General features: G+C 65.5%; 104 protein-coding genes (1 of these 104 only partly in view). 44 read left to right on the top strand and 60 right to left on the bottom strand.

Annotation, left to right across the window (positions count from 1 at the left end):
• Together flgB and V3B41_RS02610 are read right to left on the bottom strand one after the other, a co-directional pair.
• On the bottom strand, positions 1-221 hold the 5' portion of the coding sequence (flgB, locus tag V3B41_RS02615) for a flagellar basal body rod protein FlgB (RefSeq protein ID WP_005409576.1). The gene continues 175 nt to the left of window position 1, outside the view; the window shows 221 of its 396 coding nt (coding positions 1-221); its start codon is at positions 219-221; its stop codon lies off the left edge, out of view.
• 146 nt (positions 222-367) lie between these two features.
• Positions 368-1,312 carry a chemotaxis protein gene (locus V3B41_RS02610; protein WP_106549951.1) on the bottom strand — a complete coding sequence of 315 codons (945 nt, stop codon included), beginning with the start codon at positions 1,310-1,312 and terminating at the stop codon, positions 368-370.
• 328 nt (positions 1,313-1,640) lie between these two features.
• Here V3B41_RS02610 and flgA point away from each other — a divergent pair, with 328 nt between their 5' ends.
• From flgA to V3B41_RS02590, 4 genes are all read left to right on the top strand, one after another.
• Positions 1,641-2,297 carry a flagellar basal body P-ring formation chaperone FlgA gene (gene flgA, locus V3B41_RS02605; RefSeq protein ID WP_329859964.1) on the top strand — a complete coding sequence of 219 codons (657 nt, stop codon included), beginning with the start codon at positions 1,641-1,643 and terminating at the stop codon, positions 2,295-2,297.
• Positions 2,298-2,372: 75 nt separating this feature from the next.
• Positions 2,373-2,678, top strand: coding sequence for a flagellar biosynthesis anti-sigma factor FlgM (flgM, locus tag V3B41_RS02600; RefSeq protein WP_049432154.1), 306 nt, complete (start codon positions 2,373-2,375; stop codon positions 2,676-2,678).
• A complete protein-coding gene (locus tag V3B41_RS02595) occupies positions 2,675-3,013 on the top strand; it encodes a flagellar protein FlgN (RefSeq protein ID WP_006366325.1) in 339 nt (112 codons plus the stop codon). The genes flgM and V3B41_RS02595 overlap by 4 nt, the downstream gene beginning before the upstream one ends.
• A gap of 91 nt (positions 3,014-3,104) precedes the next feature.
• Positions 3,105-4,325, top strand: coding sequence for an ATP-binding protein (locus V3B41_RS02590; RefSeq protein ID WP_049432157.1), 1,221 nt, complete (start codon positions 3,105-3,107; stop codon positions 4,323-4,325).
• Between the two features lie 44 nt (positions 4,326-4,369).
• Here the strand turns inward: V3B41_RS02590 and V3B41_RS02585 are convergent, their stop codons facing one another.
• Positions 4,370-6,142 (bottom strand): EAL domain-containing protein, encoded by a 1,773-nt coding sequence (locus tag V3B41_RS02585; RefSeq protein ID WP_049432160.1) that lies wholly within the window; start codon positions 6,140-6,142, stop codon positions 4,370-4,372.
• Between the two features lie 4 nt (positions 6,143-6,146).
• Positions 6,147-8,249, bottom strand: a complete 2,103-nt coding sequence (locus V3B41_RS02580; protein WP_197649988.1) for a PAS domain-containing sensor histidine kinase — start codon at positions 8,247-8,249, stop codon at positions 6,147-6,149.
• A 131-nt stretch (positions 8,250-8,380) separates the two neighbouring features.
• Here V3B41_RS02580 and V3B41_RS02575 point away from each other — a divergent pair, with 131 nt between their 5' ends.
• Positions 8,381-11,140: an EAL domain-containing protein gene (locus tag V3B41_RS02575; RefSeq protein ID WP_100443518.1), complete on the top strand. Its 2,760-nt coding sequence runs from the start codon at positions 8,381-8,383 to the stop codon at positions 11,138-11,140.
• 157 nt (positions 11,141-11,297) lie between these two features.
• Here the strand turns inward: V3B41_RS02575 and V3B41_RS02570 are convergent, their stop codons facing one another.
• From V3B41_RS02570 to V3B41_RS02535, 8 genes are all read right to left on the bottom strand, one after another.
• Complete coding sequence (locus V3B41_RS02570) at positions 11,298-11,825, bottom strand: hypothetical protein (RefSeq protein ID WP_049427832.1); 528 nt, start codon at positions 11,823-11,825, stop codon at positions 11,298-11,300.
• 143 nt (positions 11,826-11,968) lie between these two features.
• Positions 11,969-12,433 carry a hypothetical protein gene (locus tag V3B41_RS02565; protein ID WP_329859958.1) on the bottom strand — a complete coding sequence of 155 codons (465 nt, stop codon included), beginning with the start codon at positions 12,431-12,433 and terminating at the stop codon, positions 11,969-11,971.
• A 119-nt stretch (positions 12,434-12,552) separates the two neighbouring features.
• Positions 12,553-12,768: a hypothetical protein gene (locus V3B41_RS02560; protein WP_049427834.1), complete on the bottom strand. Its 216-nt coding sequence runs from the start codon at positions 12,766-12,768 to the stop codon at positions 12,553-12,555.
• Positions 12,769-12,866: 98 nt separating this feature from the next.
• The gene (locus V3B41_RS02555; protein WP_049427835.1) at positions 12,867-14,057 is read right to left on the bottom strand and encodes a methyl-accepting chemotaxis protein; all 1,191 of its coding nucleotides are present in this window, start codon (positions 14,055-14,057) and stop codon (positions 12,867-12,869) included.
• 216 nt (positions 14,058-14,273) lie between these two features.
• Positions 14,274-14,888: a high frequency lysogenization protein HflD gene (gene hflD / locus V3B41_RS02550; RefSeq protein ID WP_125437020.1), complete on the bottom strand. Its 615-nt coding sequence runs from the start codon at positions 14,886-14,888 to the stop codon at positions 14,274-14,276.
• Positions 14,885-16,027, bottom strand: coding sequence for a tRNA 2-thiouridine(34) synthase MnmA (gene mnmA / locus V3B41_RS02545; RefSeq protein ID WP_329859954.1), 1,143 nt, complete (start codon positions 16,025-16,027; stop codon positions 14,885-14,887). The genes hflD and mnmA overlap by 4 nt, the downstream gene beginning before the upstream one ends.
• Positions 16,024-16,485, bottom strand: coding sequence for an NUDIX hydrolase (locus V3B41_RS02540; protein ID WP_111112595.1), 462 nt, complete (start codon positions 16,483-16,485; stop codon positions 16,024-16,026). The genes mnmA and V3B41_RS02540 overlap by 4 nt, the downstream gene beginning before the upstream one ends.
• A 1-nt stretch (position 16,486) precedes the next feature.
• Positions 16,487-16,957: a hypothetical protein gene (locus V3B41_RS02535; protein ID WP_049427058.1), complete on the bottom strand. Its 471-nt coding sequence runs from the start codon at positions 16,955-16,957 to the stop codon at positions 16,487-16,489.
• Positions 16,958-17,069: 112 nt separating this feature from the next.
• Here V3B41_RS02535 and clpS point away from each other — a divergent pair, with 112 nt between their 5' ends.
• Positions 17,070-17,396 carry an ATP-dependent Clp protease adapter ClpS gene (gene clpS, locus V3B41_RS02530; protein ID WP_049432234.1) on the top strand — a complete coding sequence of 109 codons (327 nt, stop codon included), beginning with the start codon at positions 17,070-17,072 and terminating at the stop codon, positions 17,394-17,396.
• 201 nt (positions 17,397-17,597) lie between these two features.
• Here the strand turns inward: clpS and V3B41_RS02525 are convergent, their stop codons facing one another.
• A complete protein-coding gene (locus V3B41_RS02525; RefSeq protein ID WP_049432229.1) occupies positions 17,598-18,410 on the bottom strand; it encodes an APH(6) family putative aminoglycoside O-phosphotransferase in 813 nt (270 codons plus the stop codon).
• Positions 18,411-18,548: 138 nt separating this feature from the next.
• Here V3B41_RS02525 and clpA point away from each other — a divergent pair, with 138 nt between their 5' ends.
• The gene (gene clpA, locus V3B41_RS02520; protein WP_049432227.1) at positions 18,549-20,834 is read left to right on the top strand and encodes an ATP-dependent Clp protease ATP-binding subunit ClpA; all 2,286 of its coding nucleotides are present in this window, start codon (positions 18,549-18,551) and stop codon (positions 20,832-20,834) included.
• Positions 20,835-20,909: 75 nt separating this feature from the next.
• Here clpA and V3B41_RS02515 read toward each other — a convergent pair whose 3' ends face one another.
• The 3 genes from V3B41_RS02515 to aat all read right to left on the bottom strand — a co-directional run bounded on the left by V3B41_RS02515 (position 20,910) and on the right by aat (position 22,540).
• The gene (locus V3B41_RS02515) at positions 20,910-21,293 is read right to left on the bottom strand and encodes a hypothetical protein (RefSeq protein WP_197619132.1); all 384 of its coding nucleotides are present in this window, start codon (positions 21,291-21,293) and stop codon (positions 20,910-20,912) included.
• 201 nt (positions 21,294-21,494) lie between these two features.
• Complete coding sequence (gene infA / locus V3B41_RS02510) at positions 21,495-21,713, bottom strand: translation initiation factor IF-1 (protein ID WP_005409596.1); 219 nt, start codon at positions 21,711-21,713, stop codon at positions 21,495-21,497.
• A gap of 86 nt (positions 21,714-21,799) precedes the next feature.
• Positions 21,800-22,540, bottom strand: coding sequence for a leucyl/phenylalanyl-tRNA--protein transferase (gene aat / locus V3B41_RS02505; RefSeq protein ID WP_197619313.1), 741 nt, complete (start codon positions 22,538-22,540; stop codon positions 21,800-21,802).
• 71 nt (positions 22,541-22,611) lie between these two features.
• On the opposite strand from aat, the gene V3B41_RS02500 reads away from it, so the two are divergent.
• Positions 22,612-23,880 (top strand): hypothetical protein, encoded by a 1,269-nt coding sequence (locus V3B41_RS02500; protein WP_197619134.1) that lies wholly within the window; start codon positions 22,612-22,614, stop codon positions 23,878-23,880.
• A gap of 121 nt (positions 23,881-24,001) precedes the next feature.
• Here V3B41_RS02500 and V3B41_RS02495 read toward each other — a convergent pair whose 3' ends face one another.
• Together V3B41_RS02495 and trxB are read right to left on the bottom strand one after the other, a co-directional pair.
• The gene (locus V3B41_RS02495; RefSeq protein WP_049432217.1) at positions 24,002-25,126 is read right to left on the bottom strand and encodes a GNAT family N-acetyltransferase; all 1,125 of its coding nucleotides are present in this window, start codon (positions 25,124-25,126) and stop codon (positions 24,002-24,004) included.
• Positions 25,127-25,228: 102 nt separating this feature from the next.
• Complete coding sequence (gene trxB / locus V3B41_RS02490; protein WP_014037154.1) at positions 25,229-26,200, bottom strand: thioredoxin-disulfide reductase; 972 nt, start codon at positions 26,198-26,200, stop codon at positions 25,229-25,231.
• 233 nt (positions 26,201-26,433) lie between these two features.
• Between trxB and V3B41_RS02485 the strand changes: the two genes are divergently transcribed.
• The 5 genes from V3B41_RS02485 (at position 26,434) to V3B41_RS02465 (ending at position 33,601) form a co-directional block, all read left to right on the top strand.
• On the top strand, positions 26,434-28,794 hold the full coding sequence (locus tag V3B41_RS02485) for a DNA translocase FtsK (RefSeq protein WP_329859948.1): 2,361 nt from the start codon (positions 26,434-26,436) through the stop codon (positions 28,792-28,794).
• 39 nt (positions 28,795-28,833) lie between these two features.
• A complete protein-coding gene (locus tag V3B41_RS02480; RefSeq protein ID WP_329859946.1) occupies positions 28,834-30,777 on the top strand; it encodes a DUF3857 domain-containing protein in 1,944 nt (647 codons plus the stop codon).
• A gap of 111 nt (positions 30,778-30,888) precedes the next feature.
• The gene (gene lolA / locus V3B41_RS02475; protein WP_049432212.1) at positions 30,889-31,527 is read left to right on the top strand and encodes an outer membrane lipoprotein chaperone LolA; all 639 of its coding nucleotides are present in this window, start codon (positions 30,889-30,891) and stop codon (positions 31,525-31,527) included.
• 217 nt (positions 31,528-31,744) lie between these two features.
• The gene (locus V3B41_RS02470) at positions 31,745-33,022 is read left to right on the top strand and encodes a replication-associated recombination protein A (RefSeq protein WP_227199431.1); all 1,278 of its coding nucleotides are present in this window, start codon (positions 31,745-31,747) and stop codon (positions 33,020-33,022) included.
• Positions 33,023-33,211: 189 nt separating this feature from the next.
• A complete protein-coding gene (locus V3B41_RS02465; protein WP_029550756.1) occupies positions 33,212-33,601 on the top strand; it encodes a DUF805 domain-containing protein in 390 nt (129 codons plus the stop codon).
• Positions 33,602-33,674: 73 nt separating this feature from the next.
• Here the strand turns inward: V3B41_RS02465 and V3B41_RS02460 are convergent, their stop codons facing one another.
• Positions 33,675-34,049: a hypothetical protein gene (locus V3B41_RS02460; RefSeq protein WP_049432205.1), complete on the bottom strand. Its 375-nt coding sequence runs from the start codon at positions 34,047-34,049 to the stop codon at positions 33,675-33,677.
• Positions 34,050-34,329: 280 nt separating this feature from the next.
• Here V3B41_RS02460 and V3B41_RS02455 point away from each other — a divergent pair, with 280 nt between their 5' ends.
• From V3B41_RS02455 to V3B41_RS02415, 9 genes are all read left to right on the top strand, one after another.
• A complete protein-coding gene (locus V3B41_RS02455) occupies positions 34,330-35,358 on the top strand; it encodes an alpha/beta hydrolase-fold protein (protein WP_295547684.1) in 1,029 nt (342 codons plus the stop codon).
• Between the two features lie 122 nt (positions 35,359-35,480).
• A complete protein-coding gene (locus tag V3B41_RS02450) occupies positions 35,481-36,857 on the top strand; it encodes an ATP-binding protein (RefSeq protein ID WP_329859941.1) in 1,377 nt (458 codons plus the stop codon).
• Positions 36,858-36,908: 51 nt separating this feature from the next.
• The gene (locus V3B41_RS02445) at positions 36,909-37,955 is read left to right on the top strand and encodes an ABC transporter substrate-binding protein (protein ID WP_049432196.1); all 1,047 of its coding nucleotides are present in this window, start codon (positions 36,909-36,911) and stop codon (positions 37,953-37,955) included.
• Positions 37,952-38,995 (top strand): iron ABC transporter permease, encoded by a 1,044-nt coding sequence (locus tag V3B41_RS02440; RefSeq protein ID WP_197619147.1) that lies wholly within the window; start codon positions 37,952-37,954, stop codon positions 38,993-38,995. The genes V3B41_RS02445 and V3B41_RS02440 overlap by 4 nt, the downstream gene beginning before the upstream one ends.
• Positions 38,992-39,753 carry a heme ABC transporter ATP-binding protein gene (locus V3B41_RS02435; protein ID WP_100443516.1) on the top strand — a complete coding sequence of 254 codons (762 nt, stop codon included), beginning with the start codon at positions 38,992-38,994 and terminating at the stop codon, positions 39,751-39,753. The genes V3B41_RS02440 and V3B41_RS02435 overlap by 4 nt, the downstream gene beginning before the upstream one ends.
• A 62-nt stretch (positions 39,754-39,815) precedes the next feature.
• Positions 39,816-40,565, top strand: a complete 750-nt coding sequence (locus V3B41_RS02430) for a hypothetical protein (protein ID WP_197650003.1) — start codon at positions 39,816-39,818, stop codon at positions 40,563-40,565.
• Positions 40,566-40,991: 426 nt separating this feature from the next.
• Positions 40,992-43,028: an elongation factor G gene (gene fusA / locus V3B41_RS02425; protein ID WP_049429298.1), complete on the top strand. Its 2,037-nt coding sequence runs from the start codon at positions 40,992-40,994 to the stop codon at positions 43,026-43,028.
• Between the two features lie 205 nt (positions 43,029-43,233).
• Positions 43,234-43,506 (top strand): hypothetical protein, encoded by a 273-nt coding sequence (locus V3B41_RS02420; RefSeq protein ID WP_005409616.1) that lies wholly within the window; start codon positions 43,234-43,236, stop codon positions 43,504-43,506.
• A gap of 110 nt (positions 43,507-43,616) precedes the next feature.
• Complete coding sequence (locus V3B41_RS02415; protein WP_012480151.1) at positions 43,617-44,372, top strand: SapC family protein; 756 nt, start codon at positions 43,617-43,619, stop codon at positions 44,370-44,372.
• Here V3B41_RS02415 and V3B41_RS02410 read toward each other — a convergent pair whose 3' ends face one another.
• The 12 genes from V3B41_RS02410 to V3B41_RS02355 all read right to left on the bottom strand — a co-directional run bounded on the left by V3B41_RS02410 (position 44,373) and on the right by V3B41_RS02355 (position 56,227).
• A complete protein-coding gene (locus V3B41_RS02410; RefSeq protein ID WP_329859936.1) occupies positions 44,373-46,679 on the bottom strand; it encodes an ATP-binding protein in 2,307 nt (768 codons plus the stop codon).
• A gap of 14 nt (positions 46,680-46,693) precedes the next feature.
• Positions 46,694-47,458: a response regulator transcription factor gene (locus V3B41_RS02405; protein ID WP_329859934.1), complete on the bottom strand. Its 765-nt coding sequence runs from the start codon at positions 47,456-47,458 to the stop codon at positions 46,694-46,696.
• A 123-nt stretch (positions 47,459-47,581) separates the two neighbouring features.
• Positions 47,582-48,088, bottom strand: a complete 507-nt coding sequence (locus V3B41_RS02400) for a GNAT family N-acetyltransferase (RefSeq protein WP_049429301.1) — start codon at positions 48,086-48,088, stop codon at positions 47,582-47,584.
• Positions 48,089-48,184: 96 nt separating this feature from the next.
• Positions 48,185-48,718, bottom strand: coding sequence for a lipocalin family protein (locus V3B41_RS02395; RefSeq protein WP_049429296.1), 534 nt, complete (start codon positions 48,716-48,718; stop codon positions 48,185-48,187).
• 8 nt (positions 48,719-48,726) lie between these two features.
• Entirely contained in the window at positions 48,727-49,800 is a 1,074-nt protein-coding gene (locus V3B41_RS02390; protein ID WP_197632005.1) for a class I SAM-dependent methyltransferase, read from the bottom strand.
• Complete coding sequence (locus V3B41_RS02385; protein WP_329859930.1) at positions 49,797-50,582, bottom strand: DUF1295 domain-containing protein; 786 nt, start codon at positions 50,580-50,582, stop codon at positions 49,797-49,799. The genes V3B41_RS02390 and V3B41_RS02385 overlap by 4 nt, the downstream gene beginning before the upstream one ends.
• Complete coding sequence (locus tag V3B41_RS02380; RefSeq protein WP_049429293.1) at positions 50,579-51,127, bottom strand: DUF2878 domain-containing protein; 549 nt, start codon at positions 51,125-51,127, stop codon at positions 50,579-50,581. The genes V3B41_RS02385 and V3B41_RS02380 overlap by 4 nt, the downstream gene beginning before the upstream one ends.
• Before the next feature lies 1 nt (position 51,128).
• Positions 51,129-52,388 (bottom strand): cyclopropane-fatty-acyl-phospholipid synthase family protein, encoded by a 1,260-nt coding sequence (locus V3B41_RS02375; RefSeq protein WP_049429292.1) that lies wholly within the window; start codon positions 52,386-52,388, stop codon positions 51,129-51,131.
• Entirely contained in the window at positions 52,385-53,152 is a 768-nt protein-coding gene (locus V3B41_RS02370) for a DUF1365 domain-containing protein (protein WP_049429291.1), read from the bottom strand. The genes V3B41_RS02375 and V3B41_RS02370 overlap by 4 nt, the downstream gene beginning before the upstream one ends.
• Positions 53,149-54,426, bottom strand: a complete 1,278-nt coding sequence (locus V3B41_RS02365) for an FAD-dependent oxidoreductase (protein WP_049429290.1) — start codon at positions 54,424-54,426, stop codon at positions 53,149-53,151. The genes V3B41_RS02370 and V3B41_RS02365 overlap by 4 nt, the downstream gene beginning before the upstream one ends.
• A 1-nt stretch (position 54,427) precedes the next feature.
• Entirely contained in the window at positions 54,428-55,378 is a 951-nt protein-coding gene (locus tag V3B41_RS02360; RefSeq protein WP_329859925.1) for an acyl-CoA desaturase, read from the bottom strand.
• 81 nt (positions 55,379-55,459) lie between these two features.
• Complete coding sequence (locus tag V3B41_RS02355) at positions 55,460-56,227, bottom strand: hypothetical protein (protein ID WP_197619157.1); 768 nt, start codon at positions 56,225-56,227, stop codon at positions 55,460-55,462.
• 132 nt (positions 56,228-56,359) lie between these two features.
• Here V3B41_RS02355 and V3B41_RS02350 point away from each other — a divergent pair, with 132 nt between their 5' ends.
• Genes V3B41_RS02350 through V3B41_RS02340 form a run of 3 tightly spaced genes read left to right on the top strand, consistent with a single transcriptional unit; the run spans position 56,360 to position 58,361 of the window.
• On the top strand, positions 56,360-56,983 hold the full coding sequence (locus tag V3B41_RS02350; RefSeq protein ID WP_049429288.1) for a sigma-70 family RNA polymerase sigma factor: 624 nt from the start codon (positions 56,360-56,362) through the stop codon (positions 56,981-56,983).
• Positions 56,980-57,651 (top strand): ChrR family anti-sigma-E factor, encoded by a 672-nt coding sequence (locus V3B41_RS02345; protein ID WP_049429287.1) that lies wholly within the window; start codon positions 56,980-56,982, stop codon positions 57,649-57,651. The genes V3B41_RS02350 and V3B41_RS02345 overlap by 4 nt, the downstream gene beginning before the upstream one ends.
• Positions 57,652-57,668: 17 nt before the next feature.
• On the top strand, positions 57,669-58,361 hold the full coding sequence (locus V3B41_RS02340; protein ID WP_100443511.1) for an oxidoreductase: 693 nt from the start codon (positions 57,669-57,671) through the stop codon (positions 58,359-58,361).
• Between the two features lie 2 nt (positions 58,362-58,363).
• Here the strand turns inward: V3B41_RS02340 and V3B41_RS02335 are convergent, their stop codons facing one another.
• The 3 genes from V3B41_RS02335 to V3B41_RS02325 are packed head-to-tail and all read right to left on the bottom strand — an operon-like array spanning position 58,364 to position 63,457.
• Positions 58,364-60,763, bottom strand: coding sequence for a hybrid sensor histidine kinase/response regulator (locus V3B41_RS02335; RefSeq protein ID WP_049429285.1), 2,400 nt, complete (start codon positions 60,761-60,763; stop codon positions 58,364-58,366).
• On the bottom strand, positions 60,756-61,223 hold the full coding sequence (locus V3B41_RS02330) for a response regulator (protein ID WP_100443510.1): 468 nt from the start codon (positions 61,221-61,223) through the stop codon (positions 60,756-60,758). Before V3B41_RS02330 ends, V3B41_RS02335 begins: the two co-directional genes overlap by 8 nt.
• Entirely contained in the window at positions 61,220-63,457 is a 2,238-nt protein-coding gene (locus V3B41_RS02325) for an ATP-binding protein (RefSeq protein ID WP_049429283.1), read from the bottom strand. The genes V3B41_RS02330 and V3B41_RS02325 overlap by 4 nt, the downstream gene beginning before the upstream one ends.
• A gap of 266 nt (positions 63,458-63,723) precedes the next feature.
• Between V3B41_RS02325 and V3B41_RS02320 the strand changes: the two genes are divergently transcribed.
• A complete protein-coding gene (locus V3B41_RS02320; RefSeq protein ID WP_049429282.1) occupies positions 63,724-64,017 on the top strand; it encodes a hypothetical protein in 294 nt (97 codons plus the stop codon).
• Between the two features lie 16 nt (positions 64,018-64,033).
• On the opposite strand, the gene V3B41_RS02315 is transcribed toward V3B41_RS02320, so the two are convergent.
• Both V3B41_RS02315 and V3B41_RS02310 read right to left on the bottom strand, forming a co-directional pair.
• On the bottom strand, positions 64,034-64,519 hold the full coding sequence (locus V3B41_RS02315) for a TspO/MBR family protein (protein ID WP_049429281.1): 486 nt from the start codon (positions 64,517-64,519) through the stop codon (positions 64,034-64,036).
• A gap of 74 nt (positions 64,520-64,593) precedes the next feature.
• The gene (locus tag V3B41_RS02310; RefSeq protein WP_329859919.1) at positions 64,594-66,777 is read right to left on the bottom strand and encodes a hypothetical protein; all 2,184 of its coding nucleotides are present in this window, start codon (positions 66,775-66,777) and stop codon (positions 64,594-64,596) included.
• A 582-nt stretch (positions 66,778-67,359) separates the two neighbouring features.
• On the opposite strand from V3B41_RS02310, the gene V3B41_RS02305 reads away from it, so the two are divergent.
• Together V3B41_RS02305 and V3B41_RS02300 are read left to right on the top strand one after the other, a co-directional pair.
• The gene (locus V3B41_RS02305) at positions 67,360-69,504 is read left to right on the top strand and encodes a protein kinase (protein ID WP_329859917.1); all 2,145 of its coding nucleotides are present in this window, start codon (positions 67,360-67,362) and stop codon (positions 69,502-69,504) included.
• The gene (locus tag V3B41_RS02300) at positions 69,501-70,061 is read left to right on the top strand and encodes a hypothetical protein (RefSeq protein WP_049429278.1); all 561 of its coding nucleotides are present in this window, start codon (positions 69,501-69,503) and stop codon (positions 70,059-70,061) included. Before V3B41_RS02305 ends, V3B41_RS02300 begins: the two co-directional genes overlap by 4 nt.
• 17 nt (positions 70,062-70,078) lie before the next feature.
• On the opposite strand, the gene V3B41_RS02295 is transcribed toward V3B41_RS02300, so the two are convergent.
• The 4 genes from V3B41_RS02295 to V3B41_RS02280 are packed head-to-tail and all read right to left on the bottom strand — an operon-like array spanning position 70,079 to position 74,520.
• Positions 70,079-70,663: a phage tail protein gene (locus V3B41_RS02295; RefSeq protein WP_049429277.1), complete on the bottom strand. Its 585-nt coding sequence runs from the start codon at positions 70,661-70,663 to the stop codon at positions 70,079-70,081.
• Positions 70,660-73,470 carry a hypothetical protein gene (locus V3B41_RS02290; protein ID WP_329859914.1) on the bottom strand — a complete coding sequence of 937 codons (2,811 nt, stop codon included), beginning with the start codon at positions 73,468-73,470 and terminating at the stop codon, positions 70,660-70,662. Before V3B41_RS02290 ends, V3B41_RS02295 begins: the two co-directional genes overlap by 4 nt.
• Complete coding sequence (locus V3B41_RS02285; RefSeq protein ID WP_197631991.1) at positions 73,451-73,858, bottom strand: hypothetical protein; 408 nt, start codon at positions 73,856-73,858, stop codon at positions 73,451-73,453. Before V3B41_RS02285 ends, V3B41_RS02290 begins: the two co-directional genes overlap by 20 nt.
• A gap of 53 nt (positions 73,859-73,911) precedes the next feature.
• Positions 73,912-74,520: a hypothetical protein gene (locus tag V3B41_RS02280; RefSeq protein WP_049429274.1), complete on the bottom strand. Its 609-nt coding sequence runs from the start codon at positions 74,518-74,520 to the stop codon at positions 73,912-73,914.
• Between the two features lie 43 nt (positions 74,521-74,563).
• Here V3B41_RS02280 and V3B41_RS02275 point away from each other — a divergent pair, with 43 nt between their 5' ends.
• Complete coding sequence (locus V3B41_RS02275) at positions 74,564-76,330, top strand: sigma 54-interacting transcriptional regulator (protein ID WP_329859911.1); 1,767 nt, start codon at positions 74,564-74,566, stop codon at positions 76,328-76,330.
• 118 nt (positions 76,331-76,448) lie between these two features.
• A complete protein-coding gene (locus V3B41_RS02270; protein ID WP_049429272.1) occupies positions 76,449-77,492 on the top strand; it encodes a hypothetical protein in 1,044 nt (347 codons plus the stop codon).
• Positions 77,493-77,581: 89 nt separating this feature from the next.
• On the opposite strand, the gene V3B41_RS02265 is transcribed toward V3B41_RS02270, so the two are convergent.
• Together V3B41_RS02265 and V3B41_RS02260 are read right to left on the bottom strand one after the other, a co-directional pair.
• Entirely contained in the window at positions 77,582-79,090 is a 1,509-nt protein-coding gene (locus V3B41_RS02265; protein ID WP_329859909.1) for a S1 family peptidase, read from the bottom strand.
• Positions 79,087-79,539 (bottom strand): hypothetical protein, encoded by a 453-nt coding sequence (locus V3B41_RS02260; protein WP_329859907.1) that lies wholly within the window; start codon positions 79,537-79,539, stop codon positions 79,087-79,089. Before V3B41_RS02260 ends, V3B41_RS02265 begins: the two co-directional genes overlap by 4 nt.
• Before the next feature lie 393 nt (positions 79,540-79,932).
• Between V3B41_RS02260 and V3B41_RS02255 the strand changes: the two genes are divergently transcribed.
• The gene (locus tag V3B41_RS02255; protein WP_329859905.1) at positions 79,933-80,373 is read left to right on the top strand and encodes a hypothetical protein; all 441 of its coding nucleotides are present in this window, start codon (positions 79,933-79,935) and stop codon (positions 80,371-80,373) included.
• A 558-nt stretch (positions 80,374-80,931) separates the two neighbouring features.
• Here the strand turns inward: V3B41_RS02255 and V3B41_RS02250 are convergent.
• The 3 genes from V3B41_RS02250 to V3B41_RS02240 all read right to left on the bottom strand — a co-directional run bounded on the left by V3B41_RS02250 (position 80,932) and on the right by V3B41_RS02240 (position 90,609).
• The gene (locus V3B41_RS02250; RefSeq protein WP_329859903.1) at positions 80,932-88,545 is read right to left on the bottom strand and encodes a CHC2 zinc finger domain-containing protein; all 7,614 of its coding nucleotides are present in this window, start codon (positions 88,543-88,545) and stop codon (positions 80,932-80,934) included.
• A gap of 372 nt (positions 88,546-88,917) precedes the next feature.
• Positions 88,918-89,646 (bottom strand): DUF4365 domain-containing protein, encoded by a 729-nt coding sequence (locus tag V3B41_RS02245; protein WP_329859901.1) that lies wholly within the window; start codon positions 89,644-89,646, stop codon positions 88,918-88,920.
• A gap of 261 nt (positions 89,647-89,907) precedes the next feature.
• Positions 89,908-90,609 (bottom strand): hypothetical protein, encoded by a 702-nt coding sequence (locus V3B41_RS02240; protein WP_329859899.1) that lies wholly within the window; start codon positions 90,607-90,609, stop codon positions 89,908-89,910.
• Positions 90,610-90,774: 165 nt separating this feature from the next.
• Between V3B41_RS02240 and V3B41_RS02235 the strand changes: the two genes are divergently transcribed.
• From V3B41_RS02235 to V3B41_RS02225, 3 genes are all read left to right on the top strand, one after another.
• Positions 90,775-91,530 (top strand): tetratricopeptide repeat protein, encoded by a 756-nt coding sequence (locus V3B41_RS02235; protein ID WP_329859897.1) that lies wholly within the window; start codon positions 90,775-90,777, stop codon positions 91,528-91,530.
• A 456-nt stretch (positions 91,531-91,986) separates the two neighbouring features.
• Positions 91,987-92,343: a hypothetical protein gene (locus tag V3B41_RS02230; RefSeq protein WP_329859895.1), complete on the top strand. Its 357-nt coding sequence runs from the start codon at positions 91,987-91,989 to the stop codon at positions 92,341-92,343.
• Positions 92,344-92,814: a hypothetical protein gene (locus V3B41_RS02225; RefSeq protein WP_329859893.1), complete on the top strand. Its 471-nt coding sequence runs from the start codon at positions 92,344-92,346 to the stop codon at positions 92,812-92,814.
• A 17-nt stretch (positions 92,815-92,831) separates the two neighbouring features.
• Here V3B41_RS02225 and V3B41_RS02220 read toward each other — a convergent pair whose 3' ends face one another.
• The 3 genes from V3B41_RS02220 to V3B41_RS02210 all read right to left on the bottom strand — a co-directional run bounded on the left by V3B41_RS02220 (position 92,832) and on the right by V3B41_RS02210 (position 94,482).
• Positions 92,832-93,143 carry a hypothetical protein gene (locus V3B41_RS02220; protein WP_329859891.1) on the bottom strand — a complete coding sequence of 104 codons (312 nt, stop codon included), beginning with the start codon at positions 93,141-93,143 and terminating at the stop codon, positions 92,832-92,834.
• A 230-nt stretch (positions 93,144-93,373) separates the two neighbouring features.
• A complete protein-coding gene (locus V3B41_RS02215; protein ID WP_329859889.1) occupies positions 93,374-93,850 on the bottom strand; it encodes a nuclear transport factor 2 family protein in 477 nt (158 codons plus the stop codon).
• Between the two features lie 62 nt (positions 93,851-93,912).
• The gene (locus V3B41_RS02210; RefSeq protein WP_197650045.1) at positions 93,913-94,482 is read right to left on the bottom strand and encodes a TetR family transcriptional regulator; all 570 of its coding nucleotides are present in this window, start codon (positions 94,480-94,482) and stop codon (positions 93,913-93,915) included.
• 168 nt (positions 94,483-94,650) lie between these two features.
• Here V3B41_RS02210 and V3B41_RS02205 point away from each other — a divergent pair, with 168 nt between their 5' ends.
• Positions 94,651-95,604 (top strand): alpha/beta hydrolase, encoded by a 954-nt coding sequence (locus V3B41_RS02205; RefSeq protein ID WP_197650046.1) that lies wholly within the window; start codon positions 94,651-94,653, stop codon positions 95,602-95,604.
• A 237-nt stretch (positions 95,605-95,841) separates the two neighbouring features.
• Positions 95,842-96,153: a hypothetical protein gene (locus V3B41_RS02200; protein ID WP_049427854.1), complete on the top strand. Its 312-nt coding sequence runs from the start codon at positions 95,842-95,844 to the stop codon at positions 96,151-96,153.
• 45 nt (positions 96,154-96,198) lie between these two features.
• On the opposite strand, the gene V3B41_RS02195 is transcribed toward V3B41_RS02200, so the two are convergent.
• From V3B41_RS02195 to V3B41_RS02180, 4 genes are read right to left on the bottom strand one after another with little or no spacing between them, the layout of a single operon-like run.
• Positions 96,199-96,498: a hypothetical protein gene (locus tag V3B41_RS02195; protein WP_049427851.1), complete on the bottom strand. Its 300-nt coding sequence runs from the start codon at positions 96,496-96,498 to the stop codon at positions 96,199-96,201.
• A complete protein-coding gene (locus tag V3B41_RS02190) occupies positions 96,486-96,701 on the bottom strand; it encodes a hypothetical protein (protein ID WP_080354977.1) in 216 nt (71 codons plus the stop codon). The genes V3B41_RS02195 and V3B41_RS02190 overlap by 13 nt, the downstream gene beginning before the upstream one ends.
• A gap of 60 nt (positions 96,702-96,761) precedes the next feature.
• The gene (locus tag V3B41_RS02185) at positions 96,762-97,031 is read right to left on the bottom strand and encodes a hypothetical protein (protein WP_049427849.1); all 270 of its coding nucleotides are present in this window, start codon (positions 97,029-97,031) and stop codon (positions 96,762-96,764) included.
• Positions 97,032-97,087: 56 nt separating this feature from the next.
• The gene (locus V3B41_RS02180; protein ID WP_080354976.1) at positions 97,088-97,303 is read right to left on the bottom strand and encodes a hypothetical protein; all 216 of its coding nucleotides are present in this window, start codon (positions 97,301-97,303) and stop codon (positions 97,088-97,090) included.
• Positions 97,304-97,399: 96 nt separating this feature from the next.
• Here V3B41_RS02180 and V3B41_RS02175 point away from each other — a divergent pair, with 96 nt between their 5' ends.
• Positions 97,400-97,738 (top strand): hypothetical protein, encoded by a 339-nt coding sequence (locus V3B41_RS02175; RefSeq protein ID WP_219632004.1) that lies wholly within the window; start codon positions 97,400-97,402, stop codon positions 97,736-97,738.
• Here V3B41_RS02175 and V3B41_RS02170 read toward each other — a convergent pair.
• Together V3B41_RS02170 and V3B41_RS02165 are read right to left on the bottom strand one after the other, a co-directional pair.
• Positions 97,735-98,055, bottom strand: a complete 321-nt coding sequence (locus tag V3B41_RS02170; RefSeq protein WP_019336574.1) for a hypothetical protein — start codon at positions 98,053-98,055, stop codon at positions 97,735-97,737. The two genes, V3B41_RS02175 and V3B41_RS02170, sit on opposite strands and share 4 nt — an antisense overlap.
• Positions 98,056-98,186: 131 nt before the next feature.
• Complete coding sequence (locus V3B41_RS02165) at positions 98,187-98,486, bottom strand: hypothetical protein (RefSeq protein ID WP_238380333.1); 300 nt, start codon at positions 98,484-98,486, stop codon at positions 98,187-98,189.
• Positions 98,487-98,743: 257 nt separating this feature from the next.
• Here V3B41_RS02165 and V3B41_RS02160 point away from each other — a divergent pair, with 257 nt between their 5' ends.
• Complete coding sequence (locus V3B41_RS02160) at positions 98,744-99,139, top strand: response regulator (RefSeq protein WP_295549116.1); 396 nt, start codon at positions 98,744-98,746, stop codon at positions 99,137-99,139.
• 97 nt (positions 99,140-99,236) lie between these two features.
• Here V3B41_RS02160 and V3B41_RS02155 read toward each other — a convergent pair whose 3' ends face one another.
• From V3B41_RS02155 to V3B41_RS02140, 4 genes are all read right to left on the bottom strand, one after another.
• Positions 99,237-99,686 carry a GNAT family N-acetyltransferase gene (locus tag V3B41_RS02155; protein WP_197619191.1) on the bottom strand — a complete coding sequence of 150 codons (450 nt, stop codon included), beginning with the start codon at positions 99,684-99,686 and terminating at the stop codon, positions 99,237-99,239.
• 95 nt (positions 99,687-99,781) lie between these two features.
• Positions 99,782-100,192: a Rap1a/Tai family immunity protein gene (locus V3B41_RS02150; RefSeq protein WP_238378713.1), complete on the bottom strand. Its 411-nt coding sequence runs from the start codon at positions 100,190-100,192 to the stop codon at positions 99,782-99,784.
• Positions 100,193-100,238: 46 nt separating this feature from the next.
• Positions 100,239-100,868, bottom strand: a complete 630-nt coding sequence (locus tag V3B41_RS02145) for a hypothetical protein (protein WP_329859880.1) — start codon at positions 100,866-100,868, stop codon at positions 100,239-100,241.
• Between the two features lie 98 nt (positions 100,869-100,966).
• Positions 100,967-101,950 (bottom strand): LacI family DNA-binding transcriptional regulator, encoded by a 984-nt coding sequence (locus V3B41_RS02140; RefSeq protein ID WP_049427839.1) that lies wholly within the window; start codon positions 101,948-101,950, stop codon positions 100,967-100,969.
• Positions 101,951-102,106: 156 nt separating this feature from the next.
• Between V3B41_RS02140 and ptsP the strand changes: the two genes are divergently transcribed.
• From ptsP to V3B41_RS02120, 4 genes are all read left to right on the top strand, one after another.
• Positions 102,107-104,617, top strand: coding sequence for a phosphoenolpyruvate--protein phosphotransferase (ptsP, locus tag V3B41_RS02135; protein ID WP_197619193.1), 2,511 nt, complete (start codon positions 102,107-102,109; stop codon positions 104,615-104,617).
• Entirely contained in the window at positions 104,614-105,570 is a 957-nt protein-coding gene (locus tag V3B41_RS02130; protein ID WP_329859877.1) for a 1-phosphofructokinase family hexose kinase, read from the top strand. The genes ptsP and V3B41_RS02130 overlap by 4 nt, the downstream gene beginning before the upstream one ends.
• Positions 105,571-105,657: 87 nt before the next feature.
• Entirely contained in the window at positions 105,658-107,361 is a 1,704-nt protein-coding gene (locus V3B41_RS02125; protein WP_049430748.1) for a fructose-specific PTS transporter subunit EIIC, read from the top strand.
• 83 nt (positions 107,362-107,444) lie between these two features.
• Positions 107,445-108,698, top strand: coding sequence for a carbohydrate porin (locus V3B41_RS02120; protein WP_049430751.1), 1,254 nt, complete (start codon positions 107,445-107,447; stop codon positions 108,696-108,698).
• Positions 108,699-108,740: 42 nt separating this feature from the next.
• Here V3B41_RS02120 and V3B41_RS02115 read toward each other — a convergent pair whose 3' ends face one another.
• Complete coding sequence (locus tag V3B41_RS02115; RefSeq protein ID WP_329859874.1) at positions 108,741-109,670, bottom strand: aromatic alcohol reductase; 930 nt, start codon at positions 109,668-109,670, stop codon at positions 108,741-108,743.
• 74 nt (positions 109,671-109,744) lie between these two features.
• On the opposite strand from V3B41_RS02115, the gene V3B41_RS02110 reads away from it, so the two are divergent.
• Both V3B41_RS02110 and V3B41_RS02105 read left to right on the top strand, forming a co-directional pair.
• Positions 109,745-110,179 (top strand): helix-turn-helix domain-containing protein, encoded by a 435-nt coding sequence (locus V3B41_RS02110; RefSeq protein ID WP_005409717.1) that lies wholly within the window; start codon positions 109,745-109,747, stop codon positions 110,177-110,179.
• Positions 110,180-110,228: 49 nt separating this feature from the next.
• Complete coding sequence (locus tag V3B41_RS02105; protein WP_197619201.1) at positions 110,229-110,828, top strand: fasciclin domain-containing protein; 600 nt, start codon at positions 110,229-110,231, stop codon at positions 110,826-110,828.
• A 74-nt stretch (positions 110,829-110,902) separates the two neighbouring features.
• On the opposite strand, the gene V3B41_RS02100 is transcribed toward V3B41_RS02105, so the two are convergent.
• Positions 110,903-112,102 carry a serine hydrolase domain-containing protein gene (locus tag V3B41_RS02100; protein WP_329859871.1) on the bottom strand — a complete coding sequence of 400 codons (1,200 nt, stop codon included), beginning with the start codon at positions 112,100-112,102 and terminating at the stop codon, positions 110,903-110,905.
• Between the last annotated feature and the right edge of the window lie 196 nt (positions 112,103-112,298).

The following is a 112,298-nucleotide window of genomic DNA, read 5'->3' as shown; positions in this document are numbered from 1 at the left end:
CCACTACTGATTTCGTAGTGCTGCTCATGGGTGGTGGCCATCAGGCCATTGGCATCCTGCCCCTGGGCATGGCGCAGGGCGGCATCGAAGTCCAGGTCCTGGGCCTTGTAGCCGGGAGTGTCGGCATTGCCGAGGTTGCTGGCGATCAGCTTCATCCGCTGTTCGCGCAACGGCATGGCCTGGGCGTGGACGCCCAGGTAGTCGGTAATCAGGTTGCGCACGGTGCACTCCCACGGGAACGTTGCCCGGGAAGCTGCAAGGGGTGTGCCAAAGTGCGCGCGATCCTGTAGAGCCGAGCCATGCTCGGCTGCCTTTCGTTCAGGCGCCGCACAAGCCGAGCATGGGCTCGGCTCTACAGGAGAGGGCCTTACGCCGCCATCGCGACCTTGCGCAGGCGGTCCAGCACGAAGTCGGCCAGCTCGTGCGGCGAGTACTTGGCGACGAAGGCATTGGCGCCCACGCGCTCGACCATCGCATTGTTGAATACGCCTGACAGCGAGGTGTGCAGCAGCACATACAGGCCGGCCAGGCCCGGATGGCGCCGGATTTCCGTCGTCAGCGTATAGCCGTCCATGGCCGGCATCTCGATGTCCGAGATGACCATGGCGTAGCGTTCGGCAGGGTTCTCGCCCGAGGCATGGATCTGCAGCAGGTGGTCCAGCGCCTGCTTGCCGTCGGAGAGCAGGGTGGCACCCACGCCCAGCTGGTCGAGAACGCTGCGGATCTGCTGGCGGGCCACGCGCGAGTCATCCACCACCAGCACCTGCAGCTGCGGGCCGTCGGAGGGCATCGCCATCGCCGGGTCGAGCACTGCCTCGCCGCGCACCTGGGCAATGTCGGCCAGTACGCTTTCCACGTCGATCACCTGGATCAGCTCGCCCTGGAAGCGGGTCACGGCGGTCAGGTAGCTCGATTCGGCGCCCAGCTCCGGTGGCGGGTGGATGTCTTCCACCGCGATGTTGACGATGCGCTCCACACCGCTGACCAGGAAGCCCTGGATCGAGCGGTTGAACTCGGTCACGACCAGGTAGCCGGGCGAGGTGTCCGCCTCCGGCTCGCGCTCGGGATGGCCGATGGCCAGGCCGAGGTCCAGCACCGGCACCGAGCGGCCGCGCACGTCGGCCACGCCGGAGAACTGGCTGGGCAGCCCGGGCACCTGGAACAGCTCCGGGCGCCGCAGGACTTCCTGCACCTTGAAGACATTGACGCCAAAAAGCTGACGTCCGCCGAGACGGAACAGCAGCAGCGCCAGTCGGTTGTGGCCGGCCAGACGGGTTCGCTGGTCGATCCGGTTGAGCAGGTCATGGGACATGGCTGCTGTATCGGCGCCGCAGTGGCGGAACTTGAGGGCGCTCTGCCGCCCACGTGGTCCGCACCGCAATTGTGGCGCTGCGCCATGCTCGACCGAGGGCCTTGTAGCGGGGGGGCCTCGTGGCGGGGGGGGGGGGGGGGCAAAACTCAGACAAGGGGAGAGGGGCCAAAAAAGAGACCGGGCCCCGGCCTTGCGGGGGGCCGCCCTGCTCCCCGGGCGGTTGGGCCCCCCCCCCCCCCCCCCGCCCCCCCCGCTACAAAAGGCAGCGCGGCCCCTCTGGCACGCCCCTTGCACGCAGCTGGGCCAGGTCCCAACGACAGGAAGCGCCATGCGCCGGGTCACATCTCTATTGGTCATCGCGCTTGCCCTGGCCTCGCCGTGGGCGGTGGCCTCCGACTGGCAGCCCGTGGCCAGCATCCGCGCCGCGGCGCTGACGACCTTGCCGACGGGTAGCGAGGGTGAGGCTCAGGTGGCCGATGCGCTGCGCCTGCCGAAGTGCGGCGGCGCACTGCAGGTGCAGCCCACCGCCAACACCACCGTGGAGGTCAGTTGCCCCGATGCGGGCGGCTGGCGGCTGTTCGTGCCGGTGAAAGTGCGGCGCAACCAGACCGTGCTGGTGCTCAATCGTGGAATCGGCACTGGAGAAACCCTCACTGCCGCCGATATCACCACTGCCCAGCGTGACGCTGCCCGGATTGCCGGTGCGGTGCTGGCCGATCCCAACGTGGCGATCGGTCGCATCGCCCGCCGTCCATTGCAGGCCGGGGCGTTGCTGTCGAACAACGATCTGGTGGTGCAGCGTCTCATCAAGCGAGGAGACAATGTGGCCCTGGTATCGCGTCGCGGCTCGGTCGAGGTCCGCATTGCCGGTCGCGCGATGGGCGATGCCGGTGAGAATGAACGGGTCTCGGTGGAGAACCTGTCCTCGCGGCGGATCGTGCAGGGCACGGTCGATGCCGCAGGTGACGTAATCGTGGCGCGTTGATTTACCGCAAAATATCCCTAAAGATCGCGGCCCTGAGGCCGTTATCCCTTGTGAACGGCAACTCCAGGACACCCCATGAGCCAGAAAATCGACGGCAACCTGCAGGTCCCCCAGGCACTGCGCAGCGTGACGACCCCGGCCAGCAAGCCCGGCGTCAGCAGCGATGCGCCGGCGCGCCCGGTCGAGGCAGCCGACAGCCTGCGCCTGACCGGCGAGGCCACCAATCTGCAGGCCATCGAGCGTGAGCTGACCACCGCCCCGGCGATCGACGCCCAGCGCGTGGCCGCCGTGCGCGAGTCGCTGCAGAACGGCACCTACAAGATCAATCCGGACGCGATCGCATCGCGCATGCTCGATCTGGACCAGCAGCTGCAGGGATGACCGCAGCGATGAGCGAGCCGCTGCAGCGTCTCGCCCAGGCCCTGGACGTTGAACGCCAGGCCCTGGTCGAGCACGACGTGCACGCCCTGATCCGTGCCACCGGCGCCAAGCTGGAGGCGCTGCGGGCGCTGGAAGGCGCACCGCCGGTCGGCGAGGGCGAACAGCTGCAGGAACTGGCCGAGCGCAACCGCGCCAACGGCGTGCTGCTTTCGCGGCGCCGGCGCGAGGTCAACTGGGCACTGCGCCAGTTGGGCCGTACCGAAGACGCCTCGGCCTATGACGCCAAGGGCCAGTCACACACCGTCACTGCCCGCCGCCCACTCGCCGTCGCCTGACGCGACGGCGGTCGCACTACCCACCCCCGCGGGCTGAAGCCCGCTGCGTGACCGCGTATATTGGGCGCCTGTTCGAATGCCCCGAGTCGCCGTGTCCGCTGCCAACGCCCTGGTTACCGCCCCCCTTCCGCCTCAGCCGGTGCTGCAGGCCCTGCTTGAGCGCCTGCGCGAAGGGCTGCTGCTGTTCACTGAAGACGGGCAGGTGGCGCTGGCCAATCCGGCCGCGCAGAACCTGCTGGCCAGTGGCGAGGATGGCGCATTGCCGCCACCGCAGCGCCTGCGCGAACTGCTGCCCCCCGATGCGCTGGAACAGGCGCGGCAGCATGGCCACTGGAACGGCAGCCTGCCGCTGGGCGAGGGCGTGGTCATTGCCCACCTGTACCACCACGGTCCGGTGGGCCAGGGGCACTTCCTGGCGTTGTTCCGCCATATCGAAGGACAGGAAGACTACGAGCGCGAGCTGCAGCAGCGCCACGCCGAGCTGCGCCAGGCCTACCTGCGCCTCAACGGTACCCAGGAGAAGCTGCTGCAGTCGGAAAAGATGGCCTCGATCGGCCAGCTTGCGGCGGGTGTCGCGCACGAGATCAACAACCCGATCGGCTACGTGCACTCCAACCTGGGCAGCCTGCAGGAATACCTGCGCAGCCTTTTCACCGTGATTGAGGCGTACGAGCGCGCCCTGCGCGCGCCGGACCCGAAGGCGTTGATTCCGGAAATCGACGATATACGTGACCGCCTGGACATCGATTTCATCAGCCGCGACCTGCCGCAGCTGATGGCCGAATCGCGCGAGGGCATCGAGCGGGTCACCCGCATCGTGCGTGACCTGAAGGACTTCTCATATTCCGGCCGCGACGAATCGTGGAAGCTGGTCGACCTGCACGCAGGCCTGGAATCGACCATCAACATCATCTGGAACGAGCTCAAGTACAAGGTCACCCTGCACCGCGAGTTCGGCCAGCTGCCGCTGGTGGAGTGCCTGCCGTCGGAGTTGAACCAGGTCTACATGAACCTGCTGCTCAATGCCGGCCACGCCATTGCCGAGCGCGGCACGATCACTGTGCGTACCGGTGTCGATGGTGACCAGGTGTGGGTCGAGTTCGAAGACACCGGCGGCGGCATCTCGCCGGAACTGCGCCAGCGCATCTTCGATCCGTTCTTCACCACCAAGCCCGTTGGCAGCGGCACCGGCCTGGGCCTGTCGATCTCCTACAGCATCATCAACAAGCACCATGGCCGCATCGATCTGGACAGTACTCCAGGCGTCGGTTCGCGCTTCCGCGTGGTACTGCCGGTGAAGCAGCCGCGCTAAGGCGATTCTGTAGAGTCGAGCATGGCTCGACTCTACATGGCCGGTTACCGCAACGGGCGGTCCTCGCCACCATCTCCGCTTTCCACCGGCGCCGGCCCCGCATTGCTGCGGCGCTGTTCCTCGTAGGTGCGGAAGGCCTGGTGGATGTGCTTGCGCAGCTCATCGTCGTTCCAGGGCTTGGTCAGGAAGCGGTAGATCGCACCACGGTTGATCGCGTCGGTCACCGTGTTCAGATCGGTGTAGCCGGACAGCACCAGGCGGATCGTATCGGGGTAGAGCATCTTCACCCGGCCCAGGAACTCGGTGCCGCTCATGTCGCTCATGCGCTGGTCGGACAGGATCACCTGCACATCGTTGATCGCCAGCAGGTCGAACGCATCGCGCACGTTGCCGGCCGCCAGGATGCGGTAGCCATCACGGCGGAACAGGCGCACCAGCGAGCGCAGCACGTTCTCCTCGTCGTCCAGCAGCAGCAAAGTACGGTCCGGGCGGGTTTCGGCGAACGCCTCCGGACGCAGGTAGCGGCGGCGCAGGGTCATGCCGGCGGCATCGGCTGACATCGGCTCGCCGAACAAGTAACCCTGGAACACGTCACAGTCGTTGCGCCTCAGGAAGCCCAGCTGGGCCTGCGATTCCACGCCGTTGGCAATCACGGTCATGCCCAGCTGGTGGCCCATGGCAATGATCGCGCGGGCGATGGCGGCCTCGCGGTTGCCGGCGGGCGCGCTCTTGATGAAGCTGCGGTCGATTTTCAGCTTGTCCACCGGATAGCGTACCAGCGCGCTCAGGCTGGAATCGCCGGTGCCGAAGTTGTCCAGGCTGAGGCTGATGCCTTCGTTGCGCAGGTTGGCCAGCGTCTCGTGCACGAAGTTGACGTTGTTGGTCAGCGCGCTCTCGTTGATCTCCAGCGTCAGCATCTGCGCCGGCACGCCTGCCGCCTGGATCAGGCCCATCACTTCGGCGAAGAAATTGGGCCGCAGCAGCTGCAGGGTCGACACGTTCACGGCGATGGTGAAGTCGTCGAAGCCCTGGTCGCGCCACAGGCGGGCCTGCTTCAGTGCGCCTTCCAGCACCCAGGTGCCGATCTGCACGATGATGCCCAGGCGCTCGGCGGTGCGCATGAAGCGCTCCGGCACCAGCATGCCCAGGGTAGGGGACTGCCATCGCAGCAGCGCTTCCATGCCCACCACGTGGCCATCGCGGGCACTGACCAGCGGCTGGTAGCGCAGCTTCAGCTCGCCATTGGGAATGGCATCCACGATCTGGCGCGCGATGATGCTCTCGCTGTGCGCACTGGGCGGGGTGTCCACCGCATGGATGCGCACTGCGTTGCCTCCCTCGCGGGCCGCCTGGTACAGCGCATCTTCGGCGTGATCGAGCAGGCGCGACGTGCTGCTGGCATGCTCCGGGCACAGGCTCACGCCCAGCTTTCCGGTCATGAACAGCGTGTACGGCAGCACCGACAGCGGCAGCTCCATCTGCTGGCGGATTTCCTCGGCGAAGTCCTCCGGCAGCGGCACGTCGGCGGCGCGCGGCACCGCGATCAGGAACTCGTCACTGCCGTGGCGCCACAGCTTGCCTCGCCCGCGCAGGTAGGACTGCAGCCGCTGCGCCACCAGCACCAGCGCCTGGTCGCCCACCTCGGCGCTCATGTTTTCGTTGACCGAAGCGAAGTGGTCGATGTCCACGTGCATCAGCATCAGCGCGGTGCCACCGGAGGCCGCCTCGGCGACCATCGCCTGCAGCTCGGGGTTGCCGGCACCGAGGCGGTCGGGTGCATCGTCGATGCTGACCGGGGGCTGGTTGGGATTCCACATAGGCTCAGTATTCCGGTGAATCGACGGCAGCCATGCTGGCCGCCTGGTAGGGGAGGTGGACGTCGATCAGGGTGCCCTCGCCATGTGCGGACTCGATCCGCACATGGCCGCCGACACTCTGCGCGCGCTCGCGCATCACGATCAGGCCCAGGCCGCGCGGACCGTCCGGGTCGAAACCCTCGCCGTCGTCGCGGATCTGCAGGTGCAGGCCGCGTTTGCCGACGTCGCGCAGCTGCAGTTGTACCTGGCTGGCGCGCGCGTGCCGCAGCACATTGGTCAGGCTCTCCTGCGCGATGCGGAAGCAGGCCTGTTCGATGCTGTTGTCAGGGCGGTGCGGCAGGGGCTCGATTTCGGCCAGCAGCTCCACCGGCGAAGAACGGAACAGCACCCGTGCCTGCCAGCTGAGGGCCGCTTCCAGGCCCAGCGCGTCCAGCTGCGGCGGGCGCAGCAGGGTGGAGATGTCGCGCAGCTTTGCCACCGTGGTATCGGCCAGGCTGACGATCTGTGCCAGGTCCTCGCTGCGGCGCTGTGGATCGTGCTCGTCCTGCGCCGCATGGGCGGACAGCTTGATCGCAGTGATCGCCTGGCCGATGTCGTCATGCAGGTCGCGCGAGATCGCGCGGCGCTCGTCCTCCTGCAGCGAGAACAGCCGGCCAGCCATCGCCTGCAATTCGCGGTTGCTGGTTTCCAGTGCACTGCGCGTCCGTTCGGAATCGCTCAGGTCACGCACGATCAGCAGCTTGCAGTCGCGGCCGCCGTAGCGCACCTCGCCCACCGCCAGGCCGGCATGGAAGCTGCGTCCGTCTGCGCGCTGCATGGCCACCACACTGCTGTGGCCGGGGCCCAGATGTGGCTGCCCGGCGCGCAGCTGGCTGCGGACGCGGGCCAGGTCATCGGCAGCGACCAGCGCCGACAACGGCTCACCGAGCAGGGTGTGGCTGCCATAGCCGAACAGGCTGGCCGCCCAGGCATTGGTGTACAGCACGTGCTCGTCGGAGAGGATCACCACGCCATCGGGCAGCACCCGCACCAGCTCGCGGAACTGTTCTTCGCGCTCGCGCAGCAGGCGTCGCGATTGCTCCCGCTCGGTCACGTCCTGCAGGGTACCCAGTACGCGGCTGCGGCCGGACTCATCGACACCACTGGCGGCACGCAGGTGCACCATCAGGGCGCGGCCGTCCATCGACAGCAGGGGCAGCAGTACGTCCACCTGCACCGGATCACCCGAGCAGAGGTCGGCCAGCAGCTGCTCAGTCTGCGTGGAGGTGGTGGGGTCGGCGGGCACCAGCAGCTCGTCGAAGCGGTGCCAGCGGCGGGCTTCCGGCGGCCGGCGGCCAAGCAGGCGGTAGACCTGGTTGGAATAGCGGCCCATGCCGGTGGATGGATCCAGTTCCCAGGCGCCGATGCGCGCCAGCTCGTGCGCTTCCTCGACCCGCGCCAGCGCCTGGTCGCGGCGCAGCTGGGCCAGGTCTTCTGCGGTGCGGTCGATGGCGATCAGCAACCGGGCATTGTGGCCGTCATAGCTGATGGCGTTGGAGCGCAGTTCCATCTGCCGCAGCGAGCCGTCGCGCAGCTGCAGCTGTGTCCGCAGGATGCAGAGCTCCTCGGGTGCCTCGCGGATCGCCTCCAGCTTGGTCTGCAACGCCTGGTCCTGGCCGGGCGGCCACAGCGAGTCGATGGTCTGCTCAAGCAGTTCATCGCGCTCCCAGCCGAATGCGCTGCAGGCCGCCGGATTCGCGTCGAGGATCGCCAGCGTGTCCAGGTCGTAGACCAGGATCGGGCCGGGGTTGCCCTCGAACATCTGCCGCAGGCGCAGCTCCGATGCCTGCTGGCGCGCATGGGTGTGCAGCACGTGCTCGGCCAGCGGCCGCAGCAGCAGGTACAGCAGGCCGGCACTGGCCAGTGCGAAGAACGAGCCCTTCACGCTCTGCCACATCGCCGCCTGCTGCGGATCCGGTACCAGCGCCTGCACGGCACTGTCGGAGGCGATCATCCAGGCCAATGCCATCACCAGGTAGCTCAGCACGACCCGCCGCCGGTCGCGGCTCAGCGCCTGCGCCATCCGCGGGTCGGGAACAGGGGCGATGCCGGTCGGTTCTGCAGGCATGGACGGGCTGGATGAAAGGGGCGCCGGCCATCTTACCGCGCGGGTGTGCCCTGACCACTCAATTATCCGCCGCAGGCGCCGTTAACCACTGCGTGCCCCGCTGACGGGCGTGTCATCCGGAGCAAGATCGCGTGGACCAAGGGATCATCGCCAGCCTGCTGCAGCACCCGCTTGCGTCGGCGCTGGTCATCGTCGACCGCACGGGCCGCCCGCTGGCGGCCAATCCGGCTGCGCGCGAGCATGGCCTGCCGGCCACCGTGGCCGCCTATGCGCCGATGCTGGAGGATCTGCGCCTGATGGCGGCCGATGGCGGCATCGTGGCCTGCACGCTGCCGGGTGGCCCGCACGGGCACTACGACGGCCACCTGCGCGCCGTGCATGATGGCGCCGGCAATCTGCTGGCCTTCACGCTGAGCATTCCCGAACCGGTGCCGCTCGGCGGCGGTGGGCGCTGGGAGCTGGCGCTGGACAGTGCCGGCCACAGCCTGTGGGACTGGGACATTCCCAGCGACCGTGTGGTGCGGACTCCCGCACTGGGCGATGAAACCGCCACCGAGATACTGGCGCGCGTGCACAGCGAGGACATCGCCCAGGTACGGGGCGCACTGGACGAGCATCTGCGTGGACTGAGCGAGCAGTACAGCGCACAGTTCCGTTTCCGCCAGGCCGATGGCCAGTGGCGCTGGGTGCTGGACCGGGGCCGCGTGGTCGCACGCACCGCCGATGGCCAGCCGTTGCGCATGGTCGGCACCCATACCGATATCGAACAGCAGAAGCAGCTGGAAGGGCTGCTTCAGGAACAGCAGCTGCACCTGAGCGAGGCCCAGCGCATTGCCAGCATGGGCAGCTGGTCGTTCGATCCCAACAGCGGTCACTTCTGGTGGTCGCCGGAGCTGCGTTCGCTGCTGGCGCTGGAGCAGGGCGCCGTGCCCGGCCAGCGCCGCTGGCTGAAGCAGCTGCACCCGCGTTCACGTGGTGCACTGCGTGCGGCCTGGCGACGGTTGTGGCGCGATGGTCGCGCTGCCAATCTCGAGCTGGAACTGACCCGCGGCCATGAACCGTCACAGCACCTGCGACTGTGGATGCAGCCGCTGCTGGACATGGACGGACAGCCCAAGCGGCTGCTCGGACAGGTGCAGAACATCACCGAGCAGCACCAGACCGATGCGCTGATCCGCTGGCGTACCGAACTGCTCAACCGCGTCTCCGCGCTGGGCCGCATCGGCGGCTGCGAGATCGAGGTGCAGGCCCGGCACATGCAGTGGACCGAGGAGTGCTATCGCATCCACGGCCTGCGCAAGGAACCCATCACCCTCGACCAGGCGCTGGCGTTGTACACCGAGGACTCACGCAACGCTTTCGAAGCGGCGTTGGGGCGCATCGCCGATGGCGGGCTGCCCGAGCAGCTGGACCTGTGCTTCTACCGCCAGTCCGGCCTGCGCGTCTGGGTGCAGGTGCTGATCGAACTGGACCGTCGTGATGGGCTGCCGCCGCGCTTCGTGGTGCTGTTCCGTGACATCACCCGCGAACGCGAGGCCAACGAGCGTATCGAGCTGCTGGCGCATTACGATCTGCTCACTGGCCTGCCCAATCGCGTGCTGCTCGGCGAACAGACCGCCGAAGCCATCGAGGAAGCGCGCGACCGCGGGACATCGCTGGCGATGCTGTTCATCGATCTGGATGGCTTCAAGACCATCAACGACAGTTTCGGCCACGCCACCGGCGACGCCCTGCTGAAGGCGGCCGCCACCCGGCTGCACCAGAACCTGCGCAACAACGATCTGTTCGGGCGCTTCAGTGGCGATGAATTCATCGTGGTGCTGCGCGATCTGGCCGAGCCGGAAGACGCCGGCCATGTGGCACGCAAACTGATCGCTTCGTTGGCCGAACCGCTGCGCCGGGGCGAAACCACCTTGAAAGTGGGCGCCAGTGTCGGCATCGCGATGCTGGGTGACGCGCAGACCGACTTCGACTCCCTGCTGCGTGCCGCCGATGCGGCGATGTACGCGGCCAAGGAAGCCGGCCGCAATACCTACCAGTACTACAGCCAGGACGCGCTGGCCCGCATCCAGCGCAAGCTGGAGCTCGAGCACGCCCTGCACGGCGCCATCGAGCGCGAAGAGTTCAGCCTGGCCTACCAGCCGCTGCTGCACGCCCATCACGGCGAGCCGCCGGCGATCGAGGCGCTGCTGCGCTGGCACCGGCCCGGGATCGGCTACTGCAGCCCGGCCGAGTTCATCCCCATCGCCGAGAAGTGCGGCGAGATCGTACGGATCGGCGACTGGGTACTGAACGAGGCCTGCCGCCAGGCCACCGCCTGGGACCGCGCCGGCCTGCGCTTCGACCGCATCGCCGTGAATGTCTCGGCGGTGCAGCTGCGTGACCGCGGCTTTGCCGAGCGCGTGATCGAGATCTGCCACGCCCATGGCTGGCCGCCGCAGCGGCTGGAGCTGGAACTGACCGAGTCGGCGTTGATCCGTGACACCGACATCCTGCGGCATTGCTTCGACGTGCTGGAACGTCACGGCGTGCCGCTGGCGGTGGATGACTTCGGGACCGGCTTCTCCAACCTCAACTACCTCAACCGCTTCCCGGTGGGGCGCCTCAAGATCGACCGCAGTTTCGTGCAGGGCATGCTGCACGATTCGGGCACGGCCGAAGTGACCCAGGCGATCGTGCACCTGGGCCACGCGCTGGGCATGAAGGTGGTGGCCGAGGGCGTGGAAACGCACCAGGAGGAAGACATGCTGCGCCGCCAGGGCTGCGACGAGATCCAGGGCTACCTCTACTCACGCCCGCTCAGCCCTCGCGATCTGGCGCAGTGGCTGCGCCAGCCACAGCCGGTTTCGCTGCGCACCGATGCTAGTGGGGAAGTGGTGCTGGTGCGCTGAAAGCGCGCTCTGGTAGGTGCCGACCGTTGGTCGGCACGAATGCCTGCGCGCGCGACCATCCACGCATAGCGTGGATCTACCGCAACCCGCTTTGGTGGGTGCCGACCTTGGTCGGCACGAATGCCTGCGCTCGCGATCATCCACGCATGGCGTGGATCTACCGCCTTGGGTCAACGAATCGCTGCGGGAACTCCGACCGCACCCGCGCCCGCACTGCCTCGACAACCTCGGCATAGCGCCGCAGCTGGATGCGATACCCCATATAGAACACCAGCAGCATGCCCAGCATCGGCCATGCCACCGGGCGCACCAGAATGATGGGCAGCACCAGCACGGTCAGGGCCAGCGCGAACCAGCTGCATCGCCCGACCACACGCACTTCGCGGCGTCGCTTGTCGACCAACAGCTGGCCGTGCATCAACGGAAAATAGCGGCCGCCATAGCCCGGTGCGAAGCTCTCACGGAACGCCACGCTGCGGTCGGGCAGTACACGGAACACAAAGCTCAGCCACTTGTCGGTAGGAAGGTCGTGCTCCAGCCCGATCAGTGACAGTTGGGTCAGTTCAGCCGGAGAGGCGGCGATGCGCTGGTTGAACAGGACGATGCCGGTTCGGAAGAAGAACGGTGCCCAGAACAACAGAAGCAGCAGCTCCAACAGCATCAATGCGATCAGGGCGATGGCCATCGGTCTTCCATGAGCGGGACCCGCGCATCATGCCACAGAGATTCAGCCCATCTGGTAGATCCACGCCATGCGTGGATGATCCCGGGCACGAGCCGAAGTCCCGATGGGGCCGACAACTGAATCGAGCATTATCTCTCTTGGTGTCAGTCCTCTTCCACGAGATCGCTGAGATCCAGAATCTTGGGAGCAACACTATGCGCGACGACGCTTCGGATCATTCCGGGCCTGGGTCGAAGTGAATAACCCCGCATCGTGTGGATGGGGTTGAACTCCAGCCACGGGCAGGTTGAATGCCCCAGGATGACCGGCATGTTGAAACTGATGTCCTTGGGATCATCCAGTGGCAGAGTCCATTTGCCGCCATGATGCAGGCGCACGATTTCCCCAAGATATCGTGCAAATACAACCCTCAAGGCAGCCTGTTCGTCTTCCGACAGCGTTGCAGCCATCAGGTTGTACAGGGTTTCGAGGTGATCAAGGCTCTCCAGGCTACCGTCGAGGTCGACGCCACGGTGCTGCCCCTGTTCGATCAGCCATTCAATCTGATCGTCCATGATGATCAGAAACTGTTCGAAGTTTTCTCGCGCTTCTTCCGGATTGAATGTCATGCCGTCACCAAGCAGGGAGAGCGATCAGTGTGCCCGGAGCCGATGACCCGGGCCATGCAACAAGTCCGAAAGATCGGAAGGTGCAGGGTCGTCCAGATGCATCCACGCATGGCGTGGATCTACCTCAGTGCTTCGCCATCCAGCCCCAGGTCCCACGCCAGCCCCAGCAGTTCCTCGTCCGCGCGGGACGGCGCCGGACGTGCATCGGCCAGCTGCTGCAGTTCGCGGATCTCTTCGCGGGCGACCTCTTCCAGCTGTTGCAGCTGCTCACGCACGCTCGCGTTGCGCGGGCGCTCGGTGTCGGTGAGGGAGGGCAGGGCACGGATCAGGGTCATGGTGCGCGTACAGGATGCATCCAACGGCAGGGTACAGGCAAAGGCCCCGGGATGACCGGGGCCTTGCGGGCTGCCGGCAACGGCAGCGGACATCAGGATCAGAACAGCTCGACGGTGCCGGCGCCCATGCTCTGCTGGGCAACCGGCTTGTGCGGCGGGCGTTCCCACTCGCTGCGCAGTTCGCGCAGGCGGCTGCCGGTGCGCTGCAGGGCGGTGGCGATCTCTTCGTCGAACACGCCGCCATTGCGGTGCAGCAGCTCCTGCAGGGCCACCGCTTCACGGTTGATCGCGGTCAGGCGGTCCAGGTGGGTGTGCACGCCGCCCAGGGCCTGGGTGGCGATGTCTTCGAACTGCAGGGCGCGCACGGCTTCGGCCACGCTGCCATCGATCGAACGGGCGCACTCGGAGACTTCGCGCATCCCGTCGCCCAGCGAAGCATTGATCTGCGCGACGTTGTCGAGCATCGCCGCGGCTTCCAGGCGCGCTTCGCGGGAGCGATCCATGTCACGCGACGCCATGTGCGAGACCGTCTCGCGCACCTTGGCGATGGCGTCCTTGGAGCTGTGCGCCAGCTTGCGGATCTGCTCGTTGAACGTGGTCGAGCGCTCGGACAGGTTGCGCACTTCGTCGGCGACCACCGCGAAGCCACGACCGGCTTCACCGGCACGCGCCGCTTCAATGGCAGCATTCAGCGCCAGCAGGTTGGTCTGGTCGGCGATCGACTTGACGTCTTCCAGCAGCGCGAAGATGCCATCCAGGTGCTGCGCCATCTGGTCGATGTGCTGCACGGTGGTGCTGCTCTGGCCGCTGACCTGTTCCAGCGCTTCCACCAGCTGTTCCATGCGGTGGCTGGCGTGCTGGGCGAAACGGGCAACGTCGAGGCCGGCATTGCCTTCATCACCAGCGCGGTCGACGATGCGCGACAGGGCCTGGCTCTGCTGGCGCGACTTGCGGTTCATCGCATCGAAGCTGCCACCGAGGCTGGAGACGGCCTGGCGGATCAGGTCACGGGCGCGTTCCACTTCGCCGCGCGAACCGTCGATCTCGTTGCCGACGAAGTTGCGCAGTTCGGTCAGCAGCTGGTCCTGCTCACGCAGGACACGGGCATGTTCCGGGGAACGGTGCGCCTGGGCGCGGGTGGTCCACCACGCAAAGCCGAGCCAGCTCAGCGTCATCGTGGTCAGGATCGCCCAGCGCAGGGCGGCCGGCCATTCGAAACCGATGGCGATGGGGAGCAGCAGGGTCAGAGCCAGGGGGGCGGCCAGACGGATGAAAATGCGTGAGTACATGGACGTTCTCGGGAGGTGCACGGAGGATGTATCGGCCGTACCCCCTTTCTCTTTAACGTCGATGTGCCTCGAAGTGCATTCTGAATGCGCCGGTTTTCCGGCGCTGGGCGGCTTCGGGGTCAGAGCCCTTTCCGTGCCGGAAAGGGATCCGACCCCTGGGTAGGCAGCGGCGGGGTCGGATCCCTTTTCATGGAAAAGGGCTCTGACCCCATGGGCTCACGCCAGCTGCCGGTCCACGGCCTCGATCATCGCCCTGCGGCTGAACAGGAAGTCCCAGTAGCTGCCGCCCAGCTGGCGCCACAGCACCGCCGAGCGCACCGCCGCCAGCAGCAGGGCGCGGATCTCGGCCACCACGCCGGCCTGGCCCAGGTAGTGCGGGTTGCCCTGCACCATCACCCGCGGCTTGAGGTGGCTGATGGTGTCCGCGTACAGGCCACCCAGGTTGGCCAGCACATCCGGATGGCCGCTGTCGCCCAGCTCGGTGGCCTGGCGCTGGGCGCGCTCGATGCCCGAGGCGACCTTGTTCACGGTGGCGCCGTCCTGCACGAAGCGGCGCTCCAGTTGCAGTACCGACAGGGCCAGCTTGGGCAGGATCGGGTCCTGGCCCTGGCTGCGGAAGTAGTTGTGCAGCAGGCGCAGGCCAGCCTTCAGTGCATGACGGTCACCGAACACCTCCTGCGGCGAGGACGCATCGACACGGAACACGCTGTCCACGGCGGTGCGCACGGCGGCGGCGTCGGAATGGCCGGTATCGGCGATGCGGCGTACCTGCTGCAGGGCCTGGGCAATGCCGGCCAGGGCCAGGACGCGGTCGTCGACAGTGAAACTCATGCAGCGATTACCTCAAAAGGGGAAGGGGTGGTGCGCAGGCGCTGTTCCAGCGGCGCATCGGTGGCGGCGATCACCGCGCCACCCAGGCACACATCACCGTCATACAGCACCAGCGATTGACCGGGGGTAACGGCGCGTTGCGGGCGCGCGAAGGTGACCAGCACGCTGCCATCGTCCAGCACCTCGACCGTACACGGCTCGTCGGGCTGGCGGTAGCGGGTCTGGGCGGTGCATTCGAAGCGCCGCGCCGGCGGCGAGCCGGCAATCCAGTGCGCGCGTTCCGAACGCAGGCGCCCGGACAGCATCCACGGGCTGTCGCGGTCCTGGTCCACGTACAGCACATTGCTGGCCACATCCTTGCCGACCACATACCACGGTGCAGCCGGGCGGCCACGCACGCCGCCGATGTTGAGTCCTTCGCGCTGGCCAAGGGTGAAATAGAACACGCCCGGATGTTCGGCGATGACGCTGCCGTCGGCCGGGTCGAGGATCTGGCCAGGCTTGGCCGGCAGGTAGCGGCCGAGGAACTCGCGGAAGTCGCGCTCGCCGATGAAGCAGATGCCGGTGGAGTCCTTCTTGGCGTGGGTCGGCAGACTGACGTCACGCGCGATCCGCCGCAGGTCGGTCTTTTCCAGGTCGCCGATCGGGAACAGGGTCGCCGACAGCTGTTCCTGGCCCAGCTGGTGCAGGAAGTAGCTCTGGTCCTTGGAGCGGTCGGCGCCACGCAGCAGCAGCCACTGGTGGCCGCGCTGGGCGACGCGCGCGTAGTGGCCGGTGGCGATGCGCTCGGCCCCCAGCTCGCGGGCGGCATCCAGGAAGTGCTTGAACTTCACTTCGCGGTTGCACAGCACGTCCGGGTTCGGCGTACGGCCGGCCGCGTACTCGGCCAGGAAGTGTTCGAACACGCCCTGCCAGTACTCGCTGGAGAAATCTCGGAAGTGGAAGGGAATGCCGAGCAGGCCGCATACCGCCACCGCATCGCGGCGGTCGTCCTCGGCGCGGCAGTCGCCGCTGCCATCGTCGGCCCAGTTCTGCATGAACAGGCCGGCCACGGCCTCACCCTGATGTACAAGGCGCCAGGCGGCGACCGAAGAGTCGACACCACCAGAGACGCCCACCATCACGCGCGGAGTGCTCATGCAACCTCCCGGACCAGCGAAAGCGGGTGGCGCTGGCCACCCAGGTAATCGGCCACCACCTGCCAGACCAGGGGGCTGCGCTGGCGTTCGCCGGCGGCCCGCAGCTCGGCCGGGGTCAGCCACAGTGCGCGATCAATGCCGGTGTCCAACGGCTGCGCCGGGTCGTGCGAGACCGGGCGCGCCGCATAGCAGAAACGCAGGAAGGTCGTGCCGTCGCCGGCCGTCCACTGGTAGCAGCCGATGAAATGGGTCAGCTGCACCGTCCAGCCGGTTTCCTCGCGGGTCTCGCGCAGGGCTGCCTCGGCCAGGCTTTCGCCGGGCTCGAGGTGGCCGGCCGGCTGGTTGAGCACCTGCCGGCCGTCAATGGTCTCTTCAACCAGCAGCACGCGGCCGCCGTCGACCACCACGGTGGCGACGGTGGCGTGCGGTGCCCAGCGCGGGTCCGGCGTGGCGTTCAACTCAGAACTCGTCCTTCTTGGTCAGTTCCAGCTCCATGGCGTCGGCGGTGCGGATGGCCGCATCGATGGCGTCGCTGAGCTGGTCGGCCGTGGCATCGGCGTCGATCTTCACCACGAACATGGCGGTGGTGTCCTGCTTTACCCAGCCGCCCATCTTGGCGTCCTGCGAATCTTCCAGCAGGCGGTTGGCCACGGCCACCGGGAACTGCTTGGTCTTGGCGCTGTAAGCCGGCGACCAGATCTCGCGGATGTTGTGGGTGCCGAAATCTTCCACCGCCGAGCGTACGTAGACCATCTGGGTGCGGTCACCCTCGACGTCGAAGACCATGCGGTAGTCGCCGTCCTCGTCGACTTCATAGGTGTAGCCCAGCTTGTCCAGGTGGCGGGCCACGGCCTTGTCGGCGTCCGCGGCAGCGGCGGAGCCGGATGCAGCCAGGGCGATCAGCAGGGTGGAGAGAAGCGTCCTTTTCATGAAGATCCTGTGAAACATTACTGAGAGAGGGTGCAATTGTGACGGCGGGCGTGCGTGCCGTCCAATCTGCGGCGGGCCGACGCAGGCTCGCCCGAGCCTCTATAATGACCCGATGCCCCATGAGTCTTCCCCCGATTCCCAGCACGAGCACGGCGTCGCCGTAGAGGCCGCGCACCCGGAAGTGGCGCCGCCGCCGTTCTACCAGGTGATGCTGCTCAACGACGACTACACCCCGATGGATTTCGTGGTGGACGTCCTGCAGCAGTTCTTCAGCATGGACCTGGACAAGGCCACGCAGGTGATGCTGCACGTCCATACCCGCGGCCGCGGCGTGTGCGGTGTGTTCACCCGCGAGGTGGCCGAGACCAAGGTTGCCCAGGTCAACGAGTACTCGCGGATGAACCAGCATCCGTTGCTGTGCACGATGGAAAAGGCCTGACCGGCTGCCGGTTCTCGTCCGGGTACACCGATCGTCAAGGCGTGCCGACGCCTGACGCATCGTGCCCACCAAGGTGGGCACCTACCAGGGCAGGAGCCTGTAGAGCCGAGCCCGCGCTCGGCTGCTGTTCGCCCAGGCATCCAGATTTCAGCCAGATTTCAGCCAGAAGCAGCCGAGCGCAGGCTCGGCTCTACAGCTGGGTCACGCTTCCGCGAGTGCCTCCAACGCCATTTGCGCCACCGTCTCATCGATGTCGGCGGGGTCGCCGTCATCCCGGAACCAGACCGCCGACAATCCCGTGCTGGCTGCGATCCAGCGCAGCAGGCGCGTGCGTTCCAGCCCAGCCAGCGCACTGACCTGTTGCAGCCGGGCGGCAAAGCGCTCCGATCGCGTCGCGACATGGATGCCGGGACCGCACAGGTCCGGGTTGCTGAACAGCGTGGTGTAGTCGAAGGCCCGGTCGCCCAGCAGTCGCTTCGGGTCGATCGCCAGCCAGCCGCGCGCGCCGAAATCCAGCACGTTGTCGTGGTGCAGGTCGCCATGCAGTGGCCTGATCTCCCGTTCGTCCTGCAGCAGCCCCTCCGCCAGTGATCTGCACTGTTCCAGCAGTGGCGGCAGCGCAGCCCTTGGCTGCAGCAGGTCGGCGAACCATGTACGCAGGCAGACCAGTTCCGCTGGCGTTGCGCTCCGTGGCCGGTGCAGCCGCTGCAGGACCTCGCACAGGATCGTCGTGCAGGCGTCGTCGTCGCCCTGGATCGAACGTTGCCGCAGCGAGTCGCCACCGGCACGCTCGATCAGGATTGCCGGCCCCTCGTGGGCCAGCAGTTGGGCAGCGCCGTCGCCAGCCCACCAGCGCAGCAGCCGATGGGCGTTCTGTTCCTCGGGTTCGTCGCTGACCTTCAGCATCGCCGGTTCGCCGGCGGCGGTCAGCACCGGCCAGAGGTGGGCGCGCGGCGTTTCGATGGCCTCGCCATCACGCCGCAATCGCCAGAGGCTCAGGTAGGGTTCGCTCATGCTGGGCGGGCTGTCCTGGAGTGAATGAAGATCAAGCGATGTGTACTGCTAACGCCATCTGAACGCAGCAATCCGCTAGGGTGATGGAAAACGCGTAGTCAGGCCGCATATTGTTCCCATCTGCCGCCGGAGTAATCCATGTTCAGCAAAGACCTCGAACACACCATCGGCCAGTGCTACAAGCGCGCCCGTGAGGCCCGGCATGAGTTCATGACGGTCGAACACCTGCTGTTGGCACTGCTCGACAACCCGTCCGCCCAGGCCGTACTGAAGGCCTGTGGTGCCGACGCCGAACGCCTGCGCCAGGAGCTGGAGCAGGCCATCGAGGCCTCCGTGTCCCGCCTGGCCGAGGATGACGGCCGCGATACCCAGCCGACGCTGGGCTTCCAGCGCGTGCTGCAGCGGGCCGTGTACCACGTGCAGTCCTCGGGCAAGAAGGAGGTCACCGGCGCTAACGTGCTGGTCGCCATCTTCGGCGAAAAGGACTCCCATGCCGTCTATTACCTCAACCAGCAGGATGTGACCCGGCTGGATGTGGTCAATTACCTTTCCCATGGCATCGCCAAGCTGGGCGAGGAGGGCGAGCAGCCGTCTTCGTCCTCGGAGGGCGAGAGCCGCATGGAAGGCGGGGAGGGCGAGCCTAAGGGGGATGCCCTGACCGAGTTCGCCAGCAACCTCAACGACCAGGCCCGGGCAGGTCGCATCGACCCGCTGGTCGGCCGTGCCGACGAGATCGAGCGGACCATCCAGGTCCTGTGCCGCCGCCGCAAGAACAACCCGCTGTACGTGGGTGAGGCGGGCGTGGGCAAGACGGCCATCGCCGAAGGCCTGGCCCGTCGCATCATCGAAGGCTCGGTGCCCGACGTGCTGGCCGACGCGGTGATCTACTCGCTCGACCTGGGCGCACTGGTAGCCGGTACCAAGTACCGTGGTGACTTCGAGAAGCGCCTGAAGAGCGTGCTGACGGCACTGAAGAAGGTGCCCAACGCGGTGCTGTTCATCGACGAGATCCACACCATCATCGGTGCCGGTTCGGCGTCGGGCGGCACCATGGATGCGTCCAACCTGATCAAGCCTGCGCTGGCGTCGGGCGAGCTGCGCTGCATCGGCTCGACCACCTTCCAGGAATATCGCGGCATCTTCGAGAAGGACCGGGCACTGGCCCGCCGCTTCCAGAAGATCGACATCGTCGAGCCGACCGTGGGCGAGACCTACGAGATCCTGCAGGGGCTGAAATCCAAGTACGAGCTGCATCACGGCGTGACCTACTCCGATGAGGCCCTGCAGGCCGCAGTGGACCTGTCCGTGAAGCACATCGGCGACCGCCTGCTGCCGGACAAGGCCATCGACGTGATCGACGAGGCCGGCGCCCGCCAGCGCCTGCTGCCCGAGGGGCAGCGCAAGGAGCTGATCGACGTCGAGGAGGTCGAGGCGATCGTGGCCAAGATGGCGCGCATCCCGGCCAAGCAGGTCAGCGCCACCGACAAGGATGTGCTGCAGCACCTGGAGCGCAACCTGAAGATGGTGATCTTCGGCCAGGATCCGGCCATTGAGACGCTGTCTTCGGCGATCAAGCTGGCCCGTTCAGGCCTGGGCAACCCGGAAAAGCCGATCGGCAACTTCCTGTTCGCCGGCCCGACCGGTGTCGGCAAGACCGAAGTGACCAAGCAGCTGGCGCTGCAGCTGGGCATCGAGCTGGTCCGCTTCGACATGTCCGAGTACATGGAGCCGCATTCGATCAGCCGGCTGATCGGCGCGCCTCCGGGCTACGTCGGCTTCGACCAGGGCGGCCTGCTGACCGAGAAGATCGTAAAGACGCCGCACTGCGTGCTGCTGCTGGATGAGATCGAGAAGGCGCATCCGGACATCTTCAACATCCTGTTGCAGGTGATGGACCGCGGCGTGCTGACCGATACCAACGGTCGTGAGGCCAACTTCAAGAACGTGGTGCTGGTGATGACCACCAATGCCGGCGCGGCGCAGGCCTCGCGGCGCTCGATCGGCTTCACCAAGCAGGACCATGCCACCGACGCGATGGAAACGATCCGCCGCAGCTTCACCCCGGAATTCCGCAACCGCCTCGACGCGGTGGTGCAGTTCCAGGCGCTGGGCTTCGAGCACATCCTGCGCGTGGTGGACAAGTTCCTGATCGAGCTGGAGATGCGCCTGCAGGAGAAGCACGTCAGCCTGTCGGCCACCCCGACTGCGCGCGATTGGCTGGCCCACCACGGATTCGACCCGCTGATGGGTGCCCGGCCCATGGCCCGCGTCATCCAGGACAAGGTCAAGCGCCCGCTGGCCGACGAACTGCTGTTCGGCAAGCTGGTGAACGGTGGCAAGGTCAGCATCGACGTGCGCGACGACGAGCTGGTGGTCGAAACCCAGGCCGAGCCGGAGCGCCTGTTGCCGGTGACGGTGGAGTAAATCCACGTCGGGCCGGTGCCCGATGTGGGCAGCGACAAGGGCGGCTTCGGCCGCCCTTGTTGCATGTACCAAAACTTAACGCCCCTGCTGTGCCAGCCGCCTGAAGGTTGCCGCGTCGATCGGCTCGATCCGGGTCACAGTGCAGTGGTTGCTGTCTGTCTTCAGCGTACTGCGGGCGTCACCGCAGATCCGTTCAGGGGTGCTGGGGGTGAAGAAGACGTAGCTGGCCGAGGCGGCAGCGCCCAGGCAGCGCTTCTGCAGATGCACCCGATAGTGGCTGTCACCGTCGCGCAGCAGCACCTCGCGTTCCGTGCTGGAAGGGCGGATATCGCGATTGGCGCCGAGAGCGATGCACTCGGATGCATTGGAGGGCTTTGTGGGTTCAGCGGCGAATGCCGCCAGGGGCAGGCTGGCCAGCAGAACTGCCGGCAGCAGGACGTGCGGGAGCAGGGCGTTCATGATCGGGCGGGGGTAGCGATCCGGACTGGATCGGATCCCACGATGCCGCGGCGGCTGCAAGCGCGAATCTGCCGCAAGCGGGGCTGACCGACGCCACGGTGAGCTCGGTCACGGTGACCTCCGGCAGGGCCGGATTCCGGACATGACAAAAGGCCAGCAACCAGGGCTGGCCTTGTCGAAATGGCGCCAGGCGCCGACCGCTTACTTCATGCGGTAGGTGATACGGCCCTTGGTCAGGTCGTACGGGGTCATTTCAACCTTGACCCGGTCACCGGTGAGGATGCGGATGTAGTTCTTGCGCATGCGGCCGGAGATATGGGCGATGATTTCGTGCCCATTTTCCAGGCGAACGCGGAAAGTGGTGTTCGGCAGCGTCTCGCTGACGGTGCCCTCGAACTCGATGGAATCGTCTTTCGACATGTAGTCCTGTGCGGTTCAGAAAACGGCCACGCTGGGCCTAAGGCGCAGTATTTTACGCGTGACGGCGCCAGCTTGCAAAGTTTGTGTTAACCCCCGGCCAAACGCCGTGCTGGCAAGCGTCCGACCGCCCGTGTCCATGGGCCCTCCCGGCCGTCACCGCGCACGGCCCGGCGCACGTGCTGCAGGAATTCCGCGCGCGGGAGGTGCTCGGCACCCATCCGCAGCAGGTGCGGATTCTCCACCTGGGCATCGATCAGTTCCCAGCCCCAACCATGCAGAGTGGAGGCCAGGGCGGCCAGGGCGATCTTGGAGCCGCCGCTGGCGCCACTGAACATGCTCTCGCCAAAGAACATCGACCCGATTGCCACCCCGTAGATGCCACCGACCAGGGTCTCCCGGTCCCAGACTTCGAACGAATGGGCGAAGCCCAGGTCGTGCAGCTGGCTGTAGGCCTCGACCATCGCCGGGCTGATCCAGGTGCCATCCTGGCCGGGCCGTGGTGCCGCCGCGCAGGCACGCATCACGCGGCTGAAAGCGGTGTCGGCGGTGACCTCCCACGTACTGCTACGCAGCTGGCGGCGGAACCGGCTGGACAGATGCACGCCCTCGGTGCGGAACACCACGCGCGGGTCCGGTGACCACCACAGGATCGGCTCGCCCTCGCTGAACCATGGGAAGATGCCGCCAGCGTAGGCATTGAGCAGGCGCACAGGGTGCAGGTCACCACCGATGGCGAGCAGGCCATCAGGCTGGCGCAGCGCGGTCTCGGCCGGAGGAAAGGGGGCGTCCGGCGTATCGGCCAGGCGCCAGGGCAGCTGGCGGGTCATGCCGGCATTGTATTCGTCGTGGTGATCGGCGATGTCTGGCACCATCAGTCTCCATCGGCAAGGAGCCCCGCATGAGTGAGTCGATCAGTGCCATCCTCGATGTGCACGACACCCCGCGCACCCGCAACGACAGCCAGAACATGCTGCTGTCGCTGGCCGGCGAGGCGCCGGATCAGCTCGGCGAACTGATCCGGGTTGCGCTGGCGCGTCGCTCACCGGCTTCAGCCTTTCTCGACATGGCGTTGGACCTGCTGCCCGATGAAGCTGTCGAGCCGGTCTGTGCAGACGCCTGGCGCCGCTATCGTGACGGCGAGCGCGGTGAACTGCTGGCCAGCGTGCTGGAGTTCGCCAGCTACCAGGCGCCGCAGGTGCTGCAGGATGACTGGGAGGCGTTGCTGGCGGTGGCCATTGAAGATGAGCTGCAGCTGGCCTCACAGGTGTGGCAGGGCTTGCCCCCTGCCATTGCCGCACACTGGGCGCAGGTCCTGGCCGAAGCCGACGATGATCGCGAAATGGCGAGGGCCAGGGCGTTGCTGTTGGCTGCCCAGCCAGAGACCTACGCCGTTGCCCGCGGCTACGTGGTCGACTGGGGGCGGCTGGATGCCGAGGTCTGGGCGCACTGGGCCGGCGTCGCCGACGGACCGCAGCCGCGGCGCCTGCATGGGGAGCGGCCGCTGCACATCCGCTTCGGCCGCGAGCAGCATCGCGCGCAGCAGGCGGACGAACCGAGCTGGCGCAAGCGCATCTGGCGCCTGCACCCGACCTGGAATGGGGGACGGGTGCATCATGCTGGGCACATGGGAGGACCGCTGGAGGCGCTGTGTGGCAGCTGCGATGCGCCGCTGCAGCGCCTGTTGCGAACCGACGCTGCCGCGCTGCAGCCAGGCGCGGCGGGTGAGATCACGCTGGGCCTGTGCCTGGACTGCTGCGGCTGGGAAGATCCGCCCGTGCGTTTCTATCGCCACGATGCCAGCGGCCTGCCCAGCTGCCACCCCAGCCAGCGTCTGGAGGTGCCGGCGACGCCGACCGACAGCGGTGACCTGATGCAGGCCGAGGTCGGCCTGGCCGCCATGGATACCTCGCGCTGGCGGCAGCAGGACTGGGGACAGTCCAATCATCGGCAGAACCTGTCGCGCGTGGGCGGCGCACCGAGCTGGGTGCAGAGTGCCTGGTATCCGGCGTGCATCGATTGCGGCGAGGAAATGCACTTCGTGATGCAGCTGGACTCGACGCTGCCGACCACCGGTGGAGGCGCGCTGCTATGGGGCAGTGGCGGCATGCTCTACACGTTCTGGTGTGCGAAGTGCCGGGTGAGCGGGCACTTCTGGCAGTGCACCTGAGTACAGCGTCCTCGCCATCGCTCGCGACTCTACGAATGCGTGCGGCTCTCGCTATTGCTCTGGTGGGTGCCACCCTTGGTTGGCACGCTTTTGGCTGTGCCCAAGTCGAGCAAGCTCGACTCTACGGCTCTACGCGGAACGGCCCATGCCCCTGCAACTCCTGCTGGTAGCGACGCACATCGCGACGCTCCTGCCGGCACCAGTCCTGCAGTGCTTCTGCAAAGTCCGCATCAGCCACCCAGTGCCGGCTGCGTACCAGCGTCGGCAGGAAGCCCCGCGCCAGCTTGTGCTCGCCCTGCGCGCCCGGCTCGAAACGGATCAACCCTTCGCGCAGGCAGTATTCGATGCCCTGGTAGTAGCAGGCTTCGAAGTGCAGGCCGGGCAGGGTGGCGCCGCCCCAATAGCGGCCGTACAGGGTGTCGCCACCGCGCAGGCACAGCGCGCCGGCAATCGGCTCGCCGTCCTGTTCGGCCAGGAACAGCACCAGCCCGCGGCCCAATGAAATGGCCAGATGGCGCAGGAAGGCCTCGGTCAGCGCCGGGGCGTTGCCGTACTCGAGGAACGTCTGCAGATAGAAGCGGTACATCGCCTGCAGGTCGGCGCGGCTGGCCTCGTCGCCATGCACCACGCGGAAGGTGATGCCCTGGCGGGTGACCTTGGCGCGTTCCTGGCGGATGTTCTTGCGGTGCTTGTGGTTCATCGCACCGAGGAACTGGTCGAATGTCGTCCAGTCACCGGGGTTCTGCCACTGGAACTGCACGTCTTCGCGCAGCAGCCAGTCATCGCCGAAAAGCGCCTCGTCCACTGCGGTGTGGAAGTTGATATGGGCCGAGGACACGTCCAGCGTTGGCAGCGCCTCGCGCAATGCCGACAGCACCGTGGCGCGCCCTGAATGGTGACGGGCCAGCAACCGCGGGCCGGTGACCGGCGAGTACGGCACCGCGCCCAGCCACTTCGGATAGTAGTCGCGGCCATGACGGGCATACGCGTTGGCCCAGGCATGGTCGAACACGAATTCGCCGTGCGAATTGGTTTTCAGGTAGCCGGGAATGGCGCCGACCAGCGTGCCGCCCTCCCACAGCGTGAAGTGCCGGGGCTGCCAGCCCCAGTCCTCGCGCAGGCAACCGTGCTGTTCAAGTCCGGAAAGGAAGGCGTGGCTGACGAAGGGGTTGCGGCCGTCGTGCAGGGCATCCCAGTCGGTCGCGGCAATGGACTGCAGGGAGTCGAGGAAGCGGGGGGAAGACATGGGGGAAGGATAGGGCAGATGAAACAGAAAGGCCGACGCACTGGCGTCGGCCTATCATCCGGAGTCGGGCCTGGCTCGACCCTACAGGAGCGGGTCAGCCTCTCAGCTGGCCTTGCCCTGGGCGTCCAGGTAGCGCTCGGCATCCAGTGCGGCCATGCAGCCGAAGCCGGCCGAGGTGATCGCCTGGCGGTAGTGCTGGTCGGCCACGTCGCCGGCGGCGAACACGCCTTCCACCGACGTCTGCGTGGCATTGCCACCCAGGCCCGAGCGGATCTCCAGGTAGCCGTTGTTCATCGCCAGCTGGCCGTCGAACAGGGTGGTGTTCGGGTGATGGCCGATGGCCACGAAAAAGCCGTGGGCATCGATGTCGCGGGTGCTGCCGTCCAGGGTGGACTTCACGCGCACACCGGTCACGCCGGCGTCGTTGCCCAGCACTTCCTCCACCTGGTGGTGCCAGACGGTCTCGATCTTGCCTTCGGCCACCTTCTTGAACAGCTTGTCCTGCATGATCTTTTCCGCCTTCAGGGTGTCGCGGCGGTGGACCAGGTAGACCTTGCGGGCGATGTTGGACAGGTACAGGGCCTCTTCCACGGCGGTGTTGCCGCCGCCGACCACGACCACGTCCTGGTCGCGGTAGAAGAAGCCGTCGCAGGTGGCGCAGGCGGACACGCCGCGGCCCTTGAACTCGTCCTCGGTCGGGATGCCCAGGTACTTGGCGGTGGCGCCGGTGGCGATGATCAGCGCGTCGCAGGTGTATTCGTGGCTGTCACCGATCAGCTTGAACGGGCGCTGGGACACGTCGGCGGTGTGGATGTGGTCGAAGATGACCTCGGTCTCGAAGCGCTCGGCATGGGCCTGCATGCGCGCCATCAGGTCCGGGCCCATCAGGCCGTGGGCGTCACCTGGCCAGTTGTCCACCTCGGTGGTGGTCATCAGCTGGCCGCCCTGCTGCAGGCCGGTGATGACAACCGGCTTCAGGTTGGCGCGGGCGGCGTAGACGGCGGCGGTCCAACCGGCCGGGCCGGAACCGAGGATGACGAGGCGCTGGTGGCGGGAGGGCAGGCTGGTGCTCATGTAGACTCGCGAAAAGGTAGATGGGACAAGGCGCTGGCGATGTTTGCGCAGCATCCGTGGCTGGTCATAGAGTGGCGGCTGGGGCAGGGCGATTCAAGCCGATGAACAGAACGCCGTCATCCCGCGGTGGTTCCGGCCCTCCGATTGCCCTGTCAGATGTCGCATAACTGAAAACTGACGCCGTCTCATTTATTATCAATCACTAACAGCGCATTCCAAAGGTATGGTCTAAGGTGGCGAAGCAGGTCCCCGAACGCTCCAAGTCCGACGACAGCAAGGCGTCACGTCGCACGGCCGCGGCGGCGACGACCGACAATCCACGCCGCCAACGCCTCTGGCGCGACCTTGGCCTGATCGCCATCGCGCCAGCGCTGCTGTATCTGGCGGCCAGTCTGTTCACCTATTCAGCAACCGACCCGGGCTGGTCGCACACCGGCAGCGTGGTCGCACCGGTTCACAACCTCGGCGGCCGCGCCGGGGCCTGGATCGCCGACGTGCTGCTGCAGCTGTTCGGCTACATCGCCTTCCTGCTGCCGGTGGTGCTCGGCGCACTGGCGTGGATCGCCATGTTCGGCCTCAAGCGCGAGAGCAAGGGCGAGAACGACCTGGACCCGGCGCTGCGCCTGGTCGGCCTGGTCGGTTTCCTGATTGCCGGCACCGGCTTCCTGCATGTGCGCCTGTTCAGTGGCGATGTCTCCAGTGCCGGCGGCATCCTCGGCAAGCTGGTGGGCAACTCGCTCACCGTGGGCTTCGGCGCGCTGGGCGCGAACCTGTTCGTGCTGGTGCTGCTGCTGGCTTCGATCACGCTGGCCACCGGGCTGTCCTGGTTCACGGTGATGGAGAAGATCGGCCGCGGGGTGATGTCGCTGGCGCCGCTGCTGGCGCGCAAGAAGGAAGAAGTCACCGAGTGGCAGCAGACGCGGGTGATGCGCGAGGAGCGCCAGGAAGTGCGCAAGGCCGACGCCGAGGTGCGCGCCAAGCGTGAGCCGGTGAAGATCGAGCCGCGCCCGGAGCCGGTGATCGAGAAGAGTGACCGGGCCAAGCGCGATACGCAGATTCCGATGTTCCGTGGCGTCAACGGCGATGGTTCGGACCTGCCGCCGCTGGCCCTGCTGGACGACCCCAAGCCGCAGCCGGTGGGCTACGACAAGGAAACCCTGGACGCGCTGTCGCGACAGATCGAGTTCAAGCTGAAGGACTTCCGCATCGACGCCCAGGTGGTCGGCGCCAACCCCGGTCCGGTCATCACCCGCTTCGAGATCGAGCCCGCGCCGGGCATCAAGGTCAGCCAGATCAGTTCGCTGGACAAGGACATCGCGCGTGGCCTGTCGGTGAAGTCGGTGCGCGTGGTCGACGTGATTCCGGGCAAGTCGGTGATCGGCCTGGAAATCCCCAACGTCACCCGCGAGATGATCTACCTCTCCGAACTGCTGCGGTCGAAGGAGTATGACAAGTCGGCCAGCGTGCTGACCCTGGCGCTGGGCAAGGACATCGCTGGCCGCTCTACCGTGGCCGACCTGGCGCGCATGCCGCACCTGCTGGTGGCCGGCACCACCGGTTCGGGCAAGTCGGTGGCGGTCAACGCGATGGTGCTGAGCCTGCTGTTCAAGGCCTCGCCGAAAGACCTGCGGATGCTGATGATCGACCCGAAGATGCTCGAACTGAGCGTCTACCAGGGCATTCCGCACCTGCTGGCGCCGGTGGTCACCGACATGAAGGAGGCTGCCAACGGCCTGCGCTGGTGCGTGGCCGAGATGGAGCGCCGCTACAAGCTGATGAGCGCTGTAGGCGTGCGCAACCTGGCCGGCTTCAACAAGAAGGTGAAGGAAGCCCAGGATGCCGGCCAGCCGTTGATGGACCCGCTGTTCAAGCCGAACCCCGAGCTGGGCGAGGCGCCGCGCCCGCTGGAAACGCTGCCGTTCATCGTCATCTTCATCGACGAATTCGCCGACATGATGATGATCGTCGGCAAGAAGGTGGAAGAGCTGATCGCGCGACTGGCACAGAAGGCGCGTGCGGCCGGCATCCACCTGATCCTGGCCACGCAGCGCCCGTCGGTGGACGTGATCACCGGCCTGATCAAGGCCAACATCCCGACCCGCATCGCCTTCCAGGTCAGCTCCAAGATCGACTCGCGCACCATCCTCGACCAGTCCGGCGCGGAAACCCTGCTCGGCCACGGCGACATGCTGTACCTGCCGCCGGGCACCGCGCTGCCCGAGCGCGTGCATGGTGCGTTCGTGTCCGACGATGAAGTGCATCGCGTGGTCGAGCACCTCAAGGCGATGGGTCCGGCCGACTATGTCGACGGCGTGCTGGACGAAGTGCAGACAATGGGCGACGGCGTGGTCGTCGGCGCCACCGGGCTGCCGGAGAACAGTTCGTCCGGCGACGAGTCCGACCCGTTGTATGACGAAGCACTGCGGGTGGTGACCGAGACCCGCCGTGCCTCGATTTCCGGCGTGCAGCGCCGGCTGAAGATCGGCTACAACCGTGCAGCGCGACTGATCGAGGCCATGGAAGCGGCCGGGGTGGTCAGCCCGCCCGAGCACAACGGCGACCGCACGGTGCTGGCACCGCCGCCGCCGAAGTAAGAACCGACGTATCCCCCACGACGTCCAAGGAACCGACGCATGCTTCACCCCGTACCAAGCGCGCTGGCGCTGGCGCTGGCAGCCTTGATGGCTGCCGGCCCGGCACTGGCAGACACCGCCACCTCCGCGCCCGCCACGGCGCCGCCTTCCACCCGCGGCGATACCGAAGCCAGCAACAATTTCAGCATTGTCCGTTACCGCGCCGACTACCAGGTGCGGCCCGATGCGGGCAATGTGCAGACCGAAATCTACGAAGTGCTGCTCAAGACCAAGGCCTCCGTCGAGCAGTTCAGCCAGGTGCGGCTGAGCTACAGCGAGAAGATGGAAACGCTGGAAGTGCTCGGCGCCTACACCATCACCGCCGACGGCCAGCGCCGCGACGTGCCGGCCGATCGCATCTACACCCAGGAGAGCTACTCCAGCGCTTCGGCGGCGATGTACGCCGATCGCAAGGTGCGGGTGATCGTGTTCCCCAACCTGGCCCCGGGCACGCGCCTGTACTACCAGGTGCGCCGCACGCAGGCCACGCCGTACTTCCCGGGCTACTTCGGCCTGTGGGAGACGTTCAATGTGTTTACCGAGTACGAGGACGCCGAGGTCACCCTGAGTGCGCCGGCCAACCTGCCCATGTTCGTCGACAGCCGTGGCGTGCAGGGCAGTGATCGCCCGACGGTGAAGAACGGCCAGGCGCAGTGGCGCTGGCGCTACCAGCGTCGCGAAGCCATGCCGGCACAGAACTGGTCGGCGGCGGGCTGGGAGTTCGGCCCGAACATCATGGCCAGTACCTATCGTGACTGGTCGCAGATGGGTCGCGCCTACCAGCTCAAGGCGGGCCCGGCGGCCGAGGTGACCCCGGCGCTGCAGGCGCTGGCTGATGAGATCACCGCTGGTATCAGCGACCGCCGCGAGCAGGCGGACGCGCTGTACCGCTGGGTTGCGCAGAACATCCGCTATGTGGCGGTGTACCTGGGCAATGGCGGCCTGGAGCCGAACAGTGCGCAGAGCATCCTCGACAACCACTACGGTGACTGCAAGGATCACGTCACGATCCTGGAGGCGCTGCTGGCGGCCAAGGGCATCGCCAGTTCGCCGGTGCTGATCGGTGCCGGTGGTGGACCGACGCTGCCGAAGATCCCGGTGCTGGGCCGCTTCAACCACGCCATCACCTACATTCCCGAGTTCGATCTGTACCTGGATTCGACCACCGCGTGGGCGCGTTTCGGCCAGCTGCCGGAAGGTGACCTCGGTGCGCCGGTGATGCGCACGCGCGATGCCACGCTGGCGCGCACCCCGGCCAATACGCCGGAACGCAATGCCACCTCGATGGACGTGCGTTTCACCTTCGACGCCAACGGCAACCTGCGCGGCGAGACCATTCCGAAGCTTGGCGAGAACGCCGAGATCGGCATGCGCGCCCAGTTCTCCCAGCTCAACGCACAGAACCGTGCGCGCGCTGAAGAGCAGATCATGGCCGCGTCCGGTTTCGACGGGCGAGGACAGCTGCAGATCCAGGGCGTGCCGGTCGACCTGACCCGGCCGTTCGGCTATCGCATGGCGTTCCAGGCCGAGGACTACGCCGACTTCAGCGTGGCCGGTGGCATGGCGGTGCCGGATCCGCCAGGTGGGGAGTCGGTGCGCGGCCTGTACGCCACCGCCTCGGCGCCCGCCAACGAGACGCCGTTCTACTGCAATGCCAGCCTGCGCGAGGAAACCTACCGCCTGCAGTTCCCGGCCAATGCACCGATCATCGCCATTCCGGCCAGCCAGCGCTTCGCCAACGCGGCCGGCGAGTATCGGGTGGACTGGAGCCGCGAAGGCCAGGAGGTCACCGTGCATCATCGCCTGCAGCAGAACGCGGTGCGCGGGCCGGAGGCGTTGTGCCAGCCGCAGGACTATCCGGCGTTCCGCGCGCTGTATCGCGAAGTGCGGCGCGGCTTCCGTGGCCAGGTGCTGTACGGCAGGCTGCCCGGCTCGGGCGGCTGAATCGCCGATGGACGTTAGGGGCGGCATAATGTCGCCCTGATCGCCCATTCATCTTTACCCGGGCACACTGGCAACCACCTTTCCTGGCGCCCGCGCCCACAGGATTTCCGCATGAACTTCCGCTTCCGCCGTTTCCTTGCCACCACCACCCTGGCCGTGGCCTGCGCCGCCGCCGGCAGCGCCTGGGCCGGCGCCCGCGATGACCTGAAGACCTTCACCAGTGGCCTGAAGGGCCTGGATGGGCAGTTCAACCAGCAGGTGTTCGACAGCCGCGGCAAGGTGAAGGAATCGACCAGTGGCCGTGTGGCGCTGTCGGCGCCGCGCCTGTTCCGTTGGGAGTACGTGCGCCCGCACGAGCAGCTGATCGTGGCCGACGGCAAGAAGGTCTGGATGTACGAGCCGGACCTGGAGCAGGCCACCGTGCGCGAGCAGGGCAAGGAAGAGCAGAACAGCCCGCTGACCGCGCTGATCAACCCGGCGCTGCTGGAACAGCAGTACGACGTCAGCGAAGAGGCCGCACAGCGTGATGGCCTGCAGTGGCTGTCGCTGTCGCCGAAGCGCGAAACCGAGGCCAGCTTCCAGTACGCCGCGCTGGGCTTCAACGCCCAGGGCCTGGCGAAGATGGAGATCACCGACGCCGTGGGCCAGCGTACCGTGATCAGCTTCAGTGGCTGGAAGCGCAACCCGGGCTTCGCCGCCGGCACCTTCAGTTTCACCCCGCCGAAGGGCACCGACGTCATCGGCAATTGATGGGTGACGCCGGGCCTGGCCCGGCGCTACCTGCTCTGGGGGTGCCAACCGGCACCGCCTTGGTGGGTGTCGACCAGCACCGCCCTGGTGGGTGCCAACCTTGGTTGGCACGCTCTCACGGTACAATGGGCAGGTGGCAAGACATCGTTCAACTTCCTTCCCCGGCCCCGATCTGCTGAGCGTCGATCGGGATCACCTGCGCCCGCTGGCCGAGCGCATGCGCCCGCGAACCCTCGACGAGATGGTCGGGCAGAAGCGCCTGCTGGCGCCGGACAGCGCGCTGCGTCGCGCGGTCGAATCCGGCCGCGTGCATTCGATGATCCTGTGGGGGCCGCCCGGCTGCGGCAAGACCACGCTGGCGCTGCTGCTGGCCGAGTACTCCGACGCTGAATTCCGTGCCATCTCCGCCGTGCTGTCCGGTCTGCCGGAAGTGCGCCAGGTGCTGGCCGAGGCCGCGCAGCGCTTCGCCGAAGGCCGCCGCACCGTGCTGTTCGTAGACGAGGTGCACCGCTTCAACAAGGCGCAGCAGGATGCGTTCCTGCCGCACATTGAACGCGGCACCATCCTGTTCGTTGGTGCCACCACTGAAAATCCATCATTCGAACTGAACTCGGCGCTGCTGTCGCGTTGCCGCGTGCATGTGCTGGAGGCGGTCTCGCCAACCGATATCGTCGAGGCGCTGGAGCGTGCACTGGGTGACCGCGAGCGGGGACTGGGCGAAGAGGGCATCGAGGTCGCGCCCGAGCTGCTGCTGGAAATCGCCACCGCTGCCGACGGTGATGTGCGCCGTGCGCTGACGTTGCTGGAAATCGCCGCCGAGCTGGCAGGCGGGGAGGGCGGGCGCATCACGCCGCAGACCCTGACCCAGGTGTTGGCCGATCGTACCCGTCGCTTCGACAAGGGCGGTGAGCAGTTCTACGACCAGATCTCGGCGCTGCACAAATCGGTACGCAGCTCCAACCCCGATGCAGCGCTGTACTGGCTGACCCGCATGCTCGATGGCGGTTGCGATCCGTCGTATCTGGCGCGCCGGCTGACCCGCATGGCCATCGAGGATATCGGCCTGGCTGATCCGCGTGCGCAGAGCATGGCGCTGGAGGCCTGGGACATCTACGAGCGGCTGGGCAGCCCGGAGGGCGAGCTGGCGTTCGCGCAGCTGGTGCTCTATCTGGCCAGCACCGCCAAGTCGAACGCTGGCTACGCGGCCTTCAACCAGGCCAAGGCCGACGTGCGCGAGAGTGGTACCGAAGAGGTGCCGCTGCACCTGCGCAACGCGCCGACCAAACTGATGAAAGAGCTCGGCTACGGCGCTGAGTACCAGTACGACCATGATGCCGAAGGGGGCATCGCGCTGGACCAGACCGGTTTCCCGGACGCGATGGGCGAGCGCGTGTACTACAACCCGGTGCCGCGTGGCCTGGAAATCAAGCTGAAGGAAAAGCTGGACCGGCTGCGCGCCGAGCGCGAGGCGGCAAGGGCCGCGAAGGGCCGCTGACCCAGCTTCTGTAGAGTCGAGCCATGCTCGACTTCGCTCCTGCGCCGGTTACGGGTGCCTTCTGGAACAGCAGCCGAGCATGGCTCGGCTCTACAGAGGGCAATGGCAGTCGAGCATGGTTCGTCGCCACATTGTTCTGTGCGCGTGCATTTGGCACACTGCGCGGCCACTTTTTCAAGGATTGATGCCGTGCAGGAAATGATTCTGCCGTTGAAGCGCTATGCCCAGTTCGAGGGCCGCGCCAACCGCCGCGAATATTGGATGTACCAGCTGTTCCTGTTCCTGGTGGCGACGGCGGTGATGCTGCTGGCCGGCGTGCTGGCGATCCTGCTGCGCAACAGTCCCGATGCGCTGGCCGGCATCCTGATCGGCATGGTGGTACTGCTGTGTGTGATGTGGCTGGCGACGATCGTTCCTCTGATCGCAGTGACCGTACGGCGCCTGCATGACTGCAATCAGTCGGGCTGGCTGTTCCTGCTGGCGCTGGTGCCGGGCGGTGGAATCGTGATCATGATCTTCTCGCTGCTGCCGGGCACGCCGCAGGAGAATGTCTATGGTCCGGTGCCTTCGGGGCCGTGACGCTGTGCGAGTCGAGCATGGCTCGACTCTACAGAGGCAAGGAAGAGAAGCCGGCATCTTGCCGGCTTCGTTTTTACTTGACGGTGCAATCGCCGAAGGACAGGTAGTCCGTGCCGGAGCTGAACTGCAGCGTGCAGCTGGCGGTGAACGTTGCGCCTTCTTCCAGGGCGCCCAGCTTGGCCGCCTGCTGCTCGTCGTCGGTGGTCAGCCGGGCCAGGACATTGCCCTGGTCATCGCCGGCCTCGATCAGCGGTTCGCCCGCCAGGTTGCTGGAAACGCCCAGCGCCACGGCGGTGAACGTCACCGTCTGGTTGAGTTGGTCCATGCTCAACGTCGAATTGCCGGCCTCTTCAAAGGCCTGGTAGAGCGACGGCAGATCCTGCGCGGCGTGGGCGGCCAACGGTGCAAGCAGGCCGAAGGTAAGGGCGATCAGTGCGGTGTGCTTCAAGGGGGTCTCACAATCATGGGATCCAATCCCATGGCGGTTGTGTGCAGATGAGCGCGACCCGGATGGCGGGAAGTGCCCGCCATCCATGGCTGCGCTGGAAGCGGGGCGATCCAATGCCCCGGTGGCCGGCAAAATAGGGGAAGTGCCGCCTCCTGTGCAACTGGCCGTGCGCGCGCGTGATACATAGCGTGACGTTTGATCGATGTGATAATCATTCGCGTTTAAGGTAGACTGCGGTCCCTTGTGAACCGGCGGCCGTGGGCCGCTCCTGCCGCCGCTGATGAAGCATTTCGTCCCGCTTTCGTGCCGTGGTCCGCTGGCCCGCGGCTTGGCCGCCTTGATGATGGGTCTGCTCCTGGCCACCCCCTACGCCCATGCGCAGCAGCGCAATCCGCTGCAGAAGATCGGCCACACCGTGCTCGACGAGCCGGCGGCCAGCTATCGCTTCGAGCAGTTCGTGGTGGACAGCCCCGACCAGCAACGCCGCTGGCGGGTGAATGTGGCGATCCCTGCCAAGGCCGGCAAGGCGCCGCTGCCGGTGCTGTACGCGCTGGATGGCAATGCCGTGGCGATGGTGCTGGACCAGCCGATCCTGGCCGAGCTGGCCGCGCGCAAGGCGCCGCCGGTGCTGGTGCTCATCGGCTACGACAACGATCTGCGCATCGATTCGAAGGCGCGCACCCGTGACTACACCGCGTGGATCGACCGCGCCGACGACGAGAGCGGCAGCACGCAGGCAGTTGGCGGCGGTGCAGCGGCCTTCCTCGATGTGATCGAGCGCCGCATCAAGCCGGAAGTCGAGCGCCGCGCACGCATCGATGCGCAGCAGCAAGCGCTGTGGGGCCACTCGCTGGGGGGACTGTTCGTGCTCAATGCGCTGTACACCCGTCCTGCCGCGTTCCAGTCCTATCTGGCCGCCAGCCCGTCGCTGTGGTGGAGCCACGGCGCTGCGCTGGGCGATCCAGAGCAGCAGTTCGTGCAGAACGTGCATGGCCAGCCGGCGAAGCTGTGGCTGATGCTCGGCGGTGCCGAGCGCGTTGGTGATCGCGGCAAGCGCGACATGAACAACCCGCGCGTGGTCGCGCACCTGCGCCGCATTGGCGGTGCCACGCCGGATGCAGCCATGCAGTTGTCCGAGCGGCTGGCCAGGGTGCCGGGACTGAGCGTGCAGTACCGCGAGTTCGAGGGTCTGGGCCACGGCCCGATGCTGCCGGCCTCGTTCCACGCGGCGCTGCACGAGCTGTACGGCGTGACCGATCGCAGTGCCGGTGACGGCGCCGCCCCGGGCGGTGACAACGCCGCCGAATGAATCCCTTCGCACGCAATGCCGTGCGTCCCCACTACCCAGGCGAGGCTGCCGGCGTGCAGCGGCCCAGGCAACCGATGAATCCCGCGCCATGTGGCGCGGCCTACGTGTGCAAGGAGCCTTCCATGTCGTTCCGTCCGTCTTTCCGTCTCACCTCTCTCGCCGCCGGCCTGTTGCTGGCGGTGACTGCCACCGCGCAACCGGTGTTCGATCAGCCGGCCAACGCCACCTTCAAGGGTGAGGTCGTCTCACGCGGTGAGAACGTGGTTCCCGGAAGCACCGCCGAAGTGGTCGGTCGTGGCTTCGTGCCCGGCCAGAAGGTCAGCCTGCTGCGTGGCGACAGCGTGCTCAACGCACAGCCGGTGGTGGTCGATGCCGATGGCAACTTCAAGACCCAGCTGAGCATTCCGGCCGATGCGGTACCTGGTACCCACCCGGTGGTGGTGCGCGCCAGCCAGCCGGCCGCGGCCACGCTGCTGAAGCTGCGTGTGTCGCCGCAGCTGCCGCTGTCGGGCCAGGCGCAGTTCGCCACCCAGTCCAACAAGCTGGTGCCGGGCCTGTACCAGTCCGCCTACAGCGCGGCCAGCAATGCCGTGTTCGTCACCTCGGCCGTGGGCCGCCCGCCGGTGACCCAGTCGCAGCTGCTGAAGCTGGACCCGAAGACCCTGAAGGTGACCAAGGCGATCACCCCGGCGCAGGTGGCAGGCAGCACCAACGGTGCGGTGTACGCGGTCTATGGCGTGGGCGTGGATGACACCAACGGCAATGTCTGGGTCACCAATACCCGCCAGAACTCGATCGCGGTCTATCGCCAGAATGACCTGTCGCTGGTCCACCAGTTCCCGGTCGACACCGTGCCGCACGCGCGCGACGTGGTGGTCGACGGCGCCCGCGGCAAGGTGTTCGCCTCGGCCACGGGTGAGGACCACCTGTCGGTGTTCGACGCCAGGACCTTCAAGGAGCTGCCGCAGGTGACGCTGGAATCCGGCGTCGATGACGGCAAGTTCACCCCGATGAGCCTGGTGCTGGACGAGAGAAGCGGCAAGCTGTTCACCGTCAGCATCGGTACGCCGGAAGCAGCGGTGATTGATGTGGCCAGCGGGAAGGTCGACAAGGTCATCGACCTGGGTAATTCGATCAGCGCCTCGGGCGTGGCCTTCGATGCGGCGCGCAACCGCCTGTACGTGGCTTCGCAGGGCACCGACAACCTGCTGATCGTCGATGTGGCCGCCGGCAAGGTGCTGCACGATGTCCCGGTCGGCGCCGGTGCGCTGAACGTCGCCTTCGATGATGCCTCCGGCCTGGCCTATGTCAGCAACCGCGGCGCCGGTACCGTCACCGTGGTGAACGGCGACGGCAAGGTGGTCGCCAACCTCGACGGCGGCACGCTGCCGAACCATGTCCGTGCCGATGGCAAGGGCAATGTGTTCGCGGTGAACAAGTCGCGCGGCGCCGAAGATCCGAAGGGTGATCGCATCACCCGCATCACCCCCAAGCAGTAAGTCATCCGGCGGGGCGGCGTGCACGTCGCCCCGCCAGCAAGGAGAACCTCCATGAACATCGCGTCCCGTCTGCGCCTGTGTGCGCTTCCGCTGGCTGTTTCGTTGGCGCTGGCTGCCTGTGGCGGACCCTCGGCTCCTTCGGATGCCGCGAAGCCTGTCGAGCCGTCGGCCACAGCGTCGGCTGCGGAAACCGCGTTGCCGGCAGGCTGGCAGCGCGTGGCCGGTGCCAAGATGCCGGCGGTGCACGACCAGAAGGCCGTGCTGCCGGCCAAGGTGCATTCCGATGATGGCGCCGACGTCCAAGTGACCGACACCAGCCGGATCATTGCCGGTGGCGACGATGTCATCGCGGTGATCGAGGCGCTGGGGCTGGGCAGGCAGGTGTTCGCTGCGCCCACCAACACCACCACCCAGGCTGGCCTCGCCGCGCCGCACCAGTTCCTGTTCAACCGCACCACGGGCGTGGAAGGCGTGCTGAGCCTGAAGGGCTCGCTGTTCCTTGGCAACAGCCTGCGCCGCCACACCGAGCTGGCGAAAAAGCTGCGCGAGGTGGGCGAGCCGGCGGTGGTCATCGATGACCTGCAGCCGGCGCCGGACAAGGTGCGCAAGGTCGCCGCGGCACTAGGGCTGGCCGAAGCGGGGCAAACACTGGCCACGCAGGTGCAGCGGCAGCTGGACGAGGCTGCAGCGATTGGCAAGGGCCTGGGCCATGCGCCGCGAGTGATCCACGTCTCGGCCACCGGCGCCGGTGGCTCTCCGACCGTCGCCGGTGCCGACAGTGCGTCGGCGCAGCTGATCGCACTGGCCGGTGGCGTCAACATCGGCACCGAAGCCGGGGTGAAGAACTACTCGCAGCTGAGCAACGAGGGCGTAGTCGCTGCGGCACCGGAGGTGATCCTGGTGACCGAGCATGACCTGCAGCTGTTCGGCGGCGCCGAGGGCCTGTGGAAGGCGTACCCGACGTTGAAGCAGACGCCGGCCGGGCAGGCCAACCGGGTCTGGGTGATGCCGGATGTGCAGCTGAAGTACACCAGTGTCGGTTCCGGTGCTGGCGCACTGGCGCTGGCCAAGGCCCTGGCGGCGTTGCCGAAGGCATGAGTCCGGCGGATCGGCGCCGCCGTCGCGGGCGGACGATGTTGATGGTGGCGTTGCTGGCACTGCTGGGGGCAGTGCTGGCGTCGTTTGCCGTGGGGCCGCTGCGCTTGCCGCCGCTGGAGGTGATGCAGGCGCTGGCGGTGAAGCTGGGCCTGCTGGATCCGCAGGCAGTCAGCAGCCGCGATCTGGCCGTGGTCTGGCAACTGCGCATTCCGCGTGCCCTGCTGGGTGCGATGGTGGGCGCGTCGCTGGCGATGGCCGGTGCCAGCCTGCAGGGCCTGTTCGGTAACCCGCTGGCGGATCCGGGCATCGTCGGTGTCAGCCAGGGTGCTGCATTGGGTGCGGTGGCCGCCATCGTGCTGGGCGCGGCGGGCGCTGCGGGTTGGCTGGTGCCGGTGGCCGCGTTCGCCGGCGGTGCGCTGGCGATCGGCCTGACGTATGCGTTGGCCCGGCCCGGCAAGGGCATGGGTAACGCCACGCTGCTGCTGGTCGGCATCGCGATGGCCGCGTTCTGCTCGGCGCTGATTGGTTTCCTCACTTACATCGCCAGCGAAAGCGAACTGCAGTCGCTGGTGTTCTGGCAGATGGGCTCGCTGGCGCGTGCCAACTGGGCCGACGTGGCGGCGGTGGTGCCGTTGTTCGCCATTGGCGTGTGCGCATTACAGCGGCTGGCCACGCCGCTGGACATGCTGGCGCTGGGCGAGCGCCAGGCACAGCACCTCGGGCTGGATGTGGCCCGCACGCGTCGTCGCCTGGTGGCGTTCAGTGCGCTGCTGGTGGGCGCGGCGGTGGCCTTTGCCGGTTCGATCAGCTTCGTTGGCCTGGTGGTGCCGCACGTGGCGCGCCTCCTGGTCGGCCCCGGCCATCGCTGGCTGCTGCCACTGTCCGGCCTGCTCGGCGCGCTGCTGATCGTGGTGGCCGATACTGCAGCCCGCACGCTTGATCCGCCGGCGGAGATTCCGCTGGGCCTGTTCTCGGCTGCGCTCGGCGCGCCGTTCTTCCTCTGGCTGGTGCTGCAGCAGCGCCGCAAGGCGACGCCATGAGCGTGTTGCTGAAGCTGCACGACGTGGTGGTGCGTCGCCAGCAGCGCGTGATCCTGCATGGCATTTCGCTGGCGTTCGAGCCGGGTACGGTGACGGCGCTGGTTGGCCCGAATGGCGCAGGCAAATCCACGTTGCTGGCGGTTGCGGCCGGCGATCTGCGCGCCGATGCGGGCGAGGTGAGCCTTCTGGGCAAGCCGCTGGCCAGCTACAAGGCCGGGCCACTGGCACGTGAGCGCGCGGTGATGCCACAGGAGCACGGCGTGCGGTTTGCCTTCAGTGTCGAAGAGGTGGTGGCGATGGGGCGCCTACCGCACCCGCCGGACGCGGTGGCCGATGATGCCCAGGTGGAAGCGGCGATCGATGCCGCTGAACTGCAGGCATTGCGGCTGCGCGAAGTGCAGCAGCTGTCCGGTGGCGAATCCGCGCGGACCACGTTCGCGCGCGTGCTGGCGCAGGACACCCCGTTGCTGCTGCTGGATGAGCCGACCGCCGCATTGGACCTGCGCCATCAGGAGCGTACGCTGCGCAGTGTGCGTGCCTGTGCCGAGGCAGGTGCCTGCGTGATCGTGGTGCTGCATGACCTGAATCTGGCGGCCGGCTATGCCGATCGCATCGTGCTGCTGGAGCAGGGCAGGGTGGCGGCCGATGGCACGCCCTTGCAGGTGCTGACCGAAGACAACCTGCAGCGCGTCTACCAGCAGGATGTAGTGGTGCTGGAGCATCCTCGGCGCGGGGTGCCGCTGGTGGTAGTTGCCTGAGCGAAGGTCGCCAAGTTGCTCCGGTATCATGGTTGCTTCGTTTTCTTCAATGGACTGATGCCATGATCCGTACCGTTACGCGCGGCGTGCTGCTTGCTGCGATGGTTGCTTCGGTGTGCGCTGCCAATGCAGCGTCGACCTCCCAGGTTTCGCTGGCCAATGCGGCCGAGAACGCCTCGCTGATCGAGACCCGGCATGCCACTGGCGAGGGCGCTGCCGTCACCTCGATCAGGACGCAGTACTTCGCCAACGAGGAAATGTCGGTGAGCTGGGACGACCAGCAGGTGCTGGTGCTGTGCAAGGAGGCGGCGTACCTGAAGATTCCTGCTGCCAAACTGGAGGGCGGTGCGCTGACCACCGAGCAGCGGCAGATGATCGTCTATCAGGCGCTGATGTCCGGTCTGGGGGCTGTCGCGGGCATTGTCGGGCCGGCAGGCGAAGTGGTGGCCGTGGCCGATGACGGTAGCGAGACCCGCAGCGTTGGCGAAAATAGCTGGGCCTACGGTGTTGAGCGATACGAGGTGATCACCCAGCGGCTGCCGGACGGTGCACTTCGGGTCCGGACCCGCAAGACAGAAACCGTGAATACCACGCCTCCGGCGGGCCCGGACGATATGTTCAGCACCGAGGACGACCAGGCGGCGCGCTTGTCCGAACTGGCGCCGGTGGGCAGCTGGACCGAAGTAGTGGTGCGCGGTGGCGCGCGCCAGCCGCATGTGGATCCGGCGATGTCGCTGCAGGGCTGGGTCTCGATGGGGGATGACCGGGCTGCAACGGTGGCCGAGGCGCGCAAGCTGCACGGCTGCAAGTGAGGGCTGCCAGGGGTCAGATCCCTTTGCCAGAGGCAAAGGGATCTGACCCCGATCGTTGTCGGCCTCATCGTTCTATTTATGTTTGCAATATCCACTTGCGCGCCAGATTGGCAGGTCTAGAATGCACCCCATGAGCCGGATGCCGCTCCTGAAGTTTTTCACCCTGACCCGCGCAAGCGCGGAACGGGCGTGTCTGCCTGGAGCCCCACGGGGCCGTTGAAACGGCCATCGATGGACCTTCGACAGAGCGCCCTCCGGGGCGCTTTTTTCGTTTCTGCTTTCCCGGAAGTCGACCAACAGTCGACTCTACCCAGTACCCAAGGAGAACGTGCCATGCACCAGATCGCCGAGACCGAACGCTAGCCGCGCACCCTGTCGCCAACCGGGGTGCGCGGCCCCCGAAGTTGGCTTTGCAGGAATCCTTACATGAACACCCAAGTCCTTTCCCGCCGTCGCAACCTTGGCATCATTGCCCACATCGACGCAGGCAAGACCACGCTGACCGAACGCCTGCTGTGGAAAAGCGGCGAGATCCATCGTGTCGGCGAAGTACACGACGGCAACGCGACCACCGATTTCTCGGCGATCGAGCGAGAACGTGGCATCACCATCGGCGCGGCCGCCGTGCAGGCGCAGTGGGCGCCGCGCGACCTGCCGCCGCATCGGCTGACCCTGATCGATACGCCCGGCCACATCGACTTCGCCATTGAAGTCGAGCGTTCGCTGCGCGTGCTCGACGGCGCCGTGGCCGTGTTCTCGGCCGTAGACGGCGTGCAGCCGCAGTCGGAGACGGTGTGGCGCCAGGCGCGCCGCCATCGCGTGCCGCTGATCGCCTTCGTCAACAAGATGGATCGCGTCGGCGCCTCGTTCGAGCGCGTGCTGGAGCAGTTGCAGGGCAAGCTGCAGGCACGCCCGTGGGCGCTGGGCGTACCGCTGGGCAGCGAAAGCGCGTTCAACGGCTGGGTCGATCTGGTCGATGAGCGCGTGCTGCAGTGGCAGGAGGGCGACGCAACCACGATGACCCCGTGGGACGACGCGGTGCGCGCCCAGTGGCAGGCACAGCGCGATGCGCTGGTCGAAGCCGTGGCTGATCACGACGAGCAGCTGGCCGATGCCTGGCTGGAAGGGCGCGTTATCGATGCCGAACAGCTGCGCGCAGCGATCCGTCGGGCGACGCTGGCGGGTGCGGGCGTGCCTGTTCTGGCCGGTGCCGCGTTCAAGGACAAGGGCATCGAGACGCTGCTGGACGCCGTGGTCGATTACCTGCCATCGCCGTTGGACCGGCCTGCGGTGACCGCTGAAAGCGAGCGCGGCGAGGTGGTACTGCCGCCGGACCCGGATGGTCCGCTGGCAGGCTTGCTGTTCAAGATCACTCATCAGCAGCACGGCGCCCTCAGCTTCGTGCGGCTGTACTCGGGCACCTTGAAGGTGGGCGACGCGGTGGCCAGCTCGCAGCATCCGCAGGGCAGGCGTGTCAGCCGGCTGGTGCGGGTGCAGGCCGACCAGACCCATGACATCGAACAGGCCGTGGCCGGCGACATCGTGGCGGTGCTGGGCTGGAAGGATGCAGTCAGCGGTGAAACGCTGAGCGGCCGTGCACAGCCGCTGCGCCTGGAGAACATCCAGGCTCAGGCGCCGGTGCTGGCGTGGCGGCTGGAGCCGGCGCGTGCGGCCGACCTGATCCGGATGGCGCAGGGCCTGGCCAGCCTGGCCCAGGAAGATCCCTCGTTCCGCGTCGAAACCGACCGCGACACGGCGGAGACCCTGGTCTGGGGTATGGGTGAGCTGCACCTGGAGGTGATGGTCGAGCGCCTGCGCAGCGAGTGGAAGGTTGATGTGGGCGTGGGTGCGCCGCGCGTGGCCTACCAGGAGACACCGATGCGCGCGATGTCCGGTGTAGTCGGGCGGCTGGTCAAGCAGACCGGCGGCCAGGGCCAGTTCGCGCACGTGGTGCTGGATGTGGCGCCGCGCGACGACGACCAGGTGGTGTTCAACGACCGCATCGTCGGTGGCGTGGTGCCGCGCAGCTTCATTGCAGCGGTGGAGAAGGGCGTGCGTGCCGCGCTGTCGGAGGGTCCGCAGGGCCATCCGGTGGTCGGTATCGAGGTCAGTCTTGTCGATGGCCAGACCCATGCGAAGGACTCCTCCGAAATGGCGTTCCATCGCGCGGGTGCCGAGGCGATCAAGGCGGCGCTGGCCGAGGGTGGCACGCAGCTGCTGGAGCCGGTGATGGCGGTGACGGTGCATTCGCCGTCGGCGTCGGTGGGTGACGTTGTTGGCGACCTCAACCGCCGCCACGGCCGCATCACCCGCATCGACGACCAGGAAGGTCGGGCTGAGGTCAGTGGCTTCGCGCCGTTGGCGCAGCTGGTGGGTTACACCACCTCGCTGCGTTCGCTCAGCCAGGGACGCGCCAGCAGCGAAGCGCACCTGCATGGCTACGAGCCGGTGCGGGTTGCATGAGGAAGGCGAGGGGAGCCCGTGCGCGGGCTCCCTTTTTTGTGGGTGTTGATGGCGTTTCGTGTCCACGCCATGCGTGGATGAATTCGTCGGGTCGCTTTCTTTTTTGCACTGCACTGCAACAAAACTGCAGAAAAAGCTGGATTAAAGTGATGCCTCACGATAAATTGCGCACCCCCCGTTGCTCGCCGCCGCCCGCACCCCTCTCATGCGTGATGACAAAGACCCCGGAACCCTGGAGCTGACCCTGCCGCGAAAGCGCGGTCGTCCGCCCAAGTTCGGGTACGCCATGAGTGATGCGCAGCGGGCCGCACGCTATCGCGCGCGCCGGGCGGGGCAGGCCAACCATGCCGATGTGCGTTCCTGCTCGGACATGGTGCTGCTGGACAAGATCCGCGCGGCGGTCAGCGCCCGCGACACTGAGCTGGCCGGTTTCCTGGTGCATGTGCTCTGGCAGCGGTACCCCCTGCAGCTGAAATAGGCCAACGATGGGGTGGCCGTTGTCATCGAGCTTGTTGATAATGCGGGATTCAGGTTGTTCCCGCTGGCGCGCCCGGGATGGCAGGCGCGCATGATCGAACGGTTCCCAAGATGACCACCACCAGCGACACCACCACCGAAGCGGCGCCGAGCAACGCCCCCCTGTTCTACACCCGTCCGGTGCCGCTGCAGGCCGATGTGCATGCCGACCTGCGCATCCTGCCGGGCAGGCTCGAGTTTGCCGCGGGCAACAACGCCATTCCGCTGGTGCTCGGCGAGTTCTCGCTGGCACTGCACCACTTCCCGATCCTGTTCGCTGGCCCGACCGCGGTGCCGATGGCCGCCGTTGGCGTGTCCGACCAGAACCTGTTCATCAAGGACGGCCTGTGGGAAGACGAGGCCTATATCCCGGCCTATCTGCGTCGCCATCCCTTCATCTTCATCGACACCGGCTCGGACAATGATTTCCTGCTGGGCATCGACGAAGAGAGCTCGCGCGTGGTCAAGGGCGGTGACGAAGGCCAGCCGCTGTTCGTCGACGGCAAGGCCACCGACATGGTGCAGCAGGCGCTTGAGTTCTGTGGCCAGTTCACCCGTGAGCACGAACAGACCCAGGCCTTCTCCAAGGCCCTGATCGACAACGGCCTGCTGGTCGAGCGCAATGCAACCGTGCGTACCCCGGATGGCCGTGAGTTCAACCTCAATGGCTTCCAGGTCGTCGACGTCGAGAAGTTCGTCGCGCTGCCGGAAGCCACCGTGGTCGAGTGGCACCGCAGCGGCTGGCTGGCCCTGATCCACCAGCACCTGATGTCGCTGGGTCGCTTCAACGACCTGACCCGTCGCCAGGTCGAGCGTCTGGCGGCCTGATCAGGCCCTGGGCATGGCTTCCGCAGTGCGGGAGCCATGCCATTGCTGCAGGGCTTGCAGCAGGCGTCGCGCATCGACCCAGTCGGGCGTGGGCTCGCCAGCCAGGTCCCACAGGTCGGCCGCAGTGTCGGCCTGCGCGGCGGCGCCGCACATCTGCAGTGCGCCCTGCAGGCGATGGGCATGGTGGCAGAGGGAGGCTACATCAGCGGCTTCCACGGCCTGTTCAATCTGCGCCAGTTCGTGGCGGATGTCTTCCCGATAGATCAGATCCCGGCAGGCAGGGGCTACGGACCGCTCGGTGTAGCCGTCAATGGGCAGGTCCAGTGCCAGCAGCAGGTCCGCGACCTGCAACGGCTTGGCCAGGCTGGCATCGAAGCCAGCCTTGCGGGCGCGTATTGCGTGCCGGGGCCCCTTCCTTGCTGATAGCGCAATCAGTCGCAATGGCTGTTGTGCCTGACGGCGCAGCTGTGTGGCCAATGCATAGCCGTCCATGTCCTGCAGCCCGATGTCGAGCAGCACCACGCTGCGCGGTTGTGCGGCCTGCTCGGCGAGCGCGCTGGCGCCGTCGGCAAGCGCGCGCACGTCGGCGCCCAGCCGTCGCAGCTGCTCGCCGATGATCCGGCGATTGAGCGCATGGTCCTCGACCAGCAGCAGGTCGAGTCCAGCCAGTGGCGTGTCGCTTTCGGGCGTGCCGACCGGCCCTTCGCTCTTGCTGACTGCCTGCACCGGCAGGCGCAGGGTGAAGCGACTGCCACGCCCATGCACGCTGTGCGCGGACAGATTGCCGCCCATCGCCCGGCTGAGTTCATGCGCGATCATCAGGCCCAGCCCGCTACCGCCGCGCGCCTGCCCGCCTTCACTCTGTTCGAACGGGCGAAAAAGAAGGGGCATCTGCCTGGCCGGGATGCCGATGCCACTGTCGATCACATCCAGCAGCAGCTCCTGCGGATGGTCAGGCGGTGTCAATTGCAGGCGTAGCTCGATGCCGCCGATATCGGTGAACTTCAACGCATTGCCAAGCAGGTTGCCGACAATCTGGCGAAACCCCTCCCGATCAAGCGCAACAGCCGGGGCGGGGTCGGGCTGGCACTCGAAGCGAAGCGCCAACCCCTTCTGTCGCGCGTGTGGCCGCAGGGCATCCAGCGATTGACGGCAGAGCCGGGCAATGTCGCAGGGTTGTGCCTGGGGTCTGTAGGTTCCGCTGGCCAATCGTGAGAATTCCAGCGATCGATTCAGCAGGCCACGCAGCGAATGCCCAGCCGCATGCGCGGCCGCGAGTAGCTCACGCTGCCGCTTGGGCGATGGAGACTGGCCGAGCAGGTCGATCGAGGCCAGCACGGCCTGCGCAGCATTGCGCATCTCGTGGCTGATCATGCCGACTGCGCGCGCGTGGCTCCGTCCCTTGCGGGCCCGGTGGCTGTGCACCGCGCGCCACAGCAGAGGGGTGCCGGCCAGCGTGGCAAGCAGGGTGAGCAGCCAGGGCGAAGAGGGCGCGCGCATCCAGTCCAACGCGCGCTCGACGGTCGCTGGCACTGCCTGCTGAGCCCATGCCTGCAACAGACTGGCATGTTCTTCCAGTGTGATGTCGCGCAGGCCCTGCTCGATGCGCAACAGCAGTTGCCGGTCCTCGTTGCGCGTAAGCAGGTGAAGGTCGGTGGAAAAGTCGCTGTCGAACCGCTGAAGCTGCAGTTGCCCGCGGAAGTGATGGCGGATCAGGGGCCGCAAGGTCGTTTCCAGGCCGATTGCGACGTCGGCGATGCCGCTCTCGACCGCCGCCAGCGCGGCATGCCGATCGGCCAGGTGCAGCCGCTTGATGCTGGGATGGTGCAGGGCAAGCCAATCGGCGTAGGGCCCGCCTTCGACGACGGCCAGCACCCTTGTTCCCAACTCCACGATATCGTGCGGCAGGGGTTGGCCGGCGCGTCCGGCCAGCATGGTTCTTCCTCCGGGAAACGCGACCGACTCCAGCAGCCCGGGGCACGGGCGTGGCTGCTGGCGGGACTGCCCCATTACCAGTACCAGATCGGCCTTGTGCTGGCAGACCGCGACAACCGAGGCGCTGCCGCTGGGATAGGCCTGCTCCAGGAAGCGCAGCCGTGCGTGTCGTTCCACAAGGCTGGCATAGCCATGTGCAAGGCTCGGCATCGGCGCCGAATCAGCGAGGGTGGCGGGCATCTGGCGCAGGGCGGGTGCGGTGGCCACCCGGACCTCGCGGCCGGACTCCCATGGCCGGATTGGCGCGTCTTCTGCGGAAGCCACAGGCAACAGAAGCAGCGCCAGCAGCAGGGCCGGCATGTGCAGGCGCATTCGACTGGCCGTTCTCACATCGCCTCCAGCTGTCGTCGCATGGCGTAGATCTCGGCATCGTTGCGCAGCCCGAGCTTTCGCAGGGCCGCGGTCTTCTGCGTGCTGATCGTCTTTACGCTGCGATGGCGTTGAAGCGCAATCTCGGAGACGGTCAGGCCTGCGAGCAGCAGATCGAGCACTTCACGCTCGTTGCGGCTGAGTTCGTCGAAAGCGGCCGGCAGCGTGCAATCGGGAGGCAGTCGTGACAACCCCTGCGACACCCGCACGATGGCATCCGAAAGCATTGCCAGCGGTTCGGCCTTGCTGACAATGCCACTGATGCCGTTGGCGATCAGCTGGCTGACGTGCGTGGTGGGCGAGAGGGTGGCGAAGGCGAGCAGGGGCACGCGAGCGAAGCAGTCACGCAGCAGGCTTACCAGTTCTGTGGCACTGCGGTCTTCGCGGCCCAGTGCAAGGTCGATGATTGCGACGTCCACGGACATCTTCCGCAGGCTGCCGATGAATTCGTCGCTGCACGCATGGCTGGCGACGATGCTGAAACGGTCATCGCCGGACAGGTGCAGGGCGGTACCACGACGAACGACTTCATGGTCGTCCAGGAGCGCCAGCCGCAGCCGACGCGGTGCAGGAATTCCATTCATGCGCTGGGAGGTGATCGGCGCCCGTGGGGCGTGATGATCATTCTGGCGCTGCTGTCGCGTCGAACATCGAAATTGCTTGATTTTTGCGATTATTCCTAAGAGTCGATGTGCTGCATCCATCGATTCCGGGCTATCCATCGATGGTATGGATTGCCAGGCCGGGGGCAATCCGTTTCCGCAAGCGAGATGGCGCCTGGTGCGGATGTCATCGGGAAACATCTGGGGCAGCACGGCGCCGATCCGCGCCCACCGGGATCGACTTCATGGTGTCTGATCGTTGCCGTGCAGGCTGCGCGCCATCTCGCTGGTTCCAGCCCAGCCAAGGTCGGCGTACAGTGGCGCCCCCTGCGCGGTGGCATGCAGGACTGCGTAAGTGGCGCCACGTTCGGTGAAGGCGTCGTCTGCCAGGGCCATCAGCTTCCGGGCGATACCGCGGCGGCGATACTCCGGTTCCACGTAGACGTTGAGGACGTAGCCGCGGTAGCCCTGGTCCGGATGGGCAGGGTGGGGCGGCCAGTCGATCAGCATCAGGCCGATGCCGGCGATGGTTCTGCCGTGGTCTGCAAGGACATGGCCGAAGTACTCGCCAGAGGCCAGGCGCGGCGCCAGCCAGGAACGGAAAGGAGCCGCCATCGCCCGCAGGACCTCCTCGGTTCGCCCGCTATCGCGGAACATGGCTTCGCGGTGGGCGCAGATTGCATCCAGGTCGCCCGCACGGATCTGCCGCACTTCAAGCCCGTTCCATGTCGCCTCTGCGTGGCTGCCCATCATGCTGATCCCCGGCTCAGGTCTGTCCGGCAATTCTGGCACCCTCTGCCGGGCGATGCATGACGAAGAACGCAATCGGCACTTCGCTGCCATGCACTACCGGATGGACTGCGGCACACGCCGCAGCCGGTGGATGTCGTAACCCATGTCGGCGATGCGCTGCACGGCTTTCTGGTAGTCGCCGTCGGACACCTGGGGCGTGCGCGCCATGTACCACACGTAATCGCGCTTGCTGCGTGCCACGATGGTCTGTCGGTAGTCGTCATCCAGCCAGGCGATGATGTACTCGGCCTGGATCGGCCAGATGAACTGCATGCCCCAGACCGCCCCATGGCCTTCCTCTTCGACACGGCCGATGGGGTGCATCGACTTCGGCGGGGCATCGAAGCTGCCCTTGCGATAGGTGAAGGTGGTCTGGATGCGCCCGTCCGGCTTCAGGGCATAGCTTTCCACCGCATCGTAGGCCTCGCGCTCGGGCCAGGACGGAATATGGGCGATCACATACCAGTCGCCCATGAAGCGCGGCACATCCACCGAGGGCGCACGCGGAAGTGGCCGGGTGTCGCTGGACGAGCAGCCCGAGCCGAACAGGCCGACCGCGATCAGCGGAAGCAGCGAGAACATGCGCATGTCACACCTCAGCGGGGACGGAACAGGTAATGGGCCACCAGCCATTGCTGGCCATCGTCGTAACCGAACAACTCGGCACACGCCATCCAGAACATCCGCCAGCGTTGCCACCAGATGCGCGCAGCCGCAGGCCCATAGGTCGCCGCCAGCACCGGCATCACCCGATCGCGTGCCGCGTCCTGATTGGCCAGCCAGTGTTCGGCAGTGCGCTGGTAGTGGGTGCCGTCCAGCAACCAGCGCTGATCCAGCCGCAGGTCGCGCTGGAAATGCAGCAAGGTATCGGCGGCGGGCATCAGGCCGCCGGTGAAGAAGTGGCGGCCCATCCAGTTGTCGCCGCCCTCGGTTTCGAACGGGTACATCAGCGTGCGGTGGGCGAAGATGTGCACGAACAACGCACCGTCCGGCTTCAGCCACTGTGCAATGCGCGCCAGCAGGCGCTCGTAGTTGCGCACGTGCTCGAACATCTCGACCGAAACGCAGCGATCAAACTGCGCGGTGGGCAGTTCCAGCTGGTTCACGTCACGGGTGAGCACTTCCACATTGGGCAGTCCGCGCGCCTGGCATTGGGCCATGATGTGTTCGCGCTGGCTGTGTGAGTTGGACACGGCCGTGATCGTTGCGCGCGGGTAGCGCTCGGCCATCCACAGCGTCAGCGAGCCCCAGCCACAGCCCAGTTCGAGAATGTGCTGTCCATCGGCCAGGCCAGCGCGCTGGCCGTACAGCTCCAGCATCGCCTCTTCAGCCTGGTCCAGCGTTTCGTGGCCGTTGGGGTAGTAGCAGCTGCTGTACTTCAAACGCTTGCCCAGGCAGGCCTGGAAGAACGCCGCAGGCACTTCGTAATGCTGGCGATTGGCTGCATCGGTATGCAGTGCCAGCGGGCTGTCGGCCAGTTCGGCGATGCGGCGGCTGAAGCGCGCGGACTGCGCTTCGATACCACCTGCCGATTCTTCCTGCAGGCGCTGCGCGCACAGCCGTCGGATACCGGCACGCAGCGCAGCGTCCGGCACCAGGCCGCGTTCGGCCCAGGCGGTCAGCCCGGTTTCTGCTTCCTCGGCCGGATTCAGTGACGGTATCGCGCTCATGCGGAATGCTCCTTGGAAGGGTGGGGGAACCAGGGGAAGAACATCGGCGTGCTGCGCTGGTAGGCGCGGTAGTCGTCGCCGCGGCTGCGCAGGGCCTGCTTTTCGGTGAACGGGATGCCGCTCAGATAGCGCAGGAATACATACATCAGCACGGGGCCGAGCCAGGCCAGCCACCACAGCGGGGAGCCGACGGCCAGCAGCACGTAGGTGAACCAGTGCAGCCACTCGAAGAAGTAGTTGGGGTGGCGGGAATACCGCCAGAGCCCATCACGGCAGGTACGGCCTTTGTTGGCCGGGTTCGCGCGGAACCGGGCCAGCTGGCGGTCGGCCAGCGCTTCTCCGCCCACGCTCAGCAGCCAGACGAACGCGGCCGCCAACGCCCAGGGGGGGGTGCCAGCGGCTTGATTGGCAGCGACCGCGACGAAGGGCAGCGCAAACAGCACCACCAGCAGTGCCTGCGCCATGAAGAACGCGAAGATCTTTCCCTGGTGTCCCTGCCAGTGCTCTCGGAGGTAGCGATAGCGCCCGTCCTCTGCTTCGTGCTGGACCCGATGCCAGAGATGAAGGGCCAGGCGACCGCCCCACAGGCCGCCGAGCACAGCCAGCGCCACCCGTGGCGTCACCGCACCATCGCCCAGCAGCGCCAGCAACAGCGCGGCGGCAGCCACGCCTTTGGCCCAGAGCACATCCACAACGCCGATGTTGTGGTGGCGGCGCTGCCAGGCCCAACCCCAGCTCATCACCAGTAGCGCGTAGAGCAGCACCCAGAGCAGGTTGATCATGATGACGCTCCGGCGAGAGGGGGGTGTGGCGTAGTACGCGTGCCGCCAAGGGCGGCGCGGCACAGGAGGGAAAGCGCAATGCCCCAGCCCGTGCCGAGGACCAGGACGCCATGCCACGTCGGGCTGTTGAACTGCACCGCGCCGAATCCACGCGCGGCCGACAGGTAGGCCAGTGGCGCCAGCACCAGGCCGAAGAGGGGCGGCAGGGCAGGGTGTCGCTGCAGGAAGCGCATCGAGGTGCTCAGGGTCATGGCGAATGAAGCCCACAAGGCCATGATCCAGGGCGGCGGCGCCCATCCCAGCGGGGCAGCGGCGTAGCGCACGGTGCCGCTGGCGGCGGCGCTGGCGTCGACCAGCCAGGCGCAGGCCAACGCTAGCAGCAGCAGCCGCAGGTCCAGTCGGGGATGCGCCGACGTCAGCAGCTGGCTGCCGATATACAGCGACGCGGCCAGCAACGCGGGCCACTGCCAGCCGCGCCCGGCACCAGCCACCGCGCACAGCCAGACCAGCTGGTTGCCAAGCAGGTTGGCCCAGAACCGGCGCATTTCAGTTGCCTTCGCCAGCCGGGACCGCGGGTCGATGGCCCGGGCGCGCCAGCAGCAGATGCGAAACACCGATCGAACGCTCCAGGAAGCCGCCTTCGCAGTAGGCCAGGTAGAAGTCCCACAGGCGGCAGAAGCGCGCATCGAACCCCTGTGCCTGCACGGCGGGCAGCTGTGCGAGGAAGCGCTGGCGCCAGGTGCGCAGGGTCAGCGCGTAGGAATGGCCGAAATCCTGCTGGGCGATCAGCTGAAGGTCGCTGGACCGCGTCTTGGCCGCCATGATCGCGTTGATGGAGGGAATGAAGCTGCCGGGGAACACGTAGCGCTTGATGTAGTCGACGCTGCGCCGGGCCTGCTCGTAGCGATGGTCCTCGATGGTGATGGCCTGCAGCAGGGCAACGCCATCGGGCTTCAGCAGCCGCTGCAGCGTGGCCATGTAGGTGTCCAGGTACTCGGCGCCGATCGCTTCGATCATTTCGATCGAAACCAGCTTGTCGAACCGGCCCTGCAGGTCACGGTAGTCCTGCATCAGCAACGTGACCCGGTCCTGCAGGCCGGCGGCCCGAACGCGCTCGACGGCCAGCGCATGCTGTTCGGCGGAGATGGTGGTGGTGGTGACGTGGCAGCCATAGTGCTGCGCCGCGTGCACCGCGAAGCCACCCCAGCCGGTACCGATTTCCACCACCCGGTCACCCGGCGTGAGTTGCAGCTGCTGGCAGATGCGGTCCAGCTTGCGGCGCGAGGCAGACTCCAGCGATTCGGATTCGCTGGTGAACAGCGCCGACGAGTACATCAGGTCCGGCGACAGGAACAGGGCGAAGAAATCGTTGCCCAGGTCGTAGTGGGCGGCGATGTTGCGCCGGCTGCCCTCGCGGCTGTTGCGGTGCAGCCGGTTCCAGCCGCGCAGCAGCCAGCCAGCCACACGGGCCGGGCCCTGCTCCATGCCATCAAGCAGGTCGCGGTTGCGGACCAGCAGGCGTATCAGAGCCACCAGATCATCGCAGTGCCATTCGCCCTGGATGTAGCTCTCGCCGGCGCCGACGCTGCCCTGCGCAGCGACCTTCCGGTAGAACGCCGGGTCATCAATGGTCACCGTCACCTGCAGCCCGGCATGGGCGTTGCCCAGCCGGACCTCGCCAAGGGCATCGCGCACGCACAGGTGGCCGTCACGCAGGGGGGCAAGCTGTGCCAGCAGCCGGCGGCGCAGGAAGGCGTCCAGCGCGCTGGGGCGCGGCAGGGTCACCGAAGGTGTCATCGAGTTCATCGCGGTTTCCCGGCAAGGGTGGGGTGGTCGTGTACGGGGTTGCGCTTCAGCCACAGCCGCAGTGCGTGCCAGTGGATGGCGGCCACCACCTGGGTGGTCATCAGTGGATAGCAGGCCAGAACCCGCGCCAGGCCGCGGCCATCCAGAGGGCGGCGTTGCAGCGTCTGGGTGGCATCGAACTGGCGAATGCCGTCTCGCCAGACCTGCATGTGCACACGCAGGTCCTCATCGGGGCTGTTGAAGCGCCAGTCGTAACGGCAGTCCATCGGCATGAACGGCGAGACGTGGAATCGCTTGTCGAACTGCCAACGCAGTGACGCACCTTCGTGGACGGCCGTGGCGACCGGCAGCACGTACGCGTGCCGCTCCTTCCAGGGCGTATTGGTGATCTCGGCCACGATGCAGTCCAGCGAGCTGCCGTCGGCCTGGTAGCAGTAGTAGAAACTGACCGGGTTGAACACATGCCCGGCAAAGCGAAGGTGCGTCAGCAGGCGTACCGGCCCCGAAGGTCGATGGCCAAGCGTCTGCGCGGCATGGTCGCGCACGGCGTCGGCCAGAGGCTGTGCGGGATCGCCGAAATAGTCGCTGCGCCGGAACTCGGCAAGGTTGCGCCGATTGACCGACCACAGCCAGCGCCCGGCAAACACGGTCTCTAGTTCATCCAGGTCGAGCAGCAGTTGTGCAACCGGATAACGGAACGTATGCGGATGCGGGTGATGCCGGCGATGCATCACCTGCCCGAAATAGAGTGCGCTGGCGCTCATGCCGCCACCTCGCGCGCCAGCGATACCTGGCGATGCGGTGCGCAGGCCAACAGCGCATCCACCACGCGGCGGGCGCTGCGAATACCATCCTCATGGAAGCCCCAGCCCCAGTAGGCCCCTGCGAACCAGGTGTGGCGATGGCCCTGCAGGTCTGCCCATCGCTGCTGCGCGCGAACCGCAGCATGATCGTGCACCGGGTGTGCATAGTGCAGCGTGCGCAGCACCCTGGCCGGGTCGATGGCTTCGCTGCGGTTGAGGGTGACCACCAATGGCGTGCTGCCGGGCAGGCCCTGCAGCAGGTTCATGCAGTAACTGACCGTGCAGGGCGCGGTTGGATCCCGCGGTACATGTGCATTCCAGGCGGCCCAGGCCTTGCGGTTGCGTGGCAGCAGCGAGGCATCGGTATGCAGTACCGCTTCGTTGGATTGGTAGCGGATGGCACCCAGCACCTCGCGCTCGACGGGGTCGGCATCACCCAGCAGGGCCAGGGCCTGGTCGCTATGGCAGGCCAGGATGACTTCGTCGAAGGCTTCGACGCCGGCGGCACTGTGCACGCGTGCGCCCTCAGGCGTGCGCTCCACCCGCTGCACCGGGCACTGCAGGCGCTCATGCACCCGCCAACGGCGGCGCAGTGCATCCACGTAACGGGCCGACCCGCCGGTAACGACCCGCCAGGAGGACCGCCCGGTCATCTGCAGCATCTGGTGGTTGGCCATGAACTGGGCCAGATAGCGCGCGGGGAAGTCCTGCACCGTGGCGGTGGGAGACGACCACAGTGCCGAGGCCATCGGCAGAAGGTGCTCTTCAATGAAGGCCTCGCCGTAGCGCTGATCGCGCAGGTACTGGCCCAGCGTTGGGCCTTCGTCCTCGCCCAGCAACAGCGGGGCATCCCGATAGAAGCGGCGCAGGTCGGCCAGCATGCCCCAGAAGCGCGGCGATACCAGGTTGCGTCGCTGGCAGAACAGGCCATCCAGCGAGGTGGCGTTGTACTCCACGCCGCTGCGCTCGCTGTGCATCGAAAAGCTCATGGTGGTCGGCTGCGAGGCCACGCCCAGCTCATCGAACAGTGCCGTCAGCAGCGGGTAGTGCCGGGGATTGAAGACAATGAAGCCGGTGTCCACGGCCATGCGCGTGCCGTCTATCTGCACGTCGTGGGTATGGGTGTGGCCGCCCAGGTAATCGTTGGCCTCGAACAGCGTCACCTGGTGCCGCTCCTGCAGCCACCAGGCGCTGGCCAGCCCCGAGATGCCTGAACCGATGATGGCGATGCGCATGTCAGTACCTCGCCTTTGCCAGCACCCATTCGGGGATGGGCTTGAGTCCCTTGACCAGGCCGAACGCCGCCATCACGCGCAGCCCGTACCAGGTCAGGTCGATCTCCCACCAGCGGAAGCCCTGGCGTACGGTGCCGGGGAAGAAGTGATGGTTGTTGTGCCAGCCTTCGCCGAACGTCAGCAGGGCCAGCCAGAGGTTGTTGCGGCTGTCGTCGCGGGTCTCGAAGCGGCGACGACCGAAGCGGTGGGCCAGCGAGTTGATGGTGACCGTGGCGTGGAACAGCACGATGGTGGAAATGAAGAATCCCCACACCAGCAACTGCGGGCCGGAGGTGTGCAGGCCCGGCGCCCAGTGTTCCAGTGCTGCGCCCAATGCATAGAGGCCGATGGCCAGCAGCATGGGAATGGCGGTGTCGAAGCGGTCCAGCCAGCGCAGTTCCGGGAAGCGCGCCAGGTCCGGCACCCGCGACAGGTCGGTGGCGAAGGCTTCGCGGGTCAGGAACCAGCCCATGTGGCTGCGCCAGAAGCCTCCCTCGCGCGGCGAATGCGGGTCCAGTGGCTGGTCTGCGTGGCGGTGATGGTGGCGATGATGAGCCGCCCACCACAGCGGGCCGCGCTGCACGCTGGCCGCGCCGATCACCGCGAACACGAACTGCACCGCGCGCGGTGCCTGGAAGGTGCGGTGTGAGAAGTAGCGGTGATAGAACGCGGTGATGGCGAACATGCGCACCGCGTAGAGCGCTGCGGCCACGATGACAGCCGTCCATGAGACACCTACCCAGATCACCGCGATGCACGCCACATGCATCAGTGCGAACGGCACCGCACGCAGCCAGTCGATGCGGCCCGACTGTTCCGCGCCAACGTCCGCGGCTTCGCCGGTATCAACCCAGCGCTGCAGGGTGCGCAGCAGGCGCCAGCGTCGACGGGGGAGGGGCGATACAGAGGCCATGGCGGATCTCGGCGGGTGTCGTGTCTTCCTGTACGCACCAGAATGCGCAATGGATGCGACGTGTTGCGGTGAATGTTGGCTTCACGTGTTCGTAACAGGGCAGCGGTCGACCAGTGGCTGCGCCCATGCCTGTTGCCACTCAGACGCGGGGCGTTGCGCGGGAGGTGCGCTGAAGCGCACCGTCACCCGCGGATAGGTGCCGCGTGCATCGCGCAGGTTGCTGGTGCCATTGAATTCCAGAAGGCGCCTGTCGGCGTTGGCATAGACCAGCGACAGGCGGGGTGCGACGCCGCCATACCAGGTGTCGAGGCTGACCTCGATCGACTGGGCGTCGATGCCTTGCCAGCGCAGGGCGCCGGTATGCCGCACCTGCACCGGGAAGTAGCGCTGCCGCCCGGGCACCAGGAACGGCATCGACACGCGCTCGCCCTGCATCAGCGCTGTCCAGTGCAGGCGCACCGCCGCGTCGAATCCCGCATCGATCACCGCATCCGGCGGCAAATCAAGCCTGCGCTGCCGGGGCGGGCTGGCGGCATCCTCCTTCCAGACGACGGACACAGCGCCGCTGGCGGCCTCGATCTCGGCCGTCTGGCCACTGCGCCGGTCCTGCAGCGTATAGCCACGAGCCTGCGCCAGGGGGCTGGCCGGCAGGTGCTTGCGGGCGAACGGCTGGCCACCGGGGCACTGGTACAGCACCCAGTGCTCGGCCCCCTCGCTGGCGTCGCGGCGCCAGTGAACTTCGTGGTAGAGGATCCGGCCCTGCGAGGACGTCGCCACGCCCTCGCTGCGCAGCCAAGGGGTCGCCAGTCCGGCGTGGGGCAGGCACAACAACAGCCAGGCGATGCGCATGGCATTCATCCGTAAGGGCGGGTCCAGGTCGTACGGCGGGCGGGGCGGGTTGGATGCGCAATGCGGGCTGCATCCGATTGCCATTCCCGCGCGTACAGGGGACAGACCTTCACCCGCCCGCCGCGAACGCAGATGTATCCTGACGCCGCCAGCACCCTCGCCAACTTCAACAGCGCACGCATCGTGTCCAGCTCCCAGCAGCCCAGCAGCGAGCCGAAAAACTGGGCCGGCGACATGGACGGTGTCGCGCGGCTGCGCGACCGCGACTGTTTCATGCGGATCTACGACCATTTCATGCCGCGCCTGTGCGTCTATCTGCGCGGGCTGGGCGCGCCCGAGGCGGTGGCCGAGGAGCTGGCGCAGGAGTGCCTGCTGCGCCTGTGGCTGCGCGCGGCCGACTATGATGCCGCGCAGGGTGCGTTGAGCACCTGGCTGTACCGCATCGCCCGCAACCTGCATATCGACCGCGTGCGCCGCGAGCGCAGCTGGATGCAGGTACAGGTGGCGGTGGAAGACGCGGCAACGATGGACGTGGTCGAGCGCAGCAGCGCCGAACAGTTCGCCGACCAGGCCCGGCTTCGCCAACGCATCAATGAGTTGCCGGCAGTGCAGGCGCGGCTGGTGCGCATGTCCTACTTCGAGGCCAAGAGCCACAGCGAGATCGCCGAGGCACTGGGCATGCCGCTGGGCACGGTGAAATCGCACCTGCGGCGTGCGTTCCTGCAACTGCAGTCGAAAGTGGGAGGTGCGCTGTGAATCCGCACCACCATCTGCACGAATCCACACTGATGAGCTACGCCGCAGGCGCGCTTCCGGCGCCGTTGAGCATCGTGGCGGGCGCCCATCTGGAGCAGTGCCCGCACTGTCGCCAGCGCCTGCGCGAGGCCGAGGCGATCGGATCGGTCTTGCTGGAACAGACCCAGCCATCCACGGGCGATCTACGCCGCGAGCAGTTGCGCGACGCGATGTTGATGCGCCTGGCGACGGATGTGCCTGCCGCGGCAGTGTCATCACGGACCGTTTCCAGAGAGCGCCCCGAAGCCGATCCGGACCATCTTCCTGCGTCACTTCACCCGTATTTCGGCGCGTCGCTCAGTGGCCTGCGCTGGCGCTGGATGGCGCCGGGCGTGCACTGCATCCGTGCCGAGCAGATGCCTTCGCTGATCATGCTGAAGATTGCCCCGGGCAAGTGCCTGCCGATGCACAGCCACGGCCGAAGCGAGCTGACCCAGATCCTGCGGGGCTCGTACAATGATGCGTTGGGGTTGTTCGCGCCCGGCGACGTGGCGGACCTGGATGGGGACGTGGAGCACCAGCCGGTGACCGCGCCAGGGGTGCCGTGTATCTGCGTGTCGGCGCTGGATGCACCCCTGGTGTTCAGTGGCTGGCTGGCGCGGAAGGTGCAGCGTTTCGTGAAGCTCTAGCGGGGCGGGAGACGGTGATGGCGAGGGCAGAAGCATTGCGTGTTCTGTTGACCGGCGCCGCCGGGTTGGTGGGGCAGGGCGTGGCGTTGGCCTGCCAGCGCTCATCGCAGGTCGGCCATCTGACCGCGCTGGTACGGCGTCCGGGCAGCCTCAGCGGTGCGGGAAGCGAGCGGGTCGTGCCGGATTTCCTGCGCATCGATGAGCAGCGTGACGATCTGGCTGGCTTCAACGCGTGCTTCTATTGCGCGGGCGCGCCTCCGGTGGGCACCGCCGAAGCCGAGTACCGGCGGGTGACGCTGGACACCACACTGGCCGTGGCCCGCGCGTGGGCGGCAGTGAATCCCGACGGTTGCTTTCTGTATGTGTCCGGCGCCGGCGCGGACCCGCAGAGCCGGGTGATGCCGCTGCGGATCAAGGGCGAAATCGAACTGGCGCTCCGCAGGATGCCGGTGCGTACCGTGATGCTGCGCCCGGGAGGCGTGCGGCCGGTATCGGGAACCGGCACGCGCCACGCGGTGCTCAAGCCCCTGTACTGGGGTGGCGCGCCGCTGATGAAACTGGCGGGCGCACTCGTCCCTTCACTGGTCACCAGCAATCTGGCGGTGGGCCAGGCGATGATCGCACTGGCAGGAAGAGAGCATCCGCCTGCCACGGTGGAGTGCGCGGACATCAACCGGATCGCGGCAGGCACGCGTGATCCGGCGGCGTGAGCTCAGTGCGCGGCAGCGTCCAGCGCGGTGCGTACCGCCTGTGCAAGGTCACTGCGGGTAAACGGCTTCGGCAGCAGCGCAGCGAACCGACCCTGACTACCCACCGCCTCGTGGTCGCGTGGATAGCCCGAAGTGAACAGCACAGCAACTTCAGGCCAGCGCTCGCGGACCTCGCGGACCAGTTCCCAGCCCGACATGCCGGGCATCACCACGTCGGAGAACAGCAGGTCGACCCTCGTGTCCGGGCGCTCCAGCAATCGCAGCGCGGACGGTCCGTCATGCGCTTCCAGTACGCGGTAGCCCAGCAGGCGCAGTGAATCAACCGTGTGCGCGCGCACATCGTCGTTGTCCTCGGCCACCAGGATGGTTTCCTCACGCGGCGCGTAGCCGGCCAAGCCAGACTGTGGCGCACGCGCTTCGCTGGGCAGCGCCAGCGGCGAGCGCGGGAACATCATGGTGATGCTGGTGCCGCCGCCTTCCACCGAATCGATCAGGACATGACCGCCGGACTGCTTGACGAAGCCGTGCACCATCGACAAGCCCAGCCCAGTGCCACGGCCGACCTGCTTGGTGGTGAAGAACGGTTCGAACACGCGCGCCAACGTGGCTGCATCCATGCCGTGCCCGTTGTCGCGCACGCGAAGCATCACGTACTCGCCGGGTTCGGCATCGGGGAACAGCGCGGCGTAGTCATGGTCCAGGTGGCTGTTGTCGACCTCGATGACCAGCCGGCCACCGTGAGGCATTGCATCTCGGGCATTGACCGCCAGGTTGAGCACAGAGGCCTCCAACTGGCTGACGTCGATCTCCACGCACCAGATGTCCTGGGCGCTGCGGATCTCCAGTTGCACCAGTTCGCCCAACGCACGCTGCAGCATGTCGTGCATGTCCAGCAGGCGGTCGTTGAGGTTGGCCGCCTGGCTATGCAACGGCTGGCGGCGGGCAAATGCCAGCAACCGCTGGGTGAGGCTGGCGGCACGTCCCACGCCCTTCAGGGCATTGTCCAGGGCGCGACCGACCAGCGCGGCCGGTTCACCAGCGCGCTCGCTGAGCAGCATGGCGTGTTCGACGTTGCCGGAGATGACCGTCAGGATGTTGTTGAAGTCGTGGGCGATGCCACCGGTCAGTTGGCCCACGGCCTCGATCTTCTGCGACTGGCGCAGCGCGTGTTCGGCCTGCAGCCGGGCGGTGGTTTCCACCGCTTCGGAGACCACGGCCGTAACCGCACCGTCTGCGTCCAGCAGGGGGCGGAACGAGAAGTCGAAACTGCGCCGCCCGGTCGGCAGCTCGATATCCAGCGCATGCAGCGAGCTGTGGCCGTGCACGGCATCGGTGACGGCCTGATCAACGGTGGTGGCAACCTCGTCGGTCGTGGCGAACCACGGCGACTGCACATAAGGCTGGCCCACCACATCCTTCTTGTCGGCCAGCACGGCGGCCAGCGAGGCGACGTTGGCATCAACCACGCCGCCGGAAAGATCGAGCAGTACCTGGTGCTGGAAGCTGGATTCGAAAATGGCCTGCAGGCGACGCTTGCTGGCCCTCAACTCGGCCGTGCGCGCCTGGACCTGCCGCTCCAGTTCCTGGTTGTCTTCGCGCAGCGCCAGTTCGGCCTGCTTCAGCAGGGATACGTCGCTGGCCATGCAGATGTAGCCAACCACACTGCCGTCGGCCGCATGTTCCGGCACGCAATCCATCTGCACGAATCGTGACTGGCCACTGCGATGGATCAGCTCCACCTGGAAGCTGGAGCGCTCGCCCTGAAGCACGCGCTCCAGGCTGGGCAACGCATGTTCAAACGCAGAAATGCCACTGACTTCCCGTGCGGTGCGGCCCAGCAGTTCGGCAAGGCTGAAGCCATGCCAGTCCAGAAACGCCTTGTTGGCAAACCTGTAGCGATGGTCCTTGTCCAGCTGGGCGATCAGTGCAGGAACGGCGTCGGTCACCTGCTGCAGCTGGGCCTGGCTGTCGTTCAGCGCGGCCTGCGCATTGGCAAGCTGGGTGCGCTCGTGCGCCTCCTGGCGGGCGCGGCGGATCGCATCGGGCAAGCGTTGCAGGCGTTGCTTCACCACATAGTCGCGGGCACCGCGCGTGAGAGCCTGGACCGCCAGCTCCTCGGTCAGCGTGCCGGAGACAAAGATGAAAGGCGTCTGTGGCACGCGCTCGCGTGCCAGGGCAAGTGCAGCGTCGCCATCGAAGCCAGGCAGGACATGATCGGCGAGGATCACGTCGAACGGTCGGCTGTCGATTGCCTCGATGAAGGCGTTGCGGGTCCACAGGCGCTCGGCCTCGAAGTCCAGGCCGGCGCGCTGCAGCTGTGCGGTGATCAGCTCCGCATCGAGCGCACTGTCCTCCAGCATGAGGATGCGCAGGCGCTCGCTGCTGCGCGATCCATCATGCATTGTGCTGCCCCGTACCGGAGGGGCGATGTGGCGGTGGCTGGTTGGTGATGCCCCAGAACATGCCCAACCCCTGGATCGCGTCGAAGAATTCCTTGAAGTCGACAGGCTTCACCACGAAGGCATTCACACCCAGTTCGTAACTGCGCACGAGATCCTGCTCTTCGCGGGAAGAGGTCAGCATGACGATCGGGGTGCTGCTCAGCTGCGGATCTCCGCGAACCTGTTCCAGCACTTCCAGACCGTTGACCTTGGGCAGCTTCAGGTCCAGAAGCACCACCACGGGGCCACCATGGTTGGCCCCGGCGAACTTTCCCTCGCAGCGCAGGTAGTCCAGCGCTTCGGCGCCGTCTCGTACATGGATGACGTCATTCAGCAGCTGGCAGCGCGACAACGCGGCCAGTGTCAGTTCGGCATCCTTTGGGCTGTCCTCGACCAGGAGGATCGGCCGCAGGTCCCTCATGGGTAATCTCCTGTGGAACGGGGTAGGGTGAAGTGGATCGTGGCGCCCTTGCCGGGTTCGCCTTCGGCCCAGGTGCGGCCGCCGTGGCGGCCGATGATGCGACGCACGTTGGCCAGGCCGATGCCGGTGCCTTCGAATTCCTCGACGTGATGCAGGCGCTGGAACACGCCAAACAGTTTGTCCACATAGCGCATGTCGAAGCCGCAGCCGTTGTCGCGCACGAAGAAGTGATCTTCATCGTCGCTGCGTTCGTGGCCGACCTCGATCACCGCCTGGTCGCGCTCGCGGGTGAACTTGACCGCATTGGACAACAGGTTCTGCCAGACCAGGCGCAGCATGGTCGGGTCGGCTTCCACCTCCGGCAGCGGCGCCATCGTCCACTGCACATCGCGACCGGCGTAGTCCAGCGCCAGGCTCTTGCGGACATCCCCGACCAGCGCAGCCATGTCCAGCCGCACCCGTCCCAGCGTGGAGCGTCCCATCTGCGAGAAGCTGAGCAGGTCGTCCACCAGCGTTCCGGCGGACTTTGCCGACTCGACGATGGTGTCCAGGAAGCGGCGCTCGGTCTCGTTGAGGCGTTCACCGGCCGAGCTGCCCAGCAGCTCCGAATAACCGACGATATGGCGGAAGGGGGCGCGCAGGTCGTGGCTGACCGAATAGGAGAATGCCTCCAGTTCCTTGTTGCTGCGCAGGAGCTGCTCGTTCAGCTCGGCCATTTCCTCGGCCTTGCGCAACACGACGTCGACGATGGCGGTTCGCATCTCGTGCGCGGCATCGCGATCGGCGTCACCCCATGGCAGGCTGCGCTGCTGCACGGTCTCCTTCCATGCCTCAAAGGAATGGCGTGGAGACAGCACGACATCCGGCGCTGCGGTCTTTCGGGGATCGCCACCCCAACTGACAGTACGCACCACCTCTGGGCGGAACCACATCAGGTAGCTGTCATGCAGCTGCGAGATGGAGACCGCCAGCAGGCCACTGGCCACCTCCGCCAGGCGAGCGCCCTCCGCCCAGTCGGCGGCCAGATGATCAGTGCAGTAGATTTCCTGGCCGGCATGCTGCGCGGACAACCAGTCGGTCAGCGCCAGGACGTCGCTGGCAGAAGGGCACCGGCCAACGCGCATGCAGTCGCCCTTGTGCACGATGGCCGCGCCAGCGGCACCGGTCAGCGACAGCAGGCTGGTCTCATCCAGGCGCAGCGCGGCAATGAAGTCCTCGTCACCGGCCATGCGTCCCAGCAGCTTGACCAGCACGGAACGGCGAACCACGCGTTCCTCGATCGCGCGCGCACGCTCCTTCAGGGCAATCTGCAGCGACAGGATCTGGCCCATGAACTCGCAGGCCGTGCGCACGTGGTAGGGCAGGCGGCGCGGCTGCACCGTATGGCACGACATCAGCCCCCACAACTGGCCCTCATGGACCAGCGAGACCGACATCGACGCCCCGGTGCCCATGTTGCGCATGTACTGCAGGTGCACCGGGGATACGCTGCGCAGCACCGCCAGGCTCAGATCAGTCGGCGGTGCGTCGCGATGCTCCTCGGCCCGCATCAACGGGGCAGGGGTGTAGTTGTTGTCCGCGATCAGGCGCACCCGGTTGCGGCGGTAGAGTTCGCGTGCCTGGGCGGGAATGTCAGATTCAGGAAAACGCAGGTCCAGGTACGAGGGCAACAGGCCATTGCCTTCTTCCGCCACCACGATGCCGTTCCAGCCGGCGTCGAACTGATAGACCAGGGTGCGATCGAAGCCGGTGAGCCGGCGCATGTGCGCGGCGGCCAGCTGGCACAGGTCTTCCACCGTCGAGGCCGATTCGATGGCGGTCATCAGCTCGCGGATGGCCGGATACAGCTCTTCAAGAGAACCGGGCTGGCCCGCAACCGGCGCTTCCAGCTCGACAAGGAGGTCGGTGGCGGAGCGATGCACCAGCAGCTGATGGCGGCCGTGGCCATCCAGGTGCACGGCGCCCACATGCGCACTGCTGCCGATGGTGGTCTGCCGGAGCAGCGCCTGGAAGGGCGCCAGCACGCCACCGAGTACCTCACTGACGTGCTGAAGCAACGGCTCGCCGAACTGCTGAAGGACGCTCGGCTGACTGATGGCGCGCTCGCGCACCCGCAACGACTGCGGCTCCAGCACCAGAAGCACACCGTAGGGCTGGATCGCGCCGGGTGTGTGGATGGGTTCGCGCGCACAACGGGACAGCGCAAGGTCGGGCGTGGACTGGGCAGAAGGCATCAACGGAGGGGCTCATGTTTCATGGATGGCTGGAAAAGCCCAGCGATACATCCGGCTAGCAGGGATGGTGAAGCAAAATCGCGCATTCGCCTACCACCTGATGCCCGTGAAGGCCGTTTCATTCAAACCTGAATTCTTCATCTACACAGCGGCGGACGATGTGTAAGGCGCCCGTGCAGAGGTTTTGCATCCAATGCATATCGGCTGCACGCCAGCTCGACAGCGATTGTCCTAGGGTGAATCCACCTCCAACCGTTGCCACGCCCGTGAACCTGCAGACGCTCCCACCTCTTCCGTACCGCATGCTGCCTGACAGCTGCCAGTTTGAACTGCTGGATGTGGATGCCCTGCAGGATCCTGCCAGCGGTCGTCTTCTGCACCTGTACTCGCTGGTGGCCCGCTGCCTTTCCTGCGAAACGGTGTTCAAGGCAGAGGAAGGCCAAGGGTTGGTGAGCCATTCTGCAGCCAGAGTGGTGCGCTGCCCCACCGGCTGTGGCCAGCAGGCCTTCAAGTCGTCGCTGTTGCGGGCGTGGCGCCCGCAGGCCATTGCCCAGGCTTGACTCAGATCTGTTGCGCTCACAGCAGTGCGGGATTGGCGCGCCACACCGCGTAGTTCAGCGCGCAGGCAAACACGATCCAGGCCAGGTAGGGAAGCAGCATTACTGCCGCAATGCGGCTGACGCGCGCAAACCTGACGATCGTGGCGCACACCAGCGCAATCAGCAGAAGAATGTCCGCGAACGCAAGGGCGCCAAGTTTCCAGCCGAAGAACAGCCAGCTCCACAGTGCGTTGACGGCCAACTGCAACAGATAGAGCCGCAGTGCCGGTTGCGCGCCGCGCCAGCCGCGCTCGCGCCAGACCCGCCAAGCCGCAACCGCCATCAGCGCATAGAGCAGCGTCCACACCGGGCCGAACACGCCGGCCGGCGGCGCCCACGCGGGCAGGGCAAGCGTGGTATAGAAGGTGGCCGCCGATGAAGATGCCCACGCGCCCAATGCGGCCGCAGCGAAGGTGATCGCCAACCAGCCCAGAAACCCGGAAATCTGTGTGCCGCGCTTCATCCCGATACCGCTCCATGCTCCGTATGCCCCTGCATACGCATGAACGCGGCATATGGATGCAGATGCCGCGGCATTCAGTCTGAGGATCCGCCAGTGCCTGCTGGCAGCAGGGAAGGGCGCTCGTCAAACCACTCGCGCGCCTTGGCCAGGTGCCACTGGCGCTGGTCGCCATCCAGTTCGATGCCCGCGCCCAACAGCCCCCAGCGCAGATAAAGGTCGCCGCGCTTGCGCTGCTCCAGCAGATCCAGTCGCGCGCGCACCGACAGCCGATCATTCTCGGCCTGCAGGCCATCAATCACCAGATGGCCCGGGCGCCAGCGCAGCCTGGCCTGCGCATCCACCTGGCCGGAGTCCAGCAGCGACAAGGTCCAGCGCGGGTAGTCCGTGCGCTCGGCGAACAACGCCAGCAAGGGGCGCGCATCACTGAGCGCCAGGTCGGTGGTGGCGTCCACCTGGAAGGGCGATTGCGCATCGATGCGGCCGCGTCTGAAGATGGCACGCCCTTTCCACGCCGTCGAGCGTTCCGTGCCGGCCACCTGCACGTTGCGTAGCTCGACCGTGGTGCCGGACAGGTCGAAATGACGCTGGTTGAAGTCGCCCCGGCGCAGCGTTGCGTTCACGTCCACATCGCCGCCCATGTCCAGCCCTGCCACCCTCGCACTGGTGCCGCGCCCCTGCAGGCGGGCCGTGCCATGGCCAACGCGGCCATCGGTATCGAGGGTGGCATCACCGCTGAGTAAGCCGGTGCCGCGCAGCAGGCGCACCTGTTTTGAACCGAGATAACGGTTGTAGGCGGACAGATCTGGAATGGTGGCTTCGCTGAAGCTCAGGTGCGCGCGCACGCCCTTGCGCAGTTCCTGCAGACGACCGTCGCCGGTCAGGTCCAGCGCCAGATTGCGGCCGTCGAACAGCCGAACGTCCTTGGCATCGGTGGGACGCGCGGTGAAGCGGGGCAGGCGGACCGCAAGCAGCGCCTGATTCGGAGTACCTGACTTCAGTTCCCCATGCGCGCTGGCGGTACCGGCAAGCCGGACGCCGGCGACCTCGGCAACTGCTTCGGCAGAGGGAATGTCCACCGTGCTGCCTTCGCTCAGCTCGCCATTGTGCAGCCGCAGGTCGGCCTTCAGCGTGCCGCCGCCGTCCAGTTGCAGCCACGGCTTGCGGACGAACAGGGCAGGGATCCAGTTGAGCGAGGTGAATGTCCATTCGCCGCGTACCGTACCTGAACTGCGCTCCAGCAACTGGCCCGGATCCTGGAAGGGGATTTCACGGCCGGTGATGTGCAGGTCCGCGTCCACTTCGCTGCCTGAGTCGGGCCGTGGTGGCAGGCGTGCCTGCAGGCGCAGGTCGTTGGCCACGTTGAGCTGAAGGGCCAGCACGCCGCGGTCTGGAGCCCCGTCGCCAAGATAGAGCGGCACCTGCCAGAGAGCGCGGTCGCCGGGTTGCAGCTGACCATCGATCAGGTGTGCCGAGAGCTGCAGGCGGCCCGGCACCGGGGCGCTGGAGATCTTCGGGGTGGTGGCATCCGTATCCATACGCAGGCCCTGGCTGCGTGCATCAACGTCCAGCTGGGCATGCAGGATCTTCAGTTTGGCCAGCCCAGGCGCCTGGTCACGGTAGTGGCGTGGGTAGCTGAAGCGCGCAGCCAGGTTCATGTCGCCCAGCAGCTGCACGCCGTCGAAACTGGTGTCTGCACCCTTGAATGTGACTGTTGAATCCAGCAGTTCCGAAGGACCGCCGCGCAGCTGCTTGACGAAGCCGACCGTGCCCTGGCCCTTGCCGATGATCAGCAGCTTGCCGAAACGGGCGCTGCGGATGCTGTCGCTGTGGATGGCATCGAACCGCAGCGTCCAGCCCTGGTCGCTGCGCGGGGGCGGCGGGATGGCCTCTTCAACACGGCTGATCTCGGCCGAGACGCCCGTGGCCTGCAGGCGCGGAACCCGCACTTCGCGCTGGAACAGCGGCAGGACTGCCAGCCTGGCGCTTGCCCGGTCGGCATGCAGCACGTAGACGGTGTGGTTGACGTGGCCGCGCATGTGCACGTTCCAGGCGATCACGTGCCCGGGCAGCAAGGTGAGGGCTGGGCCCGTGGTCATCACGAACTTGTGCGGCTTGCGGTTGGTGACCTGGTCGAACAGTGGCGTGTTGAGGAAGATGTTGCCGGCCAGCAGATACAGCAGGTAGATGCCCAGCAGGACGTAGCCAGCGACGCGCCATCGGCGGAGCCGGTGCGGGATGCGCGCGGAAGTAGGGGGCATGTACTGCTCTAAGGGCCGGAATTCACTCAACTATTGCCGAACCGATGGCGGTGGCGCGTGAAGCGGGTGCGGGGCGCTTTCTGGAATCTGCTAGTACCCGGCCTGGTCACGACCACAGATCTGCAGTAGACGCATGGAGATCCGGCCCGCCCGTGCAGGCGATTTCGACGTGATGTGGGGCATGCGCGACGCAGGATGTGCTGCCTTTTCAAGACGGCCATTCGCGGGCGCTTTTGAGGGCAGCACGTTTCGCACGCATTGGTTCCAGGCCCAGACACCCCCACGCTGCTTCCACGTACCAGGAGGTCGCCAGTCGCAGCGCGGCATCGCTGCCACGATCGCACAAGATCATGGGTGGCGTGCGCCTGATCGGTGCAGCCATGGCGTGCAGCGGCGGTGGCAATGCTGGTGGCTTCTGCAGCCAGCCTGTGCAGCGGCGCCTGTCAATTTTCTGGCAGTGTCTGCTGCGGTAGGGTGACGCACCCGGCACGTGGAGGACTGCAATCACACACGCGCGTTCAACCCCGTGAAGTCGCGAAAAGTGACTGATCCTTGCTCCCTCTCAATCAATCAGGAGTGGGAATGGACAACGTTGTGGAGCAACCCTCTACGGGGGCGGGACAGCAGTTCAGTCACTATCGGATCGGAGGCACGCTGGGCGAGGGGGGCTTCGGTCGGGTTTGCCTGGCCTGGGATGAGCGGCTGGCGCGCGAAGTCGCGATCAAGTTCTCGATAGGCGATGAATCCGGCCAACGAGGTCTGCGCTACGAGGCCCAGCGGCTGGCCGCGCAGGCGCACCGTGCTTTTGTAGCGGTCTATGCATTGGAGGAGCACGCCGGTCAGCTGGCGATGGTGATGGAGCGCATCCGCGGCATCACTCTGGCGCAGGCGTTGGACCGGACCGGCGCGTTGCCCGCCGAGCGTGTGCTGCGTCTGGGTGCGGCGGTGGCCGAAGCCTTGGCTGTGGCCCATCGCCATGGCTGGGCGCATGGTGACCTGAAGCCCTCCAACGTGATGCTCACCGAATGCGGGGACGTGCGCATCCTGGATTTCGGTGCTGCTGCGGCCATCGACCCCGAGCAGACCGTCAGCACGGTGACTGCCCAGAGCGCGGCAGGGACGCTGGCTTACCTGGCCCCCGAACGCCTGCTGGGCGCGCGCGCGGGCGCATCCGGTGACATCTATGCGCTTGGGCTGGTGCTGCACGAGGCGCTGAAGGGCAGCCGTGATTTCGAGGCCAGCGCGGCGTGGGGCGGATTACATCGACGCCTGCATGGTGGAGCGGCAGGGCGACGGCTGCCGCGCGGTACCGACGCCGCGCTGACCGATCTGGTCGAGCGGATGACGCGCCGTCACGCGCAGGACCGTCCACGCTCCATGTCCGATGTGCACAGGGCGCTGCTGAAGGCGCAGGAGCAGCGGCACGAGCGAAGCCGAAAGCGTGCGGAGCAGCGTGGGGTGCTGGGCTTGATCGTGCTGTTCGGACTGCTCGCTGTGTTCATCCAGGCGCGCGACGTGCGCCTGGCGGGGGCAGAGGCTGTGGCGGAGGCCGGTGCTGCGATCGACCCGTTGGTCCGCGCGGAACGCCTGTTGGCTGACTTCGACCAGGCCGGCACTGTAGCCGAAGCGGTGGCGCTGCTGGAGCAGCGACTGGCCAGCGACCCGCACGATGCCGGTGCCGCAGCGCTGCTGGCCATCGGGTATTGCCTGAGCTACGCCGGTGATGAGCGCGATGAGGTCTGGTTGAGTCGCGCACGCGCGGCAGCCCAGCAGGCCGAGCGTGAGGAACCGCAGCGGGCCATCGTGCAGGCGGCGCGAGGCTGGGTGGAGGAGTATCTGAACAACAAGGCCGACGCAGAAGCCCACTATCTGCGGGCGCGGATGCTGGACCCGGGCGATCGCCATGCGTTGCTGGGCCTGGCACGCCTGTACGCGCAGTCGGGCCGCGCAAGCCAAGCCCAGCAGGTGCTGGCCGACGCCATGCGGCGGCTCCCTGCCGACCGCGGCTTCGTCGACACCCAGGGGACGCTGCTCTACCAGCAGGGCGATCTCGCCGGTGCCGAGCAGGCGTTCCACCGCAGCATCCTGCTCAAGCCCAATGGCGTGCAGGCCTACGTCAGCTTGAGCGGCGTGCTGCTGCGCGCGAACCGTCTCGATGAGGCGCTTCATGTGCTGCAGCAGGGCCTTCGGCAGGGCAGCAATGGCCGCCTGTATGGCAACCTCGGCACCCTGCTGTACATGCGGGGAGACTACGCTGAGGCTGCCACGGCGTTCGAGCGTGCATTGTCCGATGCGAAGGGCAGCCCCAACGACTACCTGAAATGGGCCAATCTGGGCGATACCCTGCGCTGGTTGCCTGGCCATGGAGCGCAGGCGCGCGCGGCGCACCAGCGCGCCCTGCAGATGGTGGACACGCTGCTGCAGCGCAGCCCTGACAGCGCAACGCTGCAGAGTCGCAGCGCGCTGTACGCCGCCCGGCTGGGACAGGCTTCGCTGGCACGGCAGCGCATCGACGCCGCACTCGCCGGTGGCAATAACAATGCAGACCTGCAGTTTCGCGCAGCGCTGGTGGCCGAACTTGGCGGCCGTCGCGAAGCTGCGTTGGCTCACCTGCAGGACGCTATCGCGCGCGGCTACCCCCCGCATATGATCGCCGGGGAGCCGGATCTTCTGGCTCTACGCCGGGATCGGCGCTACCACCGCATGCTTACAGGGAAGACAGAATGAGTGTGAACATCACCCCGCCCGCGGCCGATGCCGCGATCATCCGGGTCAGCTTCGATATCGACCAGGTCAGCTCGGACCTGTTGTGGCAGGCTGCCGTCGCAAAGACGCACCGAGATCTCTATTCGCCGGTCGGCCGCTATGCCGGTGCCGTGCATTTCCGTGAAGGCGATACGGTCAGCGTGGAGGTCACCGGCTTTGGCCGCAGCGGTACGCTGCTGTCAACCAATATCCTCGATGCGATGCTTTACACGGTTCCGCACACCTCGGGCGAACGGTTCTCGGCGCCATCGCCGTTCTCAAGCGTGCGAGCCACCACGCCGATCGAGCAGTGGCAGCCGGCCCGGATCGAGCATGACCGTGAACCCGGCTTCAGTGCGTCGGTGCAGCACTCGCTGACCCCGCTGACCGTCGTGCAGGACGACGGCCGCTGGAAGCTGTCATTGATCCTCACCGTGGTGATCGAACGCCTGACCAAGGCGGGCCCGCAGCAGGAAATCCGGGTGTTCTCGTTCGACCCAGAAGCCGAGGTGGGGTCGGGCACCGAGCCGCCGGTCTAAGCCCCTGGCGGTCACCACTACTCAACACGGATGATGTAGTGGACGGCCATGTTGCGTGGGCGTGTCTCATGCACGCTCACGCGACCGGTGACAGGATCGGTGGTCTTCTGGGGCTTGGCTGGCAGATTGCAGGCCTGCGCTGCATCGCCGGAGACCGTACTGCCGGTGGGTTCGCTGTAGTCATGCTGATGCGCCTGCAGGGCATCCCACTGCAGCGAGCCGACACCGGAATAGTCCGGGTTGCCGTCCGGGGAACGACGCTGGTCGCGGTCCGGATCCACGCCGGCGCCGTCGTCAACCCCGCGGACGAACATGCCGCGCAGGTCGGGCAGGTTGAAGATGCCGCGTTCGTACTGGCCGCCGTACAGGCAGCCGAGCGCGGCAAACAAGTCCGGGTAGCGGGAGATGCGCATTTCGCGGCCATCGCAGGGCATCCAACCGAGCGGTTCCAGCAACGCGCGGAGTGGGCCATCTGTGCGGCTCGCGGCGGACGCGGCAACGGCACTGTCGCCGCTCGACCAGGCCGGATTGGGGGCCTGCGAAACCTGTGCAAGGTCGCCGAGATAGAGGCAGACGCTGCCGATGGGCTGGGCGGTGTTCATGCCTCGTCCTTGAAGTCGGGCAGGGCTTCACCGTCTTGCAGGACGCTGATATCGGTGGCCACCATCAGCTCCCACGCCTCCCGCTGAGGTGCTGGGGCCGGCGTGGCCGAGATCACCTTGAGATCGTCCGCCAGGTCCAGGTAACGCAGCGTAGCAGGTTGGTTAGCGGGGGCTGCCTCCAGTGTTGCCTGGAACGTAGGCACCAGCGCGTCATCACCCAGCCACATCATGCCTGTAGCGAGGAAGTACAGCAGCGCGTTCTCATGGCCCGGCGCGACCGGCAGCAGTACCCGTGCCTGCGCGGCCTGCAGGAACGGGGTCAACCCGGCGTCATCAGGATCCGGCGCGGGTGCAGCCTCCGGATCATCGATCAGGGTATAGGTCAGCTCCGGCCACTCCAGCGCTTGGTCCAGCCATAGCTGCAGGGTGGGCGCCACCTGCTGGTCAGGCGCATCGGCACCCGTGCGCCGGCGGGACAGGCCAAGCAGCCCGCGCACTCCTGCCCGTTGCAGTTCAAGGCGGATGCTGCGCTGTTGCGCCTGCCCGTCGGGGTGGCGCCGGGGCGATGCACCGGCGGCATCGAAATAGCGGAGCAGCTCGCGCCGCCAGGCCTCGATCAGCCGATCGTAGAGTCGTGATTTCCAGGCCGCGAGCAGCTCCGGCGTGCTGGCCAGGCGTACATCGATGTTCAATCCATAGACGGGCAGCGGCGTTGCCGTCGGTGCAGGGTCGGACGGCTCCTCCGCGCCGGCAGGTGCGACCAGGACGATGCTGATGGGCAGCGCGCCGGTCTGCCCGGCCAAGGCAATGTCCGGCAGGACGGCTGATGCATTCCCCTCGGTGGTGAACCCGGCCGTGCCGATGCTGCCTCGCATGCTCCAACCCTGGCTGGCACTGGCCAGGGCGATGCTCGCCGAGACCGCCTGATAGCCCGGCGGCAGCGGCAGCTGCTGGCTCAACAAGGGTGTGCCGCTCTCGAACACCGTACAGGCATGTGCCTCGGGCGTGGGCGGAAGCTCGGTGACCTCCACGCCGTAGCGTGCCGCCAGCGCAGCGTAGTAGCAGGGGCTCTGCGGATCCAGCGAAAGGTCATTGAACTGGCGCAGGCCCAGCTGTGCAGGTGCCAGCGGCTGTTCCAGCGCCTGCCCATACTGGTCACGGCGAGCGTGCACCAGCCGCTCGCCCGGCCGCGGGACACGGTATTCCAGCATCAGCCGATGGCCGACGGAGACCACCCAGCACCGGTAGCGGGCATTGAGCCAGCGGTAGACGCCACGCTGGTTGTTGGCGCGGCCGCGACGATCGAAGCACTGTGAGACTTCATTGCGGCGGGTGTGACGATGCCGCTGCAGCCGCTGCTCGCCCAGCTGGGTGGTGACCCGTTGTGCGGCACGCTGGACGATCCGCCGCGCCAGCGTCGCGCTGTCGGCCAGGCGATCACGGGTGGGCTGGGTGTCCACCGGCATCAGCGTGCAGCTTCCGTCCTGCTGGCACTGGGTGGGCGGACCGTAGGTGGTTGAATACTCGAGCTTGAACTGTTCGCGCAGCGCGTTGTGGACTTCCGACTCCAGCGTGCTGGCGAGGCCGTCGCGCAGATCCTCATGGGTATCGGCCACGCCTGTCCGAGCGCTATGCTCGCTCAGCGTGTCAGCGCGCTCATGCCGGGCGCGCACCTTGCGCTCATCGGCCATCACGCTCTCGATGTGGCTGACTTCTCCCAGCGCGTAGCCCAACAGGCGGCGCTTGACCTGCTGCAGCTCACCGATCGCATAGGGCTGGATCGGGATGCTCGACGGCTCTTCGGCCCGGGCGGGCCCGGCGGCGGGCAGCGGGAAGACGGGAGAAGGCAACAACAGGGTGGCGGCCAGGCCATTACGCAGACGTTCTGGTGGCCAACGCCCCTCGAAACCCGGTGCGGTATCGCGCGACAGGCGGCCCAGCAGTGTTGCCGCCTGGAGGGTGCGGGTGAGTGCGTCGCGCTGGCGACGGTCATAGCCAAGCACACAGTTCAAGGCGAACACGTTCTGCCAGATCCGATCAAGCGTCTGCGCGAATTCCGTCGAGGCCATGGCCTCGGTGATCGCCGGCCAGGGTTGACCCCAGAGCTGCACGATCAGATCGATCAACGCTTCGCGGCTTGGCAGCGGAATCGCTGCAGCGGCCAGCGCGAAGCGCTCCAGCGCAACAGCGTCCGGCCCCAGCACGGCAATCGTGGGTACGCACTGGCCGGTATAGGGCGCATCGCCCTGCAGGAACATCACCGCCTGCTCAAGCATCTGGCTGCGCGCACTGTCTCCCGCTGGAAGCAACGCGGCCAGCTGGCAGTACAGGCGCGGGTCGGCGGTCGTGCAGGTGCCGGAGTAAGCGATGAAGTTGTCCTCCTGGGTCCGGGTCGAAGCGCCCGGCCACGCCCGGAGCTGGATATAGGGGAACAAGTCGCCCGCCTCCTCGAGCCGCGACTGCACCACTTCGCCCTGCGCCGATTCCGGCACCGGGGCGGGCGGCACTGCTTCGCCCAGCAGTTGCGGCGGGGCGCTTCCGCCGGGATAGCGGAGCTGGTCGAGCAGAAGTGCGGCGCGACTGGCATCGAAATGCAGCTGCCCGACGATCATCATGCCCGGCGAGGTTTCGCCGCGCGCATCGAACGCCAGTATCGGATCGTTGGATACCAGATGCTTGCGTGCGAGCAGCTGCCCCTGCCAGGACACATCCACATCGCAGGCCAGCGCATCGGCGCTGAAGGTCCAGTTGATGCGCACCGGCCCCTGCTCGAAAACCCCAGCGTTGTCAGTGCCCGGCATCGCCATGCGCGCCTCCTTCGAAGGGACCAGCAATCCTTGCGAGATCGGTAAAGCCGCCGGGATAGCCGGTGTCCACCAGCCAGACTCCGATGCAGCCGTCAGCATCGACACGACGCTCGATCCGTCCCCACAGGATCCGGTTGTTGGAATAGGGGTCCACAAGCGAGAACGTCAATCGTGGGGTGGTGCTGTCCAGAATGCTGCGGGCGATGAGGTTGACCGGGTCCATCGAGGAGATGGCCCGGTCGATCAACAGCAGGGCGACATCGAATGCACCATCCACGGGATCACTCCAGTAGATCTCGATACTGGCGTCTGGCGAGGGCGCCCAGATGTTGCTGGGTAGGGGGAGCGAGTCGGCATGGAGCGGGGGCAGCGAAGGCGCAGTGGTCATGATGGAACTCCTTGGAGTGGAGCGGGACGGGCCAGGGCCCGTCCCGCTGCGGATCAGGCCTTGGTCAGCGAGTAGCCCTTCCACTTGGACCCAGTGACGATCAGCGAATCGCCCTCGAGCACCTCGAGCTGGGTCTGGCTGATTTCTTCCTGCACCAGGCGCTGGCCCTTGTAGGTGAACTGGGAAACCACGGCGACGAACATGCTCGCGCGTACATCTTCCATGAACAGGCCGCCCGGCCAGATGACCTGCGGCTCGTAGATCGCGTCCTGGCCGCGCAGGATGGAAGCTTCCACGCCGATGCTGAAGTTGTTGACCACGCGCACCTCATTGAGCACCAGGTCGGTAAAGCTCTGGTTGATCACCGCACCATTGGAGCGGCGGTCCTGCGAGGCGACGCTGTCGATGGTGAACGCGGCGGAGGTCTCGGCGAAGGAGGCCGGCTTGGCCGAGGTGTCCAGCTGGTCGGGACGGGAAGCATCGTTCGAGTAACGCACCTGCAGGCCGAAGTCATCCGGGATCTGGATGACCGAGTTGCCACCCGGCGGCGGTGCGGCAACCTGCCAGGCGATCGTGGCCAGGGTCGGGTTGCTCACCGGCTTCTGGAACACGGCCAGTCGAACGGTTTCGCCGGTTTCGTTGATCAGAGTGATGGTCGACATGAAGGACTTCCTTGAGATTGAGGGTTGATGGGCGAGACGCAGCGTGCGCCTCGATGAGGGCGTACACACAAACCGTGCCAACTCCACCGAACCCGCCATGGCAAGGGTTCGCGCCAGCCCGGACAGGCCATGGCCAGGGCTGGCGGGTCGGCTGACATGTCGGCTGACATGCCCGGCATGTCCCTCCGCGGTCCGCGCCGACATCAGGTACGATCCGGCAACGGCCACGGAATGGGGGCAGGGACCGGTGTCGCGACGCACAGCTGACAGGGAAGCCACGTTGTCCGCGCCGATCGAGGCGCTGGCGGCACAGGCCACGGCAACGCTCGGATTGACGGTGCTCTGGCATCCGCGTCGGCGTCGCATTGGTGAGCAGGCAGCCTTGCTCCTTGAGCGTGGCGCGGCCGAATTGAACCGGAATGCGCCCGCGTTCTTCGCCGCCGCCAGTGACGTCGGCGAGGCGCTTGAACATCAGGGCGTTTCGAGGCAATCCCTGTGCTTTCGTGCAGGCGACGACGGCAGTGTGCTGCTGAGCGCCCCGGCATCGACGATGCGCGTCGAGATCGACGGTGTGCCGATCAGCGAAGACATGCGCGGGACGCCCATTGCATTCGACACGACGCGGCTTCGCCGTGGGGTGGTACTTCGATTGGGTGGCAGTGTCCTGCTGTGCCTGGGCTATATCGGTATCGGCAGCGCCGGGCAGGGCGGCAGTGCACTGGTCGGGGTGAGCCCGGCGATGACGCGGGTACGTGCAGCGATCGCCCAGGTCGCGGCAACCGACATGCCGACCCTGATCCTGGGGGAGACCGGCACCGGCAAGGAGCTCGTGGCGCAGGCCATCCATGCCGCCAGTGCGCGTTCGCACCGGATGCTGGTCAGCGTGAACATGGCCGCCTTGAACGAGTCGCTGGCGGCGGCGGATCTGTTCGGCGCGAACAAAGGGGCCTACACCGGAGCACAGGTGGCGCGCGAAGGCTATTTCGCCGAAGCCAACGGCGGAACGTTGTTCCTCGATGAGATTGGCGACACGCCTGCGGCGGTGCAGCCGATGCTGCTGCGGGCGCTGGAAACCGGCGAATACCGACCGCTTGGAAGTGCACGCAACGAGCGCGCCGACGTGCGCCTGATAGCGGCCACCGATCGGGATCTCTCCACGCCAGGCTTCAACCAGCCGTTGCTACGTCGCCTTGAAGCGTTCGTGATTGCAATGCCGCCACTGCGCGAGCGTCGCCAGGACATCGGTGTTCTGATCGTGCAGCTGCTGCAACGTTGGCAGGGCAGCGACGCGGCGCCGGTGGAGCTGCCTGGCTCGGTGGTGCAGGCGTTGTGCCTGTATGACTGGCCCGGCAACGTCCGCCAGCTGGCACATGTGCTGCGGCGACTGAGCCTGGCGGCACAGGTACAGGAATGGCCGGACATGCAGGCATTGCTGCCGGCTCCCGTGCCCGCGCCCGTCTCCCTGTCTGCGCCTGCGATGGACGCAGGCCAGGTGGCCGCTGTGGCGCCGGCAGTGCGCTATCGCTCACCATCGCGGGTCCGCGAGGACGATGTGATTGCTGCACTGGAAGCACACCAGTGGTGTGTGCGCAAGGCGGCCGAGCATCTCTGCGTCTCGCGTGCTTCCTTCTACGTGCTGCTGGACGCATCGCCGAGCATCCGCCGCGCCGATGACATTCCTCTGGAAGAGATAAGCCGCGCGGTCGCGCAGGCCCCTGACGATCCGGGCCACTGGGCCTCGCAGCTGCGCACGCCGCGCGAATCCCTGCGCCGGCGCGTGCGCCAACTGGGCCTGGCCAAGCGCCTGTAGACCACGCGATCGCGGTGCGAACCGGTGTGCTGCAGGCACACCGATGACTTGGCATGGATCGTGCGTTTATCCCTCGTGACAGCCATCCGGCCTGTCTCAACCCAACGAGGGTCATCCCATGACACGCATCGACTTCGTCGGTCGCGGGCTGCTGTTGTCCGCGATCCTGTTACTGGCCGCCTGCAGCACAGGCAGCATCAAACCCACGCCACCACCACTGGTGGGCGCTCCCGTCGTCAACGTGGTGGATCCTGGCAATCTGGTCGTGCATACGCTGCCGATCGGTGCTGGAAACTGCCAGATCGCTCAATGCCCTTCGGGTAACCGCTTGGTGGTGATGGACTGCGGCTCCAAGGGCGCCGGCACCCAGGACTGGGACGCGGGCAAGGTAAAGGGCTACGTCGAAACGCTGATCGATGACAAGAGCGAGATCACGGTCAGTATCAGCCATCCCGACGAGGACCACTACAACTACATCGCCCCGGTGTTTGCCAACATGAAGGTGACGTCGTTGTATCTGGGCGGTGACTGGAGCCAGTACAACAGCACCTTCCAAGACTGGGTCAAGACGCAGAGGATCAAAAGTGCGGCGCAGGTCAACATGTACACGGGGTTCTACGCATCCGCCACGCCCGAACCGGGGTTGAGCTGCTGGAAGCCCGAGCACGGGGGTAGCAGCATGCAGGTGGCCAGCTACATCCTGGGCGTCAACGCGGGCACCACCAAGAACGATGGAAGCATGGTGGTGGCGATGCGCTATGGAGACTTCACCACGACCTTCACCGGTGACATGACCCAGGCGACCGAGAACAAGCTGCAGCTGCCGAACGGTCTCAAGAGTTTCAAGGCCAACCTGCTGACCGGAGCACATCACGGCGCGTCCAGCCAGGGCAGCAATTCGGTGGAGTGGGCCAAGGCGACCAGCCCCGATTTCGTGATCTTCAGCGCCGGGCTCCGCTACAGCCACCCGCGCTGCGACGCCGTGGATCGTTACACCACCGTGGGCGCTGCACTGCCTGAGCACGAGTACTTCTGCGGGAACAGCGGTACGGGCGAGAACCGGAAGACCACGGACAACATCCTGGTGACCGACTCCAACGGACTGATCGTCATCGAAGCCGATACCCACGGCGCGATGAAGGTGCTGCCGGTGAAGTTCTGATCGACGAAGCGGTGCGCTGAACGAGGCGGCTGCCGGCGGGCAGCCGCCTCGGACGGTCTCACTGTCCATCGCCATCCGCCTCAAGCAGGCTATGGGCAATCAGGGCATCCGCTGCAGTGCAGGTTGTACTCCACCGGCTCGGCCGCAATTCCAGAGGCATCCTTCAAGGTCACCCGTTCCCTCCAGGTCAGGGGCGGAGGTGGGATGACCGGTGGCGGGTACAGCACGATTGGATAGAAGCAGACCCAGGTGTAGTTGAGAGGAGAGGGCGTCTTCTCGGACAGCGTCTCCGTCGCAGGTTCGCAGGGGCCGCTGGGGCATACGGGACGCTCGAGCGTCAGCTCGATCGGGAACTTCGGCACTCCCCTGTATGTCACCGGAACGGAGAATGGCCTGAAATAGTTTTCTGTACGATCAGCGATGCCGGTAACTTCAAACGCCTCTGTCAGCACGGAAACGCCCAGTACCGAAACCCGCTCGATGGGCATGTAGTACAAGTCGTTCTCGAACCCGGTCCCTTCCCCCCCGCGGCCATGAATGATGCCAACGGCTGCGTGATTGGAGAAGACTGGTCCTCCGCTGTCGCCTTCGACGCTCAGCGGGCCTGCGGAAAGGTTGCGCGCACGAATGTAGCGCCCGATTACTCCATTGTAGTTGGACATTGAGTTCATGTCCTGGATGGTGCCGCACGCGTAATGACCGCTGATTCCGCTCTTGCAGACAACATCGCCCAGATGCATTGCCGTCGAGGGGAGTACGCTGGTGATCTCGAGGGTCGGCGACGGTCCGTTGATCAGGGTGATTTCATTTGCCTGTGGCTGGCGTGGCCCGGTGGCTGATTCCTTGTGCCACTGGACATCGTAGTCGCCAGCGTCCTGCTCCGCCTGGAATACCATAGGCGCTGCGACACCCTGATAGCTGGCGGCATTGTCACAATGGCCTGCGGTGAGAATGCCAAGCTCACGCTCTGCGTCGAAGACGTTGAAACCGGTGGTGCACGCAATGGTAGCCCCGGCAATTCTGTTGCCGCCCTGGATCGCTGTGGTGACAGTGAACCCTTTGACCACCTTGATCTTCACAAAATCGACTGCACCGAGCAGCGGCCGTAGCGTACGCTTGGCGGCGACCTCGTCCTTCACATAGAAGGTCACCAAAGACCGTCTGACATCAAGCCCCGACTCGAACTCGACACCTCTTGCCTGGAGCTGGGCGCCGCCCTCGGCCTGGGTAGCCAGCAGCATCTCAAGGGATTGGGGGGACGTGCCAGCGACAAAGACAGGATCCTGGGTGTACTTCGCCAACGTCTCGGCAGGCTTCCTGGTGAACATGACGACGATTCTGAAGTCTGGTTGGTGTTCTACATACAGGCCGCCAAAGGTTGCGGGTTCCGCTGCTTGGATCCTCGCCTCCAAGGGCGCTGCAGCGACCGACTTCAACGATCGATACCTGGCCTCGGCCTCAGACACGCCGAAAATGCGCGAGTACGTATAAGCGGAGGGGTTCTCAACTCCCGCACGCGCATGTGAACCGAATGCAATTGAACTGAGCGCCAGCCATGTCAGCAGGCGGATGCAGTTGTTCGGAATCAGGTTGATCATGGCGACTCCTTTGCCTGGCGAATCAAGTGCATGGTCATCATCGGGCCGCTGCAGCCCGCCGGGATGTTGGTGGCAAGGCTCGATCGGGGCAGTTCAGCCGCGTGGCCACCCCCGAAAGAGGCTGCAACCCCGAATTTCAGGACCTGTCCTGATCCCGCGCCCTGAATGCCGATCGGCGTCCCTCCATCCAGCGCCAGCGAGTAGCCATAAGGCCACGCCGCGAGGTAGGTCGTGCCATTCTGATCAACGAAGTAAACACAGCCGTTGATGGGCTTCAGCCTGCCTCTAAGCAGGCCTGTGGCGAGGACTGCGCTGGCCGCGGGCGAAAGCCTGACCAGCACGACCGACCGGGTCTCCCGAGCCACTGCCGATGGGGTGGTTGAAATGCCGGCAGCGATCATCGCAAGCGTGAAAGCTGCCCGTCTGATTGAGAAACGCCAGGATGCCATGCGCATTGCCCCTCCGCTTCAAGCCATTTTGCCAGGCTGGGAATATCAGAGTCCCGTTCCGGCTAAATATAATGCCGATGGATCAAACATTAATTCCCCTCACGATTGGCAACCGTGACTTTTCTCACAAACGCGCATTGCCCTTTCAGGGCTTACGCCAGGCACGGCTGCCTGCGTACCGTGGAGCGGCACAGCTGATAGCAAGCGTGCTGTCGTGCCGGAGGAGCGGTGAAGCGCTCAATATCCATGCCCAGCCTCCGCCGCTACTGCGTGAGTTCTGGCAGGTACCCATCACTGAAAGCCATTTGATTCTTCGATATTAATACCCGATCCCGTCCCTTACTGGTTCTGCACGAGAATCTGCACACATGTCCAACACGTGGCTTGTTGTCGATGGCGCGGCAAGCCGGGTCGCGCGGCCTCACCTGCGCACTGGGCGACTACGAACTGGCATTGTTTGTTGAAAAGCTGGGGGACGGAACCAGCTTCGGCCATTGCGGCGGTAGCGATGGCTTCCGGACTCAGCTGTATGGCGACACGCATACAGGGCAGGGTGCGGTAGTGATGACCAGCAGCGACAATGACGCCGCACTGATCGACGAGCTTTTGATCAGCATTGCCGCTGAATGTGGCTGGCCGGAGTTCAACGTCATCGAGAAGACCGCCGTCACGCCGAATCCCAGGTTCAACGCGGCGGATGCAGGTGAGTATCAGCTGCGTGACAAGCCTGCACATGTCATCACCGAGGTTGACCGGCCCTGTTTCCAGAGCGATCCGTTTGGCGCGGAGCGAATGGAGCTGTTCGCACAGTCGGATGCAGCCGGGCCTGTATGAACTCCAGCGCCGCCCGGACCCGAGCGGTGACCGAATGGCGGTGGCTGTAGGCGCCAAGCAGCTGCAGGGGCGCTGGCTTCAGATCCAGCTGCACGTTCTGCAGTCGTCCCGCTGCGAGATGATCCCGGCAAGGGTGGGCAGCTGAGCAGCACTCCCAAATACGACGCCTTACGGTCTATGGGCGTTTGCGGCAGATGTCGAGGCTGAGGCAGGAAGCATGGCAGTCCCTCGTTGCGTTTGGAACATAATATACATTATGCGAAATGGCGTATCCGGCCTGATCCGGTTCGTGGGCTCCGCTGACGAAGCTGATTGACGTTGAACGGCCGCCCCCGCTGCAGCAGACATTCGCCCCGATTGCTACGAAAGTTCGCCCCCCAATTACTGGCTTGCCCAAAGAGACGCCCCCGAGACTTCTGCGCGAACAAGAATCGGTATCCAGTGTTGTCGGGTACTTTCAGGGCGGTAGCACGACGACGAACCCTGCGGCTCGCCTTTTGGAAGACTGACCAAAAGAGATCGAGCCTTTCGGATGCAACTTTCTTGTCTTCTCAGTCATCATGACAAGAGCTCAAGAGAGCGCCAAGCAGGCACCTCCAATCTCGGAAGCTCCCCGCCACAAGTCAAGTCTGCAATCAGGAAGTCCACCCACGCCGGCTCGGAACGTTTGTTACTACCCACCTTCGCGCCAGGCTGCTGATGTCTGTTTCTGTGCCAAGCGTTGAGGCGTTCGCAGACCGCTTTCGGATCGCCGAAAAACTTGAAGAAATCCGCTCCGAGCGCATCATAGCCCTCGCCATTTTTCGGGTAGGGGCACTCTTTCAGCCCCTGGTATGCGTGCCCAAACTTCTTCTTCTCGTGTGACGCACCCTTTGAACTGAACGGCTCTTTCTTCAACAGTGCTTCCACTTCGGCAACCTTGGCCGTTCTATTGGCCAGCCAAGCGACCGGATCATCAGATGTTTGCTGATCCAACCTGTCGGCATCTACCAACGCCTCCGCCAGTTTTTTAACGTTTTGCTCTTCGTCCACCACCTCAACAATTGGCAAGTACGCCACCAAGGACATGGGTTCGGGCAGCAATTGTGGCCGCGGTTTTCCACTGACCACATGCACCGGGTCGATATCCACCACTACAAGCGCTTGGTCCTTGCCTGACAGCGCACCCTTGCAGTCGGGTTGAAGGATGCCCGTATGCCACCCGTGGTATGGCGTCAGCAGCTTTACCGTACCGGTCGATAAAGGCGATCGGCTGACCGAGTCAATGCCGATGAAGCAGCTGTTTCCGCTGGCGCCACCAAGCACGGCATTGCAGAAAACCGTGACCGTCCCGGAGGCCAGTACGCTGGCTTGCCCCGCGTGCCAGTAATCGTTGGTGCGGTTGGTGTGCGCCGGCACCAGCAGCACCGAGCGACGCTCACGCTGGGGCTGTGCAATGCTCAGTAGCTCACCCACTGCTTCCACATCGCGACGGACCACATTTTTCACGTCCACCGCCGCTTGGCCGTCAAAAATGGCCAGCATCCTCTCCAGCTCCTGCATCAACGGCCTGTGATTTGCCGGGCTGGTCAGCAGGAACAGCTCCGAGCAGATCAGTTCCATGCAATGGCGCAACTTCATCGAGCCACCGGCAAACGCCCCAACCAGCCCCTTCACCTGGTCTGAACTCCAGTCTCCTTTCAGACGCGCTTCTTCATGCGACTGTGTAATGGCATCCATCACACGTGTATCGAAGTACAGCGGCGCCAGGATATTCATATCCGGCTTGAACAGCTCGTGTGAGGCGACGGACCGGTACTTCTTACCTCTGGACAGCTCAAAGATCGCGTTGTCTTCCAGCCTGAAAATTTTCGACAGCGACGGCTCAGGCCGCCACAGCAGGGAGAGCATTTCCTTCAAGTGATCTGAATGGTCCTGTGGACTAAAGTCCCGGTAGGTGCCGGCCAGGACTGCAAGTCCAGGGTAGTGTTTAACCAACTCCTCCTTCATCCAATGGACTGTTTCCTTGCGAAGGGAGACCTCGGGCAACACCAGCAGCTCCACACCTAGCCTGTCACATGCGTGGAGCGCTTCTTTCAGCACCGCGCGTCGCCGGTGCTCCGGCCAGGAGACAACATCCACCTTATCCTTCCACTGGTGCTCACTCCCGGGCTTGGCCGCTTTTCTGGCTGTTGTGAAGTCCTTGTTCCCCAGCTGCGATACCAACGCCTCGTGAATGTGCTCCCCCAGTGGCAGCCCACCAATGCCCACTTCCGCCAGCGGGTGGCAGTAGCTGTCGTGAGCATTGAGCTGGAGCAGCGCCACGCGGAAGTGGCTGCCTGCTAGGTCGGTACTATCATCAGCCCCCGCTCTTCTACGCATACGGAAGGAAGCGTCCCGCAACCGACGCAGTTCGTCCAGAACATCAGCCCTCGATGCTGCATGGGTCTCCTGGACAGGTACAGCCTCATCAAGCGGTGTGTCACCACCTGCATCCTCCCGCAAGGAAACAAGTGGCGGCGCCTCCGGCACTGGCGCAGCAGCGCCTTCATTGCCTGGGGGAATCCGCTGGCCCTGTTCTTCTGCCAACGGCGCAGGTTCAAGCCGGCCAGCGCCCCCTGCCTGCACCGGCGTGAAAGCTTCAACCGGGCGGACCGCCTCACCCTCGTGCTTGCCAAACCAGCCCCCCAGCTTGCCGTTCAACCAATGGACGGCCAACAGGTCGCCATCTGATGTCCTTCGCGTTTCGGTCCAGGCAGACACCTTGCCCCTGCCCGCCCACACACGCTCAACCTCGCCCCGCCCCAGAAAGGAGTACTGGGGCGTGGACATCTGCCAGCCCTTGCCGCTGGCATCGGAGAATTCACCGGTATGCGGGTCTCTGCCAAAGCGCGGCGCCTTCGCTCCCACTACCTGCATGCCCAGCACGTCATCAACAGCCACCATGGCCGCGGTGACCGCTTCCACCAACGCATCACACTCGGCCACGCTGAGCGTGGGCAGGTCCTCAAACGGCCAGGCAGCCTCTTCGTGTGGTACGTCGGTTTGGGTGGTTTCACCCGTCTGGTCAAGCGCCGCATCGGCGTAGCGCCACGCACCGAGCGTGGAAAACACCACCGCCAACGCGGGAACTTCCAACGCCTGCGGAAAGCTGGCATCCAGCAGCCCCGCCATCGCCAGTATCCAGTGCCATGGGGTGGCCCGCTCAAGGACATCGGCATCGGCATCGGTGAGCCCTTTGCAGATGCTGCGGTAATCGCTTTGCGGGTCGGCTCGCAGCGTCTCGGGCAGCGCCCATGTCTCGGGCAAGCGGGGCAGCTCGCTAAACCGTTTGGTGTTGCCCCACGTCAGCCCCCACACCGCGGCAACGCTGCCGCGCAGGCCAGCGGTGGCCACGGCAAGGGCCAATGCCACCCGCAACGCGGGCGCCTTGTCGCTCGCCTGCTCGGCCCGCACTCCCGGCGCATCGCTCAGGGCGTCATACAGCGCCTGCATCAACCCCAGCTCAGGGCGCATCCCCGCCCGCCCCGCCGATGCCAGGCCCATGCCCTGCAGCACCCACAGCGGAAGGCACTCAACGGCCTGGGGGAACACCCGGTGCAGGGCATTGCGCAGGTCAGTACCTATGCCAGAGCCACTGCCCAGGCGCAGCGCCATGGCCTTGGTCTGTGCCTCCATCACCAGCACATGTTGCGTCCTGGTGCGCATGTCTTCCTGTGAGGGATAGCTCCGCAACAGCTCCAGCGCCCGGCGCACCGTTCCAGGCAACGCGGCCACCTCGGCCACGGGCAGGTCCGCCTGTGCATCGGAAAGGTAAGCGCCCTGCAGCTTGCGTAGTTGCTGCCTGAGCACATAGCGCTCGAGCTCGTCGGCGTGCAGCCGCCCAAGTTCCATGGACGGGTCGGCTTGAAGGGCATCCTCGGCCAATACCTCCTCGCGGTTACCCGTCTCCCCCGACATGCTCGCCGCAATGCCCAGCACATCGGCAACCGCCCACCCCACCCGCCAGATGTCGGCGTGACGCTGGGGAACGCCGGTGGTGTGCACCCGGCCATCGTCATCGTGGAACCAAGCATTGACGCCCAGATACTTGCGCTCCACCGGCTCGCCCACCAGGTGGATGACCACTTCTCCATCGCGTTCGTGCTGAACCAGCTGGGGTTTGAAGGGGACGTAGGCCACCTTCTCACCGTCATCGTCGCTGTCGCTGTCAACGGCCCTGAGGTGCATTGCATACAGCCCTTCAAACAGCGCGGCGGCCAGTTGTGTCGGTGGCCCCAACACTGCCAACTCCACCGGGCCAATGCGCTTCCATGGAACCTCGACGCTCTTTTCCTTCCCCAGGCATGTGGCGCTGTGTTGCTGGGCATCGAACGCAAGCGGTTTCAGTTGGACGGTGGGCGACCGACCGCCCACCAACGCAACCTGGATGAAATCCCGCGATGGCGTGGTTTGGGGCGGCGCGGTGAAGACATACACATGGCTGCCCGGGCCCTGTTGCCTGTTCAACGCATAGAGCGAGGTCTGTTTGCTGGCCACAGGCAGGTTCGCAATCAGCTCCAGCCCCTCACCCGTGCCATCGTCGAACAGCTGCTTGAACGTGGCCAGAACTTCCAGGCCTTTGTGCTGGGGAGCGCTGTTCAAGACGAAATCCACCGTCATGCTCCACGTCTCGTTCTTGTCGGCCGCGTCATCCGGAGTGCTATTAATGAGCATGTCGCACACGGCATCGGACTGGCCCAGCCCGCCCGATCCTCCGAGCGAGAGCATACGCCCGCGTTCTTTCAGCGGGTTCAGCGGCTGCCACTGGTCAATTTCACTGTCAGGCACAGCGTTCAGCGCCTCAGCAGCCAGGCACAGCCACTCCACCGAGGTCATCCGTGTTGCCAGGTGCATCTCGACCTTGTGCCCGGTAACACGCTGGCGCACCAACCGGCTTGCCTTCATCACCATCAACCGCGCGCGCCGGCGCAGGTGTGACAGGTTTTCCTCAGCGGCAACCGTGCCTTTGAGGAAATCGAAGAAATCCGCCTGGCACACGCGTTGCGCCAACTCCAGACGATGGGCCCGGTGCCTGGGCACCTCGCTCATTGTCTGGCCGTTCTCCACCCAGGGGTTGGGGTCAAGCAGCCGGTCCAGGCCTTCGATGGCATACAGCCAGTGGTAACCACGCGGCTCAAACGCAAGGTCCCACCGCTCCACCAATGCTTGGCAGGCCTCTTCCCACAGCCGCCAGTACTGCGCCCATACGTCCGCGCTGGGCCTGGCCACCGTACTGTTGCTTTCCAAGGCCACCAACCACCACAGCCAGCGGGCACACAAACCAATGTCGTTCGGCCGCAACGCCTTGGCAGCCAATGCCGCCTTCACCTGCGGAAGGATGGTCTTCGGCCGGCTCAACAGGTCCGGGTGGCGCAGCATCTGCAGCGCACACTGGCGGTCGACACTGGGGATGTCCTGTGCCAAACCCCAACCGACCTCACCGTCTCCCACCAGCGGGGCCTCCCAGCCAGGGACTGAGGCAGCCAACCCACGGCCCTCGTTGAGCTGGCGCATCACCTGTTCTGGTGAGCCTGGGCGCACACGCTCGCCCTTTTGGATCAACGCCAGCGACAACAGCGTTGCTTCGGCCTGCAGCGCTTCACGCAGCTGGCCAAGCAACTGCGCACTGTCGGCAAAAATGACAATGTCATCCACGTAGCGGGCATACCCGGCGCGGGGAATGGCCTGCCCGCTTTCTGACACCCTTGAACTTTCACGAATGAACCGACGGGCACAGTTGTCCACCGGAAACAGCGCAACTGTCCCAATGTAGGCGGAAATCACCGGCCCCTGCGGGATACCCACAGCTGCCTGGCCCCAAGCTTCATCCCCTTGCTTGCCGGGGTCGCGGTAGCTGTACCCGAACAGAAACCCGGTCAACAGCCGTTCCAACGCCTCGGCCCAACCACCGCCGTCCTGCTCGCCTTTCAGGGACAGCATGCGCGCAAACCCTTCCGGCAACCCGCTGGCGTTGATCTCCTTGATCAAGGGCGCAAGCAGGCGGTCGCGGACCACAAAACGCTGCACCGAGTCGTAATACCGCTTCACGTCCAAGCGCAGTACATGCACCTGCGGGCCAATGGCCCGGCATTGTTGGCCCAGGCAGGCCATGAAGGCGCGCCAGCATTGGCCAAACGGGCGGAACATGCCCTGGTCCGAAGGCGTCTTGTGCCCTTCCAGCACCTCCATGTCGATCTGGTAGCCAAAACTCAGCGTCGCCGGCTCCCCGGCACGCAGGTCCGGCTCGTTGAGCGCCGGGTATGGCCCGGTGACAACCACCTTATCCTGCGACGAGTACCACCGCACCGCCGGGATGCTGGCAGAGAACGTCAGTCCATCCGCACTGAGGCGGTCATGCCGCTCAGTCAGCAGCTCATTGAGAAAAATCTGTTGAACATGCAAATCCGCCGGGTGCGGCATGACTTTAAGCCGCGGATCGCTGAGCACCTTTTCATCGCTGCTCAGCTTCCTGGGCAGGTTGACGGCTTCGAAGGCAGCAGCCTGACGCCACTCCTCGCCGTTGGCGGTCACGCTCTTCAATCTATCCAGAGCTACCGTGTCAAACAGGCGCGCATTGGCACCCAGTGTCAGCCAGGCTTCTTCATCACACGGCAGCTCCCCCCGCCGCGAGCCAAAGTACGCCAAGGTCCGCGCCAGTGCGGTGCGCTCATAGTCACCATCGAGATAAACCCCTTTGGGAACCCACGAGGGCGTCGCGTCGTCTTCCTTCAGCACATTGCCTAGGTCCACCGCCCACTGCGCCGGGCCAACGCGGCCAAGGCGTTCACGAAACGCACCGTGCTGCCGTTTCCCACGCGCCCGGTTTATTGCCAGCGCCGCCCGGAAAAGCGCTCTTTCCCTCACTGCCACAGGCAGGCTGTTCCAGCCTTCGTCCAGCGCAGAACTGTCCTTGCCACCCAGTGATGCAAGCAACAGCAACGCCTCTGCCGGCATGGTGTATTGCGTCAACCATTCCTGGGCGAAATCCTGTGTGGATGCACCACGCAGGCACGCGTCCGGGTCTTTGCCCATGCTGGGCCGCGTGCGCCAGGGAATGCCCATCCACTGCAGGTCCACCCCGGCTACCCCCAGTAGTTCCCGGACAAGCCGGTCCGCACCGTTGAAACCGGGCTCATCGTTATCCAGGAACACACACAGGCTCAGCACCTGCGTGTTGTCAGGGCGGGTCTCCACAAAATCGGACAGCAGCGCGTACTGCTCTTTGCTCAGGCTGGTACCCATCAGCGCAACGGCATGTTGGCCCAGCGATTCCAGGCGCAGTGCATCCAGGAACCCTTCCACCAAATACAACGTGGACGGCATGTCTGCTTTGAGCTGAGCGGTCACTCCCGCAAACGCGGCCTGCGCGTTGAACAGGTGTTCGGCTTTTTTGAAACCCGGCGTTAACCGGTACTTCGGTACCTCGCTGGGTGCGGCAGCATCCAACAGCCGTCCCGCGAAACCGACAACCTTTTGGGGGGGCTTTCCAGCGTCATAGACGGGAATGACAATGCGCCCGTCAACAAAATAGTCGCGGAACTGGTCGCTGTATCGCAGCTGGAGTTGACGGGCTTGGCCAAACGCACGCAACCGCCGGATCAGCCCCAACTCCAGCAAACCATCCAGCAGCTCCAGCCGCTCCCCCTCCTTCTTATGTGCTTCCACCGCAGCCACCAGGACCGGGCCGGTGATGCAGCGCAACCCTTTGCTGTACAAAAAGTCCGTATCAAACCCACGTTCGGCGCACCATCGTTCAAACACCACTGTATCGTGACTGCGGTCGAACTGCTGCAGCGCGAACTCCAGCGCCGATAGCCTGCGCCCCCGGGCCAGCGCTGTTCCTGGCTTACCGCGTGTGGGCTGGACGTTGTACTGCCGGGCAAGCCACTCCACGCCGGCCTTGAAATCGTCTCCGTTGACCTGCTTTACCAAGTCAACCGCATTGCCGTGTGCCCCGCACGCAAAGCAATGGAAATGGGCGGGCATTCCGTCGGCCCGGGCATAAAGGCTGAGCGAGGGCCGCGTGTCCTGGTGGAAGGGGCATACCGCAGTTACCTGATGGCCACGCCGCTCCGTCTGCAGACCCAGGCGGTTTACAAGATCCTCCAGCGGAACCTTTTCCAAAAGGGCTCCCACGTCGTACCACGCCATCCCTACTCCCCTGTTCATTCAGCAGCGACTTTCCGCAGAGCCTATCAGTTCGTTCTATCCGTTTAATCCAGTCTGATTGGAGCGTGTGCAGATTTCTGTGTAGACGGAATTTGAATCGCCTTGGTTTGAAGGCAAACATCATTCAGGGGCATGTTTCCTCTTGGCAGAGCGAGGAAACAGCACGAAATACCTCAGCAGGCCTTATCCCGAGGGCAGATGGATGTCCGTTCTGGGTCGGCAGCTGCCCTCCCCTGCCCCCGATAAATCTTCCTAATCCACCGCCCCTCCGGCCGCCGCTACCGCCAGTAGCGGGTGTTCAACTCTGGATTGCGCCGACTTGCATAACGAGTCCGGCTTGACCAATCGCTAGACCTACATGCCATTGACGCCATTTCTCCAACTCATCTCAGCACAGTTCCAGTAACGGTACATCTCACTTTTCATTCGCTCGATTTTTTTTGAAGAGAATTCGCTGATGCGCCAAGGGTAATGGCGACGAATTTCCTCTATTCTTGAAACAATGGATTCAAAGGTGTCGTTAACTTTGTGTATTTCATCCAATTCATCGCCAGAAATGGCGAACACATCCGAAGCAACTTGTCTTTTGTAGATGGACTCTGCCTCAGTGATCAAATCTAAAATATCTTTGAAGTGATCTGGTGATGCTAAAGAGGAAATCTTGCTCGTTGCTTCAGGCTTCAATTCATCCTCAGACAAATTGAATGTGATTTTTCTAGACGCCCCACCTGTCGCGTAGGCTTCTGTCGCGCTGATCGGCTTCCAGTACACTTTCTCGTTCTTAAGGTCGACGCAGACGATTATGGTTGGGACTGAGAATCGCTGCCAATAGTCGATATCTGAGTCATCAACGTAGACATCGTGACGCTGTGATCCTGACAACTCTTGAAAGGACTTTATTTGAAGTTTGACCACGTTTCCTGTCGCGGAGAATTGCTGGTCACAAATCTCCAATTCTGCGTCGATGCCTAAATCGACGCTTTGAAGTCGACAAGGCCACTTTAGGGTTTGTGTAAACTTGTACGCCGCGAAATGCTCGCCAGCGTCGCCACTGATTGACCTCTTTGGGTACTGCTTTGCCATGTGAGTAGACCTGACTACCTGATAGCCGGATGCTTGGGTCCGGTTATTCGATTCATCCATAGCTCACCGCATGGTGGGCCATCCCCTTAATACAGCCAGATCTTAGGGCTATCGGGCACGGCGTACAAGCCAGCGAACCAGCCAGGAGAGAGATCTGCCACTACTGCAAGCTCTCCGCTCCGGTAGAGGTTCAGATGCGCGCGACGGGACGGCACGTGCCCTCCCCTGCCCCCGGATAAACATCCCTTATCGCGATTGGACTCACTTGGCAGGCAAAACGGGTTTTTGCGCAATCTCCAGCCTACTCACGGTGTCCACTGGCACAAGAACTGCAGCTTTCTGTACCGAGTCCCAAAGCACATAGCTATCACCCAAACGCCCCACTAGGCCCAGGCTGCCTTGGACCTTCTCATCAATGGCCACACTGACCGCGTACTCGCTGCTGCCAGAAGTAATCGCCTTGGCGCGCTCGAAGCCAAGCCAGCTTGACGAGATCGGGACATAGACAATCATCACGAGCGCATAGACCAGCCACGGCGAGTCCTTCACGGTGACCGGCAACACTGGGGACAGGCGTACTGCCATTGCACATATGCCCGTTAGCGCTACACCTATCAAAACGGGCCAGGCATTGGACCACCAAAGCAAGGCACCCATTCCAACAAGACAAAAAGCCAGGGTCAGCCACATCAGCAGATTGGCTTGGGACGGCGTCGCGGTCACCTTCCCCTCGACCCACCCTCCAAGCAGCAGCGCAATCAGTATGAAGAACAACACCATGCCGATCCCAGCAAGCCCTGCCAGCGCAAGCTCACTCACCGCAACAAACTGAAAGGGATCCAGGCCGAAGTGCCCCCAATACGCCTTCAGATAGAAGGCGCCTTGAATCAATCCAAAGGTGACGAGCGCCGAACCCCATCCAGCAACATCAGCCATCGTTAGCGTCTTCTGCGTACGTTCCATGTATCCCCTTCCATCAATGCAGCCCCGCCACATAGTGGCATGCAGCGCTCCGTCCTGCAGAACCCACTCCATTAACGTGACGCGTCACGCTCGATCACCCCACCCATTGGCGCCCCACCCCTCCCCCACTATAGTTCCACCCCTCACAAGGACGAGGCGGCACACATGCCCTATATCGGAATCGGACTCCACGTACTGGCAGCCATCTACTTCGCGGTGCACGCCATCCGCTCGGGCCAGAGCCTCTATTGGCTCATTCTGCTCTTCTCGTTCCCGCTGCTCGGCAGCGTCGTTTACTTCCTGGCGATCTACTTTCCCGAAGTCCGCCATTCGCGCGGTGCCCGGCAGGTCGTCCGTTCCGCCAAGCAGCTCATGGACCCGGGCCAGGACCTGCGCAACGCTCGCGCCGAACTGGCGCGCACGCCTACCGTGCAGAACCGAGTTCGCCTGGGCATGACGCTGCTGGATGCCGGCCAGGCCGAGGAAGCCAGAACCCTGCTTGAGCAGGCGGCCAGTCCGCCACTGGGCGACGATCCCTACATCCTGACAGGCCTGGCGCGTGCCCGCCTTGATTCCGGGCAGCCCGCGCTCGCGTCTGAAACGCTGGATGGCCTGTTCGCCCGCCACCCGGATGTGCGCCGCAAGCCGGAACAGACCCTGCTTTATGCGCAGGCACTGGCGGCCACCCATGCGCCAGGCACCCGTGCCGCGTTCGAGCGCGCAGTGGAGTGCGGAAACGATGCGGCCGCTCGCTGCCTGTACGCCGAATGGCTGATGGCACAGCCGCAGCCCGACGACCGCGAGCAGGCCCGCACTTTGTTCGCCAGCATCATCGATGATGCCCAGCACTGGTCGCGCCACGCGCGCAGCCACAATGCCGCATGGCTGGAGCGGACCAAAGCCGCGTTGAAGGGTTACTGACGCCTGATAGCCCCTGGCAAAACTGTCGCATCCGCCTCCCTTATGGCCCCGGTGGGTGGATGCCGACAGTCCGCGGGCATCCATCGCCAACATCGCCGTTAGCGTTGCAGCGCAAGGATCCGTTCCCGTTGCGCCGAATGCAACGATTCTGAAAATGTTGAAAGTGATGTCGGCATCAGCCTTACTGCATTGGCGTCGCGCACAACCGGGCGTATTCCTTTGCGTGCCACCGGAAACGGGTGGCCGGGATTCGAAACCCCGGTAGTTCGCTGAAGTAAAACGCTTGCCAGCCGGCATCACCCTGTGTGGTGCCGGCTGGCAATCCGTCGGCCGGCTATGGCGGGCGGTGCGTGGAGGCCTTGTGCCTGCCGGTTCAGCGAACACCGGGTTTCGAACCACGCATCGTCCGCCACCTTTATCGGTGGCGGCTTCTGCCTGCACGCAAGGAGCCCAGCCATGACCAAGCCCCACTCCCCTGCCCCGCACCCCATCCACGACGCGCCCGCCAACGGCCCCACGCTGGACCCGAACACCCTCATCGCCCTGCTGCACAGCATCGGTTCCGGCGTCGCCTCCGATGGCCAGCCGTGGCCAGAGCGCCATCAGATGCCCGGCCGACGTTTGGCCCTGGCCGATACGGACTGCTCGCTGGCGGGCCTGCGCGTGGTGCTGGAGATCCTGCTGGCCGCGCAGCGCGCCCGCGAGAACGGCGAACTGGAGCAGTACGTCGGCCCGCGGGTCATGGAAGGCCTGATCATGGCCGGAATGGGACTCACCGCACACGCCAGCACGCGCCTGCAGCCGGAGGGTTGAGTGGTGTGGCACCGCTGGGCGGCCTTGGTACTGTGCATCGCCTCATTGGTTGCGGCACAGCGTCAGTTGTCGGCGCGCCCCATGCCCTCGCCTCTCGCGTTCAAGAGCATCTCCGGTGAGCGCTATTCGCAGCTGCGTCGCCAGACGATCCAGTTCGTGGAGGCACGGCCGAGGCATGGCTTCCAGTTCGTCGAACGGCATGAAGACGGCGCTTTCCAGATTCTCTGCAGAGGCGTTCCGGTGCTGTGGCTGGAGAGGCGCTCTCAGCATTTGCTGATGCAGGCAACACTGGATGTGGAACAGCGAGCGCCCGACGTTCTGCAGCTACGGGCGCTGCTGCAACGGCAGCTGCAGCCATTGGACTACCTGGAACAAGTGCTTGCTGGCGTGCCGGAGCCCGTTTTGATGGATCGGATGCTGGGGGTTCTCGCTGGTGGAGTACCTGATGGGGCGCGATGTGTGACGGAATAGCCGAGCATGGCTCGGCTCTACAAGGGCGCTACCACGTCCGGTTCGGGTTCTTGTATGGAGCCCTCAAGCAGGGCGACATAAGTGTCCAGGCGGGTGCGCAGGCCGATCAGCATCCAGCCCACCATGTTGGTGCGCAAGGTGCTGACGAACTTGAGTCGCCGCTCGCGCTCGACCCTGGGGAAGCAGCGGAGGTCAGTAATCACGACTTGCCAGTGAGCGAACTCAGTGTCCATTTCCTGGGCGTGCGAGAGCCGCGGCTGGCTGAACTGGCGGATACCCCTGCGGGCCGCAAGAATGCCGGCCACAACGAAACTACTGAGCTCCACCACGAGGCATGCCGTGACGAACGGAGAAGTAACAGTGAGCGGAACCCATCGATTCGGCCAGCCCCTGCACACGCTGGTAAAGCCAGTGGAATGTCAGTTCTTGCGAATCGGTCTTTGCCAGCGGATCGAACCCGCCCCCTGCCTGGATGTCCATTGCACCCCTGCCCCGGCCGGCGCAGATGCCGGCCGCCCCATCGTGCCTGAGCGCGCTTCGGATGGCGCCTCAGCGGGAATCACATACCCAGCTCCGACAACCCCGGATGGTCATCCGGGCGACGCCCCAGCGGCCAATGGAACTTGCGGTCGCTTTCCTTGATCGGCATGTCGTTGATGCACGAGAAGCGCCGCTGCATCAGGCCATCCGCGCCGAATTCCCAGTTTTCGTTGCCATAGGAACGGAACCAGTTGCCGGAGTCGTCGTGCCATTCGTAGGCGTACCGGACAGCAATTCGGTTTTCGGTAAAGGCCCAGAGCTCCTTGATCAGGCGGTACTCGAGCTCCTTGTTCCATTTGCGTGCCAGGAACTGCCGGGCTTCTTCCCGGCCGTTGGTGAACTCGGCACGGTTACGCCACTGGGTGTTGAGCGAATAGGCAAGCGACACCTTGTCGGCATCGCGGGAGTTCCAGCCATCCTCGGCAAGGCGCACCTTCTGCGTGGCCGATTCGAGGGTGAACGGAGGAAGCGGCGGACGGGGGTGTTCAGTGGACACGGGGAAACCTCCAATCGAAATGGACACACGGGTTGCTTCAAACGATCTGGCGTACCCAGGCGCTAACGCCTGGCCTGTTCCAGCAATAGCTTCGCGACATCCTTCGCGGTGTCTGCGGCGTCGTAATCACCCATCACGCGCGACAGGGTGATGGCGCCTTCCATCAGGACCAGCAGCTGACGGGCCAATGCCGCCGGCTGCTCCACATCCAGCTGCCCGGTAAGTTCCAGCGTGTAGTCGAACAGCTTCTGCTTGTGATTCCGCGCGATCTCCCGGATCGGATCGGCAGGGTCGCCGACCTCGCCCGCGGTATTGATGAACGCACAACCGCGGTAGCCCTCGGACTGGAACCAACCCTTGAGCACGGTGAACATGCCGAGGATGCGTGCTTCCGGGGTATCAGCCTTGTCGCACTCCTGCCGGAACCAGGCCAGCCAGCGCACGTCGCGCGCCCTCAGCGCGGCAGCGGCCACGTCGTCCTTGTTCTCGAAGTGGCGGTAAATGCTCTTCCGCGCCACGCCGGAGGTCTTCACCAGCAGGTCCATGCCGGTGGCATGGATCCCGTTCTGGTAGATCAGCGCCTCGGCCGTGGCCAGGATCTTCTGGTGGGTGTCGATGGTGGCCTTGCTCATGACCACAATGTAGAACGATCATTCTCCCTAGTCAACAGGCAATGGCGAGTGGTCCGCACGCGCACATTTGTGCAAGACGATCTATCAAGAAATGCGGACAGTACATCACCCAGATGCCTGATTACGGGCGCAAAGTACGCCTCACCACCCACCCATGAGAGTTCCCGCATGAACACCTTCGCCCGTACCCTGGCCGTTGCCGCCCTCGCCCTCTCGGTCCAGGCCGGCCTGTCCGCGCAGGCCGCCGAACCGGCCAAGCCGGCTGCAGTCACCAGCATCGCGCGCACCGCCAGCTACATCACCACCGCCGATGGCGTGCAGCTGTACTACAAGGACTGGGGCCCGAAGAACGGGCCTGTCGTGACCTTCAGCCACGGCTGGCCGTTGAACTCGGACAGCTGGGAATCGCAGATGATCTTCCTGGCCGATCATGGCTACCGCGTGATCGCGCATGACCGTCGTGGCCACGGCCGTTCCAGCCAGCCGTGGGACGGCAACGACATGGATCACTACGCCGATGACCTGGCCGCGGTGATCAATACGCTGGACCTGCACGATGTCACCTTGGTGGGTTTCTCTACCGGTGGCGGCGAGGTGGCGCGCTACATCGGCCGGCATGGCACCGGGCGGGTGAAGAAGGTCGTGCTGATCAGCTCGGTGCCGCCGTTCATGCTGAAGACCGCCGACAACCCCAACGGCCTGCCGATCGAAGTGTTCGATGGCATCCGCAAGGCACAGATGGATAACCGCGCGCAGCTCTACAAGGACATCCCGTCGGGCCCGTTCTACGGCTTCAACCGCCAGGGCGCGAAGGTGTCGCAGGGGCTGATCGATGCGTGGTGGGCGCAGGGCATGCAGGGCGGCCACAAGAACACCTACGATTCGATCGCCGCGTTCTCGGCCACCGATTTCCGCGCGGACCTGAAGAAGTTCGATGTGCCCACGCTGGTGATCCACGGTGACGACGACCAGATCGTGCCGATCGATATCTCAGGCCGCCAATCGGCAAAGCTCATCAAGGGCGCCAGGTTGATCGTCTACCCGGGTGCGCCGCATGGCCTGACCGACACCCACAAGGACAAGGTCAACCAGGATCTGCTGACGTTCCTGCAGGAAAAGTGAGTGACCGGGGCTCCGTTGTGATGGCGGAGCCCTTCCTGCCCAGAAGCAGGGCTGGCACCGGGTATGCGCCGGGTGCCGTGTCAGTACACGATTGCGGGCGTGGGATTTCAGGCCAACGATGGAGCGCGTCCCGCACTTTGATGAAGGGTTAACCTCCGACGGAGGACACTGCACCCTCACGGCTCTTCTCCGGCGCAGAATCCTTTGCTCCCGTGTCCAGCCCAAGACGACACGGCCATGCACCCTCCCAATGCCTTCCGGATCCATGCGATCCAGCCCCTTCTTGCGCGCAATGGCGCCATCGTTCGCCTCGATCAGTTGCGATCGACCTGCAAGAGCTGCGGCCTGCGCTCATCAATGACCGAGGACGCCGGCATTCAGACGAGTCCATCGGGCACGACGCTCACCTGCCCTGCATGCGGTGCAACAGGGCTGATGGACGAGGTGGAGATATGGCACCACTGGCTTGAGCAGTGCCGCCGCGAACGGATGCTGGCGCTCTTTGATCCAGTGCCTGACGACCCCCTGGAGCCAGACGGCCCGAAATGAGACCTGTTGTCCTGGATTGTGCGGCCGCCGCGTCAGCGCCGCGCTTCAGCCGCCGCCCGGGTGCCGCCCCGCCAGGCTGCCCATCGTGAAGGCGTAGCCGGCCTCCTCCAGCAGCGCCCTCATGCGCAGCTCCACGCGCCGGGGTGAAAGCAGGCTGTTGGGCGCATACAAGGCATAGACGTAGCCGGCGCCGTCGATGATCTCACGGCGCACGGCGCAGTCGTTGGATTCAGCCGCCTCGGACCAGACAGACATCAGCCTCGCGGGACTGATGGACTGCCCGTTGCGAAGGCGAAAGAACAGCCAGCGCACTCCCAGGGACTGGGTTGGATTCAACCTAGCCACTGCGAGCCTCCAATGCGCCGGAAGAGATCCCTGAGAACTTCAGGATCCAATCGTGGATGCTCGTCCTTTGAAGATCGCGGAAGGTCGATGCGCGCGGCACCCTTCACCAGTGCAGGCAGATCGGACTGAAGGTCGATCCACCATCCCGCGGGCAGCCGGAGCCCCGTGCCCGTTCTATCGTAGATGCAGATCGGAAAAGTCATCGCGTTGCTCCTGAATGACTTGAGCATACGCTTGCGCGATGTCAGGTCCGGATGCGACGCCTAGGGAGATGCCGCATCGACGCGCTTTGCGCATTCGAACACGTGTGCTTCGTCCTGCTGGACCCTGCGGAATGAGTCCAGCCAGCTGAATGCTGCGCCACGGTTCTGAATCATGTCGCCGAGCCTTCCGGTCAGGCACCGTGCGCACTCCATGCCGCCTGGGCTGGGCGCATGGCAGCAACGGCATTGCGCCATCGTCGTGGTTCTCTCCGGACGACATTGGTACATGATCTTGGTCATCAGGCTGATCGCCTGGCTTTGCGAGGACATGCACGCTCCCTGTCTGCAACGGAAGCAGCCGCGCGGCGCGCGGCTCCTCCTCTTTCTCAGCGGCGTGTATCGCCGCCGAGACCGCCCTTCTTTTCGTCCGCTGGCTTTGGGCTCTCGCGATCCTTGTTGTCCTGCTGCTGTTGCTGTCCCTGCTTGCCAGGCTCCTCCCCTCCGGGTTCGCCCCCCTCGACCCGCCCCTGCTGCGTGGGCCGTTCTGCTTCAGAGGAAGCATTGGAGCGGTCATTCCTGTTCTGTTCGGGGACGCTGTTCATTTCGATTCTCCGCCGCAGCAAGTCTGCTGCCGATTGACTGTGGGCGTGTCGCCGTTACGGGAACGTACGGGGAAGCGCCCCATATGAACGACTGTCATGAACAGGCTCGCAGCAAGAAGTGTGTACAGTGAGGTTTCAAAAAGGGGTAACGCCGTGATCCAGGGAAGAAGCAAGCACGTTGTGGACGTAGAGCGTGAACTGGCCCACTGGAAGGCCGCGTTCAACCTGGGCGCCCTGCCCGCGATGAGCTTCCGCTACGAAGTGGCGCCGGTTATCCGGCTTGCCTGCGATATCTATGTGAGAGATCCGCACGGCGCCCGGTCGGCATGGATCGACGATCTGCAGGGCAGGCTTGCGAAGCGATCGAGCCTGCGCGGTCATCCTGGCGCAGCAGAGATCGCCGATCGGTGCTGGTCGCTGCTTGGCTGCGCCTAGGCGCGGCTGGCTGCGTGATTCCGCTCGCGCATCAGCTCATCATTCAGTACGTGGACAATGGACATCACCGCGTCGGCAAGTCCACGGGAATCGCTGATGGATCCGTAGAAGTAGATCCTGGCGCCTTCAATGCGAACATCCGCCAGCTGGAGCTGGGACGCCAGGGCTCTGCACTTGATGAGGAACATCTCTGTCCAGCGGGCGCCTGGCGCCAGATCGAGCAGCGCGGTGATGGCCTCGTCGGTGGATGCGTCTACACGCTCATGCAGCAACGGGACATCGAAGCCGACGATTCTTGGGAGCATGGAAGCGTTCACCTGAACATCCTCTCGCTGACGGGCGCTGCGAGCACTGTCCACAATACAACGGATTGCCCCGCAGGAGTGGGTGGCCGGCTCTGCGACGGGTGACCGTCGATGCGCTACGCATGCGCGCGCTCCATCTGGAATCAATGGCCAACCTGAGCGTCAACCCTGCCGGCATGCCGCGCGTCCGCCACCGGAATGCGTGAGCGCGACGTATTGACCATTGCCTGCGGCATTTCAAGCGCCTGCACCACCCGATGCTGCGCACGATGCTCGCTGCCCTCGACGCCCACGACGTAAACGAAACGTCCGTCGAATTTGGCTTGTGCGCCCTCGAAGAGATCGTCGGCCTGCAGTGCCCGCTTCAATGACTTCATCCACGCCCGTTCAGGGATGCGGTCCAGCTCCACCACGATGGCAGCGCCTCCGCAGTCCAGGCGCATGCACTCCACACGCAGTACACGTGGCGAAGCGGGGTTGGCGTGGGATCGGTGCATGACGGACACTCCAGTGCAGGGGACGGCGGCAGTATCCATGGCGCTCGCCAAGACGCCGTCAACACGTCCCGTGGCACCTTCCATGCGACGTGGACGGCATCGAGAGGCGGGGTCGCTTCGACACCGAGCTGACAACCCACACGCGTCGCGTTGATGCAGCACAGGACACACTGCAGCTCCGATGGCAACGCAGGCATGTGCCAATGCAACCCGATATGAACCAGCGGAATCGATACAGTCTGCTGCTGGTGGAAGACCAACTGGACCTTGTTGCCCTCATGGGACAGGCGCTTGAAGAGGGCGGTGGCCAGGTAACACACGCCTACAGTGTGTTCGATGCATTGGGGCTGCTGGATACGCAGCGATTCGACGGTGCCGTTCTGGATGTGGAGCTTCGTGACGGTGTGGTTTTCCCCGTCGCCGATCGCCTGGCTGAACTCGGCATCCCCTATCTGTTCGTTTCTGCGGTGTACGACCAGCTGGTGCCGCTGCGCCATCGGCGTGCCACCTTTGTTGCCAAGCCTTTCCATATCGAGCGATTGCAGGAGGCTGTGCAGCGTGTGATGGGAAACGACGGCGCACCCCCCATCACTCACTGATCCCCGCTACCCAGCACGGCACGCCCTCGAAGGGCGTGCCGCCTCTGCCATGGTCGCCTGAGTTCTTCGGCGATCCAAAGCGCGGCGGATACGGCCATCAAGGATGAATGGCGAAGATGAAGAAATCCTCATCGCGCTGCCATCCGAGTCCTGCATAGAGCGCCTGCGCAGCCGCGTTGTCCTTCGCCGTCTGCAGCTCGATGCGCGCTGCGCCGCGTCTTCGTGCTTCTTCAACGGCGTTGATCATGAGGGTGCGGGCAACACCAGTGCGACGTGCTGGTCTGTCGACGTAAAGATCATAGAGTACGAAGCTTGGGCGTGCGCTGATGGAGTCAAACAGCGGGTACAGCTGGGTGAACCCGACAAGGCGGTCCCCATCTGCCTCGGCCACCAGTACAAGCGAATCGCCTTCTGACAGGCGTGCATGCATGAATTGCCTTGCCAATGGCAGGTCTGCCGGCTGCGCGTAGAACTGTCGATACTTGTCGAACAGCATCGCGACCTGTTCAAGATCTTCCGCGCTCGCCACTCGTGTGTGTGTCTTCACTATTTCGGCTCCAGCTTCAGGCGGAACAGAGAGGGCTCCACGAAGGGCGCGGACCTCTCCGCGGAGGAGGCCGAGTCACCTCGGGCATTGCTGGGTCATGCCCCTCGATCACAGGGAAAGGCCGCCCTCAGCCCATCGACGACCAAGGGTGCAGCATCCTGCTGCAGTTTCCCTTGGGGCAGCTGTCGAAGATGTGAAGCGACCCGGTCAACCAGCTCGTGCGGAAGAATCCGGCCTTGGCCACACCACTGGGCGTGGCTGGCATCGGCAACGCCCTGGATATAGGCGCTGGCGCGAGCGCTGGACAGGTTCCGGCACTGATCGCCGTCGCAGAAGCCGTCGGCGCCTTTGCCCTGCAGCAGGGTGAGGAGTTCGGCGCCACTGACAAGCCAGGTGCGTGCCGGTTGCGTTGTTCCGGCGAGGGCGGACCCCGCCAGGGCGCAGAGGCCAAGTGCGAGGAGCCGACGCATGCCGCGGCGCGCGTGGAGGGCGTGATGTCCTTTCATGTCGGGGTCCTTGGTGGTCGTCTCTGTGGGTTCCACGCAGCGAGGGTCAAAGTCGATCGAGCTGGTTGCGCGGATGAAACTCCGGGTCGTCCCGGTCTTCCAGCATGGCCTCCACCAATGTCTCGAAGGATGCGGTGGCGGTATCCAGGTCAGTGGAAGACAGGAAGCTGGATTCGCCGTGGCCTGCCAGCGCAATCGCGGCAATGGTCTCCCGCTGATCGTCCTCGGCCCAGAGATAGTCGTGGATCAGCGCCACCCCCTGGTCACCTGCCTTCAGGAAGTCGGCGGCGCTTCGTGCCACCGCAAGAAACGCAATGAGATCGTAGAGGCTTTCTGAATAGGTCAGCGATCCTGCAACAAAGTGCGTGCTGCTGCGGTCATGGGCGGCGACCCGGATGTTCTCAGCCTGTGCAGAGGCCAGGAAGGCTTTCAATGCGGCGCGATTGTCGGGGTAGCGGGCCAGCAGCGCCTGGCAGTCCGCAAGCAGGTGATCCAACGCCTCGTCGCTTGAAGAGGCCAGGTATTCACCGTTTCCCAGGTGCCACTGCCCGGCGATGCATCGCCAGTCGGACCATCGGGACGCTGTGGGCACGGGCGCGGACAGCCATCTGGAGAGATCTTCGGGGCACAACTGCAGGCGGAGCAGCGCTGAGTAAGGCTCTGACAAGGCAATCATCCATGGTGTCTGCGTGTACAGATGGCTTGTAACAGACGACGGTCGGCCGGCCAACACCCGAACGGCGCTCTCAGGGTTGGCCGCAACCGGGCGTCGAGCTATCGCGCAGCCGTCGACCCTCTGCCCACGCACCGACCCGTCATCACCAGCCGGCGCACAGGCAGTGCTGGCGTGCGCAGGCGTTCAAGCAGCATCGACATCGCGGCCCGCCCCATCTCCTCAACCGGTTGCTCGATCACGGTGATGCCCGGCTCGACCAGTTCGGTCCAGCGTTCGTTGTCGAAGCCGGCCAGCGCCAACGCCTCGGGAATCGCCAGCCCAGCGCTGCGGGCGGCTTTCAATGCCCCCATCAACAGCAGGCTGTTGCTGGTCACCAGTGCCTCGGGGCGTGATGGCGTGGCGAGCCACTGCCCGACCGTCGCGATGGCGGCTTCGGCCGTGGGTTCAACCTCGCGGTAGTCCGGCTGCAACCCATGGGTGCGCATCGCAGCGAGATAGCCGTCGCGACGCTCGGCCGCCGTGGTACTGGTGCTGCCGAACAATCCGCCGATACGGCGATAGCCGCGCTCGACCAGATGCTCGACCAGGCCCGCCATCGCTGCCGGATTGTCGAGTACCACGCTGTCGATCGACCCGCCGGGGGCGGCGCGGTCCACCAGCACCGTTGGATAATCCAGCGTGAGCCGTTCGAGCCGGCCCACCGTGGTCCGGGTCGGCGCGAAGATCAGGCCACTGATGCGCTCTTCGTGCATCAACTGCAGATACAGCGCCTCCCGCTCCGGGTCCTCGTCGGTGTTGCAAAGGGTCACGCGCAATCCTTCGCGATAGGCCACCTCCTCCACCGCGCGGATCAGCGCCGTGAAGAACGGATTGCGGATGTCCGCGACGATCAGGCCGATGATGCCGGTGTGCCGGGAGCGCAACCGCCTGGCCTGCAGGTTGGGTCGATAGCCGGTCTGCCGGATCGCCAGCTCGACCCTGCCGCGCACGTCCTCGCTGACCGGACCGCCCCCGAGCACCCGGGACACCGTGGATTTGGAGACCCCCGCCACGCGTGCGACGTCGTTGATGCTGATGCTCATTGGAAACGTTCCCGGAAACGTGGGTTGTTCATGGCGCGATGGCCGTTCAGCACAATGCTAACGCCAAAGGACTATTGGCTTTTTGTGCAGCGCACATTGAAATACGGACTGGGAACGTTCCCAATACGCCCCAACCACCCCCTCCCGGAGCCCGCTTTGTCGCCCCTGACCTCCCCCTCTCCCGTCAGCCGGGAACTGATCCGCCTGGACGCGCGGGCACAGGACAAGACCGATGCCATCGCCCAGGTGGCCCAGATGCTGGTCGCCGCAGGCTGCGTGGCGCCGGGCTACGAGGCCAGCATGGGGCGCCGCGAAGCGCTGGCGAACACTTTCCTCGGCCATGGCGTGGCCATCCCGCATGGGCTCGGCGAGGACCGCCACCTGGTGCGCCGCGACGGCATTGCGGTGCTGCAGTTGCCGGAAGGCGTGGAATGGAACCCGGGCCAGGTCACCCGCCTGGTGGTTGGCATCGCCGCCCAGTCCGACACCCACATCACCCTGCTCCGCAGATTGACCCGCCTGATCCAGGACGAGGCGGCGCTGCAGCGGCTGTTCACCACCCTCGATGCGGGCGAGATCGTCAATGCGCTGGCCCGTGATGCGACTGTCACTGTCGCCCACGTACCGGTGACGGACCTGGCCGAGCGCTTCGACTGGACCATCGCTTACCCCAGTGGACTGCACGCGCGCCCGGCCACGCGCTGGGCCGAGGCGGCGCGGGGTTTCACGGCCCGTGCCCAGGTGCGCGCGGGCGATCAGGCTGCCGATGCCAAGAGTCTGGTGGCGCTGCTGCAGCTTGGGCTTCGCGAGGGCGATGCCGTGAGTGTTTCTGCCGAAGGCGTCGATGCCCCCGCACTGCTGGCCGCACTGCGCAAGGTCATGGACGGGCTGGTGGCGCAGGAAAAGGCTGATGCGGAGCGTGCAGCACAGCGAAAGGCGGCGCCGGTCGCGGGCTGGAATCCACCCGAAGCGCGGGCGGCGATCGTCGGCATCGGCGCCAGCCCCGGGCTGGCCATCGGCCCGGTGCATGTACTGGCCAGCGCGCAGGCCGATGTTGCCGATCGCCCTGCCCCGCTCGGCGAGGGCGGCGCACGCCTGCAGGATGCACTCAGCCGCACCCGCCAGCAGCTGGCCGCACTGCAGGACGACACCCAGCGCCGCCTTGGCGCCTCGGATGCGGCAATCTTCAAGGCGCAGGCTGCGCTGCTTGACGATACCGACCTGATTACCCGCACCTGCCAGCTGATGGTTGAAGGCCATGGCGTCGCGTGGTCCTGGCACCAGGCCATCGAGCAGATCGCCTCCGGGCTGGCGGCGCTGGGCAATCCGGTGCTGGCCGGGCGCGCGGCAGACCTGCGCGATGTGGGTCGGCGCGTACTGGCGCAGCTTGACCCCTCTGCAGCCGGCGGCGGCCTGGCCGATCTGCCGACGCAGCCGTGCATCCTGCTTGCCGCCGACCTGTCGCCCTCGGATACCGCCAACCTCGACACCCGCCGCGTGCTCGGCCTCGCCACTGCACTGGGCGGTCCCACCTCACACACCGCAATCCTCTCGCGCACGCTCGGCCTGCCGGCGCTGGTTGCCGGTGGCGCCGAACTGCTGGCGATCCAGGCCGGCCGCGAGGCGATCATCGACGGCAGCATCGGGCGGCTTTACCTGTCCCCCTCCGAGGCAGATCTTGCTTCGGCTCGCGCCTGGATCGCCGAGCAGCAGCAGATCCGCGCGCGTGAAGCCGCACAGCGTGCGCAGCCGGCGCAGACCACCGATGGCCATCGCATCGACATCGGCGCCAACGTGAACCTGCCGGAGCAGGTGCCATTGGCGCTGGAACAGGGCGCGGAAGCTGTTGGCCTGATGCGCACCGAATTCCTGTTCCTCGAACGCGGCAGCACGCCCAGCGAGGATGAGCAGTACGCAACCTACATGGCCATGGCCAAGGCGCTGGACGGCCGTCCGTTGATCGTGCGCGCGCTCGATATCGGTGGCGACAAGCAGGTCGCCCACCTGGAGCTGCCGCACGAGGAAAACCCGTTCCTCGGCGTACGTGGCGCGCGCCTGCTGCTGCGCCGCCCCGACCTGCTGGAGCCGCAGCTGCGTGCGCTGTATCGAACGGCCAGAGACGGTGCACGCCTGTCCATCATGTTCCCGATGATCACCTCGGTGCCGGAGCTGACGGCACTGCGCGCCATCTGCGAGCGCCTGCGCGCCGAACTGGAGGCACCCGACGTGCCGATCGGCATCATGATCGAAGTCCCGGCCGCCGCAACCCAGAGCGATGCGCTGGCCCGCCACGCCGACTTCTTCTCGATCGGTACCAACGACCTGACCCAGTACGTGCTGGCCATCGACCGCCAGAACCCGGAGCTGGCCGCAGAAGCCGACAGCCTGCATCCGGCCGTGCTGCGCGCGATCCGCGCCACGGTGGAAGGTGCACGCACGCAGGGGCGCTGGGTGGGTGTCTGCGGTGGCCTGGCCGGCGATCCGTTCGGTGCGATGCTGCTGGCAGGGCTGGGCGTGGACGAACTGTCGATGACCCCGAACGACATCCCGTCGGTGAAGGCACGCCTGCGCGGCACTGCGCTGGCCGATCTGCAGAGGCTGGCCAATGCCGCGCTGGACTGCGAAACCGCCGAGCAGGTACGCGCCCTCGATGGAGCAGGTGCATGAATGCCCGCGCCGTCACCGTTACCTTGAACCCGGCGATCGACCAGACCGTGCGGCTGGCCAGCCTGCGGCCGGGCCATGTGCATCGCGCGCGCAGCAGCCGCGACGATGCGGGTGGCAAGGGCATCAACGTGGCCGCCTGCCTGGCCGACTGGGGCGTGCCGACCACGGCACTGGGCGTACTCGGTGGCGGCAACGACGGTGTGTTCGGTACGTTGTTCTCGGCGCGCGGCATCGTAGATGGCTGCCTGCGTATTCCGGGCAGCACCCGCACCAACATCAAGCTGGTTGACGAGGAAGACGGAGAGACCACCGACATCAACCTGCCCGGCCTGGCACTCGACGATGCCGATCTGGACGCCGTGTCGCGCCGGCTCGGTGCCCTGCTGCTGCCGGGCCTGCCGGTGGTGCTGTCCGGCAGCCTGCCGTCCGGCCTGCCGGCCGACGCATGGGCGCGGCTGCAGGTGCAGGCCGGTGCCGCAGGGGCGCGCGTGCTGCTGGACACCAGTGGCGATGCGCTTGCCGCTGCGTTGAGTGGCACTGCGGGTGCACTGCCCTACGCGGTCAAGCCCAACCGCCAGGAGCTGGAGGCTTGGACCGGCACGCCGCTGCTGGACCGCAGCGCTCTGCGCGTCGCTGGCCAGGCCCTGGTCGAACGCGGGGTGGCGCTCGCAGCGATCTCGATGGGCACCGACGGCGCGCTGTTCATTGATCGCAGCGGCGCGTTGGTCGCACGACCGCCGCGACTGGCCCAGGGCAGCACGGTCGGTGCGGGCGACGCCATGGTCGCCGGCATCGCTGCCGCGATGCTGGAGCCCGCCCTCGATCTGGACGGCTGCGCGCGGCTGGCGACCGCGTTCTCGATGAGCCGGCTGCAAAGCGGTGACGCACGACGGCTGGACCCGGCGCAGGTACGCGCATGGGCCGGCGATGTACTGATCGAGCGGTTGGATTGACCCTGTCTGCCGGAGGCACGGCGGCTGGCTTCACGCCGACCGCAGCGCCTTCGGCAAGGACGAACCCGAAGAATTCCAGGAGTTCCCATGCACGCTTTCACCGTAGTCATCGCCGCTGGCGAGCGCAGCATCGAGGCGGTTCTTGCCGCCGAAGCGCTGCGCCGCGCCGCCCGCCAGCGCGGGCTCGAGCTGATGATCGAGATCCGCAGCGACCAGGGCGTGACCGGCGCACTGCCTGCATCGAACGCCGCCGCCGCGACGCACCTGCTGCTGGTGGGTGGTGGTGAGCCGGACATCGCGCGCTTCGCCAATGCTGAGATCGCGCATGCCAGCTTGGGCGAGGTACTGGACGACCCGATTGCGGCGCTCGCACCGCTCGCGGCCGCACGGTCGAACGACGCCGGCACGGATGCGGGCAAGCGCATCGTTGCCGTTACCTCCTGCCCCACCGGCATTGCTCACACCTTCATGGCGGCTGAGGGGCTGCAACAGGCCGCCAAGGCGCTGGGCCATGCAATCCGGGTCGAAACCCAGGGCTCGGTCGGCGCGCAGGACGCGTTGAGCGACGAGGAAATCGCGGCTGCTGACCTCGTCCTGATCGCCGCAGACCGCGAAGTCGATCTGTCGCGCTTCGCTGGCAAACGCCTGTTCAAGAGCGGCACCAAACCGGCGATCAACGACGGCCAGAACCTGATCCGCAAGGCGCTGGCCGAGGCCGGCATGCAGGCAGGTACGGCAACTTCAGGGCGCACGACCGAAAAGACCAAGGCCACCGGGCCCTACAAGCACCTGATGACCGGCGTGTCGTTCATGCTGCCGTTCGTCACTGCCGGCGGCCTGCTGATCGCACTGGCATTCGCACTCGGCGGCATCTATGCCTTCGACGATGCCCACAAGGGCACGCTGGCCTGGTCGCTGTTCCAGATCGGGGCCAAGTCCGGCTTCATGTTGATGGTGCCCGCACTGGCCGGTTACATCGCTTACTCCATCGCCGACCGCCCCGGCATTGCGCCCGGCATGATCGGCGGGCTGGTAGCAGTGAACATGGATGCTGGCTTCATCGGCGGCATCCTGGCTGGTTTCATCGCTGGCTACGGCGTGCACTGGATCAACCGTGCGCTGCGCCTGCCGCGCAGCCTGGAAGGCCTCAAACCGGTGCTGATCCTGCCGGTCCTGGGCACGCTGCTGGTCGGCCTGTTGATGATGTACGTGATCGGCACGCCGGTCGCCGGGCTGCTGGCCTGGCTGACCGACTGGCTGCGCGGCATGCAGGGCGGCAGCGCGATCCTGCTTGGCCTGCTGCTGGGCGGAATGATGGCGGTGGACATGGGCGGGCCGGTCAACAAGGCGTCCTACGCGTTCTCTACTGCATTGATTTCCAGCCAGGTCTACACGCCGATGGCGGCGACGATGATCGGCGGCATGACGCCGCCGCTGGGTATTGCACTGGCGACATGGCTGTTCAGCAACCGCTTCACCGCCGAGGAGCGCGGCACGGCCGGTGCTGCCGGCGTGCTTGGCCTCAGTTTCGTGACCGAAGGCGCGATCCCCTACGCCGCGCGTGATCCGCTGCGCACCATTCCAGCGCTGATCCTTGGTTCTGCCGTGGCAGGTGCAATCTCGATGGCCGCTGGCGTCGAGCTGAAGGTGCCGCACGGCGGCGTGTTCGTGCTGCCGATCCCGAACGCAGTCACTCACCTCGGCATCTACCTGTTGGCACTGCTGGCCGGCGTGGCCGTCACTGCGGTCGCGCTGCGCATCCTCAAGAAGCCGGTCACCACGCCGGCCTGATCCACCCCATCGCCAAGACCCTGCCACCTCCCCTGCGCACGCAGGGGCGCAGCGACCTACGCCCTGCACAAGGACCCTCGCCCATGACCCGCTCTTCCCGACACATGTTGCCGATGGCGATCGCGCTTGCCCTGCCATCCCTGGCCGCCACCGCAGACGCGAGCGACGTCTTCACTCCCAGGCTCGCCTACACCGGCGAGGCGGCCGCCACGCTTGACGGCGGCAAGCGCAGCGGCACGGCCTATGCCGGCCAGCTGATGTTCGGTGCCGACGTGGACCTGGACGCCGCGTTCGGCTGGCGGGGCGCAACGATCAAGGCTTACGGCATCAACCGCCACGGCACCAATCTCGCCAACAGCAGTACGGGCAACAGCACCTCGGTGCAGGAGATCTACGGTGGCCAGGGAACGCGCCTGGCCAATCTGACGATCGAGCAGAAACTGCTCAACGACCGACTGGTGCTGGAAGCAGGGCGAAGCGTCGCCAACATCCATCATCTCGGTTCGGAGTGGTGCCAGTACTTCCAGGGCAACTCGGCCTGCGGCAACCCGACCTATGTGTTCCGCACCAGCAGCTTCACATGGTGGCCGGTATCGAGCTGGATGGCTGATGCCACGGCATGGGTGACGCCGGATGTCTACGTACGCGTGGGCGCGTACCAGGTCGACCCGAGCCAGGCCGAAGATGGCCAGCACGGCCTGAAATGGAGCACGAACCAGGCCACCGGCTGGGTCGTGCCCTACACGATCGGCTGGCGCAGCCCCGCGTCGGCGCGCTTGAAGGCCCGCTACGAACTGGGTGGCTGGCAGGACAACTCGACCTACCGCGACCCGCTGCGCGATGCCAACGGCATGTCGGCGCTGCTCAGTGGCCAGGAGTACGCGACACGTCATGGTCGCTCCGGTGCGTTCGCCCGCTTCGAGCAGCAGCTCAGCAGCGATGGCAGCGGTCGTGGCCTGACCCTCTTCGGTGCCGCACTCAAGGGTACCTCCGGCCAGTTGATCGAGGATCACTTCCTGCAGGCCGGCCTGGTGCAGAAAGGCACGTTCGCCAGCCGGCCGCAGGACAGCATCGCCTTCGTCGTGACCCAGCAGAAGTACAGCAGCATCGCGCTGGAGAACCTGCGCCTCGCCCGTGCCGCGGCGGGTGGCAGCGGTACCCCGCACGGGAGCCAGGTGATGATGGAACTGAGCTATGGCATCCAGGTCACCCCGCAGCTTCGGGTCGCACCCAACCTGCACTACATCGTGCATCCGGACCAGTTCAACGAACCCGCACGCCAGCATGATCTACCGAATGCGCTGATCGCCGGCCTGCGGGTCGATTGGAGTCTGTAGGAGAATCCGTTTTCGTCCACGCGATTGCCGCTCAACGGCTCATCAAGTCTCGAAGTGGGCTTTCAGCCAGTCGTCTACACCCTCCAGTTTCACGCCAATGCTGGCATTGAACGTCCCGTCCAGGCTCCAGGAGACGCCCCTGCCCTGGGCGAAGGCAGCACGGTACTTCCTGATCATGTTTGATGGGTCACTGGCAAGCTCCTCCATCAGCTGGGGAACGCTCCACACGATCAGCTTGAAAGGAACACCGAACTTTTCCTCAAGGATGGCGGGCAGCTGCTCATAACGGACCGTGTCTCCCGCAAGATAGACGATCTCGTTTCGAAGGGGGGGCGAGTGGAAGACGATCTGTGCAGTCATTGCACCGATGTCCTCTGGTGTGGTCAGCGTAACCGCATTGGAGGCTGTGCCAAGTGCATTGACCTTTCTGCCGGGAAGATCGATGACGCCAAACTCCGGCTCGAAGAGGTAGCTGGTGAACATGCCGGTGGAAATGACCACCCAGTCCATTTCGGCCTGTGAGCGAAGATAGTCGCGTACATCCAGCTGGGCGTCGAAAAGATCCTGTGGCCCGCCGCGTCCGATGGCGTCAAAGTCGACCCCGAATTGCCAAGGGAAGTACCTGGTAATGCCCGACTTCACGGCGGCGCGCGCTACCTTCATGGGAGTGTCGCGGCCAGCAGCGTAGCCGGTGCAGCCGACGACCGTGTCATAACCGGAAAATAGATCAGCCAGCTCATCGACCGTGGCAGTGACCAGGTCGCCAGGAACGAGGGCCACTCCCAGCGAGCGGATCTGGTCAATGACCGTACGCTTGTCCGGTAGTGTGGATTCAATCGACGCAGGCCTCAGCATCACGCTGATGGTTGCGTCATGCACAACCGCGAGCTGGGCCAGGTTGCGGATGACGGGCATTCCGAGTTCGCCGGCACCCAGGACCAGGATTGAGCGGGAAACAATCGGGGGAGACATTGAAACCACCATCAGTGTGTACGATGGCGGCGATTCTGCGCCCCTCCCTAGTTGCCACGTAAGAAGGCACACCGATGATACCGACCGCACCGTTCATGAGCACCGATGAGCTTCTGCGACATTCACAATCGATATGCGACGGCATGAGCGCGGACGACGACGGTCTGCGCCGCGAGGTGCTCGCGCATGCCGGCAGCCGCTGGTCGCTGGGCATCATTCACGCCCTGGGGGTCTACGGAACACTGCGTCACGCCGATGTGGCGCGGCGGATGAAAGGAGTCACGCAGCGTATGCTGACGCGTACCCTGCGTCAGCTTGAAAGGGACGGACTGATCCATAGGCAGGATTTCCGTGAGGTTCCGCCGCGCGTGGAGTACACCATCACTCCGCTGGGCAGGGAGCTGCTGGTTCTTATGATCCCGATGTGGACCTGGGTAGTGGGACACGCCGAGGAATTCCGCCGCTGCCGGGAGAATTTCGACACGCATCAAGGCCCTCCCCCTGACTGACCAGGCCTGCATCCGGTGCATCCAGGCGCTCCCGCCAGCCGTATGTAGGATGCCCGCGCTGTGCGGGCATCCTACCGAGGAACGCACCGTGAACGCTCTTCAGCGCATCGCCGCCGCAGTCAGCTTCGCCGTACTCGTCTCAACCGCTTCCGCCAGCTTCGCCGCAGATACCGTGATGGTTGGCGGGGCCGAGATGTACCCGACCAGGACCATCGTTGAAAACGCTGTGAACTCCAAGGATCACACCACCCTGGTGGCAGCGGTCAAGGCCGCGGGCCTGGTCGATACGCTCAATGGCGCCGGTCCCTTTACTGTCTTCGCACCCACCAATGCCGCCTTCAACAAGCTTCCAGCAGGCACGGTCGATGCACTGGTCAAGCCTGAAAACAAGGCACAGCTCACACGGATCCTCACCTACCACGTGGTGCCAGGACGCTTCAGTTCCGCCCAGCTCCTGGCCGATGCCAGGAAGCACGGTGGAAAAGCCACGCTGAAGACTGTGCAAGGCGAGCCGCTTACCGTCGCACTTCATGACGGCATGTTGTGGGTGATCGACGCCAAGGGCGGCAAAGCAGGTATCAGCATCGCCGACGTCAACCAATCCAACGGCGTCATCCACGTTGTTGATGCTGTGCTGATGCCGAAGTAGTGGCACGCCCTGCCACTCCGGCCAGCAGCATGAAGTAGTGGACGAGGAGCCGGGCACAGGCCCGGCTCCTCCCTTCACTGAAGCGCCTGGGCCAGTTTGAGTACATCCGCCGGGAACGTCGCGTAGTCATCCAATGGAGCGCGATGGGTGTCGCGTCGGTGGATGAGGCGCACGGCAACCACCTGCTGTTGCGGAACGATGACCAGGTGCTGGCCCAGGTAGCCATTGGCGGCGTAGGCAACGGTTGGGCCGCGTTGGATGTCGAACATGTCGGAGAGCTTGAGTCCACGACCGGTGATCTCGCTGCCATAGTGCTGCGGCCAGTCCGCCCCAAGTCGCTCGGCCATGTACGCAATCAGTGCACTCCTGCTGTCGAATGCCCTGCCCTCGGTGGCCAGCAATGCCTGCTGGACCGGATCGCTGACTTCATGCTGCGCCAGGAAGCCGGCTATCTGGCCTTTCAGCTCATAACGCTCCCATGCTGGAATGCGCCACCACAGGAGACCAACATCCGGCGAGCGGGCACTTGCTGCCGCCAGCAGCGCCACCGACCGCTCGCTCAGCACGCGCGTACCCGCCTGGGTGACGCCGCCATCAAGCAGCAGCTGCCCGATGGTCGCCAGATCGCGGGCGCTCAGCGACAATCCGGCCATGCCCAAGGGCGTGCCCGCACCGTCCTTCAACCACGTATATCGGGCAATGCCCAGCGGCTTGAAAAGGCGCGCCTCAAGGTAGGCATCCATCGGTTCCCCTGCCAGACGCTCGACAATGCCGGGCAGCAGATTGGTGGCCTTGTTGTTGTAGGAGAACGTGGTGCCTGGATCGCTGCTCAGCTCTGCAGCCAGCGCAAGCTTGACCAGGTCCGGCGCAGCTTCCAGCTCTTCCCCAGCGTTGGCCACGTTCTGCAGGCCAGAGGTATGGTCCAGCAGCATGCGTACCGTGATGTCCCGTTTCCGCCCCTGCTTCCACTCCGCGAAGATGTTGCTTACCGGCTCGTCGAGCGAGGCCAGTTTTCCCTCGTCCAGCAGAAGCACGATGGCAAGCGCCACCACCGACTTGGTGGCCGACATGAGGTGAACCGGTTCATCGCCCGTCCCTGGCCGGGGCTCCAGCAGTGTTCTTCCATCCTTCCAGACAAGTACCGCGTCCGAATGCGCGGCACGGGCATTGTGTTCGATTGTCGCGACGGCGTCGGCCGTGGTGGTCGTGGTGGCCAGTACAGGGACGGCCAGCATCAAGGCCGCGAAGCTGGACAGCCATCGTGCAGTGTTCATTGGCATCTCCTACGGTGAATGCCTGCTTACATTGACTACAGGTGTAGTCATGACCGAGTGCCTGAAGTCATGCCCGACCACATGGCAGCATCATCACGGCGCCACACGAATGGCCCCCGCAGCCCGCCAAGGGAACACGCGAACTCGATGGCCCTCGCCGCCGGCCTGCGTTCTGATCCAATCCGGCGGGTGCAGC

Origin of the sequence: Stenotrophomonas sp. SMYL89, from assembly GCF_036319985.1 — a bacterium.
In the GTDB taxonomy this organism is placed as follows: Bacteria; Pseudomonadota; Gammaproteobacteria; order Xanthomonadales; family Xanthomonadaceae; genus Stenotrophomonas; species Stenotrophomonas maltophilia_Q.
The sequence above is the reverse complement of the archived record's forward strand: the minus strand, read 5'-3'. Positions and strand labels throughout refer to the sequence as shown.

What these genes read in the sequence shown, in the direction of transcription:
- V3B41_RS02610 (WP_106549951.1), bottom strand. Translation starts at nt 1,312, where the DNA reads ATGTCCCATGACCTGCTCAACCGGATCGACCAGCGAACCCGTCTGGCC.
- flgA (WP_329859964.1), top strand. Translation starts at nt 1,641, where the DNA reads ATGCGCCGGGTCACATCTCTATTGGTCATCGCGCTTGCCCTGGCCTCG.
- flgM (WP_049432154.1), top strand. Translation starts at nt 2,373, where the DNA reads ATGAGCCAGAAAATCGACGGCAACCTGCAGGTCCCCCAGGCACTGCGC.
- V3B41_RS02595 (WP_006366325.1), top strand. Translation starts at nt 2,675, where the DNA reads ATGACCGCAGCGATGAGCGAGCCGCTGCAGCGTCTCGCCCAGGCCCTG.
- V3B41_RS02585 (WP_049432160.1), bottom strand. Translation starts at nt 6,142, where the DNA reads ATGTGGAATCCCAACCAGCCCCCGGTCAGCATCGACGATGCACCCGAC.
- V3B41_RS02580 (WP_197649988.1), bottom strand. Translation starts at nt 8,249, where the DNA reads ATGCCTGCAGAACCGACCGGCATCGCCCCTGTTCCCGACCCGCGGATG.
- V3B41_RS02570 (WP_049427832.1), bottom strand. Translation starts at nt 11,825, where the DNA reads ATGGCCATCGCCCTGATCGCATTGATGCTGTTGGAGCTGCTGCTTCTG.
- V3B41_RS02565 (WP_329859958.1), bottom strand. Translation starts at nt 12,433, where the DNA reads ATGACATTCAATCCGGAAGAAGCGCGAGAAAACTTCGAACAGTTTCTG.
- V3B41_RS02560 (WP_049427834.1), bottom strand. Translation starts at nt 12,768, where the DNA reads ATGACCCTGATCCGTGCCCTGCCCTCCCTCACCGACACCGAGCGCCCG.
- V3B41_RS02555 (WP_049427835.1), bottom strand. Translation starts at nt 14,057, where the DNA reads ATGTACTCACGCATTTTCATCCGTCTGGCCGCCCCCCTGGCTCTGACC.
- hflD (WP_125437020.1), bottom strand. Translation starts at nt 14,888, where the DNA reads ATGAGTTTCACTGTCGACGACCGCGTCCTGGCCCTGGCCGGCATTGCC.
- mnmA (WP_329859954.1), bottom strand. Translation starts at nt 16,027, where the DNA reads ATGAGCACTCCGCGCGTGATGGTGGGCGTCTCTGGTGGTGTCGACTCT.
- V3B41_RS02535 (WP_049427058.1), bottom strand. Translation starts at nt 16,957, where the DNA reads ATGAAAAGGACGCTTCTCTCCACCCTGCTGATCGCCCTGGCTGCATCC.
- clpS (WP_049432234.1), top strand. Translation starts at nt 17,070, where the DNA reads ATGCCCCATGAGTCTTCCCCCGATTCCCAGCACGAGCACGGCGTCGCC.
- V3B41_RS02525 (WP_049432229.1), bottom strand. Translation starts at nt 18,410, where the DNA reads ATGAGCGAACCCTACCTGAGCCTCTGGCGATTGCGGCGTGATGGCGAG.
- clpA (WP_049432227.1), top strand. Translation starts at nt 18,549, where the DNA reads ATGTTCAGCAAAGACCTCGAACACACCATCGGCCAGTGCTACAAGCGC.
- V3B41_RS02515 (WP_197619132.1), bottom strand. Translation starts at nt 21,293, where the DNA reads ATGAACGCCCTGCTCCCGCACGTCCTGCTGCCGGCAGTTCTGCTGGCC.
- infA (WP_005409596.1), bottom strand. Translation starts at nt 21,713, where the DNA reads ATGTCGAAAGACGATTCCATCGAGTTCGAGGGCACCGTCAGCGAGACG.
- aat (WP_197619313.1), bottom strand. Translation starts at nt 22,540, where the DNA reads ATGACCCGCCAGCTGCCCTGGCGCCTGGCCGATACGCCGGACGCCCCC.
- V3B41_RS02500 (WP_197619134.1), top strand. Translation starts at nt 22,612, where the DNA reads ATGAGTGAGTCGATCAGTGCCATCCTCGATGTGCACGACACCCCGCGC.
- V3B41_RS02495 (WP_049432217.1), bottom strand. Translation starts at nt 25,126, where the DNA reads ATGTCTTCCCCCCGCTTCCTCGACTCCCTGCAGTCCATTGCCGCGACC.
- trxB (WP_014037154.1), bottom strand. Translation starts at nt 26,200, where the DNA reads ATGAGCACCAGCCTGCCCTCCCGCCACCAGCGCCTCGTCATCCTCGGT.
- V3B41_RS02480 (WP_329859946.1), top strand. Translation starts at nt 28,834, where the DNA reads ATGCTTCACCCCGTACCAAGCGCGCTGGCGCTGGCGCTGGCAGCCTTG.
- lolA (WP_049432212.1), top strand. Translation starts at nt 30,889, where the DNA reads ATGAACTTCCGCTTCCGCCGTTTCCTTGCCACCACCACCCTGGCCGTG.
- V3B41_RS02470 (WP_227199431.1), top strand. Translation starts at nt 31,745, where the DNA reads ATGCGCCCGCGAACCCTCGACGAGATGGTCGGGCAGAAGCGCCTGCTG.
- V3B41_RS02455 (WP_295547684.1), top strand. Translation starts at nt 34,330, where the DNA reads ATGAAGCATTTCGTCCCGCTTTCGTGCCGTGGTCCGCTGGCCCGCGGC.
- V3B41_RS02450 (WP_329859941.1), top strand. Translation starts at nt 35,481, where the DNA reads ATGTCGTTCCGTCCGTCTTTCCGTCTCACCTCTCTCGCCGCCGGCCTG.
- V3B41_RS02445 (WP_049432196.1), top strand. Translation starts at nt 36,909, where the DNA reads ATGAACATCGCGTCCCGTCTGCGCCTGTGTGCGCTTCCGCTGGCTGTT.
- V3B41_RS02440 (WP_197619147.1), top strand. Translation starts at nt 37,952, where the DNA reads ATGAGTCCGGCGGATCGGCGCCGCCGTCGCGGGCGGACGATGTTGATG.
- V3B41_RS02435 (WP_100443516.1), top strand. Translation starts at nt 38,992, where the DNA reads ATGAGCGTGTTGCTGAAGCTGCACGACGTGGTGGTGCGTCGCCAGCAG.
- V3B41_RS02430 (WP_197650003.1), top strand. Translation starts at nt 39,816, where the DNA reads ATGATCCGTACCGTTACGCGCGGCGTGCTGCTTGCTGCGATGGTTGCT.
- fusA (WP_049429298.1), top strand. Translation starts at nt 40,992, where the DNA reads ATGAACACCCAAGTCCTTTCCCGCCGTCGCAACCTTGGCATCATTGCC.
- V3B41_RS02420 (WP_005409616.1), top strand. Translation starts at nt 43,234, where the DNA reads ATGCGTGATGACAAAGACCCCGGAACCCTGGAGCTGACCCTGCCGCGA.
- V3B41_RS02415 (WP_012480151.1), top strand. Translation starts at nt 43,617, where the DNA reads ATGACCACCACCAGCGACACCACCACCGAAGCGGCGCCGAGCAACGCC.
- V3B41_RS02410 (WP_329859936.1), bottom strand. Translation starts at nt 46,679, where the DNA reads ATGCGCCTGCACATGCCGGCCCTGCTGCTGGCGCTGCTTCTGTTGCCT.
- V3B41_RS02405 (WP_329859934.1), bottom strand. Translation starts at nt 47,458, where the DNA reads ATGGATAGCCCGGAATCGATGGATGCAGCACATCGACTCTTAGGAATA.
- V3B41_RS02400 (WP_049429301.1), bottom strand. Translation starts at nt 48,088, where the DNA reads ATGGGCAGCCACGCAGAGGCGACATGGAACGGGCTTGAAGTGCGGCAG.
- V3B41_RS02395 (WP_049429296.1), bottom strand. Translation starts at nt 48,718, where the DNA reads ATGCGCATGTTCTCGCTGCTTCCGCTGATCGCGGTCGGCCTGTTCGGC.
- V3B41_RS02390 (WP_197632005.1), bottom strand. Translation starts at nt 49,800, where the DNA reads ATGAGCGCGATACCGTCACTGAATCCGGCCGAGGAAGCAGAAACCGGG.
- V3B41_RS02385 (WP_329859930.1), bottom strand. Translation starts at nt 50,582, where the DNA reads ATGATCAACCTGCTCTGGGTGCTGCTCTACGCGCTACTGGTGATGAGC.
- V3B41_RS02380 (WP_049429293.1), bottom strand. Translation starts at nt 51,127, where the DNA reads ATGCGCCGGTTCTGGGCCAACCTGCTTGGCAACCAGCTGGTCTGGCTG.
- V3B41_RS02375 (WP_049429292.1), bottom strand. Translation starts at nt 52,388, where the DNA reads ATGAACTCGATGACACCTTCGGTGACCCTGCCGCGCCCCAGCGCGCTG.
- V3B41_RS02370 (WP_049429291.1), bottom strand. Translation starts at nt 53,152, where the DNA reads ATGAGCGCCAGCGCACTCTATTTCGGGCAGGTGATGCATCGCCGGCAT.
- V3B41_RS02365 (WP_049429290.1), bottom strand. Translation starts at nt 54,426, where the DNA reads ATGCGCATCGCCATCATCGGTTCAGGCATCTCGGGGCTGGCCAGCGCC.
- V3B41_RS02360 (WP_329859925.1), bottom strand. Translation starts at nt 55,378, where the DNA reads ATGGCCTCTGTATCGCCCCTCCCCCGTCGACGCTGGCGCCTGCTGCGC.
- V3B41_RS02355 (WP_197619157.1), bottom strand. Translation starts at nt 56,227, where the DNA reads ATGCGCATCGCCTGGCTGTTGTTGTGCCTGCCCCACGCCGGACTGGCG.
- V3B41_RS02350 (WP_049429288.1), top strand. Translation starts at nt 56,360, where the DNA reads ATGTATCCTGACGCCGCCAGCACCCTCGCCAACTTCAACAGCGCACGC.
- V3B41_RS02340 (WP_100443511.1), top strand. Translation starts at nt 57,669, where the DNA reads ATGGCGAGGGCAGAAGCATTGCGTGTTCTGTTGACCGGCGCCGCCGGG.
- V3B41_RS02335 (WP_049429285.1), bottom strand. Translation starts at nt 60,763, where the DNA reads ATGCATGATGGATCGCGCAGCAGCGAGCGCCTGCGCATCCTCATGCTG.
- V3B41_RS02330 (WP_100443510.1), bottom strand. Translation starts at nt 61,223, where the DNA reads ATGAGGGACCTGCGGCCGATCCTCCTGGTCGAGGACAGCCCAAAGGAT.
- V3B41_RS02325 (WP_049429283.1), bottom strand. Translation starts at nt 63,457, where the DNA reads ATGCCTTCTGCCCAGTCCACGCCCGACCTTGCGCTGTCCCGTTGTGCG.
- V3B41_RS02315 (WP_049429281.1), bottom strand. Translation starts at nt 64,519, where the DNA reads ATGAAGCGCGGCACACAGATTTCCGGGTTTCTGGGCTGGTTGGCGATC.
- V3B41_RS02310 (WP_329859919.1), bottom strand. Translation starts at nt 66,777, where the DNA reads ATGCCCCCTACTTCCGCGCGCATCCCGCACCGGCTCCGCCGATGGCGC.
- V3B41_RS02305 (WP_329859917.1), top strand. Translation starts at nt 67,360, where the DNA reads ATGGACAACGTTGTGGAGCAACCCTCTACGGGGGCGGGACAGCAGTTC.
- V3B41_RS02300 (WP_049429278.1), top strand. Translation starts at nt 69,501, where the DNA reads ATGAGTGTGAACATCACCCCGCCCGCGGCCGATGCCGCGATCATCCGG.
- V3B41_RS02295 (WP_049429277.1), bottom strand. Translation starts at nt 70,663, where the DNA reads ATGAACACCGCCCAGCCCATCGGCAGCGTCTGCCTCTATCTCGGCGAC.
- V3B41_RS02290 (WP_329859914.1), bottom strand. Translation starts at nt 73,470, where the DNA reads ATGGCGATGCCGGGCACTGACAACGCTGGGGTTTTCGAGCAGGGGCCG.
- V3B41_RS02285 (WP_197631991.1), bottom strand. Translation starts at nt 73,858, where the DNA reads ATGACCACTGCGCCTTCGCTGCCCCCGCTCCATGCCGACTCGCTCCCC.
- V3B41_RS02280 (WP_049429274.1), bottom strand. Translation starts at nt 74,520, where the DNA reads ATGTCGACCATCACTCTGATCAACGAAACCGGCGAAACCGTTCGACTG.
- V3B41_RS02270 (WP_049429272.1), top strand. Translation starts at nt 76,449, where the DNA reads ATGACACGCATCGACTTCGTCGGTCGCGGGCTGCTGTTGTCCGCGATC.
- V3B41_RS02265 (WP_329859909.1), bottom strand. Translation starts at nt 79,090, where the DNA reads ATGATCAACCTGATTCCGAACAACTGCATCCGCCTGCTGACATGGCTG.
- V3B41_RS02260 (WP_329859907.1), bottom strand. Translation starts at nt 79,539, where the DNA reads ATGGCATCCTGGCGTTTCTCAATCAGACGGGCAGCTTTCACGCTTGCG.
- V3B41_RS02255 (WP_329859905.1), top strand. Translation starts at nt 79,933, where the DNA reads ATGGCGCGGCAAGCCGGGTCGCGCGGCCTCACCTGCGCACTGGGCGAC.
- V3B41_RS02250 (WP_329859903.1), bottom strand. Translation starts at nt 88,545, where the DNA reads ATGGCGTGGTACGACGTGGGAGCCCTTTTGGAAAAGGTTCCGCTGGAG.
- V3B41_RS02245 (WP_329859901.1), bottom strand. Translation starts at nt 89,646, where the DNA reads ATGGCAAAGCAGTACCCAAAGAGGTCAATCAGTGGCGACGCTGGCGAG.
- V3B41_RS02240 (WP_329859899.1), bottom strand. Translation starts at nt 90,609, where the DNA reads ATGGAACGTACGCAGAAGACGCTAACGATGGCTGATGTTGCTGGATGG.
- V3B41_RS02235 (WP_329859897.1), top strand. Translation starts at nt 90,775, where the DNA reads ATGCCCTATATCGGAATCGGACTCCACGTACTGGCAGCCATCTACTTC.
- V3B41_RS02230 (WP_329859895.1), top strand. Translation starts at nt 91,987, where the DNA reads ATGACCAAGCCCCACTCCCCTGCCCCGCACCCCATCCACGACGCGCCC.
- V3B41_RS02210 (WP_197650045.1), bottom strand. Translation starts at nt 94,482, where the DNA reads ATGAGCAAGGCCACCATCGACACCCACCAGAAGATCCTGGCCACGGCC.
- V3B41_RS02205 (WP_197650046.1), top strand. Translation starts at nt 94,651, where the DNA reads ATGAACACCTTCGCCCGTACCCTGGCCGTTGCCGCCCTCGCCCTCTCG.
- V3B41_RS02200 (WP_049427854.1), top strand. Translation starts at nt 95,842, where the DNA reads ATGCACCCTCCCAATGCCTTCCGGATCCATGCGATCCAGCCCCTTCTT.
- V3B41_RS02190 (WP_080354977.1), bottom strand. Translation starts at nt 96,701, where the DNA reads ATGACTTTTCCGATCTGCATCTACGATAGAACGGGCACGGGGCTCCGG.
- V3B41_RS02185 (WP_049427849.1), bottom strand. Translation starts at nt 97,031, where the DNA reads ATGTCCTCGCAAAGCCAGGCGATCAGCCTGATGACCAAGATCATGTAC.
- V3B41_RS02180 (WP_080354976.1), bottom strand. Translation starts at nt 97,303, where the DNA reads ATGAACAGCGTCCCCGAACAGAACAGGAATGACCGCTCCAATGCTTCC.
- V3B41_RS02175 (WP_219632004.1), top strand. Translation starts at nt 97,400, where the DNA reads ATGAACAGGCTCGCAGCAAGAAGTGTGTACAGTGAGGTTTCAAAAAGG.
- V3B41_RS02165 (WP_238380333.1), bottom strand. Translation starts at nt 98,486, where the DNA reads ATGCGCCTGGACTGCGGAGGCGCTGCCATCGTGGTGGAGCTGGACCGC.
- V3B41_RS02160 (WP_295549116.1), top strand. Translation starts at nt 98,744, where the DNA reads ATGCAACCCGATATGAACCAGCGGAATCGATACAGTCTGCTGCTGGTG.
- V3B41_RS02150 (WP_238378713.1), bottom strand. Translation starts at nt 100,192, where the DNA reads ATGAAAGGACATCACGCCCTCCACGCGCGCCGCGGCATGCGTCGGCTC.
- V3B41_RS02145 (WP_329859880.1), bottom strand. Translation starts at nt 100,868, where the DNA reads ATGATTGCCTTGTCAGAGCCTTACTCAGCGCTGCTCCGCCTGCAGTTG.
- V3B41_RS02140 (WP_049427839.1), bottom strand. Translation starts at nt 101,950, where the DNA reads ATGAGCATCAGCATCAACGACGTCGCACGCGTGGCGGGGGTCTCCAAA.
- V3B41_RS02130 (WP_329859877.1), top strand. Translation starts at nt 104,614, where the DNA reads ATGAATGCCCGCGCCGTCACCGTTACCTTGAACCCGGCGATCGACCAG.
- V3B41_RS02125 (WP_049430748.1), top strand. Translation starts at nt 105,658, where the DNA reads ATGCACGCTTTCACCGTAGTCATCGCCGCTGGCGAGCGCAGCATCGAG.
- V3B41_RS02120 (WP_049430751.1), top strand. Translation starts at nt 107,445, where the DNA reads ATGACCCGCTCTTCCCGACACATGTTGCCGATGGCGATCGCGCTTGCC.
- V3B41_RS02115 (WP_329859874.1), bottom strand. Translation starts at nt 109,670, where the DNA reads ATGTCTCCCCCGATTGTTTCCCGCTCAATCCTGGTCCTGGGTGCCGGC.
- V3B41_RS02110 (WP_005409717.1), top strand. Translation starts at nt 109,745, where the DNA reads ATGATACCGACCGCACCGTTCATGAGCACCGATGAGCTTCTGCGACAT.
- V3B41_RS02105 (WP_197619201.1), top strand. Translation starts at nt 110,229, where the DNA reads ATGCCCGCGCTGTGCGGGCATCCTACCGAGGAACGCACCGTGAACGCT.
- V3B41_RS02100 (WP_329859871.1), bottom strand. Translation starts at nt 112,102, where the DNA reads ATGAACACTGCACGATGGCTGTCCAGCTTCGCGGCCTTGATGCTGGCC.